This window comes from Syntrophales bacterium (assembly GCA_023229765.1).
Taxonomy (GTDB): domain Bacteria; phylum Desulfobacterota; class Syntrophia; order Syntrophales; family UBA5619; genus DYTH01.
Map to the genome: position 1 here is coordinate 56,191 of JALNYO010000004.1, position 92,543 is coordinate 148,733.

A 92,543-nucleotide genomic window follows, 5' to 3' on the forward strand; every position below is an offset into this window, starting at 1 on the left:
AGGTCGTATTCGTCTCATTGGAGAACACGCGGCGGTTGACGTAATGGGTTTTTAAAAAGCAACTTTAATAAGGAGGGGATTTATGTTTGGTGAAAGTGCACTTTTCTACATTGCTCCACCAATAGCGGCTCTGGCTGCGTTGTTTTTCGCTTACCTCAAGGCCAGTTGGGTCAGCCGGCAGGACCCCGGCACCGAGCGGATGCAGATGATCGCGAGCTGGATAGCCGCCGGCGCCCTGGCTTTTCTGAAGAGGGAATATCGCTATCTCGCTATTTTCGTAGTCTGTGTGGCGGTATTACTCGGCATCAGCAACGCGGGGTTGGAAGACTCCAGCGCGATGATCGCCCTTTCATTCATCGTCGGCGCGTTCTGCTCCGCCGCCTCAGGCTGGATCGGCATGAAAGTGGCCACCAAAGCCAACGTCCGCACCGCTGCAGCCGCACGCACGGGGCTGAACCCCGCCCTGCAGATTGCCTTCGCCGGCGGCTCCGTCATGGGGATGTGCGTGGTGGGTCTTGGCCTCCTGGGTCTCAGCCTGGTTTTCATCCTCCTAACCTATATGTATCCTGCTTCAATCACCGACACCAAGGTCATGGACCTCGTGCTTAACGTACTGGCCGGCTTCTCGCTCGGCGCGTCCTCTATCGCCCTTTTCGCCCGGGTCGGTGGCGGCATCTACACCAAGGCAGCCGATGTCGGCGCTGACCTCGTCGGCAAGGTCGAGGCCGGCATCCCGGAGGATCACCCCCTGAACCCCGCCACCATCGCCGACAACGTCGGCGACAACGTGGGCGACGTAGCCGGAATGGGCGCTGATCTATTCGAATCCTACATCGGCGCCATTGTCTCTTCGATGATTCTTGGCACCGTCTGGTTTTCCGGCATCCAGACTGCCGGCGGCAACGGGATGAACGGCGTTTACCTGCCTCTCGTCATTGCGGTTATCGGTATCGTGGCCTCGATCATTGGCGCCTTTTTCGTACGAACCAAGGAGGGGGGCAACCCGCAGATGGCACTCAACATGGGCACCCTCGTCGCCGGCGTCCTGATGATTATCATGACCGCCGTGGCGATTAAGCAGCTTCTTCCTGCCGGCGGCATTACCGTTACAGGCATTATCGACAAAACTACCACTACTTATCAGTGGTGGGGAGTCTTTCTTGCCATCGTCGGAGGGCTGGTTGCCGGTATGGCAATCGGCTTCGTGACCGAGTATTACACAGCCACGGACAAAACCCCGGTTAATACCATTGTCGAAGCCAGCAAGACGGGAGCGGCCACCACAATCATTCAGGGAATTGCCGTAGGCATGAACTCCACGTCTATCCCGATCTTCCTGATCTCGGCAGCGATTCTCCTTGCCTACTTCATGTCCGGACTTTACGGCGTGGCCCTCTCCGCCGTGGGCATGCTCTGCACCACCGGCATCCAGCTCGCCGTTGACGCATATGGACCGGTCGCCGACAACGCCGGCGGCATCGCCGAAATGTCGAGACTCGGTCGGGAGGTCAGAGCCCGCACCGACAAATTAGACGCGGTCGGCAACACCACCGCCGCCATTGGCAAGGGCTTCGCCATTGCCTCTGCCGCACTCACCGCCCTGGCTTTAACCAGCGCCTACATGACCAAGATGGGAGGCAAACTCACCCTCGACGCCGCCGACCCGGTCGTCCTCGTCGGCCTGCTGATCGGGTGCATGCTGCCTTTCCGCTTCTCCGCCATGGCCATGGTCTCGGTGGGCAAGGCTGCCCAGGACATGATCCAGGAAGTGCGCCGGCAGTTTCGTGAAATCCCCGAGCTGCGGCCCGCCCTCGACGCCGCCCAGCGCGCCGAACACGAGGATCGCATCCCGACCGCTGAGGAGCAGAAGATCATCCAGGCCGCCGACGGCAAGGCCGATTACGCCAAGTGCGTTGACATCTCCGCTGCCGCCGCCGTTAAAAAGATGGTCGCCCCTGGTCTGATGGCCGTCAGCGCCCCTGTTCTTGTCGGCATCATCAGCCCCAACATGCTGGGGGGGTTGCTGATCGGCGTGACGATCTCCGGCGTCTGCCTCGCCATCTTCCAGGCCAATGCCGGCGGCGCCTGGGACAACTCCAAGAAGCAGGTCAAGGAGGGGGGCCATGAAAAATGGGGATCGGCTTACGATGAGATGCACAAGGCAACCGTTACCGGCGACACCGTCGGCGACCCCTTCAAGGACACCTCAGGCCCCTCGCTCAACATCCTGATCAAGCTGATCAGCGTGGTGGCCATGATCATCGCCCCGATGCTCTACAACATGCACTTCAGATAGAACCGGGTTCCATCCGGACAGTAAAAAGCCAGGCTCGCTTGCAGCCTGGCTTTTTATTTTTCCATAATTCCCTTCGGCTCACCCGGGACATCCTCCCTGCCTTTGTAAAAAAGTGGCGGATGGAAAAGGAGGGAGCCTAAAAACCATCCGCCACCGTGGCACCGAAAGGGGGAATTGCTTCCCGTCCTTCAGTTTTCAGGAGAAATACTTTTCACCGCCGGCTTGTCTGCCCCGGTTTGCTCATCCCTGGCTACAAAGAATTCAAATTCCTCTTTTTTTGCCATTTCAGAGCTATTGCCCTCATATTTATGCGAATTTCCGTCTCCCGGCTCTTTCTGCATAAAACTTCCGCTCTTACGGGTTGCCAACATAAACTAAAAAAACTCGCCAAACAATCAGTCCATAGCAAATTCGATAATCCATTATGCAATAGAAATGCCAAAATCGCATCTATTCTTTACCTCTTATCCCTGCTGACAATAGTTGAAAATATTCTTGGGCGGCAGGATTTCCTGCAAATTTTTCCTTCGTTAAACAAGTCCCCATATATTCAAATTATTATCAGTCTCGCCTCTTGATAAAAAATATGGTAGTGGGCCATCGGCTTTGTAGAAAAAATGCTCTTTTACTGTATTGAAAGACACGGCTTGCTATGTGATAAGCCGATCCATCCCGCGGCAACAGCGCTAATCGCGATAACTCTTGCGCCAAAATGGCACATAGTGTGCTAAATTTGCACTTATTTTAAAGGAATCCCTGAAAATGACAGAGATGAACGAAGACAATTATCCCCCGCCGCGCCTTGCCTGGTTTATGTGGGGGCTGGGGGCGGTTTTATACCTGATCGGCTTTTTCCAGAGGGTCGCGCCCGCCGTGATCACAACGGAGCTGATGCATGATTTCGCCATCAGCGCGACCGGCCTGGGGAATCTTTCCGCTTTTTACTTTTATAGTTATGTATTCATGCAGGTTCCGACCGGCATTCTCGCCGATCGCCTCGGCCCGCGCCGGCTGCTTGCCGCAGGCGCGCTGGTCGCCGGTATGGGCACACTGCTGTTCGGCCTGGCGCCGACAATCTTTTGGGCTGGCGTAGGCAGACTCCTGATCGGCGGCTCGGTAGCCGTTGCCTTTGTCGGAATGCTGAAGCTGGCTGCCCACTGGTTTGCTCCGCGCCAGTTTGCCCTGGCCACGGGAATGGCGCTTTTTTGCGGCATTATCGGGGCCGTCTCCGCGGGGGCGCCGCTCCGGGTGCTGGTTGATCTGGCGGGCTGGCGCCCAGTAATAATGGCCTCCGCCCTGGTCACGCTGGGGGCGAGCCTGGCAATCTGGCTTCTGGTTCGCGATGACCCCGCGGAAAAAGGGTTCGCAAGTTACGCCCACCCGGCTGCGGAAGAGGCTCGCAAGAGCTCTGTTAAAGAAGACCTCCGGGAAATTTTCCGCTATCGGAACACCTGGCTGCTTTGCCTGATTCCGGGCGGGGTGGTCGGCCCGATTCTGACCTTTTCCGGACTCTGGGGGGTGCCTTTTCTGGTTACCCATTACCATTTCACCGCGACCGGGGCAGCAGCGCTCAACTCGTCCGTACTGATTGCCTGGGCGCTGGGCGGGCCATTGGCCGGGGGGCTTTCCGACAGGCTCGGCCGGCGCAAACCCCTCTATATCGCAGGCTTGCTGACCCTTACCGGCGCCTGGGGACTGGTCATTTTAGTTCCCGCCCTGCCGGCTCCCCTGCTGATTGGCTTGCTGCTGCTGGCAGGCCTCGCCTCGGGGAGCATGGTTGTTGGGTTTGCCTTTATCAAGGAGTCCGTCCCCCTGCGGCTGGGGGGAACAGCTTCCGGGCTCGTCAATATGGGAACAATGGCAGGACCGATGATTTTACAACCGGCAGTGGGGATGATTCTCGATTTGACCTGGCAGGGCAAGCTGGTTGACGGAATCAAGGTTTACGGATTTGACGCCTTCCGCCTCGGTTTTTCCCTGATGCTGGCCTGGGCATTGGTCAGCTCCGTGCTGATTTTCTTTACTACGGAGACCGGCTGCCGGCAGCATTCCTCCAACCCTTAAGACAGACTGAAACCGCTCAGCATATCGGTATAATGTCGTTCTTGAGGGCCTGTCCACAAATAACCTGGGCAAGATTGCGCTCAGATTTGGGTTGGATTTGGTTGCGGCGATTGAACAAAACCGCAGACGTAGCAGCGCTACGTTGAGGAGATTTTGTGATTGAGCCACAGCCAAAGATGGCCCAAAGATGAGATGCAAGATGTTCAGGTTATTTGTGGTCAGGCCCTTAGCTTTTTTTCTTCCCTGATCAGCTTGTAGCGGGAAATGCCCAGTCGCTTCGCCGCTCGGCTCCTGTTGCCGCCGCTTAACGCAATGGCGCCGGCGATGATCCTTTTCTTCGTCTCCTTTGTAACCCGGTCAACTGTCCCAATAAAATCGACCTCCGGCGTTGACAGGTCGGGCAGCATGTCGTCAATCTGCACTGTCATTTTTTCCTTGTTCGCCGTGTTTCTCATCTCCACCGGCAGATTTTCACACGCGATCAAATCTCCTCCATTGTGGAGTATCATAATCCGCTCGATTATGTTCCTCAATTCACGAACATTCCCCGGCCAGGGATAAAGGATAATAATCCGTTCCGCCTCTTCCGTAAAACCCTTTACCGTTTTTTTGAATTTATCATTGAACTCCTCCACGTAATAGCGGGCCAATAGCAACAGATCCTCTTTTCTTTCCCGGAGAGGGGGAATCTGGATCGGAACAACGCTGATCCGGTAGTAGAGATCCTCCCGGAAAGAACCTTCGGCGACCATGCGGTTCAGATCCCGGTTCGTGGAAAAGACAAACCGCACATCGATCGGGATGCTCTCATTGCCCCCCAGACGGCGGATGTGCCGGTCTTCCAGCATCCGCAGGAATTTTGCCTGAATGCGGATATCCATATCGCCTATTTCGTCGAGCAGCATTGTGCCTCCGTTGGCGTATTCAATCAGGCCGATCTTCCTTCTTCTCGCGTCGGTAAAGGCCCCCGCCTCGTAGCCAAAAATCTCGCTTTCTAAAAGCGCCGCCGGGATTGCCGCGCAATTGACATCAACAAACGGTTTGGCAAAACGGTTGCTCTGACGATGAATCGCCCGCGCAATCAGCTCTTTGCCCGTCCCGCTTTCCCCCTGGAGGAGAATGTTGGTATCGTGCCCCGCCACCTCCTTGACTACGTGAAAGAGCTCCAGCATCTTTTCCGACTTGCCGATGATGTTATGGAATCCCAAAAGGATATTCTCCCGTTCCTTGAGTTTTTTCACTTCGGTCTTCAGGGAGTTAGCTTCGAGCGACAAAAGCGAGTGCATAATCGCATTTTCGTATGATTTGGAGGCATTGTTAACGAGAATATCAAGAACATGAATCTTTTCCGGCGAATAGTCCCCCGTCTTTTTGGCCAGATAAAGGGCCCCCTGGAATTTTCCCCCAATTTTCAGCGGAATGGCGATTTCAGCGGGATAATCGGCAAAGAAAGGGCGAGTAGCCGCCCCGGTTGCATTGCCCCGCCGCAGAACAAAGGCGTTGTCATCAATCGCCGTCTTGATGATGGTATGGGCGATTTCTGCCTTATAAGACATCTGGTCGTCGATTAAAACCTTGCCCCCGTCATTGATTAAACAGCGGTTCTTTTCCACGTCGAGGATATAGACAAACACCTTATCCGCGTCCGCTATCTGCAGCGCCCCCTCGGCGAGAATCTCCAGAATGTGGTTGTTGAGGATGTAGCTGGCGTTCATGCGGGAGACACAATCCTGAAGAACAGTAAGCATCCTGATTTTCTCGATATTGTCTTCGAAAAGCCTGATATTGTGGATCATCATGCTCAGAATGTTGGCATAGGTTACAAAAAGGTTGATTTCCTCCGGGCAGAATTTGGTCTCCTCGTTAAACCAGGCGGCGATGATCCCGATCACCTCTTCCCCTATTTTTAACGGGGCGCAGAAGTATGAACCGCGATCGTATATTTTTGTAAGCATCCGGTCCATTTCCGTCATGCGGGGATCGGTCGCGGTTACCTCGACCGCGATTGGATGGCCTGTTTTTGCCACCTTGGTAACGATACAGTCGTGCTCGCAGATATTTATGACCGAAACAATCTTGCGCAGTTCTTCCCGGCTGTAATTGTTTATTGCCCGGGCTTCAAGATTCTGGCGCGAGGCGTCAAAAAGGCGGATGATGCCCCGGTCAAAACCGATGCTTTCTACGACCTCATCGAGCATCTTCTCCAGTATTTGATCGACTTTGGAGGGCGCGGCCAGAAACGTGCTCAGCCGGAAGATGCTTTGCAGCAGCTTGTCTTTGTCAAGTTGAAGCTCCGCCGGGGGCGAAGTTAAAGCGGATGCTGCAGGCATTGGGGAATTCATATTATCCAATTTTGTCATAAGCCAGAAACTGCATTGTAAACATAGCCCGGCCCTGCGTCGCGGAGCGCAGATCGGTCGAATAGCCAAACATTGCCTTGAGCGGAACCCTGGCCCTTATCTCGCTGATTGTCCCCTTGGGGGAAATCTCCTGAATCTCCCCCCGCCGGGCGTTGATATCCCCGATCACCTCGCCCATAAATTCCGGAGGAGTAATGATATCGACCCGCATAATGGGATCAAGCAAAACAGGTTCGGCCAGTTGGCAACCATCCCGGAATGCGGTTGCCGCCGCAATTCGGCAGCCCAGAGGGGTGGTTTCGCCTTCCCGGATCAACCCGCCTGTGATCGAAATCCGGATGTCAATGACTGGATAACCGGCCAGAACCCCGCTCTGCAGCCCTTCTTTTATCCCTTCTTCCATGGCCAGGAGCATTTCTTCGGTAAACTGGGGCGCTTGATCATCGAGTTTGCGGATTATCTCTGCGCCGCTCCCCCTTTTGCCCGGTTCCAGCAAGAGCCTGACGCTGCCGAAATGTTTTTTGTCAGCCAATTCCCGGTCGAAAATCCCCTCGCACTCCACCTGTTTTTGAATGGTTTCGCGATGCACAACCCGCGGTTTGCCTACGTTGATGCGGGTGTTGAACTCGCGCAGCAGGCGGTCGGTTATTATCTCAAGATGCAGCTCTCCCATTCCAGAAAGAACCGTCTGCGCCGTTTCGTCATCGTATTTTACCCGCAGCGTGGGATCCTCCTCCATCAGCTTCCCCAGGGCAACAACAAGTTTTTCCTGGTCGGCCGGAGTCTTCGCCTCAATCGCAAGGCTGATGACCGGTTCATAAAAGTCAATCAATTCGAGAAGAATCGGGTGCTCCTCGCTGCAGATCGTATCACCGGTCGTTATCTCCTTGAGCCCCATGACGGCAATGATGTCTCCGGCCCCGGCCTGCTCCAGCCGCTCCCTTTTGTTGGCATGCATCTTCAGGATGCGCGAGATCTTCTCCTTCTTGCCCCGGCTGGCATTGAACAGCTCGTCCCCGGCGTTTATCCGTCCGGAATAGATGCGCAGATAGGTAAGCTTGCGGCCTTCATCCTGCATTATTTTGAAGGCCAGCGCCGCCAGCGGCTCCTTGTCGCTGCTGATCCGGCTTTCCTCCTCTTTTGTCAACGGATTTATCCCCCGCACCGGGGGAATATCCTCCGGCGAAGGCAAATAAAGAACAACGGCGTCCAGAAGCGGCTGCACCCCTTTGTTTTTGAGGGCGGAGCCGCACAGAACCGGGACGATCTTCAGGGAAATCGTCGCCTTCCGAAGCGCCTCGTTGATCTCTGATTCGCTGATCTCGACCCCTTCCAGATATTTTTCCGCAATGCCGTCGTCAATGTCGGCCAGCAGCGAGATCATTTTTTCCCGCTGCTCCCGCGCCTGCGGCATTGCCTCTTCGGGAATGTCCTCGTACTGGTACTCCATGCCCTTCGTGGCATCATCCCATTTCAGCGCCTGCATGCGGATTAGATCAACAACGCCCCGAAATGATTCTTCCGCCCCCAGGGGTATCTGAATCGGCAAAGGCAGCGAGTTGAACCGCTCCTTCATCTGCCCGATCGTTCCCAGATAATCAGCCCCTACCCTGTCCATTTTATTAATGAAGGCAACCTTGGGAACCCCGTAGCGGTCGGCCTGCCGCCAGACGGTTTCCGACTGCGGCTCCACCCCGCCCACGGCGCAGAAAACGACGACGGCCCCGTCAAGCACCCGGAGGCTCCGCTCCACTTCAATCGTGAAATCCACATGGCCGGGGGTGTCGATCAGATGGATCGCGTGGTTTTCCCATTGGCAGGTCGTCACCGCCGAGGTTATCGTGATTCCCCGTTCCTGCTCCTGGGGCATCCAGTCCATGACCGCCTCGCCGTCGTGCACCTCCCCCATTTTATAGGACTTCCCCGTATAGAAAAGTATCCTCTCGGTCACCGTCGTCTTGCCGGCGTCGATGTGCGCGGCTATCCCGATATTTCTCGTCCGCGAAAGTTTTGATTTTGCTGCCATAAATGCACCAGAAAATATTTATTATTGGGACTGCGGGGTTGCGAGTAGTTCCTTTTTGGGATAAAAAGGCTGGTCAAGCCCGATATGCCCCTTCAGCGACTCCCGGCTCTTGCCTTCGACCAGAATTTTCACCTTCTTTATCTCCGGCAGGTTGGCAGTCAGCGTATTCGTCAATGAATAGATGGTAGCCATCTCCGCGGCGCTTCCCCCGGGATGGTTTTTAACCAGACTCTCCCGAAAATCGACAAGCAGCGTATCATTACCCTCTTTTGTGATGTTCAACAGTTCGGCCTTAGGGGGAAACGTATTGACAAGCCCCGTTTTTGAGCCGGCGATCAAGGCATTTACCATCTCAACCGCCTGACGTTCCGGGGCCGTCTCCTTGACCAGAAATCTTTTTTCCGGAAGCAGGTAGCGTTCATTGACATCGGAAAAGTACAGGGTCACCTCTATCTTCTCTTTTTTCGACTCGGCGATATGTTTGCCGGTCGCGGGCGGATAGATATAGTCAAACAGCGTGATAAAAAAAACGGCCAGAAAAACAACTGCAACTACGACAATCACCGATAAGATCAGCGTTCTTTTGTTCTTTTTCGTTTTTTTCGATTTAACCCCGGCGCTGCGGATTTGCTTTTTGGTGGACATATTGCTCCTTAATTATTCGGGTTTTAGTTGATAACCCCGCTAAAATTATTCCTGCTTCTTGAGTTTACTTCCTGCCCCGTTATTGCCGTTGACCCACCAGTCGTCATTTTCCTTCGACCACCAGTCGGAATAGTCCGTCTCGAGAATGCTCAGGGCAAGCCGGCGCGCCGTTTCCGTCACCAACCGCTCCCTGGCAAAACGCATCCACTCCTTGCTGTATTTGTTTCCCAAATCGCCGCATTCCTTCAAATGGAGGATCAACGCCAGTTGATCGGCATCCCTGGCCAGGAGCCCCTCCCTCGTTTTGCGCTCGTTGAATTCGTCAAGGGCGCCTTCAATCTCCCCGCCGAAAAAAAGCGGGGCCGCCAGCTCTTTTACCGCCTTCTTCTCATCAACCTGCACATACTTTTTATTCACGTAATTCATATCGCCGGTGCGCGCCTCGGGCAGATCGTGCATCAGGCATAGCCTTAAGACCCTCAACTCGTCGGCCTCGGGATCCATTTTACACAATGCATACCCAATATAAAGAGTGCTCAACACATGCTCGGCAACCGATTCGGAACCGGAGCCGAGGAACTGAAACCCGCTCCGGGGGGTCTTCCTCAACATGCTCGTTTCAAAAAGAAATTCAGCTATTTCCTTCATTCACCATCACCATCTGCTCTACAAAAGAGAGCTCCGCATTATTTCCGGCAGAAACACTCCAACGCCTTGCCTTAATGCGACAGATCTTTCTTGATTGTCCGCACCCGGTTGCTCATCATCTCGGAAATCTTTTTCAACTGCTGCTGCAGGGCGGCAACACCTTCCGGTTTCATTGCCGCAACCCGGTCGATCTGTTCTTTCCAGTACTCAATTATTTCTATCTCGCCATCCTTCAGCTTGCGCTCCATTCTTGCCTGTATTTCCTTAAGCAGCGCCGCATTCTTCTCCATTTCGCCCATACCTTTTTCCCCCCCGACATCGCAAAATGTCGCCATTAAGCAGTAATAATAATTTACTGGCGGGGTGTATATATCACTTAAACCATATCTTGCAATCAGGAAAATGGGTATATGCAGCCCCGGCAGCGCCGGGCAAGGTCGTTCAGGCGGGGCAGGATGCCCGATTCCCCGGATGCCTCGACAAGGTTTTGCAGGGCGCGGGGAATGTGCAGCAGGAAATGGGGTTTGCCACGCGTGAGTCCGAGAAAGCCGTACGCGCCAAGGGCCTGCATCAGTCGCTGCGCGGAGGCCTGAAAAAAAAGCGCCCGGAATTTTTCCCATGAAGAAGTTGATCCGGCAAGATCGTAATAAAAACGCAGCAGGTAAGCGCGCGCGCCTTCCGGAAACTGGACGTAAGGATCGTAGATTAACGACCCGAGGTCGTAAAACGGGCTCCCGAACCGCATCCCCTGAAAATCGATAAGTACCGGTTTTCCTTCCTTAACCATTACATTTTGCGACTGAAAATCGCGATGGATCAAAGAGGCCTTCGTTTGCAGAAGCCCAGCGGCCAATCCGACCAGCTCCGTTTCCAGATCATTTTTTTCCTGCGGGGCAAGCTCCATCCGGCAGACGTTTTGAACAATATTTTCCAGAAAGTAGGTTCTCTCCCAACGGTACAATTTTTCATCATAACCCGGCATCAAAGGAAGCGAGTGCGAGGAATGGAGCTTCATGTTAATCTGCTCCGGGGAAAATGCGTGCATTTTTACGGCAAGCGCCAGCGTCTTTTCATAAATTGCACGTCGCTCCCCCCACGTTTTTTCGCGCAGGCTATAGAGATCGCGATCGCCCAGATCCTCCATCAAAATCAGCCGGCGTTCCGGATCGTGGTTATAAATGGCCGGCACACTGACGCCGCTTTCCCGAAGCAATGAGGCGGCGGCAACATAAACGTCGTTTTCCGCGTACATATCCCCGTAGCGCATCAGAATTGCCGACGGGGAACCAGGCGCTACGACTCGGAAATAGCGGCGATCCGACCCGCCCTTGCCGACCGCTGACAGCTCTACGGGGGTGTCGGCAAGAATCCCCAGCGTTGTCCGGACAAACGCCTCCTCGTCGGAATTATGACCGCATTTGTAACTGCTCAGGTTGTCAGGTTCATGATTCATGGTTTACGGTTTACGGTTTACGGTTTTTCGTAATTCAGCGGCGGCACGGAGGGGGCAATCCGAAGGTACGCCTCCAGATTGCCGACATCCTCCCATATCCCCTCGTCGATCACGACCGAGGCCACCGCGCCCGGTTTTTGTCTTATCATTTCCACCAAGGGCAAAATGATTGATTCCGCGTTACCACTGGTCAAACGGTGGAAAAACCTTCTCTCCACAATGTAGATGCCGGTAAAAAGACAGTTTCTCACTCCAGGATTGCCGAGAATATCCCGGATGTCGCAGATCCGATCCTGATTATCGAGAGAAACGTTTCTGTTCGCCCCCCGGCTCCTGAGGACCAGGGTAACTTCCCGGCCTTTTTCCCGGTGGGCGGCAAGCAGCCGGGAAAGCGGCATATCCGAAAGAATATCGCCGTTATAAACAAGCAGGCTTTCCCTCTCCACAAGCAGGTCTTCAATATTCTTGAGTCCGCCGGCCGTATCGAGCAGGATTGGCTCGTGACGAAAAATAATCGGTTTCCCCCGCCAGAGTCGGTCGGGAAAGGCAGCGTCATAAGCGGCGGCGAGGTAGTGGGTGTTGACGATAAAACGCTCTGCACCCACGGTCAGACAGTGATCCAGCGCATAGCTGACGAGCGGTCGCCCTCCCATGGGAAGCAGCGGCTTTGGCAGGCTTTTCGTCAGCGGCCGCAACCGCGTCCCCAGCCCGGCGCCCAGAATAAAACATGTTGTCGGCATCATACCCTATCCCTTTTTTCTACCAAACTCCGGGTCGATCTTCACGAGCGCTGCGACGATAAAGCCGGGAACAGTCGAAACCAAGATCCACAGAAAGAACCCAGGGTAGCCTAAGCGCTCCTGAATCCAGCCGCTCGACATCGCCGGGATCATCATCCCAAAGGCCATGATCCCCGTTGCGATCGCGTAGTGCACCGTCTTGTATTCACCCTCGCAAGCCATGATCATGTAGAGGGAATATGCTGTAAAACCAAACCCATATCCGAACTGTTCGATCGCCACTGCGGCGTTTATTATCCAGAGATTCTGCGGCAGCGCGACGGACAGATAGATAAAAATAACGTCCGGCAGGTGCATGGCAAAAACCATTATCCACAGCCAGTATTTAAGCCCCTTTCGCGAAGACGCCCAGCCGCCGAGAAGCCCTCCCGCCATCAGCGCCATCGCCCCAACAGTCCCATAAACGATGCCTACTTCTGTCGTCGAAAGGCCGAGCCCCCCCTTGGCCCGTCCGTCAAGCAGAAAAGGGGCAACCATCTTGACAAGCTGCGCCTCGGCGAAACGATAAAAGAGAAAAAAGGCGATCATCGGCACGATATCCTTCCGCCGGAAGAAAAGCACGAACCCCCGCAGGAAAAGCGCAAGCGAGCTGTGCTGCGGATCGCGCCGAACGGGATGATCCGCAGCCGGAAAAGGAAGAACAATAACATGATAAATGAAAAGGGCCAGCACAAGCGCCGCCAGCAGGAAAAAGGTCAGCGACCACGCCGTCTGCACGCTGAAGCCCCGCGTTTCCAGGTTCCCGGCAAAGACAACGAGAATTCCCTTGGCGGCGATCACCGCGATCCGGTAGAAGATCGTCCGCACCCCGATAAACGCGGACTGCTGGTGTTCCTCAAGCCCCAGCATGTAAAAGCCGTCGGCGGCGATATCGTGCGTCGCCGAGCTGAAGGCCATGATCCAGAAAAATGCCAGCGTGTAGCGAAAAAAGGCGGGCGCCGGGATCGTCAGGGCAACGCCGGCGAATGAAGCCCCGACGATAAGCTGCATCGCCACAATCCAGAAGCGTTTTGTGCGGAACAGATCGACAAACGGGCTCCACAGCGGCTTGATCACCCAGGGCAGGTAGAGCCAGGAGGTGTACAGCGCAATTTCCGTGTTGGAGACACCCAGCCTTTTATAGAGGATGACCGAAACGGTCATCGCCATGATGTAGGGGACCCCCTCCGCCAGGTAAAGAGACGGAACCCATATCCAGGGGTTAATGTGTTGCATCTTCGGGAATTTCATTGCCGACTGGTTTTGTCCCTTCCTGCAGTTAGCTGGAGTTTTTTCGTCATTCCTATAAACCCCCATGCCCGTGGGGCACAACGAAGCATGAAAATCCCCCCTTGCCCCCCTTTGACAAAGGGGGGATGGGGGGATTTTCATACAAAATTTGTATGCGGGCTATATCACAGGGGGAGAAACATTGCATTTTATTCTTGAGCGATCAGCTAAGGGCCTGTCCACAAATAACCTGGGCAAGATTGCGCCCAGATTTGGGTTGGATTTGGTTGCGGCGATTGAACAAAACCGCAGACGTAGCAGCGCTACGTTGAGGATTTTGTGATTGAGTCGCAGCCAAAGATGACCCAAAGATGAGATGCAAGATGTTCAGGTTATTTGTGGACAGGCCCTAAAACAGTTTGGCCCCCCCCTTTCTGCCGGGGGGCCAAAGGGCATCATAATCATTCGACTAAGTTAATTGCAAAACTCCCCATTCTTGTCATTCCCGCAACGATTCTGAGTGGGAATCTGGTTCTAACTGCTTGAAAAACCATATTCCCGATAGAGACATTATGAACATTAAGCTTCGCTTTCGGGAATGACAAATGGTTTTGCAATTGCCTCGACTAACCACCATGCCCGAAGCGGGCACAACGAACAATGAAAGCGGAGCTTCATGTTGATACAATTGGAGGGACGCGCTCCGTCGCGTCCGGGGCAGTCGCCGCCTTGTCCCACTCGTTGACAAACAGCGGCTTAGCTTAGAAACAGCATCTCCGCATAGCTCGGCGTCGGCCAGTAATCGCCGGCAGTGATCGTTTCCATCGCATCGACAGCCGCGCGCAGCTCTCCCATTGCGGGGATCACCTTATCCTTGATCGCCAGTCCCCGCTTATCGGCAGGCTCAATGGCCTGAGTAAGAAGCGAAGCTTTGTCCAGCTTTTCCGTTTTCTCATAAACCCCCTGAAGACCTTTGTTGAGTTCATCGACAAGCTTCTTCACCCCCGGATTCTTCAGACCGGCCGCCTGCAGGCTGCCCAGCAAGTCCATCTGCTCCTGCAGGAATGCCGATATGGCCGGAATGTACTGCTTGTTGGCCATCTGGATCATTGTCTGAGCTTCAATATTTACATGCTTGACGTACTCTTCCTGATAGATCTCATAGCGTGATTCCAGTTCCTTTCCGCTCAGCACGTGGAATTTCTCGAAGATGCGAATCGTCTCTTTATCGATAAAGGATGTAAGCGCTTCCGGCGTGGTCTTCACATTCGGCAAACCGCGTTTTTCCGCTTCCTTGAGCCATTCGGCGGAGTAGTTATTGCCATTGAAAATGATGCGCTTGTGTTTTTTGATCAATCGCACCAAAATATCCTCAATCTTCTTCTGAAGCTTTTCCGGGGCGGCTTTTTCCAATTCTGTGGCGATTTCATCCAGCGTAGTTGCCACAATCGTATTGAGCGCCACGTTCGGCCCGGACACGGACTGACTGGAAGCAACCATGCGGAATTCGAATTTATTCCCCGTGAAGGCAAATGGCGAGGTGCGGTTGCGATCTGTCGTATCCTTGGGAAATTTCGGCAGGGTGCTGACATTCATATCCAGTTCGCCTATGGCCTTGGCCGGCTGGAAGACGCCCTTCTCAATGCCGGTAAGAATTTCCGTGATCTGATCGCCCAGAAAGACCGAAATAATGGCCGGCGGCGCTTCATTCGCTCCCAGGCGGTGATCATTGCCGGCGCGGGCGGCAGTGGCGCGCAGTATGGGAGAATAACGATCCAGAGCGGCCAATACCGCCATTAGAAAAATCAGAAACTGGAGGTTCTCGCACGGCGTTTTCCCCGGCTCCAGCAGGTTCTGGCCATCGTTGGAGCTGAGCGACCAGTTGTTGTGTTTTCCGGAACCATTGATTCCCGCATAGGGCTTTTCGTGCAGCAAACAGACCAAATCGTGGCGCAGGGCAACCCTTTTCAGGGTATCCATGACCAATTGATTATGATCCGCGGCAATATTGGTGCTTTCATAAATAACGGCAAGTTCATACTGGGCAGGCGCCACCTCATTGTGCTTGGTCCGCGCCGAAACGCCTATTTTCCAAAGCTCCAAATCCACCTCGCGCATATAGGCGTTGATGCGATCGCGGATCGAACCGAAGTATTGATCTTCCAGCTCCTGCCCCTTGGGGGGAGCGGCGCCGAACAGGGTTCGCCCGGAGAGAATCAGGTCCAACCGCTGTTCGTAATAGTCGCGATCCACGAGGAAATATTCCTGTTCGGGGCCCACGGTGGCAACCACTCGCGTAGCCTTGGTGTTCCCCAATATTTTAAGCACCCGCAGCGCCTGCTGGGAAACCGCTTCCATCGAACGTAAAAGCGGGGTCTTTTTATCCAATGCCTCGCCGGTATAGGAGTAGAAGGCGGTGGGGATACAGAGCGTCAGGCCGCCGCCGTCATCGCGCAAAAAAGCGGGAGATGTGCAATCCCATGCCGTATAACCGCGAGCCTCAAAGGTTGCCCTCAGGCCTCCGGAAGGAAAGGAGGAGGCATCCGGCTCGCCCTGACTGAGCTCTTTCCCGCTGAACTCGAAAAACGCCTTGCCGAATCCCAGCGGCCTTAAAAAGGCTTCGTGCTTTTCAGCGGTAATCCCGGTCAACGGTTGAAACCAGTGGGTAAAATGGGTTGCCCCTTTTTCCATCGCCCAATCCTTCATCGCATTGGCCACGGAATCGGCGATGGTTCCATCCAGCGGGTTGCCCTCTTTGATTGTTGCCATCAACTTTTGATAAGTGGCGACCGGCAGTCGCTCCTGCATCACCTTATCATTAAAAACATTTTCTCCGAACGAATACAGCGCATTTTCATCGTGTTGCATAAACCCCTCCTTGTATGGAAAATCCCCCCCCAATATTACAAACCGGTATAATCGGCTGATCCAGTCTCAGTCTTCGCAAGCGAATAGCATGCCAAAATGTAACTATCTGATTTCGTTGATATTTAAAAATAGCATCCCTGACGATGGCGACTATTGATACATATTTATTCCTAAAATTCTGGCGACTTCTCCAGATATTGAAATGCGCAAGGGCGATAAAACAAGCCGTGTCCGTATAACAATTTGATTTATTAAGGATTTATGAAACGTACTGGGAAGGATGGCGAGACGATACATTTTTGCGCCAAACTACAGCCATTGCACGAAACAGGGGACGACCCCATTAAGCGCTCAGGCATTTTCTCAACTTGCCAACAATCGGTAGCTCCCCTTTTATTTCGACTCTTCCTGTCATTGCGCGGAGCGCTCCAGCTCTTTTCTTACCGCCAGCCCCAGCTTTTCTTTGATATAGGGTTTTCTCACGTAAGTACCGGCGCCGAGCCCCTGGGCTTCATGCACCCGATCCGACTCCGAAAAGCCGCTGACGATAATTGCCTTTTGCCGGGGATGGATAGCCAGGACGCTTTTATAGGTGTCCAGCCCGTCCATCCCGGGATCCATGATCATGTCAAGCACCAGCAGGTCAACTGTACGTTCCTGCAAGTACGCCACCGCCTCGGCCCCGCCGGCAGCCGTGAATACCTGGTAATTCAGAGAACTTAGCATCCCTGCCGCCAGCTCCCGCTGCTCCTTTACGTCATCCACCACCAGAATGGATTCCCCCTTCCCCATGTACGCGGCAAGGGCGACAGCCTCCCCCTCCGTGGTCCTATCTTGCTTGGTTGCAGGGAAATATAGCGTGAAGACGCTGCCCTTGCCCTTTTCACTCTGCACATTGATGTAGCCATGATGATCCTTGACCGTGCCCCAGACTACCGCAAGCCCCAGACCTGTGCCGCTTCTACCCATAACCTTCTTTGTATAAAATGGTTCAAAGATACGTTTCAGATCCTTATTGTCGATACCTTCCCCTGTATCGGCTACAGAAAGAACGACATAGTCTCCGCTTTGAATTTCATCATATCCTTGCAGCGGCATATCCAGATACTGACTGGCGGTCCTGATGGTCAAAATGCCGCCTTGGGCCATCGCCTCACAGCCATTGGCAACCAGATTGTAGAGCGACTTGCCGAGATGCACCGAAGAGCAGGTGATGTTCGGCAGATCCGGCTCCAGCTCGGCCTTGATCTCGACTGCGGTATGATAGGATGACAGTTTTTCGAACTCCGGGGACTGGCAAAAATCAGCAATGATTTTATTCAGATTGATAATATCCCTGCCGGATACTCCTCTTCTGGCTAAGGTCAACAGATCATTTACAATCGCTGCCGCCTTCTGCCCCCCGTTCATGATGTTAAGGAGATGGGGCTTAAGCGAGCTTGACGCATCGGCGCTCTCCAGAATCAATTCCGCATAACCGACGACAATGCCCAGAACATTGTTGAGGTCGTGGGCAACGCCGCCGGCCAAGAGCCCCAGGGCCTCCATCTTCTCCGCGCGCTGCAGACGCTCCTCCAGATTGTTTCTTTCCTCTTCCGCCTGCTTGCGGTCGGTAACGTCAACGGCAATGCCTCCCAGGAGGGGTTGTTGATCTGCTCTGGAGATAAGAAACTTTTGTGTTTCGTAATGATGCACTTTCCCGTCAAGATTAAGAAAACTCTCTTCTGTTTTTTGATATCCCCTCTGCATTGCTCTTTGATCATCAGCAAGTATTCTCGCCGCCTCTGAGCTGTTAAAGATCTCTGAAGTGTTTAATCCTATCCATGTCGAAGCGTTGAAGGCCTTGTCCATAGATTTGTTAACATAAAGCGTTCTGCCTTCATTATCTTTAATAAAGGCAAGGGCTGGTGAATGGTCCATAAAAAGAGAAAATCGCTCTTCACTCTGCTTCAGGTCTTCTCTCCGTTTTCTTAAGGCTTCGAGCAGTTGATTGAAGCCGCCAATCAATTCGCCGATTTCATCCTTCCGGGCGATGGGCAGAGGTTCCGGGGGCTGATCGGCATCCGCCAGGACGGCCAGCGTTTTAATGGTGGTAAAGATCGGCGCAAGCTGGCGCTTCAACATCCACCACGTCAGGATGCCCGCCAGCAGGCTCAGGAAAATCGCTGCAAGCAGCATCCGGTTTTGCATGGCGCGGATCGGGGCAAAGGCTTCTTTAGTGGGAATACGGGCGACAATAATCCAACCAGCGGTGGGAATTTGCTTCGCCGACGACAGCACTTCCAAGCCGCGAGAATCCACGATCACGCCGGAGCCCTCGAAGCCGCGCGCATAGCTATCCCACAAAGGATTAACGCCGGCAGTAGGGATCTTCTGCATGATACGGCTCTTGTCGGTGCCGATGATAATCAGATTGTGCTGCGGCGCGACAAGCATATAGGCCCCGGTCTTGCCATAGCGGCTCTTGGCAATCTTGTCCAGAAAACTGGACTCGCTGAGTCTGATCCGACCGGCCAGGACGCCAATTACCCTGCCTTTAGCATCGCGAATAGGGGTTGACATCACGACCGCCGGAGCTTGCGCTCTCTTGCTGACCAATGGTTTGCTGATTGTCGTTTTACCTTTCAACGCTTCAAGCAGGTAATCTCTGTCACTGTAATTGACGCCGACCCTTCCTGCAGCAAGCGGAATATCCGCAATTGCTATGCCGTCAAGGCGAGTGGCATAGGTGCCCGCATTAAACAGCATCGGATAGGCGATGCGATCTTCAAGGAACTTCTGGATGGCCGCAGGATTTCCCAACATGGCCGGAGTAATTTTTCCGGCGACCTTTTCCAGCGTTGTAAAGCGGCCTTCCAGTTCACCATTGATATCTGCGGCTATGATGGATGCCGTCGAGAACTGCTGCTCGCTCAACATCCTCTGCATATCCTCGCGCAGCATCCGGCTGGCATAGAACGTAAGCGACCAGATGCCGATCAAAAAAACGGCCAGCGTTAAGAGAGTCACCTTGGTCTTGAGGGAGCGCCACTGAAATATTGCGCTGAATTCCTTTTTAAATCTGGTCGTTGTGGCTTTCATTGGCGTTTCCTTTTGAGAACTATTACAGACTTTTCTGTTATTTTCTACATTGTGAGTAAAATGTCAACAACCATGTTTCACCCGATCATGCTTCTTTTCGGCATGGTCAGTGAGCACAGCCATAAAAAAAGATGGGAAAATAGGTTAAATTAGCCAGGAACAGTGAACAAAAGTAAAAACACCCGGCAGGCTTTACTGTGAATATTATTCTCCCCTTTTCCTCTGAGAACCCCTTCTATGCGAAAAAAATTCGCGCTTACCCGTGGCACACCCAAATAAAAATAATCCTCTTAATGTTATTAACCAATATATTCCGATATATTATCTGCCCATACAGGGGCATGCCTCTTGTTGGCACAGCCATTGCCTTAAGAAAGAGCTAACGATTCGGAAACGATGTAAATTGATTATGCGGAGGCAAGGGTGTGCAGTTAGTTTGGCAAATGTTTTAGGGCAATCAATGAAAGAATAAAAGGAGAACGAAGATGAAAAGATTGGTTTTAGCGGCGATGTCGGTATTGCTGGTTGCCGGCACGGCAATGGCAAAGGACTATGAGATAACCAAGAAAGCAGGCGATTACACCGTGGCGGTAAAAATGGACAGGAATCCTCCCATTACCGGCGATAACAACCTGTCCGTTGCCATCAAGGATGCATCTGGCGCAGAAGTCAAGGATGCCAAAGTGGCGGTGGAGTATTCCATGGCCGCCATGCCCGGGATGCCGGCCGTTCGAGTCAAGACAGATACGGAATTGAAGGGCAGCGAGTATAAGGCAAAACTTAACTTCTCCATGGCCGGAGGCTGGAGCATTGCCACCCGGATAACCCGCGGCGGCAAGACAGCCCAAGCCAAATTCAGTGTTGATGTGAGGTAGGAAAATGCGCTTTCCCCTTATCGGTTTGTCCATCTTCTTCCTTACTGCCACTCAGGCTTTCGCCGCAGAAGAGGTTTTGAAACTCCCGGAGCTGATCCGGGAGGCATTACAGAACAACCCGGAAATCCATATTGCAGAGGCGCGGGCCAACGGTTCGACGCACAAGATCCCCCAGGCGCTGAGCCTTGCCGATCCGATGGTGATGGTGGGCTATGAGAATGAGGGTACGGACAACCTTTATACCTTCGGCGGAGAGACCAAAGGGATGCCCGCCGATTCCCGCTGGATGTTTTCCGTGTCTCAGATGTTTCCCTATCCGGGGAAGCTTGCGCTGAAGGGGGAAATGGCAACGCGCGATATGGAAAGCCTGAAGGCGATGGCTGCGGCAACAAGGCTGGCGACGGAGGTCAGGGTCAAGGAACTCTACCATGACCTCTATCTGGCCTACACCAATATTGGCCTCTTCCAGGACCAGGCGGCGCTCTTTTCCCGGGTGGAAGATGCGGCCCTTGCACGCTACGCCGCGGGCATGGCGCCGCAGCAGGAGGTATTGATGGCCCAGACGGAGAAGTATATGCTCATAGAACGGGAAGAGATGGAGAAGCAGAAGATCGAGTCCCTGAAGGCGATGCTGAACGCCTCTTTGGGAAGGGATGCGCTCGCGCCGCTCGGCAGACCTGAAAAGCCGCAAGCTGTTCTCAAACCGTACCGCCTGGAGGAACTGATTAAACTATCTCACGAGCGCTATCCGATGATCAAGGCGAAAGAAAAGATGGCCGACGCCGCCGAGGCGAAGGTTCTTATGGCAAAAAAGGAATACTATCCGGATTTTACAATCGGAACCAGTTACTTTGCCCGCAGCTCCCAATTCCCGGACATGTGGAATCTGACGGCAACGATCAATGTCCCCATCTTCTACAAGACAAAACAGCGGGAGGGGGTTCTGGAGGCCGAGATGGCCCTTTTGGAGGCCAGGAGGAATGTGGAAGCGACCAAGCTGATGGTTTCATCCGCACTGCGGGACAATTATTCCATGTTGAAAACAGCGGAAAATCTGATCGCGCTTTACCGGGATGGCTTGATTCCCAAGGCCTACCAGGGTTTCGAGCTCGCCCTCTCTGGTTATGTGACCGGGAAAATTGAAGCAATCACCGTTATTACCAGGCTGAAATCGCTGATTGATTATGAATTATTATCATCGCGGCAGTTTGCCGAAAGGGAAAAGGCCGCGGCAAGGCTGGAAGGGCTCGCGGCGATCACGGACTATGGGGTGGACGTAAAATGAAAAAAAGAGTCATCATTATCGGTGTTATCTGCCTGCTCGTCTTTGTTGCCGGCGCTTTCTCGTATCGCTACCGCACTGAACTGAAAAACGAGGCGGCGCGGATCGGCCTTTTCAAGGAGGCGGCGCCCTCCGCCCCGCCGGAAACAAAGGCGGCCCTGGAAGAGGCAAAGCAGCCGGAGGAAACTCCCACGGTCGAAATCCCCACGGACAAGCAGCAAATGATCGGCGTCCGAACCGTCAAGGCCGCAATCCAACCGCTGAACCGGGTCATCCGGACCGTGGGCCGCATCGAGTATGATGAACGAAAACTGGCGACCGTTAATACCAAGATCGAGGGGTGGATAGAGAAGCTCCACGTCGATTATACGGGACGTTATGTGAAAAAAGGGGAGCCGCTGGTGGAAATCTACAGCCCGGAGCTGGTGGCAACGCAGCAGGAGTTTTTAAATGTCCTGCGCTGGGCAGGTCAGGGTCAATCCGTCAAGGATGAGCGCACGTCCCTGCTGCTTGTCAAAGACGCGCAGGCCATGCTGGAGGCGGCAAAAGAACGGCTCCGGCTTTGGGATATCAGCGATGAACAGATCAAAAAGATCGAGACGACTGGCAAGCCGATCAGAACGCTTACCATCTACACCCCCGTTTCCGGCTACATCCTCCAGAAGATGGCCGTTCAGGGGATGCGCGTCATGCCGGGAGAAAAACTCTTCGATGTAGTCGATCTTTCCAGCGTTTGGATCGTCGCGGACATCTACGAGTATGAATTGCCGCTGATCAAGGTGGGGCAGCCGGCCCGGATCGGCCTCAGCTATTTCCCAGGGCAGGAGTTCTCCTCCCGTGTGGATTATGTCTATCCCGCTCTGGCCAGTGAGACGAGAACCGCCAAGGTGAGATTTACGATCCCCAACCCCAAAGGCGCCCTGAAACCCCAGATGTTCACCAGCGTCGAGATCAAGATCAACCTCGGCAGCCGGCTCGCCGTGCCCGCCGAAGCTGTCATCGATACGGGGGCAAGGCAGATCGTCTATGTGGACAAGGGCGAGGGGTATTTCGAACCGCGTGAGGTTTCGACCGGCCTCAAGGTTGATGAACTCGTTGAGATAACGGGCGGGATCAAGGCGGGCGAGAAGGTGGCTTCCTCGGCCAACTTCCTGATCGACTCGGAGGCCCAGTTGAAGGGCGTTGCCCCTCTGCCGATGAAAAGAAAATAAGCCGGGTTTTAAGTTTTGAGGCAATAGTTTTAAGTTTGAGGATATTATGATCGCTAAAATCATCGATTACAGTGCGCGCAACCGGTTCATCGTCTTTCTTCTGGTGGCGGCGCTGGCCCTCTGGGGATACTGGGCCCTGACGAAGACCCCGCTGGACGCCATTCCCGACCTGAGCGATACGCAGGTCATCATCTATACGGAGTGGCAGGGCCGGAGCCCCGATCTGGTGGAAGACCAGATCACCTACCCCATCACGTCCACGCTGCTTGCGGCGCCGAAGGTCCAGTTCGTCCGCGGCTTCTCCTTTCTCGGAAGTTCTTTTATCTACGTCATCTTCGACGAAGGGACGGACATCTACTGGGCAAGAAGCCGGGTTCTGGAATACCTCCAGGCGGTAAAGGCCAAGATACCCGCCGATGTCAATCCCGTTTTGGGTCCCGATGCCACGGCGGTCGGCTGGGGATTTTCCTACGCGCTGGTCGATAAGACAGGCGGTCACGACCTGGCCGAGCTCCGCACCATCCAGGACTATAACGTAAAGCTCGCCATCGAAAGCGTCCCGGGCGTCTCCCAGGTGGCAAGCCTCGGCGGATTTGTCAAACAGTACCAGATCACGATCGATCCGAACCGGCTTCTGGCCTACAACATCCCGCTTATGGCGGTAATGGAGGCGGTAAAGAAGAGCAACCGCGACGTGGAAGGCCGGGTTCTGGAGTTCTCCGGAATCGAATACATGATCCGGGGACGAGGTTACCTCAAGGATCTGAAGGATCTGGCGGAAATCGCGGTCACTACCGACGGCAGGGGAACGCCGGTGCTGCTGAAGGATGTGGCCGACATCCGGCTTGGACCAGAGATCAGGAGAGGACTTGCGGAAATTGACGGCCAGGGCGAAGTTGCTGCCGGCATCGTCGTGGTGAGGTTTGGCGAAAACGTGCTCCATGTCATCGAGCGGGTGAAGGAGAGGATTAAAAAGGATATCGTCCCCAGTCTGCCTAAAGGGGTGGAGATCGTCACTACCTACGACCGCTCCGACCTGATCAAGCGCTCCATCGATACATTGAAAGAGGAAATCATCAAGCTGTCGATCGCGGTCAGCGTGGTCTGCATCGTCTTTCTTTTCCATCTGCCGAGCGCGCTTGTGGTCATCCTCACGCTGCCCCTGGCCATCCTGATCTCCTTTATCTGCATGTTTTATCTGGGACTTACCTCCAACATCATGAGCTTGAGCGGGATCGCGATCGCGATCGGCGCGATGGTGGACGCCTCGATCATCATGGTGGAAAACGCCCATAAAAAGCTGGAGGAGTGGGAGGCGGCAGGCAGGCCCGGAAACCGGACGGATGTGATCATCGAGGCTGCCAAGGAGGTCGGTCCCTCCCTCTTCTTCGCGCTTCTGGTCATCAGCGTCGGGTTTCTGCCCGTTTTCACGCTGCAGGCACAGGCGGGAAGGCTCTTCAAGCCGCTGGCCTACACAAAGACCTTTGCGATGCTTTTTTCCTCCTTCCTGGCGGTTACTCTGACCCCGGTTTTGATGACCCTCTTTGTCCGGGGGAAGATACGATCTGAAGACAGAAACCCGGTCAGCATTGTCCTCCGCAGGCTTTACGAACCGGTGGCGGCCGTTTCGCTACGCTTCCGAAAAATCGTAATCGTCATCGCCTTGCTCGTCATGGCGATAACCGCCTACCCTTTTATGAAGCTGGGGTCGGAATTCATGCCGCCGCTTTACGAAGGGACGCTTTTCTACATGCCCGTGACAGTGCCGGCGGCGGGAATAACGGAAGTCTCCAAGTTACTGCAACTGCAGGACCGGTTGTTGAAGAAGTTCCCGGAAGTGGCCCAGGTTTTCGGCAAGGCCGGTCGGGCCGAAACGGCCACCGACCCGGCGCCGCTCGAGATGTTCGAGACGGTCATAAACCTGAAGCCGGAAGCCCAGTGGCGGCCGGGCATGACCCTGGAGACCCTGAAAAACGAGATGAACGACGCCCTCTCTATCCCTGGGGTGGCCAATTCCTTCACGATGCCCATCAAGGCGCGGACTGACATGCTCTCTACCGGCATCCGGACGCCCGTTGGGATCAAGGTGCTGGGGCCGAATCTCGATGAATTGGAGCGGATCGGCAAAGAGATCGAAACGGTGGTGAAGGATATCCCCGGCACCCGAAGCGCCTATGCCGAACGGGCTACGACCGGATATTTCCTCGATTTCAACATCAAGCGCGCCGAGATTGCCCGTTACGGCTTGAGCGTGGATGATGTGCAGGAGATTGTCCAGACAGCCGTAGGGGGAATGAACCTGACCACTACCGTGGAGGGCCGGCAACGTTATCCCGTCAATGTGAGGTATGCGCGGGAACTGAGGAATGATGTGGAAAAGCTCAAGCGGGTGCTGGTGCCTGTCAAGATGGGCGCTCCCGCTTCCGGCAGTGGAATGGGGACGGGCAGCCCCTCTGACGGCGGCGCCCGCCCTCTGCTGCAGGTGCCAATCGGACAACTGGCGGACATCCGGATCATCAAAGGCCCGACAGCCATCAAGAGCGAAGAGGGACTTCTTTCGCTGTATGTCTATGTGGATTTTTTCGGCCGGGACGTGGGCGGATACGTGGACGAGGCGAAGCAAAAGGTCGCCTCCCTGAAGATCCCCGACGGCTACCGGCTGGAGTGGAGCGGCGAATACGAGTATATGGTAAAGATGCACGAAAGGCTGAAAATGGTTGTGCCGCTGACGGCCCTGATCATTTTCATCCTGATCTTTCTGAACACCAAAAGCATCACGAAAACAATGATTGTCCTTATGGCCGTGCCGTTTTCGCTGGTCGGATCATTCTGGCTCCTCTATATACTCGGTTACAACATGAGTATCGCCGTCTGGGTCGGCATCATCGCCCTTGCGGGGCTGGATGCGGAAACGGGCGTCGTCATGCTCCTCTACCTCGACCTTGCCCATGAGAAGTGGCGCAAGGAAGGGAAATTGAATAGCCTGCAGGATCTCAAGGAGTCGGTCATGTTCGGCGCCGTCAAGCGCATCCGGCCCAAAATTATGACGGTCAGCGTCATCCTGGCCGGCCTGATCCCCATCATGTTCAGCCACGGCGCCGGGGCCGATGTTATGAAGCGGATCGCCGCGCCGATGGTCGGAGGCGTGGTCACCTCCACCATCCTCGAACTGGTGATCTATCCCGCCATCTACATGATCTGGCGCGGCAGGGAGTTCAAAACGAAGGAATAGATCACCCTGCATAAAGAGGCAAGCCGCTCCTTGGTAATATTTTGATAAGGGCCTGTCCACAAATAACCTGTGCAAGATTGCGCTCAGATTTGGGTTGGATTTGGTTGCGGCGATTGAACAAAACCGCAGACGTAGCAGCGCTACGTTTTGGATTTTGTGATTGAGCCACAGCCAAAGATGGCCCAAAGATGAGATGCAAGATGTTCAGGTTATTTGTGGACAGGCCCTAAGACGTTCAAACGGGGAAAAGCCAGTCCTGGAATCGCGGATCGCGGCCCGACGCTATCGCCTGCATCCTTGCGGCGATCATGCGCGTAACCGGACCGGGCGCTGCCGGAAGGATGCGGTCTCCCACCCGGCTTACGGGCAGAACCCGGTGAACCGTTCCGGAGAAGAAGATCTCATCGGCTTCGTTCAGCAAACCCTCTTGCAGGGCGCCGGCAAAGGTCTCGATACCCATCGCCTTCGCCGCCGCCAGGATTGACTTGCGGGTTATGCCCTGGAGAATGTGGCCGATATTGGGGGTGAGCAGACGCCCTTCGCGCACCAGGAAGATCGACTCCGTGCCGCCCTCCGCGATGTTTCCCTCCAAATCGAGCATAATCGCGTAAGCGAACCCGAGATTTTTGGCTTCCGTTCGGGCAACGAGGCCATTGAGATAGTTGGCGGCCGCCTTCGCCTCAATCGGCACGGTGCGCGGATCAAGCCGCCGCCAGCGGGAGACAAAGGCGGTCACGCATTCATTTTCCGCCAGAGGCTTTTCTCCAAAATCGCCGTCGGGATCCAAAACAAAAATTGCCAGATGCAGCGGCTTTTGCGGGGGCAAAAGCGAAAACGAGGGCTCCGGATAAAAACCGATTATTTTTATCGCCCCCGCCTGCAGCGTGTTGCGGCGAACCGTTTCTTTGATCGCCTCGTGCAACTCTGCCACGGAAAGGGGAAGCGTCATCTCCAGCGCTAAAGCCGAGCGCAGAAAGCGGGCGACATGCTCGTCCAAGCGAAAAATCGCCCGGCCCTTCGTCGTTTCGCCGAAGGCAAGCACATCGAAAATCGCCGAGCCCCTCCCCACACTGTGACTAAGGATGGGGAGCGTCGCCTCGCCCGCCGCAACAAAGGCTCCATCCAGATAAACAATACGATTTTCCAGCATCTTCATTCTCTTCTAACCGCCACGGAGACGGCGAGGCTCTGCAAATTCTCCGAGAACAAGGCAAATCGCTGCTCCAATAACCCCGGCAGCTCTTCCGGCGCGAACGGCAACATTGTAAAGAGATGTTTTTCCAGCTCCACAGACCTCCGCCAAAGCCTGCTTAGCAACTCCCGGCGCTCCGACGTCCCGCCGTACCTCTCCAGAATATAGTCCATCCGCTCCGCAAGCGAGGCAACCCTGTCATGGAGCACGCGTTTGTCGGCGTAATTGACCACTTCCGCCTCGGTTGGGTTCGCTGAGAGAAAATAGCTTTCGAGAAAAACGTGCTGGCCGATTATCCGGCCGACCTCGGGATACCCTTTTTCGGCAATCAGCAGTTCCCCGGTTCTGGCGTGATCCTCTTTGGTCTGCAAACTTCTTGTCTTCGTTATGTCATGAAGGAGCGCTGCCGCGCCGAGCAGATCCCTGTTCAGCCCGCTTTTCAGAAGATTATCCGCGATAAACAAAGAAACCCGTTGCACCTGCAAAGAGTGAGCGATCATGTTTTCCAGCATCCCCGCCTCAGAAATTATTTCCATGCATACCGCTTCTGAAGGGATGGCGATTGGCCTTGCTTTCATAGGCTCGCTTCATAGCAGATCGGCGGCCGGATAGCCATAGAATTTAAGAGGCCTCCAGAAGAAAAGGGAATGCAAAAATCACCTTGACATAAGCTTGCAACTCCCCCTATTATCGGCTGCAAAAGAGATTGGCAGATGGCGCCGATTCACAATCACCCTTTGAGGAGGAAAAAATGAAAGTAACCGTTACCGAAAAATGCATGGGAGACAGAAACTGCAATAAATTATGCCCGGAGGTTTTCGAGTACAATGAGGACGAACTGAAATCGACCATAAAATTGGACCCGATCCCGGATAAATATAAGGATGTGGTGCGACAGGCCGCAAAAGATTGCGGGGCCGACGCGATTGAAATCGCAGATTAATGTTCACAAATCGAAGATTAATGTTCACAAATCGCAGATTAGTGTTTATAAATCGCAGACTAAGTTCATAAATCTTAGATTTTATAACGACGGGCGGACACTCCTGCTGATTTATCGCAAGGAGAGACTTTGAACCTTCTGTCCTTCGCGCTATTGCGGGGGGCGGAGCGACGAATCAATCTCAAAAGTTATTTAATATTTAAGGGATTGTTTTTCAAAGGTTTTCAGGAGGAAAATGCGACATGGCAAAATTCAGGGAAAGCAAAACAGCAAAGAATCTGCTTCTTGCCTTTGCCGGCGAATCGCAGGCAAGAAACCGCTATACCTACTTCGCCCGGGCCGCGCGGCTGGATGGCTATATGCAGATAGCTGATATATTTGAAGAAACAGCTAATCAGGAATGTGAACACGCCTTTCGGTTCTTTAAATTCTTCAATGGTGGGGAGATGGAGATTAGCGGCAGTTTTCCTACCGGCGTCGTTAAAACAACCTATGAAAACCTGCTTGCCGCGGCCGAGGGGGAACACTTTGAGCATGCCGAATTGTATCCAGGGTTTGCCCAAATCGCCCGCGCCGAAGGGTTTGACCGCGCCGCCGAGACCTGGGAGGCGATCTGCGTCTCGGAAAAGCAGCACGAAAAGAGATATCGAGAGCTGGCCGCCAACATCAAGGCGGACAGGGTTTTCAAACGCGACCGGCCCGTAGTCTGGCGCTGCCGGAACTGCGGCTACCTGCACACCGGAGAGGAAGCGCCCCTCCAATGCCCCGCCTGCGCCCAGCTCCAGGAGCAATTCGAACTGCTGGGAGAAAACTGGTAGAAAGAGACCGCTGCGCCCGCTTACTATCGCTGGCCGGATACGGTGGGAAATGGAAAAGGGACAGATTTGTTTATTGATAATAATAAATCTGCCCCCTTTTCTTAATATGTTCTTCGCAATTATCTTAGTCACTGGGGGTTAAAAAAACCATACGGCGAGAGCTTTATTGAATATCTACCCTTCTTTTTATTTCCGGCGTCATTTCGATATCATCCGGCCACGGCCGTTTATGGCCGTCGACGGGACCTTTTTGGGTTGCGTCGATGGTGATATTCGTTTCGGCAATCGTAATATCCCGCGCGGGATCAACATTATTGAACGCCTTCCAGAGTAGCAGCGAATCGTCCGCGAGGTCTATCGCGGCATCGTAGAGGACAAATATTTCCCCACCCCGGAACTCCCGGGCAAGCAGATCGAGATAGGAGCGGGAAGATTGCCCTTTTTCCTTATCGATGGTTGCCGCTATGAGCCGTCTTTTACACCCGGGAAAGAATACCCTCAATCCGGTAAAGCCGCCCTCTTTTTCTTGGAGCCGCAGCAGCAGATCCGCGTCACCTTCAGGGGAAATTGATGAAAAATCAAGACATTCCGTTAATCGCTCCCCTTCGCCGGCAATGCGGACGGTCGCATCGATCGCGATTTTCGCTCCCAGCAGAGGATTATCCGCGGAGTGGTCGAGGACATCGAGAATGCCACTGGCAATAGTCACATCTGAAGAGAAATCTATTATATTGAGGATATGCTCAAAGAGTCGCCGACCGTCTGCCAAAAGCGATTGATCGTCAATGATGACCAGCGCCTTGGCAAAGCTCATCTGGCCGCTTCCCCACAGGCCGTAGGCGATCTTGGCGGCGTGCCCCGGATACTCCTTTTCGATGGCGACAACGGCAATGCTATGAAAAACGCCCTCCCAGGGAAGCAGATAATCCTTTATTTCCGGCATGACCGTCTGGAGCAGCGGCAGAAAAAGACGCTCCGTCGTATAGGCAAGATAGCAATCCTCCATGGGCGGACGTCCCACCACCGTCGCGCTGTAAACGGGATTTTTCCGGTGGGTGATCGCCGTCAGATGAAATACCGGGTAGAGATCGGCGGCGGAGTAGTAGCCCGTATGATCGCCGAACGGCCCTTCGAGCCGTGTTTCTGCAGGATCGACATAGCCCTCGAGGATAAACTCCGCCTCCGCCGGCACGTCGATATCTACGGTAACCCCTTTGACGAGGACAACCGGGCTCCGCCGGATAAAGCCGGCCAGCATCATTTCATCCACCCCTCGCGGCAGGGGCGCCGTCGCCGCATAGGTAACAGCGGGATCCGTGCCGACGGCGACGGCAACCTCCATCCGGCGGCCGGCCTTTTGGTATTCAAGGAACTGGTGCGATCCGTCCTTGTGGATATGCCAGTGCATCCCGGTTGTTTTCCCATCATACATCTGCATCCGGTACATCCCGACATTCCTCCTGCCATCTCCCAGCCCCTTCGTAAAGACAACTGGGAGCGTAATGAACCTCCCCCCATCCTTTGGCCAGCATTGAAGAATCGGCAGCTTCGTCAGATCGATCTCATCCCCCGTAAGGACAACCTCCTGACAGGGCGGCACCTTCAGCTTTTTTGTCCTCGGGATGAATTTAGCCCAGGACAGCGCTTTCGGGATCATCCCGATCTTTGCGAGCATTGACTTCGGCGGCGCCTGTTTGATGATCCCGGCCAGCCTTGCGGCAAGCTCCTGCGGGGTTGACTCGAAGGCCAGGGCAATCCTTCGATAACTGCCGAAGGCGTTCGTGACAACCGGGAACGCCGAACCTGCAACCTTTTCAAAGAAAAGCGCCTTCCCGCCGCCTGCGGATTTGGACATCCGGTCGGTTATCTCCGTTATCTCCAAAAGTGGAGAAACCGTATCCCTGATCCGGAACAATTCCCCTTCTTTCTCAAGCCGGGCGATGAACTCGCCAAGATTTTTATAACCCATCGCGTTTACCCACTTTCAAATGAAACCCTAATGATGGAGCGCGTCCCTCCAGTAAATTGAGCATTATTATTGCTTCATAATATAGTCCCCAGGAAAATCGCCGCCAGCACGAGCAGCGAAATAACGCTGTTGACATTGAAAAAGGCGATGTCAATTTTGGAAAGGTCGCCGGGATTGACAAGCCGGTGCTCTACAATAAAAAGAATCCCAATAACGGCAACGAATACAAGGTAGATATGGTTCAACGAAAACAGCCAGTAGAGACCCGCGAGCGACAGTACGCTTGCCGCATGCAGCAGCCCCGAGATGATCATAGCCTTTCTGACGCCGAAATAAACCGGGATGGAATAAAGACCCTGCTTGCGATCAAATTCAACATCCTGACAGGCGTAAAGAATATCAAAACCGGCGATGTAGGTCATAAGCGCCAGACTCAGCACCGAGATCGCCCCGGGCATTTTCCCGGTTGCCGCCACCCAGACGGCCATCGGGGCAATCCCGATGGCAACTCCCAGAAACAGGTGGGCAATCCAGGTAAATCTTTTCGTATAGGAATAGGCAAAAACAAACGCCAGCACCGGGAAGGAAAGCCAGAAACATAAAATGGAAAGCGCCCCGGAAGCAATGATGAAAACCAGGCTGGAAAAAAAGGTAAAGAAGGCGGCCTCCCGCTTGGAAATGGCGCCCCGGGGAATCTCCCGGATGGCGGTGCGCGGATTCTTTGCATCCAGTTCGGCATCGGCGATGCGGTTGAACCCCATCGCGGCCGACCGGGCTGCCGCCATCGCAATTACAATCCAAAATACGGTTTTAAGAGCGAGCGGCCTCGTCGCCTGCACCAGGACAACCGCGGAAAGGGCAAACGGCAGGGCGAAGATCGTATGGGAAAATTTTATCATCCGTGAATAAACCACGGCTTGGGAGAATATTTTCATCGCTGACTAAACCTTGCTGCTGTTATTGGCAGCCACTTTGACCCATTCCTGTCGCTCCGGGCTACTTGCCTTAGGCAGAGCAGGCAAGACCAGATACTCGAAAAAACGCAACTGGACATCGCGGAACCGCTCGATGTTTTTTATGATGGCGCTTCTTTGGTCATGCTCCGGGGTATCGGAAACAAATTTGAAGATAAAGCAGCCCAGACCAAAACGGCGGGCGGTCTGGACAAGGGCGGCCCCCTCCATATCGACGAGATCGGCAAGCCCAGCGACCCCTTTTCTCTCTTCCGCCGTCCGCAGCGGCCGATCCTGAGTGGCAAGCGATGCCATGGCAAAGCCTTCCAGAACATCAGGAACGTGCTCCATAAAGACACCTGTCTGGAGATCAGGCCGATCCGACTCGATTACTTTACTTATATGGTAGAGCGCGCCCAATTCGCCTTTCTCGTCCAAGGCCCCGGCGGCGCCGATATTGCAGATCAGATAAGGCCGAAAGCCCTGAATAAGCCAGGTGGCTGCCATCGCGGCATTGACCTTGCCTATTCCGGATATGACCAGCGCCATCCTTGAATCCTTAAAGATCCGAAACGGCGAACTGGCTATTTCGGCAAGCGCCAGCCCTCTGATCAGGGGCGCCGCCTCCGTCATCGTCGCCATTACCAGGCCTGTTAAAGGAGTTTCCAGCGCTCTGCCCTCTCTTTCAGGACGGATATGGCGTCATTGCCCGCGGAACCGAGAGACAGCGTAAAATCATTGACATACAGTGCGATGTGCTCTGCCGTTACCTTATCGTCCAGCTCCTGGGCATGCTCTTTGATAAAATCCTGTCCCACTGCGGGGTGTTTCCGCGCATGAAGGACCGAATCGCGAATGAGGGCGGCAACGGCCTCCTGATGGGAAGCCATGTCGCGGCGGATAGCTATGCAGCCCAGCGGAATCGGCAGCCCCGTTTCCTGCTCCCACCACTCTCCCAGGTCAATCAAGGAGGAGCAGTTGTACCTTTGATAGACGAATCGCCCCTCATGAATGATCAGTCCCGCGTCAAACCGGCCGGCGGCAATGCCGGGGAGTATCTCGTCAAATCTCGCAAACTCCACCTTTGCCTGCCCCGCACCGCCCATCCAGAGCTGCAAGAGCAGATAAGCGGTCGTGTAACGTCCGGGGACAGCGATACGTGCGCCTTCGAGTGACTTGAAAGAAGTCCCGGCGACCAGGAGCGGCCCGCAGCCATAGCCGAGGGCCGCCCCCGAATCCAGCAGCAGATAGCGCTCGCCCAGAAGCAGATACGCATAAAACGATAGCTTTGTAACCTGCCAGCCACCGGAAAAGGCCTTCCCATTGAGCTCCTCCACGTCCGCAATCCGGGGATGAAAGAGATAGGGGGTTGCGTCTATTCTCCTGTTGACAAGCGCATCGAAGATAAACGTATCGTTCGGGCAGGGTGAAAAACCGATGTCAAGTTCTATTGTTTCGCTCATGCAAATGACCTGATCTGCCGGTAATCCGAATCCCTCTGGATGGGAATCCGTCCGGCATCCCTGATGATGTCGATCATCTCGTCCATGCTGGTTTTGTTTTTCAGCCCCGTCGCCCCTACCACCACCTCTTCGGTAAGCACCCCGCCCATGTCATTTGCCCCCATCGTCAGGGCGATCTGCGCCATTTTCATCCCCTCGGTCAGCCAGCCGGCCTGGATATAGCGGACATTGTCGAGAAAAATGCGGGCAATGGCGACGATCCGCAGGTAGTCCATTCCGGTGGCCGCAGCAACATTTTCCATCCGCGTCTGGGCTGGTGAAAAAGACCAGGGGATAAAAGCCCGAATCATGCCGGTACGATCCTGCAGCCCCCGGATGACGCTCAGATGCGCGATCCGCTCCGCATGGGTTTCTCCCAACCCGTAGGTCATCGTCGCGCTTGATTTCAGGCCGTAACGATGCAGGGATTCCATTGTCTCCACCCACTCCCCGACAGAAATTTTCCGGGGACTGACCAGCTTGCGCACCCTCTCCACAAGGATGTCGGAGGCGCCGGGAACAGAATCGAGGCCCGCCTCCTTCAGGACTTCTATAACATGATCAACGGAAAATCCCGAACGGCGGGCGGCGTACACGAGCTCCGCAGGCGAGAAGGAGTGGAGAGTCACCCTGGGGAAACGGTTTTTGATCGCTCGCACCATCGCGGTCAAGTCATCCAATGCATAGCGAGGATTGAGCCCCCCCTGCAGCATCACCTGCGTGCCTCCGCTTTCAACCAGTTCTGCAACTTTGTTCAGAATCCCTTCATTCGTGAGTTCATAAGGCTCTATTTGACCAGCCCGGGCGTGGAAAGCACAAAAATTGCATTCGGCTTCGCAGACATTGGTAAAATTTATAATCCGATCGATGATGAATCCGACCACATCGCCGGGCGCTGCAAGCCGCGTCCGGAAGTCGGCCGCCATGCCCAACTCAAGGATATTCCAGTCAAAAAGGCTCAAGGCCTCTTCCTCACTGATCCGCTTTTCCGCATATATCTTTTCATTCAGCTCATTCATGCCGTGCCCCTACGCCACGCCCGTTGTTATTCTTTCAACGGCCTCAGGAAAGCCTCTCCTGCTGTTTTCTTAAGCAATCCCATTTCCGCGGCGCTTTGCAGATAAAAGGAAAACGCCTCCCGCAAAGAAGGGGTAAAATTGTATTTCAATACCCGGTAGTAGGCATCAATATCGTAGTGAACCAGCGGGTATCTTTCCGCGGCCCTCTGGATCACCGTCTCGCGCTTCTCAGCGAGCAGCGCCAGTGATTTTCTGTAGGAGTCCACAACTGCGGCCACGACAGCGGAATTTTTCTCCAGCAGCCCTTTATTGACGGCAAAAACGGCAAAAACCACGGGGTGACCAGTTTTCCTCATCCATAAATCCCCCAGATCGTAAGTATAGGGCGCCATCTCCCCCATCATCGCCTCATTACCGATAATCAGCGCCGCATCAACGCCCGCGTCTTTAAGCGAGGGATTGGGGGTGGTCGGAACATACCGGGGCTCTATCCGGTAATACCGGGAAAGGAGTATTTTCAGAATAATCACCGAAGTCTTGGAAGCGCTGGTCAGACCGACCCGTTTATTATCCAGATCCTCGATCGGCATGCTGCTCGAAAGGATCACCGAATGGACATAGCCGACGGAGCTGAGGCAAAAATCGGGCAAAAGCAATACCCTGTCGGCCAGTTCCGGATACATCGCGGCGGAGACCGGGCTCATGTCCAGTTTCTCTTCCGCCATCATCCGGTTGAGCTCGCTGGGGTAACCTGGAACTACCTCTACACCGGCAAGCGGCTCCCTTTCAAACATCTGATAATAAAACGGGTAGCAGTTCAAATAATCTATATAGCCGAGTTTCATCAGCTTTTCCTTTCCTGATAGTTAGCCGCCGCCCGGCGAGGCCTGAACCCTGAAGATTCAATAAGTTTTCTCAAGCTCGCCTCACTGCCGACATTGGACGTCTTTGCCCCGGCGGCATGAACAACCTTTTCATAATGATAGGTTCCTCCCAGATCATCAACCCCGAAATGCAGCAGCATCTGCGCCATCTTGTCGCCAAGATACATCCACAGCGCCTTCAAATGGGGGACGTTGGCAAGAAAAATGCGGCTGGCGGCAAACAGGCGGACATCGCCGAAGCCGGTGGTTTGAGAGCGCCGGGCGCGGATACCGGTGTTGGATTCGTGAAAGGGGAGCGGGACAAAGGTCTTGAAGCCGCCGGTCTCATCCTGAAGGGCGCGGAGCTTGGATAGGTGAGCGACGATATCTTCCGGGGTTTCCAGATGGTTGTAAAGCAGCGTCGCATTCGTCTTCAGACCAAGCGAATGGGCAATCCGCATCACCTCTATCCAGCGCGTGCCCGGGATCTTCAACGGCGCGACCTTCTTTCTTACCCGGGGGGAGAAGACCTCCGCTCCTCCGCCGGGGAGCGCGCCCAAGCCGGCGCTCTGGAAGCGTGTGAGCACCTCTTCCACGGAAATACCGTTAAGGCGCGCAAAATAATCGTATTCAACGGCGGTAAATGCCGCGATAAAAATTTCCGGATTAATCGCTTTGATCCGCCTTAGCATCTGCTCGAAATACTCTATCTTCAGGGCCGGATTCAGCCCGCCCACAATATGCACCTCGTCGATGCCGAAGGAGTTTGCCGCGCGCACCCTTTCTTCGATCTCATCAAGCGAAAATGTGTATGCGTCCGGGTCTTTATCCCCCCGCGAAAAGGCGCACAAGGGGCAGCGCAATTCGCAGACATTGGTGTAATTGAGATTCATGTTGACTTCATAATAGGCGGCATCGCCGTTGATCTTCCGTCTCAAGTAATCGGCAATTACCCCCAGCTCGAGAATATCGCTGGTTCCAAGCATGTAAAGGGCATCGGCTTCCGTCACCGGAACATCACTCGCCACCTTTTCGGCGATCGAATGGAGCTCCCTGTTTTTTATCATGCTCACAAAATTTGCACTCATGCGACTCTCCATACTCCGGTTGACGGTTGACGGTTTCCGGTTGTCGGTTGTCGGTTGACGGTTGACGGTTGACGGTTGTCGGTTGACGGTTTGTATTTAGTAGAAGAACTCATATTTCACCAACTGTGAACCGGAAACTGTGAACTGTGAACCGGAAACCGTGAACCGTGAACTGTGAACCGTGAACTGTGAACCGTGAACTGTGAACCCCTATCCTATCGCCCATGTCGTGGAATCGGACGAATCCTGAATAACGACGCCCATGCCGGCCAGCTCTTTGCGCATCTCGTCGGCCTTCTGCCAATCCTTTGCCGACCGGGCCTCTCTGCGCTTTACGATCAGACCTTCAATCGCGGCAACGTCCAGACCCCGTTTTTTTGCCTCCCGCAGCCGGTCCTCACGGAAATAGGCTTCCGGATCCTCAAGAAAAATCCCCAGCACCTTCCCCACTTCCAGCAGGATATCCCGCATCTGCATGGCAAAGACCGGCGAAACGAGCTTTTTCTTATCGGCAAGATAGGCGTTAACCGCCCGCACGGCGTCAAAGAGGTGGCCAATGGCCCGCGCCGTGTTGAAATCATCGTCCATCGCCTCGATAAAGAGCTCCCTGAGCCCCTCCTCATCTTCAACAACAAGTGCCCCTCCCGACACAGCTTCAAACCCCTTTTCCGGCGCAATCTCCTGCAGCGCCTTCAGCGTCGCGTAAAAGCGGTTCATCCCCTGCCGCGCCTCATTGAGGGCGGCATCGGAAAAATCAACCGGACTCCGGTAATGACTCTGCAACAGGAAAAACCGGAGCACTTCGGGATGATACTGTTCGAGAATGTCCCGGATCGTAAAAAAATTACCCAGTGATTTTGACATCTTTTCACTGTTCACCCGGACAAAGCCATTGTGCATCCAGTAGCGGGCGAAGGTCTTGCCGGTTGCCCCTTCCGATTGGGCAAGCTCGTTTTCGTGGTGGGGAAAGATCAAATCCTCCCCTCCCCCATGAATGTCAAACGTTTCGCCGAGATAGCGCTGGCTCATCACCGAACATTCAAGGTGCCAGCCTGGACGTCCCTTGCCCCAAGGGCTGTCCCACCATGGCTCTCCCTCCTTGCTTGCCTTCCAGAGGGTAAAATCAAACGGATTTCTCTTCTTTTCGTTCACATCAACACGAGCGCCGGCAGTCATTTCTTCGAGATTCCGGCCGGAGAGCTTCCCGTATTCCGGAAACGCCTCTACGGAATAATAAACATCGCCCTCGCTTGAGTAGGCCAATCCCTTTTCCATCAGGGTGGAAACAAGGCTGATCATTCCCTCAATGTTCTCGGTAGCCCGGGGGGTGAAGGTGGGGGGAACAACCCGTAGTTTCTGCATATCCTCGTCGTGCTCAAGGATATAACGCTCGGCGATCTCACGGATATCGCTTCCTTCCCGGTTCGCCTTGTCGATAATCTTGTCGTCCACGTCGGTGAAGTTCTTTACATAGGTTGCCTCATAGCCGCGGTAGCGCAGATAGCGGGTTATCACATCAAAAACGACCGCCGAGCGGGCGTGGCCGACATGGCACAGATCGTAAGCCGTGATCCCGCAGACGTAAATCCCCACCTTGCCAGACTTGAGCGGCTGGAACTCCTCCTTTTTGCGCGACTGGGTGTTATATATTTTCAGACTCATCTCTCCTCCTGCTTTTCACGGGTACAGGCCTGACTTGGGCAGGCCGCTTCCTTCCGGAAGATTGCACATCAGATTCATGTTCTGGATCGCCTGACCGGAGGCGCCTTTGATCAGGTTATCGATTACGGAAACAACGACAAGCCGGTTTGTCCTCTTGTCAACGGTCACCCCGATATCGCAGAAATTGGAGCCGGCAACGGAGGAGATGTTGGGGAACTGACCGGCGCGGCAGATCCGGACAAAAGGTTCCTTTTCGTAAAACCCCCGATAAAGGGCCGCTGCCTCTTCAGCGCTGATCTCTTTTGCGAGTTTTGCATAGATGGTGCTGAGAATCCCCCGCTTCAACGGCAGCAGGTGCGGCGTAAAGGAGATCGTCAGCGGCTGGCCGGCAAGACAGCTCAATTCCTGTTCCATCTCCGGGGTATGACGATGCCCGCCAACCTTATAGGCCTTGAATCCCCCCGCAACCTCGCAAAACAGGGAGGCGATCTGCGGCTCCCGGCCGGAGCCGCTTACCCCTGATTTGGAATCGGCGATGACCGATGACGGGTCAAGCAGATGGGAACGCAAAGCCGGCGCCAGGCCGAGAATAACGCTGGTCGGATAACATCCGGGGTTGGCAAGAAGCTTGGCGCCACGGATATCTTCCCGATAAAGCTCGGGAAGCCCGTAAACCGCCTCGGGGATCAGCCCCGCCGCCGAATGCTTACGATACCATGCCTCATAGACAGCCACATCGCGAATTCGGAAATCCGCGCTTAAGTCAATTACCTTCTTGCCCGCCTTCAGGAAAATGGGGGCAAGCTCCATCGAAGCTCCGTGCGGCAGGGCCAGAAAGACCACGTCGCAGTTCTTCGCCAATGCCTCCGGCGAATCGTTTGTGTAAACAAGCTCCGTTTGCCCAGCCAGCGCCGGATAAACATCGGCAAGGGAAACCCCGGCAAACCTCCGGGAGGTTATTGAGACCACCTTTGCCCCGGGATGGTTAAGCAACAGTCTCGCCAGCTCCTGACCGGTGTAGCCGCTACCGCCGTAGATACATACCCTGATCACCTTTTCTGCCTCCCTTTTCTATCTGTTCGTTTCAATCACCGTCCGCGGCTCACCAATTGCGCGCCGTTTTTCGCCATTTTCACCCCAAAAAAAAGGGAGGCGATCAGCCTCCCTGCGGGATTTATCTCTTGGAGAACTGGAAGCGTTTCCGGGCCCCCGGTTGTCCATACTTCTTTCTTTCCTTAATTCGGGAATCCCGCGTCAGGAAGCCCGCCTTCTTCAAGGCAGCCCTTAATTCCGGGTCATACTCGAGAAGCGCCTTTGACACTCCATGCTTCACAGCGCCCGCCTGACCGGCGATTCCGCCACCCTCAACACTGATATTGAAAGAAAACAAGCCCTTTTTCCCTGTTATCTCAAGCGGCTGCTGGATAAGCATCTTCAGGCTCTCCCGCGTGAAATAATCGTCAAAATTTCGTTTGTTTACCGTCCAGCTTCCGGTACCTTCCTTCATATAGACCCTGGCAATGGCGCTCTTTCTTTTTCCCGTTGCGTAATAACTTTTTTCCGTCATATACATCTCCCCTGTACTTTCTCCGAACAGACCATTACGTAGCAAAAATTATAACTCAAGTATTCGTGGACACTGCGCTTCGTGAGGATGATCACCGCCGGCGTAGATCTTGAGCTTCTTCATCATGGCACGCCCCAGCGTGTTCTTCGGCAGCATTCCCCTGACCGCCGCCCGGATCAGCTCTTCGGGCTTCTCCTTGAGCATCTTCCCCGCCGCGGTCGCCTTAATTCCTCCCGGATAGCCGGAATGATGATAATAAATCTTGTCGGTAAGCTTCTTGCCGGTAAGGGCCACATTGCCGGCATTTACGACAATCACGAAATCACCGGTATCGGTATAGGGGGTATAAACCGGTTTGTGCTTCCCCCGCAGACGTGCGGCTATCTCGCTTGCCATCCGGCCCAGAATCTTGCCTCCGGCGTCCACGAGGTACCAGTCTCGCTGAACTTCTCCCTGTTTTGCCTGATATGTCTTCATTACTTCTCCATCTACGCACGAATTTGAAAGGTGGAAACTACGCAAATTGTCGCTGTTTGTCAAGCAAAAACTTGCATAATGTCTTAATCAATTGCGCCCCCCCAACCCCAGCAGGGAAAAATATGCCATCACGCTCCGGTCGTTATAGCGATCGGCAACGGTTAACTCCACAGCCCAGCACTGTTTCTGATACCTCAACCCCACGGTGGATTCGACTGTCGTACGCTCGAGCTGATTTTGTCTGATGATATAGTAGACATCAAGGGAAGAAAAAAGTTTCGCCCTAACGGCAAGGTTTATCTCTTCGAGTATGTCCCGGGTATAGCGATAACCAACCGAGACCGAATCGCCGCGCTTGTCGGATAATGCCAAATCGTAGTTGTTCTGCACTATCCTCCCGGAATTGACGTCAAATTTATTACGGGTGGACAGTGAGAAATAGCGAAAAGGCGACATATCCAGCTCCAGATCGATAGTGCCGAAAGGACGGATTTCCCTTTGTCCTCCCCCCTCGTCCCTTCTTGCCTCCCTGATATCGTACGCCTGGCTTACCTTCAGCCGCATCAGCTCCCGGTAGCTGGTTCCCCCATCCTTTTCCTTCATCCTCGCGGTAACAAAGCTGACCATTCCATATCTCAGGCTATGGTAATCCGCAACACGATCGAGAAAGTCGGGAATATTTTCCGATGCGCCCGGGGCATAAGTGTAGGTGATTTCCGGCTTTATGACATGCCGGAGTTTTTCCAGCGTTTGGCCCCCTGTTTCATAGACGCGGCCAAACTCGGTGGACAGCGTTGTCCCCATTGTCAATAAACCGCGCTGGCCGTTTTTTTCCAATCCGTCTGTCAGGGAATCGGAACGCTCCCAGACATCGCCCCGGAAGCCGGTCCATGACGTCATTTTCAGATACTTCCCCAGATTGACGGGGAAAAAGAGGGTCGGGCTCAGTTCCCCAAGATGCCCCCGCTGACCATCCTGACTGAAAAAATAATCATAGCCGCCGGTAAATTCCATCTGCAGCGGGCTGTCGAAAAGGGGCCGCCGAAACCCCGTCAGGATCGCCTCAGGATATTTCTGCAGCGTCAGGTTGTTGTCCGGCGAGGAAAAATCGTCGGTATAACGGGCAAGCGCCGTCAGGTTGTAGAGGGGCCAATCCTTTGTCATTCGTACGGTGGAATTCAGATATCCGAGTGATTCATCCCCCGGGAAGGAAACGCGCCGGAATCGCTCCTCCCCGCTTGGCGAGTAATGTTCCGCGTAGTAGTTGAAGGTGGAAAAGTCGCGAAAGTACCAGTGGTCAGAAACCCTGTTGATGTCAGCCCTGATGTTTAAACCATTCGCCAGGGCTGCTTCATGGTTGAAATAATAGGACCAGCGGTTCCGGTCATCCTGCCAATCGCGGCTGATCGTCCCGGCTGTCTCGGCGATCGTTTTACGGTCGCGGATCAAATCACCATAAAAAACGCCGGAGGAATTGGGGTTGATGAAATAGCGGAGTTCCAACCCCTCCTTGAAACCCCTTTTCTCCATGTAGCGCTGGTAAAAGGTCGCGTCGGCGCCCTCGGAAATGGCCCAGAAAAAAGGGATTTCCACATCCAGCCCGTTCTTGTCGAGTGAGTATGAGAAACGGGGGAATAAAAATCCTGTCTGGCGAGTGGTTTTTGCGGGAAAGATCAGCCAGGGCAGATATAAAATCGGGATGTCGCGGACAAGGAACCGTCCCTGTTTGAGCGTTCCGTAACCATCAACAGTAACATCCACCTCTTTGCCGGTTATTCTCCAGTCCGGGCAGCTCCCGTCACAGGTTGTAAACGACCCTTTTTCGACCCGGTAGTTGGCCTCCGTTTTTTTTTCAATCCGCTCGCCCTGAATGTAAATATGGTTCTCGGCAATAAACATCCCTCCTTCTTCCACCGTTCCGGTCCGGGAGCCAATATTGAAGGAAACCTTCTCCCCGTTGAGGATGTCCTGGTCGTTTTTGAGCTCCACGTGGCCTGCGGCATGGGCAAGATTCGCCGAGCGATTGAATGTTACCGAATCGGCCTTGAGATAGCCCCCGGAAAAGGTTATCTTCACCTTTCCCGTCGCGTGAAACGAGTCATCATCGCCGTTATAGGCAATCGAATCGGCCTCGATTGCAACCGGTCCATCGCCCAAATCCTTTTCGAACGCCAAGAGAGGAGAGATCCCCAGGCAGAGCAAAAGGATAATTGTCAGTGAAAAAAAAATATCGGGTCGTCGCACAGCAGTTTCTCTCTTTGCGCTTCAGCTTTTCTTTCCTTGGTAAATCTTCTTGATTTCCCCCACAAGGTAGAGGGACCCGGCCACGCAGATCAGGTCTTCCTTCTGGGCGAGAAAAAAAGCCTGCCGCAGGGCCTCGCCAGGATTTTGGACCACCTCAACATTTCCGCTGAATTCGGAAGCAACGGGCAAGAACGCCTCAAGGTCAAGCGCCCGCTCGCACGGCGGACGTGTAATGATTATCCGGTCGGCAAGGGGGAAAAGCCTTTTGGCCATCATCCGATAGTTTTTATCCCCCAAAACCCCGAAAACGAGTATCAGCTTCCGGTAGTGGAAATCATTGGCAAGGGCGCGACACAGTGTAGCTACTCCCGCTGAATTGTGCGCTCCGTCAACGACAACTTCCGGCGAGCGTCCGAGAACTTCCAGGCGGCCTTCCCACTTGGCATCGCTGAGCCCTCTGCGCACAGCCTCTTCCGGAACGGCAAACCCGGCGCCGACCTCCCCAACCATTTCAATGACGCCCAGCGCCAGCGCGGCGTTGGCAAGTTGATGCGCCCCGGTGAAGGGGCACTTCAGACCCTTGTAGTTTTTCTTGATCCCCCGGTAGGAAAAGACGCCGTCCCCCTTGAGGACAGTGCGGAACTCCTTCCCCAGCCGGTAGAGGCTGGCATTTTTTTCCTGACAGATCCCCGCTAACACTTTCAGAACGGACGGCTGACGGACCGCAGTAAGGCAGATTCCCCTGTTTTTTATAACTCCGCCTTTTTCGCAAGCTATTTGTTCCAGAGTGCTGCCCAGATATTCCTCGTGTTCGCGGGAGATATTGGTGATGACGGAAACGAGGGGGTTTATAACATTCGTGGCGTCCAGTCTTCCCCCCATGCCCACCTCAAGCACAGCAATATCGATTTTCTGCTGCTGAAAATACAAAAACGCCATGGCGGTAATAAACTCAAAATAACTGACCGTTTCGACGACGCTTTTTTGAACGGTTTGCAGGCAGGCGACGGCCGCTTGTTGGCTTATCATCTCGCCATCGATGCGAATCCGCTCGCGAAATTCAATCAAATCAGGAGAGGTGTAAAGCCCTGTCCGGAAGCCGGCAGCAGACAGCATTGAAGCGGTCATGGCCGCGACAGAACCTTTACCATTGGTGCCGGCAATGATCACCGCCGGGCAGGCATCCTGGGGATTGCCCAGCCGCTCCAGCAGCGCTTTGATCTGTTCAAGCCCCAGACGAATGCCCATGGGGTTCAGGGCTTTCAAATAGGAGAGCGACTCTGTATAGGTCATGATTGCGCAGTTCAGAAGTGTTACGTATTAAGGGGGAACTAAATGGTTACAGCCGGACAGCGAAAACAAAGGAAGGCGGGTTTGCACCCGCCTTCCCTCTTCTCTGCTATTCCTTTGCAGCCGGCTTTTTTGCGGCCGGCTTTTCGCTAACAGCGCCGGGCATAAGTTCAATTATCGACATCGGGGCATTGTCGCCGGCGCGGTTTCCGGCATGAACAATCCTGGTATAGCCGCCCAGACGTTCCTTGTAACGTTCCGCCAACTCCCCAAAGAGCTTTCCCACAATCTCGCGTTCGCGAACATAGGAGGCAGCCTGACGACGGGCATGCAAATCGCCCCGTTTGCCCAGCGTCACCATCTTGTCCGCTACCTTTTTGAGCTCCTGCGCTTTGGTGTTGGTGGTTTGAATCTTCTCATATTTAAACAGGGACGTTACCATATTTCTCAACATCGCCTTGCGATGGCTTGTGGTTCTGCCCAATTTACTTCCGAATTTTCCCTGGCCCATCGAATATTATCCTTTCTAGAACTTCACTGCTTATACGCCCTCTTCGTCCAAGTCTCTGGCGCTTTCATTTTTTGCAGAAGCCGGCTCAAATCTCATGCCAAAACTCAGACCCGCTTCCAGCAGGACTTCTTTTATCTCATTGAGCGATTTGCGACCAAAATTCTTGGTTTTCAACATTTCCGCTTCCGTCTTCTGAACAAGCTCGCCGATCTGGTTGATCCCTGCGTTTTTCAGACAGTTCGCCGATCGCACCGAGAGCTCCAGCTCTTCCACGCTGCGCGTCAGCAATTCATTGTTATCGATCTCTTGCGCTTGCTCGACCATCAAGGTTTCTTCTTCGTCCACTTCCTCGGGGAAATTGATGAACAGATCAATCTGCTCCTTGAGGATCTTAGCAGCATAGGCAACCGCATCCTCCGGCAATACGCTTCCGTCCGTCAAAACCTCCAAAACCAGACGATCATAATCCGCAACCTGTCCGACTCGAGCGTAAGTTACGGTATAGTTGACCTTCTTTATTGGGGAATAGATGGCGTCGATATTGATCGTGCCCTCTGGCTGGTCGCTTTCCCTCTCCTTGCGGGCAGGCACATAACCCTTGCCAGTCCTGACCTCCATCTGCGCCTTCAGGGAATAATCCCCCAAAATTGTCGCAATGTGGTGCTCAGGATTGAGTATTTCCATAGTTGGGTCAAGCTTCAGGTCGCCGGCCTTGATCTCCCCCGGCGTGGAAACGTCAAGATAGATTGTTCTCGGGCCTTCATTGTCAAGCTTCAGACGGACGCCCTTCAGGTTGAGAATTATATCCGTCACATCTTCTTTTACGCCCGGAATCGTCGAAAATTCATGAAAAACTCCGTCAAATTTGACGGAAACAATTGCCGCTCCCTGGATGGACGACAACAACACCCTGCGCAGGGAATTACCCAGCGTCGTTCCGAAACCGCGCTCCAGCGGCTGACAAACAAACTCGGCAAAGTACCTTGTATGAGTGCTTTCGTCTATTTCTATTCTTTTGGGCTTTATTAAACTGCGCCAGTTCTTATGCATAATTCATCCCCTGAATTCCTGATGGTTCGTTACATTCTTTCTTACTTGGAGTAAAGTTCTACCACCAGCTGTTCATTCACAGGCATCGTCAACTCTTCACGGGTAGGAAGCATTTTGACGGAAGCGCGGAAATTCTTTTTGTCAACATCCAGCCATTGGGGAACTCCCCGGCGGGAAACTGTCTCCATCGCTTCAATAATCTTCTCCACCTTGCGACTTTTCTCGCAGACCTCGACCGCATCGCCCGCATCAAGTAGATAGGAAGGAATATTGACAGGCTTGCCGCCCACAAGAAAATGCTTGTGCCTGATAAGCTGCCGGGCTTCCGTCCGCGAATTGGCAAATCCCATCCGGAAGACCATATTGTCGAGTCTTCTTTCCAGAAACAAAAGCAGGTTAGTTCCAGCGACACCCTTGCGCTGCTCGGCCTTCTCGAAATAGCCTCTGAACTGCTTTTCCAGCAAACCGAACATCCGCTTCAGCTTCTGCTTTTCCCTGAGCTGCACGCCGTAATCGGAAGATTTCTTTCGTAACTGGCCGTGCTCTCCAGGCGCAAATCCCCTTCTTTCAAATGAGCACTTTTCGGTGTAACACCGGTCGCCTTTCAAAAAAAGCTTCAAGCCTTCCCTGCGGCACAACCTGCAAACTGAATCTCTATACCTTGCCAACAAAGCCTCCTTGTCAATAATCAACAGTAATTGTTATTTATTATCAACACTATTTCAAATGATATAAGAAAATGTCCTAAACCCTTCTTCGTTTCGGGGGACGACAACCGTTGTGCGGCACCGGAGTCACGTCACGTATAGTGGTGATTCTGATTCCGGTGGTCTGCAACGCCCGGAGCGCCGATTCCCGTCCGGAACCGGGACCTTTCACATAAACCTGGACGCTTCTGAGTCCGTGCTCCTTTGCCTTTTTCACCGCATCCTCAGCCGCCATCTGCGCCGCAAAGGGGGTGCTTTTCCGGGAACCTTTAAAACCCTGCATCCCTGATGAAGACCAGGCGATCACATTGCCGCTTAAATCGGCAATGGTTACAATCGTATTGTTAAACGTTGACTGAATATGAATTATTCCCTCGGGAATATTCTTCTTTTCTTTCTTTTTACCTGTTTTTCTAACCGGCTTTGCCATTGTCCCTCCGAACAGACTTGAAAACTATTTCTTTTTTGCTGCGATCGACCTTCTCGGCCCTTTTCTGGTCCGGGCATTCGTACGGCTTTTCTGCCCCCTCACCGGAAGCCCCTTGCGATGGCGCAAACCCCGGTATGTTCCTATATCCATAAGTCTCTTGATCGACATTGAGACGTCTCTTCTCAAGTCTCCTTCTACCTTTAAATCCTTGTCGATAATGCCGCGGATGGCAGTTAACTCCGAATCCGCCAGCATATCGGTTTTCGTGTCGGGATTTACACCGGCATTATTAAGAATATACAGGGATTTTGCCCTTCCTATGCCATAGATATAGGTAAGTGCAATCTCCATCCTCTTGTTCTTAGGTAAATCTACGCCCGCGATTCTTGCCACCTTAAAAACCTCCTGATAACTGTATGCCTATCCCTGACGCTGCTTGTGCTTGGGATTTTCGCAAATCACACGCAAAACGCCCTTTCGCTTCACAATCTTGCATTTATCACAAATTTTCTTTACGGACGATCTTACCTTCACGGCTTTAGCTCCTTTACACAACTTACGGCGCGCTCTGGCGCACCGGCTTTATATATATGTCACTTGGTCCGGTAAACAATCCTGCCGCGCGTCAGATCATACGGGGAAAGCTGCACCGTAACCTTATCCCCCGGGAGGATTTTTATAAAATGCATCCTCATCTTTCCGGAAATATGGGCAAGCACCTTATGGCCATTTTCCAGTTCCACCCTGAACATTGCATTGGGCAGAGGCTCGACAACCTTGCCTTCAACCTCTATGGATTCTTCCTTTGCCATAAATAACTTTCTTTCCTGCTGCCACCACCGGCTTATCTGCGTTTATACCCTATCTTCTTCTGGCTATGTGCCCCTTTTTCATAAATCCCTCATACTGCCGCGTCAGCAGATGGGTCTCGATCTGACCGGCAGTATCCAGGGCGACGCCCACAACTATCAAGAGCGCAGTCCCTCCGAAATAAAAGGGGACATTGAAGTAGCTGATTAAAATACTGGGGATGACGCAGATGATCGATACGTAGAACGCGCCCCAGAAGGTCAGCTTGGTCATTACCTCGTCAATGTAATCGGACGTCTTTTTCCCCGGTCTTATCCCCGGAACGTAACCGCCATATTTTTTCATGTTGTCGGCCATATCCACAGGGTTAAAGGTAACCGCTGTATAAAAATAACTGAAGAAAAAGATGAAAGCGACATACAGCGTTTCATAAAAGAATCTTCCCGGAATCATCGCCCCGGCAACCGCCTTCATCCAGGGATGGGGAATGAAATTCGCAATCGTCGCGGGAAACATAATGATCGAGGATGCAAAGATCGGAGGAATAACCCCGGCGGTGTTGACCTTCAGGGGCAGGTGGGTAGATTGCCCTCCATACATCTTCCGTCCGACAACGCGCTTTGCATACTGCACCGGAATCCGGCGCTGTCCACTTTCCACGAAAACTATTACCCCGACAATCAGCAGCATCATCGCTATCAAAATAATAATGAAAAATATGCCCATCTCCCCCGAAGCAAGCAGTCGGAAGGTGTTGATAATAGCCTCCGGCCCGCGGCAGACAATGCCGGCAAAGATGATAAGCGAGATGCCGTTCCCGATCCCCTTTTCGGTTATCTGTTCGCCCAGCCACATGATGAAGGCCGTTCCGGCCGTGAGCGTGATCACCGTCATCAGGCGGAAACTCCAGCCCGTGTCTATAACTATCGAGGCGCCGGTGGGTCCGGCCATGTTTTCCAGACCTATGGCAATGCCAAAACCCTGGATCAGGCTCAGCAGCACTGTGCCGTACCGCGTGTACTGGGTGATTTTCCTGCGCCCGGACTCGCCCTCTTTGGAGAGCTTTTCCAGATAGGGAATCGCCACGGTCAGCAACTGCAGAATGATCGACGCGCTGATATAAGGCATTATTCCGAGGGCAAATACGGAAAGATTGCTCAGCGCCCCGCCTGCGAACATATCAAACAGCCCCAGCAGGGAGCCTTTGGCCTGTTCGAAAAATGCAGCAAGCGCCGCCGTGTCGATGCCGGGGGTCGGCACATGCGCCCCTATCCGGTAAACAGCCAGCAAAAGAAAAGTGAACAGAATCCTTTTGGAAAGCTCCGGGACCTTAGAAATATTTCCTAAACCCTCTAACAAATCAGGCTACCTCTATAATCGTTCCGCCGGCGGCTTCGATCTTCTGCTTCGCGCCCCGACTGACCATATCAACTTTAACCGAAAGAGGATAATCTATTTCCCCATTACCCAGAACCTTTATTCCATCAAAAGCGCCAGCTACGAGACCTAAAGCCTTCAACGACTCGGCGTCCACCACAGAGCCCTGGGTGAACATTTTCAACTGCCTTATATTTACCGTCGCAATAATCTTGCGCATCGGGTTCTTGAAACCCCGCTTGGGGATTCTCCGGGACAGAGGCATCTGCCCACCCTCAAAACTGGGGCGGACACTATGCCCCGAACGGGCGTTCTGACCCTTGGCGCCTTTGCCGGATGTTCCTCCGTGTCCATTGCCATTGCCTCTTCCCACTCTTTTACGGTTTTTGCGTGAACCTTTCGGCGGTGTTAACGTAGCCAAATTCATTATTCATTCCCCTTGACTTCTACGGAAGCGACGAGATGCTCAATCTTCTTTATCATCCCTCGGACTTCTGGAGTATCTTGCAAAATAACACTTTTATGCATCTTGCCCAACCCAAGGCCGCGCAACACCTTGCGTTGCTTTTCCGGCCTGCCTATATAACTTTGAACCTGCGTGACCTTAAGCATTTTACCCACAGCTCGACCCTCTCCTCTTCAATTTCTCGACTATTTGCCTCTTGCCGCGAGTATTTCCATGGGCGCCCGCAACTGCTCAAGCCCCTGGATGGTTGCCTTGACAAGGTTGTGGGGGTTATGAGACCCGAGGCACTTGGTAAGTATATTATGAACGCCCGCAACCTCCAACACCGCGCGCACAGCTCCACCGGCTATCAATCCGGTACCTTCCGATGCGGGACGAAGAAGAACCTTGCCAGCGCCGTAATGACCGACCACGCTATAGGGAATTGTCTTATTTTCAACGGCAACCTTCACCATTGACTTTTTGGCCTGCTCCATCCCCTTTCTGATTGCCTCCGGCACCTCATGAGCCTTTCCCAGACCAGCCCCAATTGAACCCTTGCCATCGCCGACGACTACAACCGCGCTGAAGCGAAAACGCCTCCCGCCTTTGACAACCTTTGCTGTTCTGTTGATGGTAATTACCCTGTCGAGCAGTTCCAAATCTTCCATATTATCATTTCCCTACTTTTAATAATGAAGTTTATATTAAAAATTCAGTCCAGCTTCCCTTGCTCCATCCGCCAGGGATTTGACCCTGCCATGATAGAGGAAACGACCCCTATCAAAAACTACATCGGCAACTCCGATTTCCTGCAACCTCTTGGCCACCAGCATCCCCACAGATTTGGCCATCTCTGTTTTCTTGAGGTTTTTCCCATCGCCGCTTAACTCTTTGGCAAGGGATGAAGCCGCAGCAATTGTCCTGCCGGATACGTCATCTATCGCCTGAACGTATATGTGAGAGGCAGACCTGAATACGCAAAGACGCGGTCTTGCTTGACTCCCCGCGACCTTTTTTCTGACCCTTAATTTCCTCTTGTCCCTGACTTTTTCTATTTTCCTGTTAGCCAATTTCTTACCTCTTTTCGATATATGCCAGCGTAATCTCAATAAATAATAAGATTACTTGGCCGCAGACTTGCCGACCTTGCGCTTGATCTCTTCGCCTGCGTACTTTATCCCCTTGCCCTTATATGGCTCAGGTTTTTTAATGCCCCTGATTTCCGAAGCAACCCGCCCAACCTGCTGCTTGTCAATTCCGGAAACCATAATGGCGACCAGCTTCTCCACCTTGATATCAATCCCTTCCGGAATATGATATTCGACCGGGGCCGAATAGCCGACAATCAATTTCAGGACCTTGCCAGTCACCTCAGCGCGATAACCGACGCCGGAAATCTCCAGCCCTTTTTGAAAGCCAACGCTCACCCCGCTTACCATGTTGGCAATCAGGGTTCTTACCAGACCATGCAGGGACCGATCCTGTCTCAGGTCAGATCTTCTTTTTACTTCTATCGTTTGCTCATTCAGCACTACATCAATCAGACCAGGCACTTGATACGTCAGTTTCCCTTTTGGCCCCTCGACTGCGAGCAGTTCATTCTCGCGGCTTATCTTCACGCCCTGGGGAATCTGAACTGCCATTTTTCCGATTCTTGACATCTCTTACCCTCTATCTTTTCCTGATGAACAGACAAATTCACCAAGGGTTAAAAAGACTGCTTACCAGACATTGCAGACAAGTTCGCCGCCGATGTTCAATTCACGGGCTTCCTTGTCCGTCATTACGCCCTGCGAGGTGGTGACGATGGATATCCCGTATCCGTTCAACACCGGGGCAAGTTTCCCGCTTTTAACGTACACCCTTCTTCCTGGTTTGCTTATCCGCTGGATGTCCGTTAAAACCAATTTCTTAGCATCCTGATACTTCAAATAAATCCGCAGCATCTCCTGCTTCTGCGGATCGGTCTTAACGTCATAACCGGTTATGTAGCCACTTTTTTTCAACACCTTGGCCACATTCAGGTTTATTTTCGTATTAATTACATCTACGCTCTTGAAATGAACCCGGTTGGCGTTCCTTATTCTCGTGAGCATATCCGCGATAGGGTCGGTCATCCCCATATTTTTACTCCTTTTCTACCAGCTTGATTTAATTACGCCCGGGATTTCGCCGTTAAGCGCCATCTTGCGCAAACAGATGCGACACATGTCAAATTTACGGTAATATGCCCTAGGCCTGCCGCATACCGGACATCTGTTATAGTCTCGGACCGAAAATTTGTTTTCACTCTTGGCTTTCACAATTAAGGATTTCTTTGCCACGTTCCCTCCGCAGAAACTACACTCGTCTTAATTTTTAAACGGCATTCCCATCATCTTCAGAAGCTGTCTTGCCTCATCATCCGTCTTTGCCGTGGTTACTATCGCAATGTTCATTCCTCGGATCTTGTCAATCTTGTCATAGTCAATCTCGGGAAAGATTATCTGTTCCTTCAAACCCAGGGCAAAATTTCCCCGGCCGTCAAAAGATTTCGTCGGAATTCCGCGAAAGTCGCGGACGCGGGGGAGGGCTACATTGACCAGCCTGTCAAAGAACTCATACATCCGCTCCCTGCGTAGGGTTACACAGCAGCCAATCGGCATTCCCTGGCGGAGCTTAAAGGTTGCAATGGATTTCCGCGCCTTGGTTATGATCGGCTTCTGGCCGGTAATCGCCGCCATTTCGGCAACCGCGCTGTCAAGTATCTTGACATTTTGGATTGCCTCGCCCAGCCCCATGTTTACGACTATCTTAACGATCTTCGGAACCTCCATGGCGTTTTTGTAAGAATTAGCCGCCGTCAGCTCCTTTACTACCTTATTCATGTAAAAATCTTTGAGTCTTGCCATTATTCACCAGCCTATGCTTCAAGTATCTCTTGGCACTTGGCGCAGACGCGCACCTTTTTCCCATCGTCAAGAAATTTATATCTAACCCTGACACCAACGCCGCATTTACTGCAAAGATACATAACATTAGAGATGTGCAGCGGCCCCTCTTTTTCCACGATGCCGCCCTTGCCTTTGGCATCAGGCTTCTGATGCTTTTTGATCAAATTAATCTTCTCGATAACAACTCGTTCCTTATCCACAATGACACTCTGGATCTTCCCCGTTTTCCCTTTTTCCTTGCCGGAGATCACCTTCACCGTGTCCCCTTTTTTGAGCCTCTTTATCTGCATTGCTTGATCCCCAGTCTCAATTCGCCCTGCCTAAAACTACAGCACCTCAGGCGCCAGCGAAATAATCTTCATGAATTGCTTTGCCCGCAGCTCGCGCGCCACTGGCCCAAATATTCTTGTGCCCACCGGCTCCATCTGATTAGAGACGAGAACCGCGGAATTGTCATCGAACTTCAGGTATGAACCATCCGGCCGTCTCACCTCTTTTACCGTACGCACCACAACTGCCTTCATTACGTCGCCCTTTTTCACCTTGGAATTGGGCAGGGCCTCCTGCACGGCAACGACGATGACATCGCCCAGACTCGCATAACGCCTTTTGGAGCCCCCCAAAACCTTAATGCATGTAACCTTCCGGGCGCCTGAATTATCGGCTACGTTTAGAACCGTCTGCATCTGTATCATTATGAACACTCCGCCTGGTAAAAACCCTTGTTAATGAAATCCTTCAATCCCCGGCTTTTACCGAATTTTGAGTTATCTCTTCTACTTGGCTTTCTCAACGATCTGCACCATCCGCCACCGCTTCTCTTTGCTCAAGGGGCGTGACTCGGCAATCATCACCCTGTCGCCCTTGCGACAATCGTTGCTCTCATCATGAGCCTTATATTTCACAAATCGCTTCACATACTTATGGAATATGGGGTGCTTGACCAGTCTTTCCACACGGACAACAATGGTCTTGTCCATTTTATCGCTGATTACCACACCCTCGATAGTAGTCTTTTTGCCTCTTTCTTCCACTACTTTGCCTCCTTTTCGGCCAGCACCGTTTTGACGCGGGCAATGTCCCTGCGGACATGGCCAAGCAAGGCCGGCGATTCTAATTGCCCTGAGGTATGACGCATGCGCAAATTAAAAAACTCCTCGGTCAGCTCGCTGTTCTTCTGTTTTAACTCATCAGAGCTAAGATCCCTTATGTCCTTAATCTTCATCGGAAATATCCCTCGAAAGAAATTTCGTGCTTATTGGCAGCTTATGAGCCGCCAGCAAGAGAGCCTCCGCGGCAATTTCCTTTTCCACACCTTCTATCTCGTACAAAATAACGCCCGGCTTAATAACCGCCACCCAATCTTCAGGCGCCCCCTTGCCTTTTCCCATTCTTGTTTCAGCGGGCTTCTTCGTAATCGACTTATGGGGGAAAATCCGTATCCAGATCTTTCCGCCGCGCTTGATGTGCCTGGTCATGGCAATACGGGCCGCTTCGATCTGTTTTGCCGTTAGCCACCCACACTCGGTTGCCTGCAGTCCATACTCCCCAAAGGCGATATAGCCCCCCCGGGTGCACGTGCCGCTCATTCGGCCCCGCTGTATTTTTCTATATTTAACCCTTTTAGGCATTAACATTTTTCGAATACCTCTTCTTTTTTTCTGACCTGACGCCGCTCAATTACTTGTTTTCAACCCTGCCCGGCAACACCTCGCCATGGAAAATCAGCACCTTGACGCCAATCTTGCCATAGGCAGTGAGAGCCTCCGCAAACCCGCAGTCAATATCAGCTCTCAATGTATGAAGCGGCACCCGCCCCTCCCGATACCATTCAGATCTGGCCATCTCCGCGCCGGCCAAGCGGCCCGCGCAATTTATGCGTATCCCTTTGGCGCCGAACTTCATCGCCGTGGTCACGGATTTCTTCATCGCCCGGCGAAAGGCAATTCTTCTTTCGAGCTGCTGTGCCACACTTTCGGCAACAAGCTGAGCATCAGCTTCCGGCTTGCGCACTTCCAGGATGTTGATAATTACGTCATTGGCGGTAATCGCCTCTACATCCTTCTTAAGTTTTTCTATTTCAGCGCCCTTTTTCCCAATAATGATCCCCGGACGGGCAGCGTATATGTTTACCTTAACCTTGCTTGCCGCTCTTTCAATCTCTATTTTAGAGATTCCAGCAGCATATAGCTTTTCTTTAAGGAATTTGCGAACCTTAAGATCTTCGTGCAGCAGTCGTGAGAAGTCCTTCTCCGCATACCACTGAGATTTCCAAGTTTTAATTCCGCCCAGCCTCAGCCCAATTGGGTTTACCTTCTGCCCCAAACTTTCACCTCCTCAAAGATTTACTGCTCATCCAGGACCACGGTTATATGGCTGGTACGCTTTTTAATCGAAGCCGCACGACCCTGCGCGCGCGCCCTCCATCTTTTTAAAGATGGCCCCTGATCAACAAATATTTCCCTCACATAGAGTATGTGTTCATCAATATTGGGATTCTGTTTTGCGTTCGCAAGTGCCGACAGCAGAACCTTCTGAACCGGTTCCGCCGCATACTTGGTCGTAAACTGGAGAAGCTGTTTTGCATCCTCCACACGCTTGCCCCTGATCAAATCGGCAACCAGCCGCACCTTTTGGGGCGACATCCTGATGTATTTTGCAACTGCTTTTGCTTGCATTTCCTACTCCAAGGTGCTGCAGTATAAAGTATCTATTGAAACCAAACCTTGTACCTATTTGCGCAGTTTGGTCTTGCGGTCGCCGGCATGACTGTAAAAAGTCCGCGTCGGCGAAAACTCGCCCAATTTATGACCAACCATATTTTCCGTCACAAATACGGGAATGAATTTCTTACCGTTATGAATGGCAAATGTTTGTCCAATCAGCTCCGGTGTGATAGTCGAACGGCGAGACCAAGTCTTGATCACAGCCTTGTTGCCGTCAGTATCCTGCCTTCTGACTTTTTCAAGAAGGCTGCTGTCGATAAAAGGTCCCTTTTTGATTGAACGTGCCACGCCTAACCTCTTCTTTTCACAATATATTTATTAGTGCTCTTATTTGTCCGCGTCTTATGACCCTTTGTGGGTATCCCCCAGGGGGTGCAGGGATGCCGACCACCAGAGGACCTGCCCTCGCCGCCGCCCATCGGGTGATCGACGGGATTCATAACCACCCCTCTGACATGGGGAAGTTTGCCCTTCCATCTTTTTCTGCCGGCCTTGCCGAGGCTGATGTTCTCGTGATCGATATTGCCTACCTGACCGATTGTCGCCCGGCACTCTTCGAAAATCTTTCGGACTTCCCCGGACGGCAGTCTTACCAAGGCATAGCTGTTTTCCTTTGCCATCAACTGACCATAAGCGCCGGCAGAGCGCACGAGTTGGGCGCCCTTGCCCACTTTCAGTTCGATATTATGGATCAGGGTTCCCAGAGGAATGTTTTTCAGCGGCGCAGCGTTGCCAGGTTTGATATCGGCGTTGATGCCGCTTACCACCGTATCCCCGACAGACAACTTGGCAGGAGCGACAATATAGCTCTTTTCGCCATCAGCATAATTGAGAAGCGCTATGCGTGATGAGCGGTTCGGGTCATATTCGATAGCGGCGACGCGGGCGTCAATATCGTCTTTGAGCCTCGTGAAATCGATCAATCTGTATCGCCTTTTATGACCGCCCCCGATGTAGCGGCTGGTTATCCTGCCGTTATTGTTGCGCCCACCGCTTTTTTTCAAAGGTCTCAACAGACGGTTCTCCGGAGTATCCTTGGTAATCTCCGCAAAATCCGAACAAGTTTGAAATCTTCTCCCCGGTGATGTCGGCTTGTATTTTCTTATTCCCATCCGCCTGCTTCCTTATATTTGAAATAAAATTAAAGTGGCCTTTTTTTCAATCTGTCCCGTTTTGCGACAATATCCAAATGCCTACTGAATGGACTCAATTCGGTTGTCCGGAGCCAGGGTGACGACCGCCTTCTTCCAGTCGCTTTTCTTTCCCACCACCTTGCCTACCCTTTTCACTTTCCCATGCACGTTTATCACCCGCACCGCCAGCACATTAACCTTGAAAATCTTCTCAACTGCCTTTTTTACTTCGATCTTGTTGGCTTTGGGATTGACTTCAAAATTATACTGGTTGGACTGCTCGCGCAGGATCGTGCCTTTTTCCGTCAGCAGCATTTTTTTGATGACCTGATAAAGTTCCATTACGCTGTCAGCACCCCCTCAAGTTTATTTACCGCAGGCTCAAGAAAGACAACGTGTTCGTACTTTAAGAGATCGTAAACATTCACCCCTTCGGAACGGATCATTTTTATGTCTTTAACATTGCGCGATGATTTTAATAAAACCGGGCGGTCAACATCTATGACAATCAGCGCCTTTTTGAACCCAAAAAGATCCATAACCTCTTTAAATTTTTTTGTTTTAATCTCTTCCATCGGAAAATCGCGGAGAATCGTCATCTGGTCTTCCTTAAATTTCATGCTCAAGGCAGAAACAAGGGCCAGTCTCCGGACCTTCTTGGGGACTTTGAACGCGTAACTGCGCGGCTTGGGCCCAAACACTGTACCGCCGCCTCTCCAGATGGGAGAACGGGAGTGTCCGGCACGGGCTCGTCCTGTGCCCTTTTGCTTCCAGGGTTTTTTTCCGCCGCCGCTTACTTCGCTCCTGCCTTTCGTGGAGGCAGTGCCGCTTCTTCCCGCCGCCATCTGCATCCGCACTACCTGGTAGATTACGTCCTCATTTACCGGAGCGCCAAATACCAGATCGCTCAGTTCAATATCAGACACCTTATTATTTTCTATATCGTAAACACCTGCTATTGGCATTTTTCCACCTGAAGAGCCTTTATTTATCTTCTTTTGCTTTCTTGATTGCCTGCTTAATCAGAACAAAACCCTGTTTTTTGCCGGGGACAGCGCCCTTCACAAGCAGGGCATTAAGCTCCGGCCTGACTGCCCAGACACGCAAATTCTGGACGGTTTTCCTGTCTGTTCCCATATGTCCGGGAAGCTTTGTTCCCTTAAACACCCTGGCCGGATCGGCGCTGGCGCCAATGGAACCGGGAGCGCGATGAAACATCGAACCGTGACTCGCGCGGCCGCCGCCAAAACCATGCCGTTTGATGACGCCTGCGAACCCCTTGCCTTTTGTTGTCCCTACTACGTCAACAAAATCTCCCGGGGAAAAGAGCTCCAACCCAATTTCCTGACCCAGCTCGCAACCATCGGCGCTGCCCTGAAACTCCCGCAGGATTCTGAAAAAGCCCTTATCGGCCTTTTTCTGATGACCCTGAAGCGGTTTGGTGAGTTTGCGCTGGCTGACTCGGCCGTAACCAAGCTGCAGAGCCTCATAACCGTCTTTTTCCAAGGTCTTTTTCTGAACTATAACGGATGGTTCGACCTCAATAACGGTGACTGGCACGAAGACGCCTTCATCAGAAAACACCTCGGTCATGCCCAATTTTCTACCAATCAATCCCTTTGTCATACCCACACTCAATAAGCGACTTTAACGCCTGCTAAAAGACCGCTTTATCCTTCCGGCGTATTTATAATTTGATCTCGACATCTACTCCCGAAGACAAATCAAGCTTCATCAGGGCATCGACTGTCGCCTGGGTTGGCTCCACTATGTCTATGAGCCTTTTATGAGTTCTGATTTCGAACTGTTCGCGCGATTTTTTATCCACATGCGGAGACCTGTTGACACAGTACTTATTGATCTCCGTAGGCAGCGGAATCGGACCGCCCACCCGCGCGCCGGTTTTCCGGGCCGTCTCCACGATATCATCCGCGGAACGGTCCAGCAACTTGTAGTCATACGCCTTAAGGCGAATTCTTATCTTTTGATCTTTCATAGTTTAATTAAATTCCCGTCAACTTCAGTATATTTTTATTCTATGATTTTGCTGACTACGCCGGCGCCGACAGTCCTGCCGCCTTCACGGATGGCGAAGCGGAGCTGCTCTTCCATGGCAATCGGAGTAATGAGTTCAACACTCATCTCGACATTATCCCCGGGCATCACCATTTCTATACCCTCAGGAAGGGTTGCAACGCCAGTTACATCGGTTGTACGGAAATAAAACTGCGGCCGGTATCCGGTAAAGAACGGCGTGTGCCGGCCGCCTTCTTCCTTCGTCAAGATATAGACCTGGGCCTTGAACTTTGTGTGGGGGGTGATCGAACCCGGCTTGGCGACAACCTGCCCTCGTTCAACCTCTTCGCGCTTTGTCCCCCTGAGCAGAATGCCGACATCGTCGCCTGCCCGGCCTTCATCAAGCGTTTTGCGGAACATCTCAACGCCTGTACATACCGTCTTGAAGGTGGGTCTGATACCGATAATCTCGACTTCGTCCCCGGTATGCACTATTCCTCGGTCAACACGACCGGTAACAACCGTACCGCGTCCGGAAATGGTGAAAACATCGCCGACAGGCATCAGGAAAGGCTTGTCAAGATCACGAACCGGCTCGGGGATGTAATTATCAACAGCATCCATGAGTTCCCAAATGGATTTTGCATCCTCCGATTTTGGATCATCCGACTCAAGTGCCTTCAGCGCGGAACCGCGGATAATCGGAATATCGTCGCCGGGGAAATCATAGGCGGTAAGGAGCTCTCTCAATTCCAGCTCGACAAGATCAAGAAGCTCGGGATCGTCAACGAGGTCGCATTTGTTCATATAAACAACTATCGAAGGCACCTGAACCTGGCGGGCAAGCAGAATGTGCTCTCTGGTCTGCGGCATCGGCCCGTCAGACGCGGCAACGACAAGGATCGTGCCATCCATGTGGGCGGCGCCGGAAATCATGTTTTTGATATAGTCGGCGTGACCCGGGCAGTCAACGTGCGCATAGTGCCGTTTATCCGTCTGGTATTCCACGTGGGAGATATTGATCGTCACCCCGCGTTCCTTTTCCTCCGGCGCGTTGTCGATGGAATCAAACGGCCGATACTCCGCATACCCCTTGGAGGCCAAGTGCTTTGTGATCGCGGCCGTTAAGGTCGTCTTGCCATGATCGACATGGCCAATCGTGCCGATATTCATGTGCGGCTTATTTCTCTCAAATTTCTTCTTAGCCATCTCAAACCTCCTTAATACTTTGAATGGTTCGTTTGTTTTTCAATAAACATTATACGTTACAGAACATCCCACAGACAGAACTGCTTAAAATCTGTAATGGGCAAAGGCCTTGTTGGCCTCGGCCATCTTGTGAACGGCCTCTCTCTTTTTAATGGCTCCCCCGCGATTATTCGCGGCATCAATCAACTCTCCGGCCAGTTTTTCCCTCATTGTTTTTTCTGAGCGTTCCCTGGCGTTGGAGATGAGCCACCGTATCCCCAAGGCTAACCGGCGCGAAGGGTTAACCTCTGTCGGCACCTGATAGGTTGAACCGCCGACGCGCCTGGATTTGACCTCGATGATCGGCTTAACATTGCTGACAGCCTTTTCGAAAATATCTACCGGCGCGGCATCCTTCATTTTTGTTTCTATGATATCGAAAGCCCCGTACAAAATGGACTCGGCCGTGCTTTTCTTGCCACACTTGAGCAAATTATTTACAAATTTGGCGACAAGCTGGTTATTGTATTTTGGATCCGGGAGTATCTCCCTTTTCGCAACTTCTCTTCTCCTCGGCATAACCTCTATCTCCGCTTAACTTGGCCTCTTGGCGCCGTATTTAGATCTTCCCTGTTTCCTGTCCTGAACCCCAACCGCATCCAGCGTTCCTCTGATAATGTGGTAGCGCACACCCGGCAGATCCTTAACGCGTCCGCCTCTTACCAGGACAACTGAATGCTCCTGAAGGTTATGCCCCACACCCGGGATATAGGAAGTCACCTCGTACCCGCTTGTCAGGCGAACCCTGGCAACCTTTCTTAAAGCCGAGTTCGGCTTCTTGGGCGTAGAGGTGTAAACCCTGACACACACCCCCCTGCGCTGCGGAGACCCAACCAATGCGGGCGTCGTCGCTTTACTGCTGATTTTGGACCGCCCTTTTCGAACTAATTGATTTATCGTCGGCATTAACCCTCCTGATTTAACTCCCGCCCTTTATTTATCCGAACCCGTAAAAGAGCGACTAAATATCAACTTGCACTATCGTTGTCAAGCATTTTCTCGGTAAATTTCACCCCTGCTGCTCTACAACCTCTAAATCATCAAAATTGCTTTCCGTCAGCGGCAATGGATCGCTGATTTCCGTCTTTATTCCCAACTTTTTGTACATGGGAAGACCCGTCCCGGAGGGAACCAGCCTGCCCATTATGACGTTTTCCTTCAATCCCAGCAGATAATCCGTTTTTCCGGCAATGGACGCTTCCGTCAAAACGCGCGTAGTCTCCTGGAAGGAGGCCGCGGAGATGAAGCTCTGCGTGGTCAGCGACGCCTTTGTAATCCCCATCAGGATCGGTTCCCCCTGGGCCGGAGTGCCTCCCGCAGCCAGGACCCTTTCGTTTTCTTCCGAAAAACGAAGACGATCCACCTGTTCATCGGCGATAAACGAGGTGTCGCCAGGACTTTTAATCATTACACGGCGCAGCATCTGGCGGACGATCACCTCGAGGTGCTTGTCATTGATTTTCACGCCCTGCAGTCTGTAAACCTCCTGCACCTGATCCACGAGGTAACGGGCGAGCGCCTTCTCGCCTTTTATCATCAGCAGATCGTGGGGGTTATTTACCCCATCCATCAGCGCCTCTCCGGCCACAACCCGGTCCCCCTCCTGAACGCTGACGTGCTTTCCCTTGGGAATCAGGTATTCCTTTTCCTCGTCCGTGCTGGGGGTGACGATCACCTTGCGTTTGCCCTTGGAATCCTTGCCGTAGGAAACCACGCCGTCTATCTCGCTGATCACCGCAAAATCCTTCGGCTTTCTTGCTTCGAAAAGCTCGGCTACCCGGGGGAGGCCACCCGTTATATCCTTTGTTTTTGTTGTCTCCCGTGGGATTTTGGCAAGAATGTCGCCAGCCTTGACTGCATCCCCTTCCGAAACGACGATATTGGCGCCCAGCGACAACAGATGCCGGGCAACTGCATCCGTTCCGGGAACTTTTGCTGTCCTGTTCTTGCTGTCCTTGATCGAAACCCGCGGCCGCATGTCCGTTCCCTTGAACTCGACAATAATCTTCCGCGACAGGCCGGTTACCTCGTCAACCTGCTCCTGCATGGTCTTGCCTTCTATGATGTCCCCGAACTTGACCACTCCGTCAACCTCGGCAAGGATGGGAATGGAGAAGGGATCCCATTCGGCGATCAAATCGCCTTTTTTCTGATCGGTCGGCCCGAACACCCGGCTTCCATCCTCTACCTTAATGTATGCGCCATAGGGAACGGTGTATTTGCCTCTGCTTCTCCCCTTTTCATCGAGAACATGCACCTCGCCGTTGCGGTTCATAACTGCCAGCTCGCCGGTTGACCGTCTGACCGTAGTGAGGTTGACAAACTTGATAATCCCGTCATGTCTCGACTCAAGGGTGGAATGCTCTTCAAACTTGGCGGTTCCACCGATATGGAATGTTCTCATGGTCAACTGCGTGCCTGGTTCCCCAATCGACTGGGCGGCAATTATTCCAACAGCCTCGCCGATATTGACAAGATGGCCATGAGCCAGATCCCGGCCATAACACATTGCGCAGACGCCATGTTTGGATTTACAGGACAGCACCGATCTGATCCTTACCTTCTCGATACCGGCATCGTCGATTTTTTTGGCAAGCGCCTCGTCAATCGGCTGGTTCGCCTCAACCAGAATATCGCCGGTAAAAGGATCGCGAACATCTTCCAGCACAACCCTTCCCAGCACCCGCTCGCCGGCAGTTTCGATTATCTCGCCGCCTTCCATCAGCGCCATGACATCGATCCCGTCAATCGTCCCGCAGTCATGCTCGGAAATGATTGAATCCTGCGCAACATCGACAAGCCGACGGGTAAGATATCCCGAATTGGCCGTCTTGAGAGCCGTATCGGCCAACCCCTTACGGGCGCCGTGGGTGGAAATAAAGTACTCCAGAACGGTCAGCCCCTCCCGGAAATTGGCCCTGATCGGGGTTTCGATAATTTCCCCGGACGGCTTGGCCATAAGTCCCCGCATGCCGGCCAACTGACGGATCTGAACGGCGCTGCCTCGGGCCCCGGAATCGGCCATCATGTGAATTGGATTGAAGCTTTCCCCCCTCGTCTTTTTACCGTCGGCGCCGACCCGTTCCTCGGTTGTAATCCCGCCCAGCATCTCCTCGGCGATCTTCTCGGTTGCCTGCGCCCAGATGTCGATTACCTTGTTGTACCGCTCGCCGTAGGTAATCAAACCGTCCATGTATTGCTTCTGGATTCCCAAAACGTCGCCGTCGGCCTTATCGACAATTTTTTTCTTGTTCCCAGGGATGACCATATTATGGATTGCGATGGAAACACCGGAGATTGTCGCATATTTAAACCCGATATCCTTCAGGCGATCGGCCAGCAGCACCGTGGTCTTGACCCCGCTTTCTCGGTAGCAGTTATTGATCAGATTGGCCAGTTCCTTCTTGTTCATTACCTTGTTGACGGCGTCGAAGGAGATTGTTTCCGGCACAACCTCGTAGAGGACAACCCGGCCGACGGTAGTCTCTTTCAGCTCTCCATCAACTCTAACCGTTATTTTCGCCTGCAGATCGACGGCGCCGGCATCAAGCGCGGAGCGAACCTCGGCGGGATCGGCGAATTTCATCCCCTCTCCCGGCACGCCACTGCGCATCCTCGTGAGAAAATAGATGCCCAAAACGATATCCTGGCTGGGGATTATTATCGGCATGCCATTGGCCGGGGAAAGAATATTGTTAGTTGACATCATCAGAACCCGCGCCTCGGTTTGCGCCTCCACGGAGAGAGGCACATGCACCGCCATCTGATCGCCGTCGAAATCGGCGTTGAAGGCCGTACAGACCAGCGGATGAAGCTGAATGGCTTTCCCTTCGATCAAGATCGGTTCGAAAGCCTGGATCCCCAGCCGATGGAGGGTAGGCGCCCGGTTTAACATTACCGGATATTCGCGCACGACCTCATCGAGGGCGTCCCAAACCTCCGTCCCCTCCTTTTCCACCATTTTCTTCGCGCTCTTGACCGTCGTAACAAAGCCTCTTTCCTGCAGGCGTCGATAAATAAACGGTTTGAAGAGCTCAAGCGCCATCTTCTTGGGCAGTCCGCACTGGTGCAGTCTCAGGTTCGGACCGACGGTAATGACGGAACGTCCCGAATAATCCACCCGCTTGCCGAGGAGATTTTGTCTGAATCTCCCCTGCTTGCCTTTGAGCATATCGGACAGGGAACGAAGCGGCCGCTTGTTGGTGCCGGTAATCGCCCGCCCCCGCCGGCCGTTGTCGAACAGGACGTCAACCGCCTCCTGCAGCATCCGCTTTTCATTGCGGACAATGATTTCCGGGGCATTGAGCTCCATGAGGCGCTTTAACCTGTTGTTTCTATTGATGACCCGGCGATAGAGATCATTCAGATCCGAGGTGGCGAACCGGCCGCCGTCAAGGGGTACAAGCGGACGCAGATCCGGGGGCAAAACGGGGAGCACCGTCAGCACCATCCACTCCGGCTTGTTTCCGGACTTTCTGAGCGCCTCGGCAATCTTCAATCGTTTTATGCACTTCTTCTTTTTGGTCTCCGAAACGGAGGTCTTGAGTTCCGAGCGCAGCTCTTCAACCAGCCCATCGAGATCGACCTGCTGCAAAAGAATTCGGATCGCCTCGGCGCCGATGCCTACCTCAAAGGAGTCATACCCGTACTGCTCACGTAAATCGTACAACTCTTCGTCGGTCAGGATATCCTGTTTGGCCAGAGGGGTTTTTTTCGGATCAAGAACAATCCACGCCTCGAAATAAAGAACCCTTTCCAGATCCTTCAGGGTAAGGTCGAGGATATTGCCGATGCGACTCGGCAAGCTCTTCAGAAACCAGATATGGGCAACCGGCGTCGCCAGCGTGATATGGCCCATCCTCTCCCTGCGGACCTTGGACTGGGTGACCTCCACGCCGCACTTTTCACAGACCACGCCGCGATGCTTCATCCTTTTGTAGCGTCCGCAAAGGCATTCGTAATCCTTTACCGGACCAAATATCTTCGAACAGAACAGCCCGTCGCGCTCCGGCTTGAAGGTTCTGTAGTTGATGGTCTCAGGCTTCTTGACCTCGCCGCGCGACCAGGCAACTATCTGCTCCGGCGAGGCAATGGATATCTTGATCGCGTTAAACCTGATCGGATCTTTAGGTTTTTCAAAATAACTAAAAACGTCTTCCACGGATTATATCTCCTAATAAGCCAAAGTTAAGGGCGCCGCAAACATGCTGTGCGGCATCATTCTCAAGCGGATAAGCTTGAGCGGATCCTGAAGCTTAAGCTATTTTTCCTCTATCAGATCAACATCCAGGCAGAGGCTCTGCAACTCTTTGACCAGAACATTGAAAGACTCCGGCAGACCAGGCTCGAATGTATGTTCTCCCTTGACTATCGCTTCATAAATGCGGGTTCTGCCGGCGACATCATCGGACTTTACCGTGAGAAATTCCTGAAGGGTGTAGGCGGCGCCGTAAGCCTCGATCGCCCATACCTCCATCTCGCCGAGTCTCTGCCCGCCGAACTGCGCCTTCCCGCCCAGGGGCTGCTGGGTAACCAGCGAATAGGGGCCGATCGACCGCGCATGAATCTTGTTGTCAACCAAATGGTGCAGTTTCAGCATGTAAATGATGCCGACGGTGATTTTCTGACTGAAAGGCTCGCCGGTTCTGCCGTCATACAACACCGTCTGCCCGGACTCGGGTAAATCGGCAGCCTTCAACATCATGTTTATATCTTTTTCATCCGCCCCGTCAAAAACGGGGGTGGCAACCAGGACGCCCCGCTTGAGGCGGCGGGCAAAGTCAATGATCTCACTGTCATCGGCCTTTTTGAGGAAAGAATCAAACTGCGGGGAGGAGTAAACCTTCTTCATCTCTTTTTTTATTTGCTCAATCCCGCGATTCTCCTCCAGCAGCAGATTGATCTTCTCCCCCATCCCCTTGGCCGCCAGCCCCAGATGCGTCTCCAGAATCTGTCCCACATTCATCCGGGAGGGGACGCCCAGCGGGTTCAGAACGATATCCACCGGCGTGCCGTCTTGCAGATAGGGCATATCCTCCTCTGGCAGTATCCGCGAAAGAACACCCTTGTTTCCGTGACGGCCAGCCATCTTGTCCCCGACGGAGAGCTTCCGCTTGATGGCTACATAAACCTTAACCAGCTTTATTACGCCCGGCGGCAACTCATCGCCGGCGGTGAGTTTTTCGATTTTACCGTCAAAATAGGCATTAACAAATTCTTTTTTCCGGGAGAGATTGCTGTAAAGAATGCCGATCTGTTTTTCCGTCTCCTCGGCGCCCTCCAGCGCTACCTCCCGCCAGGTTTCAATATCGGTCTTTTCAATGATCTCTTCGGTAATTGTCTCTCCCTTTTTAAGAAGAATCCGTTTTTTCTTCGGGTCAACAACCTTCTCGGCAGTTTTTTTGCCGATCAGCAGCTCAAATATCTGGGTTTTGACGCCCTCGGTGATGATTTGGAGTTCTTCATCCCGATCCTGTTTAATCTGATTGATCGCCTCTGCTTCTATATACTTGGAGCGGCTGTCCCGCTCTGTGCCTTTGCGGGAAAATATCTTGGCGTCGATTACCGTGCCCTCTACCCCAGGCGGAACCCGCAAAGAGGTATCGCGGACATCGCTGGCCTTTTCCCCAAAGATGGCGCGGAGCAATTTTTCCTCGGCGGAAAGCTGCGTCTCCCCTTTCGGGGTAATCTTGCCGACCAGGATATCGCCGGGCTTCACCGCCACACCCATGCTGACAATCCCGCTGTCGTCAAGATTCTTCATGACATCTTCGCCGAGATTTGGGATGTCGCGGGTAATCTCCTCTTTCCCCAGCTTGGTATCCCGCGCCATCACCTCAAATTCTTCTATATGAATCGACGTAAAGATGTCGTCCTTGACGATCCGCTCGGAAACAAGGATGGAATCTTCATAGTTGTAGCCGCCCCAGGACATAAAGGCCACCATGACATTTCTTCCCAGCGCCAGTTCCCCTTTATCGGTAGCGGGACCATCGGCGATGATTTCGCCCTTGCGGACCTTCTGCCCCTTGTTCACAAGGGGCTTCTGGTTGAAGCAGGTGTCCTGGTTGGAGCGTTTATATTTGATCAGGTTATAGATATCCACACCGGTATCAAGGCTGTCCTTTTCCGGATTGCTGCTTTTCACCACGATGCGGGCAGCGTCAACGCTTTCCACAACGCCATCACGGCGCGCCGCCACGACCGCGCCCGAATCACGGGCAACGTACAGTTCCATCCCCGTTCCGACAATCGGCACCTCCGGCGCCATCAGGGGAACGGCCTGCCGCTGCATGTTTGACCCCATCAGCGCCCGGTTGGCGTCATCGTGCTCCAAAAAGGGAATCAGGGTCGCCGCCACGCTGACGAGCTGGGTGGGCGATACGTCCATCATGCTCACTTCTTCGGGAACGACGGCCAGGAAATCCGGGCCTCGGCGCGCGGGAATAAGCTGTTCCGTAAATCTGCCGTCGCTGGAAAGCGGCCTGTCCGCCTGGGCAATAACCAGATTTTCCTCTTCGATTGCCGTCAGATACTTTATATCGTCGAACACCTTCCCGTTTTCCACGACCCGGTACGGCGTTTCGATAAACCCGAACTCATTTACCCGGGCAAAGGTACTCAGAGAAACAATCAACCCGATATTCGGCCCTTCCGGGGTCTCTACCGGGCAAATGCGGCCGTAATGGGAGGGATGCACATCCCGCACCTCGAATCCGGCCCTTTCCCGCGTCAATCCCCCCGGCCCCAAAGCGGACAACCGCCGTTTGTGGGTGATTTCGGAAAGCGGATTGGTCTGATCCATGAACTGGGAAAGCTGGCTGCTGCCGAAAAATTCATTGACAATGGCCGAAACCGGTTTTGCGTTGACGAGGTCGTGGGGCATCATTGTTTCGATGTCCTGCAGCGTCATCTTTTCCTTGATTGCCCTCTCCATCCGGACCAGGCCGATGCGGTACTGGTTCTCTATCAATTCCCCAACGGAGCGCACACGCCGGTTGCCGAGGTGATCGATATCGTCCACGCTGCATTCCGGAGCGCCGTTCTTCAGGTCGATCAGGTACTTGACCGCCGACATGATATCGTCATTGCGGAGCACTGTCACATCCTTCGGAACATCGAGATGGAGTTTATAATTAAGTTTTGCCCTTCCGACATCGGACAAATCGTAGTTTTCCGGCGCAAAAAACAGGCTGCGGAAAAATTTCGCCGCGGTTTCCGCAGTGGGAGGATTGCTGGGCCGCAAGCGTCTGTAGATCTCAATAATCGCGTCTTCAACCGATTCGATCCGATCCATCAGCAGGGTGTTTCTAATCGAAGAGGTTTCTTTGTCTTCGCCCATGTTGACGAACCGCACCGAATCGACATTACCCCCCCGCAGCTGATTCAGCCCCTCCGCGCTCAACTCATCATTGCATTTGAGCAGCACCTCGCCGGTCTGCCGGTCGAGAACATCGGTGGCAAGAACGCGGCCGATCATTTCCTCTTCGTTCAGAGGTATTCTGACCTCCCCGGAATCGATCAGCCTGTGGATCAAAGGCTTAGTAAACTTCCGCCCCTTCTTGACGACAACCTCGCCGCCTTTCGCAACCACATCGAAAGGCGCCTTCCAGCCGAGCAGCGAATCGTTCACCGCGACAAAAAAATTGCCTCCTTCAATATCTACACGGTCTATGTTGTAAAAATAAGCAAGGATTGCCTCGGTGGAATTCCCCATCGCCTTCAGCAGAATCGTCACCGGCATTTTTCGGCGGCGATCGATGCGTACATACAGCAGATCCTTGGAATCAAATTCCAGATCCAGCCAGGACCCTCGGATGGGAATAACCCGGGAGGAGTACATGACCTTGCCGGTGGATTGGGTTTTCAGCTTGTCGCTGTCGAAAAAGATGCCCGGCGAACGGTGGAGCTGGCTGACAATGACCCTTTCCGTCCCGTTGATAATAAAGGTTCCGTTTTCGGTCATCAGCGGAATCTCGCCGAAATAGATCTCCTGCTCCTTGATGTCGCGAATGGCCTTGGGCTCCGTATTCCTTTCGACATCATAGACAACCAGCCGGACAACTATCTTCAGCGGCGCCGCCAGGGTCATCCCCTTCTGGACGCACTCCGGCACATCGTAGCGGGGCGCGCCGATTTTATAACTGACAAACTCCAGGGAGCATTTGCCGCTGAAATCGGAAATCGGAAAAACACTTCTGAAGGCAGCCTGCAGCCCGGTGTTTCCCCTTTTGTCCGGATCCATCGTTTCCTGAAGAAACTTCCGGTATGAATCAGTCTGAATATCGATCAGGTTGGGGATATCGAGTATCCGCCTGATGCGGCCAAAACTTTTTCTGAATTCTTCCATAATATCCTTTCGGCCTCAGCCGTCAGAGATTTCTTTTCCACCAATAGCGATATGGGACATGAACCCCCAACAATTCATCCCGCCGCTTTAGCAGGAAAATCGTTTTTTCAGGGATTCATAATCCCACCCACTGCACAAGATAACCAGCACGGACCAGGAAGCATCCGCGTATTGCCTTTTGCTACTTTACTTCCACCGTCCCGCCGACTTCCTCTATCTTCTTCTTGATATCGGCAGCTTCGTCCTTGGAAACGGCTTCCTTGATCGGTTTGGGAACGGCCTCAACCAAATCCTTCGCCTCTTTCAGCCCCAAGCCGGTGATGGCGCGCACAACCTTTATAACCTGGATCTTCTGATCGCCGAACCCGGTAAGCACTGCGTCAAATTCGGTTTTCTCCTCAACCGGGGCCGCAGCGGCAGCGGGGCCAGCAGCCATCATTGCCACAGGCGCGGCGGCGCTTACGCCCAATTTCTCTTCCAATTCCTTCACAAGTTCCGAAAGCTCCAGAACCGTCATCCCCTCAATGAACTTTACGACATCATCCTTAGTAATCTCAGTAGCCATTTTCTTATTCCTTCCTGTATGTAATATTTTTAGTTTGCAGATGCCTTCTTTTCTTTATACGCATTAAGAACTTGCACGAAATCCCTCGGAACCCCACTCAGCACCCTCACAAGGGATGTCTGGGCGGCGACCATCACCGAAAGCAGTTGCCCCAAGAGTACCTCGCGGCTCGGCAGCTCGGCAAGAACTGCAAGCTGCGCGGCAGTGAGCGCTCTTCCTCCCATAACCGCGGCCTTTATCTGGAGCTTCTCGTTTTTCTTGGCGAAATCGATCAGCGTCTTCGTTGCGTCAACCTCATCGCCGTGGGCGATCGCCACCGTCAGAGGTCCGCGAAACTGTTCCTCCAAGACGCTTAACTCGGTCCCCCGGGACGCAATGGACAGAAGCGTATTCTTGACAACCCGCAACTCAACATTCGACTTGCGCAACGCCACCCTCAGCGCCGTCATTTTCGCGACATCCATCCCGCTGTAACCGGCTAAAACGGCTATCTTGAAATCCTTCAGTCTTTCGTGCAGCTCAGCAGCAATTTGCTCTTTAGTTCCCCGATCCAATATTCAGCCTCCTTCCTTTTTAACTTCCCCGCTTCAAAACGAAGCCTTGTTAGAGTCAGAGAACACAAGCAACATACAGGATACTCTCCGGTTCAATAAACAACCGCTCATCCCAATGTCTCGGCAGGCCAACCGCAAATGTTTAAACGTAACGTACCCGCTGTCTCAGACACAATATTAAAAAGTTATCCGCCCATAAAAACCCGGTTTAGAGATTGCGAACCGAGAGCGGATCTACCTTTACCCCTGGCCCCATTACCGAAGAAAGGGAAATGCTGCGCAGGTAAATGCCCTTGCTCGAGGCCGGCTTAAGCTTCTGAATCATCTCCAGCAAAGCCATGAAGTTCTCTTTGAGCTTTTCGGCGCCGAATGAGATTTTTCCGACCGGACAATGGACTATCCCCGCCTTTTCGACGCGAAACTCGACCCGGCCCGCCTTCAGCTCAGCCACCGCATTGGCCACATCAAAGGTCACAGTCCCGACCTTCGGGTTCGGCATCAGGCCGCGGGGGCCAAGTATCTTGCCCAGCTTGCCGACGTTTCCCATCATATCAGGCGTGGCGATAACCCGATCGAAATCCAGCCAGCCGCCTTTGATCTTTTCAACTATATCATCCGCCCCTACAAAATCGGCGCCAGCATCCAGAGCCTCTTTTTCCTTATCGCCCTTGGCAAAGACCAGCACCCGCACCTTTTTTCCCAAACCGTTAGGAAGAACAACCGAACCCCGGACCATCTGATCCGCGTGCGCGGGATTTACTCCCAACCTGATGGCAGCATCAACGGTCTCGTCAAATTTTGCGGTTGTCGCCCCCACCACAAGCTCCATTGCCTCCTGCACAGCGTAGCGATTGGCTGCATCGATTTTCTGCCTCGCCGCTGAATATTTCTTGCCTCTTTTCGCCATGATCAAACCTCAAATAAAAAGCTTAGATAATTTCAATCCCCATTGATCTCGCCGTACCGGCAACAATGCGGATGGCGCCCTCTACATCGATCGCGTTGAGGTCGCTCAATTTCAGCTCTGCTATCTCACGCACCTGCTGCTTAGTCACATCCCCGACTTTTACCCGCTTCGGATCCCCTGAACCCTTGGCTATCTTTGCCGCCTGCTTCAGCAGTACCGATGCCGGCGGCGTCTTGGTCACAAAGGTAAAGGAACGGTCGGCATACACGGTAATGAGAGCCGGAACAATCATCCCCTCCTGGCTCTGCGTCATGGCGTTATACGCCTTGCAGAATTCCATGATATTGACTCCATGCTGACCGAGAGCCGGGCCAATCGGAGGAGATGGGGTGGCCTTCCCCGCCTTTATCTGAAGTTTTATGTTTGCTATAACCTTCTTCGCCATTATGATCACCCTTGTCTATTTATGAATTTATCAAGCGCCGTCCGTAAAACCTTTAAACCTGCATTACCTGAATAAAATCAAGCTCTACCGGCGTTGAACGACCAAAGATGCTGACAATAACCCGCAGCTTCCCTTTTTCTGGTTTAAGCTCATCAATAAAGCCGTCAAAATTTGTGAAAGGTCCATCGATGATCTGCACATGATCGCCGACATCGAACTTGAACTTCGGTTTCGGTTTCAGCGTCCCCTCATCGATCCTGGTTATCAGATTTTCGACATCCTTATCCAGAATGGGCGACGGCTTGTCTTTCGCGCCGATAAACCCTGTCACCTTCGGCGTATCCTTGACAATGTGCCAGGTCTCATCGTTCAGCTCCATCCGGACCAGTATATAGCCGGGGAAAAACTTCCTTTTGGAGGTCTTCTTCTCGCCCGAGATCAACTCGACGACATTCTCTTCCGGAATGAGGATATCCGAAAAGAATTCCTGTTTCCCCGACTTATCCACCCGCTCCTGCAGAGAAAGCTTTACCTTGTTCTCATAGCCGGAATAGGTGTGGACAACGTACCATCTTAAAGCCATTTTATCAACCCAGTACCAGTCTTACAATCTTGCTCAAGCCGAAATCCACAATCCCCAAAAAAACAGACACAATTATTACGACTATTACTACCACCGAAGTTGATGCCAGGGTCTGCTTGGGTGTGGGCCAGACAACCTTTTTTAATTCAGCGCTGGAGCTGGACAAAAACTGCCTCGTCTTCTCCAGAATTACCTTTATCTTGCTGATAATCTTGTCCATTCAATAACCCTCTCAACATCATCGCCGGAATCATGATAATAAACTTGGCAGGCCAGGAGGGACTTGAACCCCCAGCATCCGGATTTGGAGTCCGGCGCTCTATCCATTAGAGCTACTGGCCTGTTTTAAATAAACCGCGGCGCTTCGTTATTTTGTTTCCTTGTGCAGCGTATGACACCGGCAGAACTTGCAGTATTTTTTGATCTCAAACTTGTTCTGCATCGTTCTTTTGTTTTTAGTCGTCGTATAATTGCGATGTTTGCAGTCTGCACATGCCAATGTAATAATATTTCTCATTTATCAAACCACCTTACATAAATGGAGCCCACGACCAGGATCGGACTGGTGACCTCATCCTTACCAAGGATGTGCTCTACCGACTGAGCTACGTGGGCATATCAAAACCTGAGAAGCTCCGCCCTTGCAATCCTTAGTGCCGGCGCCAGCCAGAAAAACCGGATCACTAACACTAATGCGCGCGCCTCTTAAAGAAGCGGAAAGCAACTCATCAAAAAATTGGAGCGGGAAACGGGATTCGAACCCGCGACCCTCAGCTTGGAAGGCTGACGCTCTAGCCCCTGAGCTACTCCCGCCAATCACCGTTCATAACAATTTGCCGTCGTTTTGGGGAAACCCCAATCTGCGGCAATTGGTGGAGGGGGGAGGGTTCGAACCTCCGTAGGCTTCGCCGGCAGATTTACAGTCTGCTCCCTTTGACCGCTCGGGAACCCCTCCGTAACTGAACAACAAATCCAAACATACCTGGAGCTGGCGATGGGACTTGAACCCGCAACCTGCTGATTACAAATCAGCTGCTCTACCGATTGAGCTACGCCAGCGGCATTCCTCGCCACCACAGAGGCAATAATCCGCCCCCATAGAAACCGGGATACTAATTTTAATGTCCAAGTTTGTCAAGAAATTTTTTATTATTTTTTTGCGTATTACTTTGAATGACGCCGCAGTCAACCGTCATACCTGGGAAGTCTGATTTTTATGAACTGCACCCCTTCTTCCTTCAGTGTTTCTTCTTCGCCCTCGGTGGTCACCCCTTTTATATTGCGCGCCTTCTCCTCCCCACTGTGCATCTTCAGGGCAACATCGGCAAACCTGTCGCCGACATCATCGAAATTTTTATTTAAATATTCCCGAATGTTGCGGATAATTTTCAGCGATTCCCGCCCCTCTTTTATCTCCCGGGAAAGCGACGCCGGCTGACGCCCGCCGATCGCAACCGGCGACGGGGCCAATAAAATATCGGTATTTCCACAAACAGGGCAGATAATTTGCCTGTCCTTTTTCTGTTCCTCAAAGGCGTGGCGCTCCTTGAACCAGCCTTCAAACCGGTGATTATTTATGCACTCAAGTTCGTAGATAATCAAAACAGTAATCCCCGTAAAAAATATATGTCAATTATTGCGGTATATTATAATCGTTAATATGCAATTTAGGGCGCAGCAGCTCAAAAAAATGATGGACAATTCCGCACAAATCGTTTATTAGCCCCCACAGTCGGGATGTGGCCCAGCTTGGTAGGGCACTGCGTTCGGGACGCAGGAGTCGCGCGTTCAAATCGCGCCATCCCGACCATTTTTTTTCCCGCAACCTATCCGACCACAGCCGCCATCTTGAAGATCGGCAGGTACATGGCGATAATCATGCCGCCGACCACTCCGCCGAGAAACACCATCATAAAAGGCTCCAGCAGGGCCGTCATGGCGTTTACCGCCTCATCAACCTCGTCGTCGTAGAAGTCCGCAATTTTGGAGAGCATGGTGTCCAGCGCGCCGGTGGCCTCGCCAACCGCAATCATCTGCACCACCATCGGCGGGAAGATATCCGTTTCCATCAGCGGCTCGGCAATCGTTTTTCCTTCGCCGATACTTTGCCTTGTCTTCATTATGGCATTTTCGATTATCTTATTTCCTGATGTTTTACTTACTATATCAAGGCCTTCCATAATGGGAACGCCGCTTGACATCATCGTCGAGAGCGTTCTGGTAAATTTGGCCACGGCCACCTTCTTGAGCAAAGGCCCAAAAACCGGCATTTTCAGGATAAGGGCGTCAACCGTCAGCGTTCCCTTCTCCGTTTTGTAGTACATTTTGAAGGCGTAAACGAACGCAGCGATGCCAATTATCACATAAATGAAGTAACTCTGGGCAGCGGCGCTGGCATCCACAAGAAACTGCGTCGGGCCCGGGAGCGCAGAGCCCATCCCCTCAAACATTTTCTGAAAGACGGGGATAACCTTCAGCAGCAAAAGCGCAATGACCCCGAAAGAAATCCCCAGGACGCTGATCGGGTAGGTCATCGCGCCTTTAACCTTGCTTTTCAGCTTCATCGCCTTTTCCATGTAGCTGGAAAGACGCTGGAGGATCACATCCAAGATGCCGCCGCTCTCTCCGGCGGCCACAAGATTCACAAACAACTGGTCGAATATTTTGGGATATTTTTTAAGGGCGTCCGTCAGGGTCGAGCCGGCTTCGATGTCGTCCTTCATCCCCTTGATCACCTTGGCGAAGGTTTTATTCTGCTCCTGCGCGCCGAGGATATCGAGGCACTGCATCAAAGGCAGGCCCGCGTTGATCATCGTCGCGAAGATCCGGGAGAATACCACCACGTCCTTTTCGGTAATTTTTTGCTGAAAAAATGCAATGTTTTCGAAAAGATCCTTCGGCTTGGCCTTTACCTTCCCCACCTTGAGCCCCTGCCGGCGCAGCCTGCCCCGCACTGCCGCCTCATCGGCCGCCTCCATCTCCCCCTTTTTTGTTTCGCCCTTTTTTGTTTCCGCCTGCCATAGAAATACCGGCATAGCTCAATGCCCCCACTTTCTGAGAATCTCAAAAAGAATCACCCCGGTTGCAACAGAAACGTTTAACGAAGTCACCCTCCCCCGCATCGGCACGGAAATCAGAAAATCGCAATTTTTGCGGATAAGCGGCCGGATCCCCCGCCCTTCGCTTCCCATCACCAAGGCAACATTGCCGTCGTAAGCAAGTGAACTAATATCCTTCCCTGCTTCCGCGTCGGCGCCGTAGATCCAGAAGCCTGCGTCCTTTAAATATTCGATTGTCCGCACAAGATTGACAACCCGGGCCACGGGTAAAAGTTCCGCAGCGCCCGCGGAGGCTTTGACGGCAGAGGCGGTAATTGAAGCGGCGCGGTTTTCCGGGATGACAACCCCGTTTGCCCCCAGGCAATGAGCCGTGCGGATCACGGCGCCCAGATTGCGGGGATCGGCGACGCCGTCCAGCAGAATCACCAGGTCATGGCTGTTTCCCGGATGACGGTTGACAACCACGTCTTCAAGCGCGGCATACTCATGCTCACGGCCCAGACCCAGTATTCCCTGGTGGACGCACTTCGGGGCCAGCTTTTCTATGGCTTCCCGCCCCACATATTCAACGGGAACATCGGCCTTCTGGGCCAGAGCGAGGATTTTTGGCAGCTCTTCACCGCCCCGCCCCCGGGCGATTAAAATCTTCTCAAAAACCGGGGGTTGGGAAAGAAGACCCTCAAGGAGCGGGTTAATGCCGTAGGTAAGCTGCATGACAATCCTCAATTCACGCAGGGGCACGGCATACCGTGCCCCTGCATTGCAAAATTCCCAACTCTCTCCGCGATCCGCATCCGGCAAAATAACCGCCTGCTTGGCCAACTATCGCCGCAGGGCATCGCAAAGCTCTGCTTTCCGACCTCATTCCAGATCGTCGTCATCGCCGATGAATTCCGTATCGTGGGGAACAATTTTGTAATTATCCTTAACGATTTCCAGATATTCAGGCTTCGCGTAATATACCTTCCCCGCGGCGACTTCCCTGAGGGCGGTCACAATCTCCCGGTTGTTTCCAGGATCAACAAGCGTATGCGACCCCTTCATAATCTGCTTGGTGCGTTGCGAGGTCAATAAAACAAGGGCAAAGCGGTTCTTTGCCTTCTTCAATGAATCTTCTACGGTAACTCTTGCCATATACTGTAAACCTCCATTTTTTCAATAATTTCTTTGTATGAAAATCCCCCCATCCCCCCTTTGCCAAAGGGGGGCAAGGGGGGATTTTCATGCTTCGTTGTGCCCCACAGGCATGGGGTTTATTTGAAAAACGAGTCGATCTTCTCTGCGTAGCGATCCCGCCTGCTTTTCTCGGCAAGATAAATCGCCCGGAATCTCTCCACCGCTTCTTCAATTTTTTCATTGACGATGATGTAGTCATACCACATCGCTTCCTTTATTTCACTAACAGAAGCCGCAAGCCGCCGTTCCAACACCTCCGCGCTTTCCCCCCTTTTGGCCAGCCGTTTTCGCAACTCGGCAAGGGAGGGGGGAAGGATGAAAACAAAAGCCCCGCGGGGATAGCGTTTGCGGATCTCTTTGGCCCCCCGCGGCTCGATGTCCAAAAGCAGATCGCCGCCCCGCTCCAGAAAGTCGTCCATTGTCTTTTTCGCGGTTCCATAGAAATGTCCGTAATTTTCCACCCATTCGACAAACTCGTCGCGGGCGATCATTGCCCGGAATTCCTCGACGGAAACAAAATTGTAGTCCTTCCCCGCGCTCTCGCCGGGGCGCGGCTTTCTTGTCGTCACGGAGACGGAGAAATGGAGCTCGGGGAACTGCCTCATCACCCTGCGGCAAACCGAAGTCTTGCCCGCCCCGGAAGGGGCCGATACCACCATCAGCAAGCCGGGCAACTTTTTCGCTTCATCACTCAATGTTCTGCGCCTGCTCCCGCAACTTTGCCAGTTCGCTCTTGATCTCAACTACCAGGCGGGCTATCCCCACATCCCCGCTCTTGGAGCCGATTGTGTTGACCTCCCGGCCCATCTCCTGCAGCAGGAAATCTATCTTCCGGCCGGCCGCGTCCCCGCCCGTCAGCAGCTCGGAAAACTGCTCAATATGACTGCGGAAACGCACGATCTCTTCGGTAATATCGCTCTTTTCGGCCATTATCGCCACTTCCTGCAGCAGCCGGGACTCGTCCAGCTCCACCCCGGCAGTCAGTTCCCTTATCCGCTCGGAGAGCCGCTTTTGATAATCCAGTACCACTTCCGGGACCCGGACAGCGATTCCCTCCAGAAAACCGGAAATTATCTCCAGGCGATTCCGCAGGTCGAGCATCAGGCTCTCCCCCTCTTTCTCCCGCATTGCGGAGAGATTGTTAATCGCCTCGTCGAGGATCGGGGAAAATCCCCCCCACAGATCCGCTGCCTCCTCGGCTGCCTCGACGGGCATAAAGACGTCTCGCAGGCCGGTAATGGTAGATAGCGAAATTTCTTCGGTTATATTGAGTTCTTCCTTCAACTGGTTCAGCAGGGCGTAATAATTGCGGACAAGCGGCATGTTCAGCGCGAGGCAAGTCTCGCCTTCGACGTCGCCATTGCCATCCGCCCGGATCGAGACATCAATCTTGCCCCGGGAAAACCTCTCCCCCATCCGCCTTTTTATCTCCGCTTCCAGCGAAAACAAAATTTGCGGCATCCGGAGCGATATCTCCAGAAACCGGTGATTGACCGACTTCATCTCCACCGTGAATTTTTTCCCGGAGACAACCCCCTCCGCCTTGCCGTATCCCGTCATGCTTTTAGTCATTCAGACTCCTGTTCTTTATTCTCTGCGGTCCCACCCCGGAGCTGCAACAGATACTTTTCCCGAATCCGGGTCAAAATCCCGATCATCTCGCCCGCGGCGTAATCAGGGTAGGTCCAGGGAAGAACCTGAAACGCCCCTTTCTGGTAGATCAGCGTCAAATCGGCGTAGATCCCGTCCCTCAAATAGGGCCGGTGCGAATACCCCTTCCCTGTGGCCAAAATCAGGTGGGCGCAGGCCAGATAGCCGGGATCGATGTTGACGCGCCTCTTTTCTCCCGCCGCAAAACTACTTTCCAGCGCATTGGTCCACAGCTTCACATCCGGTAGCGTTTCCGGCTCGACAAGACGCTCGAAGGCGACAAAACGCCGGATCAGGGAACCCCCGAACTCCTTTTCGTAATAGTCCGTGTACGAAAATAAAAGCGGGGCGCTGATATAGTCGGCCTGCCCATATTTTTCCGACATTGCCTCCACGACAGTGCCGATGATGCCGATATCACCGGAAAAAATGCTCGCCACCAGCTTGACTTGCGGCGGCCTCTGCGGGGCGCTCATAAAACCCTTTTCAATTCGTCGGCGCTGACCGTTGCCGTGCCGGCCTTGCCTACGGCGATCCCCGCGGCGTGATTCGCCAGATACGCCGCCTCCCTAAAAGAGGCCCCGGCGGCCAGACAGAGGGCCAGCACGCCGATCACCGTATCGCCGGCGCCGGTCACATCAAAAACCTCCCTTGCCTGCGTCGGAAATTCCGTGTGCCGCAGCGGCGAGTTTTTGCGGGCGTCAGACCCCGTTTTTTCGAAGAGGCTCATCCCCGCCTCTCCCCTTGTCATCAGTAAGGCCTTGAAATTGTTCTCCTGCAGGAGTTTCTCCCCGACGCGGATATGATCATCGGCGCCCGTTATCTCTGCGCCGGCAGCCAGCCCCGCCTCGTGGTGATTGGGGGTGATGATGTCAAAGCCGTCGTACAGAGAAAAATCCCGCTGCTTCGGATCAACGCAGGTGACAATCGCCCGGCCGGCAATTGCCTTCCTTATCCCGTCAAGAAGCGGCCGGACAACCACACCCTTGTTATAATCGGAGATCACCAGCGCCCCCAGCTCGTCGCGCAACGACTCTACATAGGCAGTGATCGCACGAATTGTAGATTCACTGATCATCCGGCGATCTTCGCGGTCGAACCGGACCACCTGCTGTCCGTGCGCGACAATCCGCGTTTTCAGCGTTGTCGGACGCTCTTCCTCGACAATGACGCCTCTTGTCTCCAGACCCCTGTTGCCCAGATCGCGAAGCAGGCGCCTGCCGCTGTCGTCGGGGCCAATCACCCCCGCCAGCGCCGCCTGTCCGCCCATTGCCGCTATGTTATTGAAAACATTCGCGCAGCCGCCGAGCATAAAGCTTTCCTTCTTTACATCCACTACGGGAACCGGCGCCTCGGGTGAGATACGCGACACGGCGCCCCAGATAAAGTGGTCGGCCATTATGTCGCCGATCACCAGCACCCGCGCGCGGGGAAACTTTTCAATAATCTCCAGAGCCCGTTTGCTACTCAAAACGTTCTTCATTACCGCTCCCGTCTTCTTTGCGACGCAAAAAGTCTTTTAAAACCTGATGCTTTTATTATTTGGGGACAGTTTTGTCAATGCTTTTTCTGAAGCGGCAAGCTTATTGACACCATGCAGAAAGCATGTTAGGAAGGCGCGCGATCAACTTCACGCCCCTGTAGCTCAGATGGATAGAGCGTCGGATTCCTAATCCGCAGGCCCTGAGTTCGAATCTCAGCAGGGGCACCAAAAATCGGGGGGCAGGTCTTTTTTACAGAAACACCCGATAATCCGTATCCAGGGCTTTGGCGAAGAGCTTTGCGTTCTTCTTGCCGATGGTCCGCCGACAGTTCTCCATTTCGCTTATGTGCCGCTGATGCACGCCCGTCATATCGGCAAGCTGTTTCTGCGACAACCCTGCCTTGTGCCTGGCGCCGGAAAGGATATGGCCAATCAGAGCGTCATCGGAAAGATCAGAGAAGGCATCACGCCACGGGATAGAACCAGACGTCTCCGAAAAACCAAATGACATGAGAGCGTCTATGGCCTGGACCTTGTTCGCCTCCGGGCCAATCATGAATATTTCAATGCTTTTGGTAGGGTGCGCCTTCGTGGGTTCCCACATAAATCACCCCCATCCGTCTCTCTTTTCTGGGAAGGGTCAAGCGTCTTTCACGTCGTCCATTGCCTCGTGTTGGATGGCTGCGTAAGGGCCATCCGACGTCTATCGGAGGTCGGCTGTCTTTTGCAGGATGAAGACAATATCGGCTGGGGCGATTTTGCCATTGCCGTCCGCGTCGCCCCGGAGATAGATCGTCTTGCCGGTCATGTCCATGTTGGAGAGCAACTGCAGGGCCAAAACGGCGTCAGCCATGTTTACCGCTCCGTCCCCATTCAGATCTCCCGCCCCGATAGTCCCTGAAAGATCGATCCCCAGGAGTCCGGCGATCGTTACAGGGTTTACATCCGCCGCCGGGCAATTGACTGTAAAAACATATTTGTCGTTCACATTGGACTGATATTCATAGTAATTGCCGATCTTATTTTCGAGAGATGTCCAGAGCTGATAGAGACCGCGGTTGAATGATTGATCAATTGTCACATCCGCAGCCGGCGTGATCGCCGTGCCCGCTGCATCGAGCACGGAGGAAAAAAAGGCCTGATTTGAGTAGCCGTTATATCCCGAGATTGTACATGCGCCGTCAAGAATCACCTGGCGGGTTTGCACATCACTCTGGTTAGCGAAGGTCCCGCTGACCGTAAAAGACTTGCCGAAGGCCGTCTGGCCGTTGTCCGTCATGACCAGGAAGGCTTTTTGCGCGCTCTGGCCGTTTGCCGAGGCCGTGACCACAATCCGGCTCGCTACCTTTGCCGTCCCCGTTGACGTGAGTTCGAGGATCTTGCCGTTCAGAACCGCCGTGACCGCGGCCGGATTGGTGTTCTCAACGGACAACGTAATGACATCGTTGTTCTCGTCACGGGCATCGATCAGGATCTGCCGCACCTCCGGCGGAGACGTATTGAGGATAAGATCCGGCAAGTCGTTGCCGATCACCGGCAGCTTGTTCAGGCCCTGGTCGACGGCAGCCTTTTCCTCGGCGCTCAGCGTTCCCGATGTCAGCGTCACCGTATACTGATTGAAGTTATCGTCGCGCGAGTAACACCAGCCGATGTCGTTGCAGAGAGACGCCCGCACCTGGTATTTCCCGGCCGGCAGATTGCCGACAGGGATCGACTTGTTGGCGCTATCGGGCTCCTCAGGGTCGGCCAGCGCAAAAACCACGCTTCCGTCCGCCGGATTCATGAAGGTCACATAAAAAGCAACGTTGCTGTAACCCCGCGTCGCGCTGAATGAAGTTTCGCCTTTCAGATAGAATTCATAAAAATCCTTATCTTTGTCCTTGTCGAAATTGCCCGTGATGTCCAGGCCGTTTGCCTCATCGACCGCCTCGAGGTTGACGTAACAGTCGCCGCCGCTCGTACAGGGTTTGATATTATAATGGATGGAGAGTTGGCCCGCGCTCGTATCAAAAAAGGCGTCGTTTCCCTTAGGCACCGGCAGATCCAGGAAATAGAAATCGTCCCAACTTCCGCCCCAGCCCATATTGAGGTGGGCCTTCCGGCCTGAGGGGTCGTCAGAGTAGCCGTCGATCACGACCATATGGTTGGGCAGGCCCAAAAGGAGCGGCCGCGGAGGCTCCGCGTCGAACTCGCCCTTCAGTGTCGCAAGAAAACCCGCATAATCCGTCGTGTTGTCCTTCATGGACAGCGAAGTGGAATAGCCAAAATTCTCCACCAGGGTATCGGAAGAAAAGAAGGCTGCCGAATCGGTTAGCCCGAAATTGGTGTGGTTGGCAACACCGAGATCCCGCATCAGGAGGGCCACTTCGTCGGTCTGATACTCCGGGATGGTCCCATCCAGTTTATCGGGCATGTTGTCCCAGTTGTAACTGTGGTACAGGATGGTCTTGAGGTTCTGGTCGTTCCAGGTATAGGAAAGCACTCCCGTTGCCGAGGCAGGATGTTTGTGGTACCGCATAATCTGTCCTACGGCCACATTCACGCAACCGGCAAGGACGTTTTGACCTTGAGATGCAGGCAGAAACTTGTTGTAAGGATAGTCCTGAGCCCAGTGGGTGCTGAGAAGATAGCTGCCGGGCGTATAGACGGCCAGCGGTTGACGCAGCGCATCGAAGCGAAGGAGAAAATCCCACCTTGCTTCCGTCTCGGACGTGCCCACTGCCTGGGGCGCTCGGTCGGCGGCTGGCAGCGAGGCGACTCTAACGCGCAGCTCCAACTCATCAAGGATCGCCTTCCGGTAGGGCTCGGGAAGGGCGGCAAATTCGCCGGCCAGCGAGTAGGCCTTGACCGGGGAAATGCTCCGCTCCGTGGAGACGAGGATATAGCCGCCTCCTTCCAATTTAAAGAGATGGGCCACCGGAACGGGGGCAAGCGCCGGAGCGAGGAGGCTCCTTTCCACGATCTCCTCGGAGGAGATTTTTTTGTCGCTCCCGAGGAATTTCAGGAAGTTTGAGGCGATTGTCGCCTGATCGCCGGCGGCTTGCAGCGGCGCCGCTGCAACAAGTAAAATAAACAGGCACAGCGCCCGCGACAAACCTTTAATGATGCCGAAGCCATTTTCTGGCCGCATGGCTTTCCCCCTTTTATGCCTGCATTTCAATCCGGGTTTCGCGACCAGAAGGCCTCGACCAGCCCCACCTTCCACACACCTTTTTCCCTGGACATCTTGAGAACCGCCGGCTTCTCCGCTTTCTTATAGAGAAGATTTATCTCCGCGCGGTCCTTTTTCAGCAGGCCCATGCTCCAGGCGCTCTGACTGAGTACCGTATCAGGGTCAAAGGTGCTGAGGTAACCCTGCCAGTAGGCCTCGGCAACAGGCCCGCCTCGGTTGAAGTCAGCGGTTATTTCCTCCCGGGTATGCTTGACTGCTGATTTGGCAAGGCTCTTATCCGTATCCTTGACAATTGTTTCCTGGGACTTCTCGGTCAGGAGGCCCCAAACCGTTTTGTATTCCTTTGCCCTTAGTTTCACGAAGAAGGTTTCCGCCGCGGTAAGGACGGCGTCGATCTCCCGCCCGTCGGTCTGGGCGCCAGCAAAATCGGCAAGGGGCGCTAATACACAAAAGGCCATAATAATGGCCAATAGCTTGTTTTTCATCGGCAGAATTACGGGCGCCCCTGGTGCGGACGATGGTTTTAAATGACGATCCCCTTGAAAACGCTACCTTCTTAGCTATTCCGCTTCCACGGAAACGAAAAACCGCCAAGTTTCGGTAGGAAGAACTCAAAGGTCACAGAGCGGGCTCAACCTTCAGAAATGAGCCCGCCCTCGAAAACGCTAAAAATAAAGACCTGACCCCCATCTACCTTACGTGGGTGGTGGTGGTATAGACATTGTTGCCAAGATTGACCACTTTGACCTCAACTATAGCGCCGGGATGCCGAGCCGTGAGAATAGCGAGCTGAGCTTGTCTCAAATTCTCCGCCTGCTGTGCGGCAGTGCCGGCAGCAGATTGTGTGATAACCTGTGATATCGCAGACATAGTTGCTGTATTGGCAGCACCAGCGGCGTAAATAGCCTGTAATGCCTGCAACTGGGTGGGTGTGTAGGATGAGAAGCTCTGCAATGCAGTGTATTGAGCGCTGCCCACGGCATAGGCTCCGTTTCCGCCGCTGGCGAGGTAAGCCGCGAAATTAGCAGCGCTCATCGTGCTTGCGGCAGTGGCCAAACTCGCCTGCCCGGCGCTCCCCAGTGCCGTATTGGCGGTTGCCAGGGTCGAAAGGGCGGTGGTATTCAAAGCTCCCAAATTACTCGCCACTGTCGAAGCCGCCGCCGGATTCGTTGTCGCCAAAGCGGCGCCCGAGGCCGACGCTGCAGTGGGGCCGGTGGCAACGGCCATGTCGGAACCGCCGCTCGTGGCAATGGCCAGGGCCGCGGCTGCTGCGACGGCAACGCCTACCGCAATCGTCCCGGTCTTAACGCCGGCAGAAGTTCCCGCGCCTGCGGCGGCGCCTGCGCCGGCGGCGCCTGCAGCGGCCATTCCCTTCGTCGAGAGTGCCGGAATCGCCAAAACATTGGTGAAAAAAACGGCCAAAACTATCAAACTCATCGTACCAAATGTGCGCCCCCTACCTTGATGATTTTCCATAATTATTTTCCTCCTCCAGTTTAACGGTTCCATAATTCAATTAAGATTGCTGGCTACGCCAGAATGACTAAACAATACGCGTTGCGGTTTTTTACTAATGATATTTGCTTTTGTCAAGACTTTTTCCAAGAAAAACATCCGTGTTCCTGCCGATCAGATCGAACAGGCTGGTAAAATGGTCAATGTCCTGCGCCACATCCCTCGTCCAGGGAGAGATCGCCTGCCCGTAAACCGCCCGCGACTCCTTGCCGGTGAAAAGCCGGATGGGGATGGATACGGAAATTCCCTTGTCGTGATAACCTCGGTTGTCGCTGTCCGAAAAGATCGATGTATCCGTCACGCTGTACCAGGCCGAAAGCGTCACCCCGTTGATGAATTTGGACAGGGTGATCCTCGCCCCCTTGTCGCCCGCCAGAAACATCCCGTATTTCACATCGATGGCGATGTCGGACTGCGGAAAATTGAGTCTGGTATTGATAAAGGCCGTTTTATAGTAATCCTTCACGGTATTTTCGGCAAGCTTCAGCGGATTGTCGGGATCCCTTTTCTTCACGACGCTGCCCCCCAGACCCAAGAGCAGCCTCCCTCCCAGCACCGGCATGGCCGCCTCGAGATCGAGCCCCGCGTACTGCGTCTCCAGAATCCCCGCGGTAATTTTTCCATAAACGGAGGTTCCTGGCAGCCGCTCCACCTCGTTGAACAGGAAACGCTCAAAAAGCGCCTTGTTCTTGAGGTAGTTCACAATATCGGTGCGAACCGGGATGGAAAGGGGCTCATTGACCGTCTCGACATTGGCCAGCGGATAGAATGCCGCCCCCGCCACCAGGGACCCTCCCTGCCAGACCGGGTAAGTCGCCCACACCGAAAGCCCTATCTTGCCCTTCCAGAAACCGGAAGGGTCGTTGAGAAAGAGCTGCACCTGCGGCTTGTAGCCGATGACGTACCCCGGCGTCAGCTCCTTGCGCCCCTCCGGCAGGGGCGTATAGCCGGTGTCGATCGCGGAGAGGGCGAAAAACTCTCTCTCGCTGAGCCGCTCTGCGGCATATTCCAGCAGGTCCTCCGCCCTGGCCCGGTACGAATAGAGGGGAACCCCGTCGTCCTTCACGATGATCAATATGTCGTCAATTGGTTCGTTCTTTTTTGACGCGTTATAATCCCTGACCATCGGCGCGATAGTCAAAAGCGCCTCCTGAACGCCCCTGGCGTTGTAAAAAAAGCGGTTGTTCTGCAGATCGATCGTAAGCTCGCTGCCGGTTAACGTTATCCCGATGCTGCTGAAGCCGCTCAAACCGAGCCCGAGGAGCATCCGACTCTCCATGGGTAAAAGGGCAATCCCCGGCTGCTCCTTGTAGCGGGGGGCGTAGATCGGGATCATCGGTTTGCCGATCTCAAACGGCATTGAAACATTGACGCCCCACTGATTGCCCCGCTGCCAGGAGAGGACAAGCTCGGCCCAGTTTAAGAAATTGTAGCGAAAACCGAAGTTGTACGGCGAAGGAACCGCCTCGCTGAAATAACCCCCCCGCAGCGCCGGATCGCCGGTCTGCTCATGGTAGCGGATCGGGCTGTACTCAACCATAAACGCATACCGGTCGGAAGGGGCAAACTGGATTCCCCCAAAGAACTGGGAGTCCGAGAGCCACCCCCGCCGGTCCTGCAGCATCTCGACTCTTATCCCCTCCCCCTGGGAGGGCAGGGGCCGCTTGCCGAACCGGCCGTTTCCGAAGCCGATCGTGAAATCGAACGGGTAGAGCTGCTTGCTGGCGACAATGTACTGCGAAGCGTAGAGGCGCGTCCCGTGGGGGTCCATGATGCCGATCGCCAGCGCCGGCGAGTATTTCCCCTCGGCAACCATCTGATATTTCAGGTCAACGGCCTTATCCTTGTAGTTTCCGTAACCTTCCCAGTTTGTGCCCGGCTGGTCTATCGACACCATCGTCTCCGTCATCCGGCCGTCGATCTCCAGCCCCTTAAGCGGGCTGAAGGCGCCGTAATAATAGCGGTAGGGCTCCACCTGACTAAAACCAATCCGGTAGCTGTTTTCCCCGATCACCCGTGCGGTGGGAATCTCCATCAGCCCCGTTCCTCCCCAGTTGGCTGGGCCCGTAAAGGGCTCATCGGCGGCAAAACCACTAACCGCACCCATGAACAGCATAAGCAGCGCCCCGAAAACCTTCATCGTGCGATGTTCGCAACGCGCGCTCCGGGGTATTGAGCAAGCTTTGAAAAACGCCCCGGTTGTCATTGCGGGCGAAGCAAAGCAATCTCGTAAGCATCCGATAAACCATGAGGTTGCTTCGTCGCTCCGTTCCTCGCAATGACAGGAAGGGAAGAAATTCAAAGTTCTCATTGCGAGAAGACAGAGGGCCGACCAAGCAACCCCGCAAGCATAAAAGCAATTTTTCAAAACTCTCCATTAATTAAGAAGAAGAACTGCAAAGGACGGTCTGGTCTATAAATAATCCCTTCCCGCCCTGTCAAGAAAATTATGCAGTTTTTGTTAACTTTTTCACACCCCGGCCCAAAATACCACCCACCGCTGTTTTAGAAAAGCGCCTTGAAGACGCCCGCCGTAACGGCGGAGTTCATCAGGATCTGGGTTATGTCCTTTACCTCCCGAAGCCAGGCAATGCGTTCGACCTTCTCCGGCACGATAATCGTGTCGCCCGGCTCGATGGTTCTCACCTCCTGCTCAAAGCCGGCCACCTCCCAGCGATCCCGGGAAGAGCTCCAGTTGAAGAAGCCCCGGGAGAGTTTCCGGGCCGAACCATCGACCTTCAAAACGAAGATGTTGTCGGTGTCGGCGTATTTGGCATAGCCGCCGGTCAGGCTTATGTAATCCTTGTAGTCCATCCGGCTCGAATATATGAAGCTGCCCTGCGACATGACGGAGCCCGTGACATTGACCACGTTGTTGCTGGGGGGAATAAACAGTGTGTCTCCATCCTCGAGTTCGATGTCGTACTCGCTGCCTTTGAGGAGACGCAGGTGGGCCAGCCTGATCGTCATCCGTCCGGTCGCCTTCAGCCCCCGCAGGTAGCCGACAAACTGTTTTTTCTGCTCCAACTCGGCCTTTTTCGCCGCCATTTCCTCGGCCGAGGCTGCCGTCACAATTCCGCTCCCGGTGAGGAGCTCCCTTTCCATGCGGTCCGCCATCTCGGTAAGCCCTTTCTGCTGCATGGCGCGCACCGACTCCCGCGTGAAGAAGGCCCCCCGCAGGTACGCATCATCGCTGTAGCCGCCGGCACGCTCGATCACCGCCGAGAGCTTCTCGCCCTTGGCAATGACATAGCGCCCGGGGTACTTTATCTTGCCGGAGAGAACCGCGTACTTCTCCACCTGCCAGTCGGGAATGCTCTTGATGAAGAGCCGGTCGTGCGGCTTCAGAGGCAGATTGTGCTGAGGATCGCCCGCCAGGGCTTTGCCAAGGTTAATCTGCCGGTGCACAACCGCGGTCCGGTTATCCTTATCTACCGTCCGTGAGGAAAGCTCCGCTTCCTGGAGCGACGCCGACTCGAGGATATTGCCGGCGGCGAAGACCAGATTGCGCACCGTCATCCGCTCCGCCAGCGGGTAGGTTCCCGGCTTCAGGACATCCCCCTCGACTGAGACGTTCTTCTTGTACGTCGTCTCCCAGATAGAATGGACGACCAAACGATCGAGATCCCGGAGTTCCAAGTTGTCCGTGGGATTGCCGGAGAGCGCCCCCGCGAGGCTGATCTTCAGCAGGGTCTGCTTTTTCGTCTTCCAGTCGGTGCGGTAGAGTTCCGCCTCGGTAAGTAGCGTGTCGCGCGTCTGACCGCCCGCCTTGAAGAGCAGGTCGCTTACCTGCATCTTTTCGGTCAGCAGGAATTCGCCCGGCTTCTTGACCTCGCCGGCTACGGCAACCTGTTCTTTCCATTTCTCCTCGTAAAGGGAATGGACAATGACGTGATCCTCGTCCTGCAGCAGGATGTTTTCCGCGGGATCTCCCGCCATCGCCCGGGCAACGTCGAAATAGAGCGTGAAAAACTCCTTGTTCTTATCGACGCGAACGATTTCGCCCTTTCTCAGGTAGGCGTTTTTTGTCAGTTCCCCGGCGGTGAGCAGCGCGTCCTTCACCCGGCTGTTGTCCGAGAGTTCAAACCGGCCCGCCGTGCGCACCTCGCCGCTGACGGTGAAGTACGGCTTGTCCTTGAAAAACCACCGGCTGAAGACATAAATGCTGTCCGCCGGCTGCAGTTCCAGATTGCTTTTGGGATCGCCCCGCAGGATCAGATCGCCGAGGTTGAAGGGAACCAGCACCGACTCCATAGTCGGCGGACGCAGACGCTTGATCAGGGCGTAATCGAAGTAGGTGTCCGGCAGAACATCCTGTTCGCTCTTGAGAATGTCCCCGAGGCGCATCCCCGCGCGCAGGGCGTATTTTCCCCCCCGCTTCACGTTGCCGCTCAGGTAAACGACATTGACGTCTTTGTCAACAATCGAAAAAACCTTAACAATGTCTGCATCTTGGAGAATAAATGATTTTGCCCGGTCAAGGCGCTTGTCATCGATGTCGATGACGATCTGTTTTTCGTTCTTGACGGTGCGTTCCACCTGAATCTGCTGGGTATAGGCCGAAGGCACGATCCCGCCGGCAAGCTCCAGCAGATAATCCAGCGAATAGTTGTCCTTGAATTCATAGAGCGCCGGTCGCTTGACGTTGCCGGCGATGCCCGCGTAGGGACCGATGACGGGCACAAAGACGATGTCGCCCGCCTGGAGCGTCACATCGTGCGATTTGTCGCCCTTCAAAAGAAGATCGTAGAGGTCATAGCTCCGGACGACCTTGTCCTTCCTTTTGAGCTGGATGTTTCGCATCGAGCCGATCTCCGAGGGCCCGCCGGAGATCAAGAGGGCATCGGTGATCGTCGCGAAGGCGCCGATCGTGTAGGCGCCGGGCCTCCGCACATCCCCCAGCACGAAAACCGGGATTGTCCGGAGGGAGCCCATCGAGATATCCACATTGGTGCCGGTCATCTGCTCGGCCTGTTTGATCAGGCTCGAGGACATCTCCTCGAAGGTCATCCCGGCGACGGCGAGCGGCCCGATCCCCGGGATATCGATCTTGCCGTCGCGGTTCACGACGAGCTTGTAGGAGGCATTCACCCTTCCCCACAGGGTTACCTTCACCTCGTCGTCCGGCCCGACGACGTATTTCAGCGGCACGGGGATATCCTTGCGCTGCGTTATGACATTTACGGCTGCTTCCTGGAAAAAGTCATAGCCGAACGGACGGAGTTTCAGTGATATATCCTGGTACTTGCCGGTGTTCTGGGCGCGTTCAAAGAGGGTTTCCCCTTTCACCGCCTCGGAAATGACCTGCTTCTGTTCTGCGGCGGTTTTATCCTTCGGTTCAGACGCTTTTTTCGCCTTTTCCCCCTCACCAACCTTCAGCAGATCCTTTCCCTCGTTGGCCTTCAGCAGTTCCTTCCCCTTGGCAACCTCTTCCGGCGAGAGCCCCTGAAATTCCGGCCTTCCCTTCAGCGCTTCCACTGCCTCCGGCGTAATCTGCCCGCCCGATTTGCCGAGTTCCTGGGCGATCGCTGCCTTCTGCCCCGCATTAAGGTTCTGAACCGCCGTGGACTGCTCGGCAGTAAGTGCCGGAGCCGAACCGGGCAAGGACCCGACAGCCGCCCCCGTCGTCTGGGACCCTGCGAAAGCCGGAATCAGCAGCAGAACAACCATACACAATATTGCCTTTTTGATCATTTGACACCCTCTCTTAAATAGGGACAGAGCCCCTATTTAATTAATATTTTTCCCCCGTCCAACCTCAGCGGGGAGCTTTGAATTCCTACCGAAATTAGGCATATCGTCATACCTCCAAAAACCGGCATCCAGTTTTTTCAAGACTTCCGGACAAAGGCTTGCGCCGGAGCGACAACCGAAGGCAGGTTTTCGCGGAAACCGGGATTCCGAAGCCCGGCAGTTCAGGCCTTCCGCGCCGGGCCATCTTTCGTTCGGAAGCGCAGATATTTGCGCAGGTTCGCCAGCCGCTCCGGGTCTTCCCGCGTCCCGATATTTTTTATGTACTCCAGGAAAAATGCCAGAAAGATCGCGATGAAGAAGGCCACGACCACCGACAGCAGACAAATCTGCGCCCGCTTCGGCTTGAACTTGCGCTCCGGAACAAACGAAGGATCGATAATATTAAAACTGTAGTATTTTTGAACTTTTGCCAGCGTCTCCGTCTCGATCTGCTTCGCGATGAGTTCATAGAGCTTGTTTTTCAAAAGCGGGTCGGTGGTCTGCGTGAGCTGCTGGTAGAGGTGCTTCTGCTGCGCCGCGGCTTCTTCGAGCTTCTGCTGCCGCAGAAACTCACTCATCCCGACCACAAAATAATCGAGAATTCTTTGCGCGGTTTGGGGATCCTTCGACTGAAACCCGATGATCATTACATTCTTCTTCTTGTCCGGTTTGACCTCGAGCGATGCCTGCAGAGCCTTGTAGATGTCCTCCGTCTTCGGGGGCTCATCCTTCCATTTTTTGGCGGCCGCATCCCAGCTATCCTCAAAGAGCACCGGCAGCAGGTTCTTCTCCCGGACAATGGCATTTGTCAGCTCCCGGCTCTTGAGAACGACCTCGAACTGTTCGAGCGACCCGCCGGCGCCGATCCCCGCCTCGGAGGCGATCATCGCCCCGAAACCGCCCAGCGCCGACAGGGCGCCCCCCTTTTCCTGGGCCGTGGGCACGATCATGACTTCGGAACGGTAAATGTTCGTCATCAAAAGGCTGATCACAACCGCGGCGACGCCCGCCAGAAAAACAACTGAGATAATCATCACCTTATGCCGCAGCAAGACAATGAACAAATCTAGAAGGTTAATCTCGTCGTCCTCCGGCATCGCGCCCTGGCAGTCCGGCTGTTTCGAATCATTCTGCATAGTGTTTTTTTCCTTTATCTTCAGTAGGGGCTCAATTACCCATAATCGACCCCAATGTCAACAATATTAAATAGGGACAGAAACCTATTTAATCCCTCTGTAAACCCCTATGAACCTCATCGTCAACAAATTGATATCCTGGCTAATCTGCTTCAGACTGCCGATATTCGCCATGCCTGTGAGGCTGAGCGACCAGGTGTCGGCAAACGTTTTCACTGCGGGGTTCGCTTCGAGGCTGACAACCTGCCGCACCTCGATCTTGATATTGTACGAAAACCAGTACTTCTCGCTTTCGTGGGTATTGACGTTCACATAGAAGACCGGCTGCCCCGGCGTCTTCTGCCACTCCTCGCGGGAAAGGACGCGGATGCCCGCCTTCGTCAATTGCCTTTCGACGTCCCGCTGGATGCCCGCTTTGTTCAAATCAAATTGTTTTGCATACTTCTCATACTTGAGCAAATTCGGCTGGAGTTCCTCGACAATCACATAAAACCCCGCAAGCCCCTTCAGCGTCCTGCGGTTAACCTCCGAATCCTCCGCGAACACCCGCGCGGCAGCGCACAGCGACAAAACCAGCAGCAACCAGCTAAATTTCGTGGCGTACAGTCTTTTCATCCTTCCCTCCTGTTTTAAATAGGGCTCTGTCCCTATTTAAACAAACGGTGACAGGCGTCGTCCAGAACATCGTCATCCTTCGCGAAGCAGAAACGCACGAGGTTATCGCCGCCGTCGTCGTGATAAAAGGCCGAGCCGGGCACGCCGGCAACGCCGGTTTGTTGCAGCAGATGCATCGCCTTTTCCTTGCTCGATTTCCCGGGCACGTTTGACACATCGGCGAGGACGTAATACGACCCCCCGGGAATATGGGGCGCAAGCCCCGCCCGCGTCAGCGCATCGCAGATTTTATCGCGCTTTATCAGATACTCTGCGGAGAGCCCCTGATAATAATCCGCGCCCAGCTCCATCAGCCCCCGGGCAACGCCGATCTGCAAAGGCGCCGGCGCGCAGACATAGATGAGATCGTTGAAGTAGCCGATTATCTTCGCCCAGCGGGCGTCGGCCAGGCAGTAGCCAATCCGCCAGCCGGTGATGCTGAAGGTTTTAGAAAGCCCCGAGATCGTGATCGTCCGCTCCTTCATCCCCGGCAGCGTCGCCAGCGCGATGTGCCGGTTGCCGTCATACAGGAAATGCTCGTAAATTTCATCAGTGAAAACGAAAAGATCATTATCCTTCGCAAATCCGGCAATTACCTGCAGCTCCGCCTCGGAAAAAACCTTCCCCGAGGGGTTTCCTGGCGTATTTACGAGAAGCGCGCGGGTTTTCGGGGTTTTAACCCGCTCGAGGTCCGCGCGCGAGAACGACCAGGCGGGGGGCGACATCCGCAGATATGCAGGCACGGCCCCGGTCGCCACGATGGTGTTGATATGATACCCGTAATAGGGCTCAAAGACGATCACCTCATCGCCTGGGTTGAGCAGGGCCAGGCAGGTGCAGTAAAAGGCCCCCGTCGCGCCGGCGGTCGCAATAATCTCCGTTTGCGGGTCAACGATCATGCCGGTAAAGCGCTGCTGCTTCGCCGCGATCGCCTCGCGCAGTTCAATTAGCCCGGCATAGTTGGTGTAGATGTTGATCCCCGCCTCCATCGCCTGCTCGGCGCCGCGCCGGACCTCCGGCGGAACCCCCGTATCGCAGACCCCCTGGGCAAGGTTGATCCCGCCAACCTTATTGCATTCAATCGTCATGTTCCGTATTTCCGACTGCATGACCCACGCATGCCGGTCGCTTACCGCTAACGTCATCAACTCACCTCTTTTAGGGACAGAGCCCCTATTTTTTCGCTGGTGGAAATAGGGGCTCTGTCCCTAATTATGCCCTCCGGCAACCCCCCGTTGGCCCAGCCGTGCAGCGTCTCATCAATCTCATCACACCGCCCGGGATTATTCGCCGCCCGCGTCGGGTCCTTTGCTCCCCAGCGCTGCGCATAGGTCCACAATTTCCTCACAAAGAATTTGCCGACCCGCGCCCAAACCCCGTTGCACGAGGGATCGGCTTGGTGCCCATGCAGCGAGAGCTTTGAAAATCTATACCCTTTTGTCATTCCCGCGCAGGCGGGAAAGCGAAGCTTAATGTTCATAATCTATAAGTTCCCGAAAAGACCAGATTCCCGTTTTCACGGGAATGACAATTAAC

Annotated in this window: 92 protein-coding genes and 7 tRNA genes; 10 read left to right on the forward strand and 89 right to left on the reverse strand. The window is 53.6% G+C overall.

Annotated features, from left to right (window positions below; translation table 11 throughout):
- Positions 1 to 82: 82 nt before the first annotated feature.
- Both M0P74_03700 and M0P74_03705 read left to right on the forward strand, forming a co-directional pair.
- Complete coding sequence (locus M0P74_03700; GenBank protein MCK9362695.1) at positions 83 to 2,296, forward strand: sodium-translocating pyrophosphatase; 2,214 nt, start codon at positions 83 to 85, stop codon at positions 2,294 to 2,296.
- Between the two features lie 762 nt (positions 2,297 to 3,058).
- Entirely contained in the window at positions 3,059 to 4,360 is a 1,302-nt protein-coding gene (locus tag M0P74_03705) for an MFS transporter (GenBank protein ID MCK9362696.1), read from the forward strand.
- Positions 4,361 to 4,578: 218 nt separating this feature from the next.
- On the opposite strand, the gene M0P74_03710 is transcribed toward M0P74_03705, so the two are convergent.
- The 10 genes from M0P74_03710 to M0P74_03755 all read right to left on the reverse strand — a co-directional run bounded on the left by M0P74_03710 (position 4,579) and on the right by M0P74_03755 (position 19,450).
- Positions 4,579 to 6,690 (reverse strand): sigma 54-interacting transcriptional regulator, encoded by a 2,112-nt coding sequence (locus M0P74_03710; protein ID MCK9362697.1) that lies wholly within the window; start codon positions 6,688 to 6,690, stop codon positions 4,579 to 4,581.
- A 13-nt stretch (positions 6,691 to 6,703) separates the two neighbouring features.
- The gene (gene fusA, locus M0P74_03715; GenBank protein ID MCK9362698.1) at positions 6,704 to 8,746 is read right to left on the reverse strand and encodes an elongation factor G; all 2,043 of its coding nucleotides are present in this window, start codon (positions 8,744 to 8,746) and stop codon (positions 6,704 to 6,706) included.
- 21 nt (positions 8,747 to 8,767) lie between these two features.
- The gene (locus tag M0P74_03720) at positions 8,768 to 9,391 is read right to left on the reverse strand and encodes a GerMN domain-containing protein (GenBank protein ID MCK9362699.1); all 624 of its coding nucleotides are present in this window, start codon (positions 9,389 to 9,391) and stop codon (positions 8,768 to 8,770) included.
- A 45-nt stretch (positions 9,392 to 9,436) separates the two neighbouring features.
- Positions 9,437 to 10,039, reverse strand: a complete 603-nt coding sequence (locus M0P74_03725; GenBank protein ID MCK9362700.1) for an HD domain-containing protein — start codon at positions 10,037 to 10,039, stop codon at positions 9,437 to 9,439.
- 71 nt (positions 10,040 to 10,110) lie between these two features.
- On the reverse strand, positions 10,111 to 10,338 hold the full coding sequence (locus M0P74_03730) for a hypothetical protein (GenBank protein MCK9362701.1): 228 nt from the start codon (positions 10,336 to 10,338) through the stop codon (positions 10,111 to 10,113).
- A gap of 95 nt (positions 10,339 to 10,433) precedes the next feature.
- Positions 10,434 to 11,492: a phosphotransferase gene (locus M0P74_03735; protein MCK9362702.1), complete on the reverse strand. Its 1,059-nt coding sequence runs from the start codon at positions 11,490 to 11,492 to the stop codon at positions 10,434 to 10,436.
- A gap of 17 nt (positions 11,493 to 11,509) precedes the next feature.
- A complete protein-coding gene (locus M0P74_03740) occupies positions 11,510 to 12,235 on the reverse strand; it encodes a sugar phosphate nucleotidyltransferase (GenBank protein MCK9362703.1) in 726 nt (241 codons plus the stop codon).
- A 3-nt stretch (positions 12,236 to 12,238) separates the two neighbouring features.
- A complete protein-coding gene (locus tag M0P74_03745) occupies positions 12,239 to 13,507 on the reverse strand; it encodes an AmpG family muropeptide MFS transporter (GenBank protein ID MCK9362704.1) in 1,269 nt (422 codons plus the stop codon).
- 750 nt (positions 13,508 to 14,257) lie between these two features.
- Positions 14,258 to 16,369 (reverse strand): glutamine synthetase III, encoded by a 2,112-nt coding sequence (locus M0P74_03750; GenBank protein MCK9362705.1) that lies wholly within the window; start codon positions 16,367 to 16,369, stop codon positions 14,258 to 14,260.
- A gap of 411 nt (positions 16,370 to 16,780) precedes the next feature.
- Positions 16,781 to 19,450, reverse strand: a complete 2,670-nt coding sequence (locus M0P74_03755; GenBank protein ID MCK9362706.1) for an ATP-binding protein — start codon at positions 19,448 to 19,450, stop codon at positions 16,781 to 16,783.
- Positions 19,451 to 19,935: 485 nt separating this feature from the next.
- Here M0P74_03755 and M0P74_03760 point away from each other — a divergent pair, with 485 nt between their 5' ends.
- The 4 genes from M0P74_03760 to M0P74_03775 are packed head-to-tail and all read left to right on the forward strand — an operon-like array spanning position 19,936 to position 26,050.
- Entirely contained in the window at positions 19,936 to 20,325 is a 390-nt protein-coding gene (locus M0P74_03760; GenBank protein MCK9362707.1) for a FixH family protein, read from the forward strand.
- 4 nt (positions 20,326 to 20,329) lie between these two features.
- Positions 20,330 to 21,610: a TolC family protein gene (locus tag M0P74_03765; GenBank protein ID MCK9362708.1), complete on the forward strand. Its 1,281-nt coding sequence runs from the start codon at positions 20,330 to 20,332 to the stop codon at positions 21,608 to 21,610.
- Positions 21,607 to 22,818: an efflux RND transporter periplasmic adaptor subunit gene (locus tag M0P74_03770; protein MCK9362709.1), complete on the forward strand. Its 1,212-nt coding sequence runs from the start codon at positions 21,607 to 21,609 to the stop codon at positions 22,816 to 22,818. The genes M0P74_03765 and M0P74_03770 overlap by 4 nt, the downstream gene beginning before the upstream one ends.
- 46 nt (positions 22,819 to 22,864) lie before the next feature.
- The gene (locus M0P74_03775; protein ID MCK9362710.1) at positions 22,865 to 26,050 is read left to right on the forward strand and encodes a CusA/CzcA family heavy metal efflux RND transporter; all 3,186 of its coding nucleotides are present in this window, start codon (positions 22,865 to 22,867) and stop codon (positions 26,048 to 26,050) included.
- 235 nt (positions 26,051 to 26,285) lie between these two features.
- Here the strand turns inward: M0P74_03775 and M0P74_03780 are convergent, their stop codons facing one another.
- Both M0P74_03780 and M0P74_03785 read right to left on the reverse strand, forming a co-directional pair.
- On the reverse strand, positions 26,286 to 27,200 hold the full coding sequence (locus tag M0P74_03780; GenBank protein MCK9362711.1) for an aminotransferase class IV: 915 nt from the start codon (positions 27,198 to 27,200) through the stop codon (positions 26,286 to 26,288).
- A 2-nt stretch (positions 27,201 to 27,202) separates the two neighbouring features.
- Positions 27,203 to 27,820 (reverse strand): HD domain-containing protein, encoded by a 618-nt coding sequence (locus M0P74_03785; protein MCK9362712.1) that lies wholly within the window; start codon positions 27,818 to 27,820, stop codon positions 27,203 to 27,205.
- A gap of 173 nt (positions 27,821 to 27,993) precedes the next feature.
- On the opposite strand from M0P74_03785, the gene M0P74_03790 reads away from it, so the two are divergent.
- Positions 27,994 to 28,185 carry a ferredoxin gene (locus M0P74_03790; protein ID MCK9362713.1) on the forward strand — a complete coding sequence of 64 codons (192 nt, stop codon included), beginning with the start codon at positions 27,994 to 27,996 and terminating at the stop codon, positions 28,183 to 28,185.
- A gap of 242 nt (positions 28,186 to 28,427) precedes the next feature.
- On the forward strand, positions 28,428 to 29,003 hold the full coding sequence (locus M0P74_03795; protein ID MCK9362714.1) for a rubrerythrin family protein: 576 nt from the start codon (positions 28,428 to 28,430) through the stop codon (positions 29,001 to 29,003).
- A gap of 163 nt (positions 29,004 to 29,166) precedes the next feature.
- Here M0P74_03795 and M0P74_03800 read toward each other — a convergent pair whose 3' ends face one another.
- The 60 genes from M0P74_03800 to M0P74_04095 form a co-directional block, all read right to left on the reverse strand.
- A complete protein-coding gene (locus M0P74_03800; protein MCK9362715.1) occupies positions 29,167 to 30,972 on the reverse strand; it encodes a menaquinone biosynthesis decarboxylase in 1,806 nt (601 codons plus the stop codon).
- Between the two features lie 74 nt (positions 30,973 to 31,046).
- On the reverse strand, positions 31,047 to 31,907 hold the full coding sequence (gene ubiA, locus M0P74_03805; protein MCK9362716.1) for a putative 4-hydroxybenzoate polyprenyltransferase: 861 nt from the start codon (positions 31,905 to 31,907) through the stop codon (positions 31,047 to 31,049).
- A 6-nt stretch (positions 31,908 to 31,913) separates the two neighbouring features.
- Positions 31,914 to 32,567, reverse strand: coding sequence for a hypothetical protein (locus M0P74_03810; protein ID MCK9362717.1), 654 nt, complete (start codon positions 32,565 to 32,567; stop codon positions 31,914 to 31,916).
- 11 nt (positions 32,568 to 32,578) lie between these two features.
- Positions 32,579 to 33,388 carry a 1,4-dihydroxy-6-naphthoate synthase gene (locus tag M0P74_03815; GenBank protein MCK9362718.1) on the reverse strand — a complete coding sequence of 270 codons (810 nt, stop codon included), beginning with the start codon at positions 33,386 to 33,388 and terminating at the stop codon, positions 32,579 to 32,581.
- Positions 33,385 to 34,446, reverse strand: coding sequence for a CofH family radical SAM protein (locus M0P74_03820; protein ID MCK9362719.1), 1,062 nt, complete (start codon positions 34,444 to 34,446; stop codon positions 33,385 to 33,387). The genes M0P74_03815 and M0P74_03820 overlap by 4 nt, the downstream gene beginning before the upstream one ends.
- Before the next feature lie 26 nt (positions 34,447 to 34,472).
- Positions 34,473 to 35,291 (reverse strand): menaquinone biosynthesis protein, encoded by an 819-nt coding sequence (locus tag M0P74_03825; GenBank protein ID MCK9362720.1) that lies wholly within the window; start codon positions 35,289 to 35,291, stop codon positions 34,473 to 34,475.
- The gene (locus M0P74_03830; protein ID MCK9362721.1) at positions 35,291 to 36,397 is read right to left on the reverse strand and encodes a CofH family radical SAM protein; all 1,107 of its coding nucleotides are present in this window, start codon (positions 36,395 to 36,397) and stop codon (positions 35,291 to 35,293) included. Before M0P74_03830 ends, M0P74_03825 begins: the two co-directional genes overlap by 1 nt.
- A 210-nt stretch (positions 36,398 to 36,607) precedes the next feature.
- Positions 36,608 to 38,059 carry a cysteine--tRNA ligase gene (gene cysS / locus M0P74_03835; GenBank protein MCK9362722.1) on the reverse strand — a complete coding sequence of 484 codons (1,452 nt, stop codon included), beginning with the start codon at positions 38,057 to 38,059 and terminating at the stop codon, positions 36,608 to 36,610.
- A 15-nt stretch (positions 38,060 to 38,074) separates the two neighbouring features.
- Positions 38,075 to 39,112, reverse strand: a complete 1,038-nt coding sequence (argC, locus tag M0P74_03840; protein ID MCK9362723.1) for an N-acetyl-gamma-glutamyl-phosphate reductase — start codon at positions 39,110 to 39,112, stop codon at positions 38,075 to 38,077.
- Between the two features lie 121 nt (positions 39,113 to 39,233).
- A complete protein-coding gene (gene rpsI / locus M0P74_03845) occupies positions 39,234 to 39,626 on the reverse strand; it encodes a 30S ribosomal protein S9 (GenBank protein MCK9362724.1) in 393 nt (130 codons plus the stop codon).
- A gap of 48 nt (positions 39,627 to 39,674) precedes the next feature.
- Complete coding sequence (rplM, locus tag M0P74_03850; protein MCK9362725.1) at positions 39,675 to 40,103, reverse strand: 50S ribosomal protein L13; 429 nt, start codon at positions 40,101 to 40,103, stop codon at positions 39,675 to 39,677.
- 87 nt (positions 40,104 to 40,190) lie between these two features.
- Positions 40,191 to 42,278 (reverse strand): LPS assembly protein LptD, encoded by a 2,088-nt coding sequence (gene lptD, locus M0P74_03855; GenBank protein ID MCK9362726.1) that lies wholly within the window; start codon positions 42,276 to 42,278, stop codon positions 40,191 to 40,193.
- 90 nt (positions 42,279 to 42,368) lie between these two features.
- Positions 42,369 to 43,640 (reverse strand): bifunctional folylpolyglutamate synthase/dihydrofolate synthase, encoded by a 1,272-nt coding sequence (locus tag M0P74_03860; GenBank protein MCK9362727.1) that lies wholly within the window; start codon positions 43,638 to 43,640, stop codon positions 42,369 to 42,371.
- Positions 43,641 to 43,746: 106 nt separating this feature from the next.
- A complete protein-coding gene (gene rplQ, locus M0P74_03865; GenBank protein MCK9362728.1) occupies positions 43,747 to 44,148 on the reverse strand; it encodes a 50S ribosomal protein L17 in 402 nt (133 codons plus the stop codon).
- 30 nt (positions 44,149 to 44,178) lie between these two features.
- The gene (locus M0P74_03870) at positions 44,179 to 45,198 is read right to left on the reverse strand and encodes a DNA-directed RNA polymerase subunit alpha (protein ID MCK9362729.1); all 1,020 of its coding nucleotides are present in this window, start codon (positions 45,196 to 45,198) and stop codon (positions 44,179 to 44,181) included.
- A gap of 41 nt (positions 45,199 to 45,239) precedes the next feature.
- Positions 45,240 to 45,866, reverse strand: coding sequence for a 30S ribosomal protein S4 (gene rpsD, locus M0P74_03875; GenBank protein MCK9362730.1), 627 nt, complete (start codon positions 45,864 to 45,866; stop codon positions 45,240 to 45,242).
- 76 nt (positions 45,867 to 45,942) lie between these two features.
- Positions 45,943 to 46,335, reverse strand: coding sequence for a 30S ribosomal protein S11 (rpsK, locus tag M0P74_03880; protein MCK9362731.1), 393 nt, complete (start codon positions 46,333 to 46,335; stop codon positions 45,943 to 45,945).
- Between the two features lie 24 nt (positions 46,336 to 46,359).
- Positions 46,360 to 46,728 (reverse strand): 30S ribosomal protein S13, encoded by a 369-nt coding sequence (gene rpsM, locus M0P74_03885; GenBank protein ID MCK9362732.1) that lies wholly within the window; start codon positions 46,726 to 46,728, stop codon positions 46,360 to 46,362.
- A gap of 27 nt (positions 46,729 to 46,755) precedes the next feature.
- Positions 46,756 to 46,869 carry a 50S ribosomal protein L36 gene (gene rpmJ, locus M0P74_03890; protein ID MCK9362733.1) on the reverse strand — a complete coding sequence of 38 codons (114 nt, stop codon included), beginning with the start codon at positions 46,867 to 46,869 and terminating at the stop codon, positions 46,756 to 46,758.
- Between the two features lie 59 nt (positions 46,870 to 46,928).
- Positions 46,929 to 47,147 (reverse strand): translation initiation factor IF-1, encoded by a 219-nt coding sequence (gene infA, locus M0P74_03895; protein MCK9362734.1) that lies wholly within the window; start codon positions 47,145 to 47,147, stop codon positions 46,929 to 46,931.
- Positions 47,148 to 47,196: 49 nt separating this feature from the next.
- Entirely contained in the window at positions 47,197 to 48,504 is a 1,308-nt protein-coding gene (secY, locus tag M0P74_03900; protein ID MCK9362735.1) for a preprotein translocase subunit SecY, read from the reverse strand.
- A gap of 1 nt (position 48,505) precedes the next feature.
- Complete coding sequence (rplO, locus tag M0P74_03905; protein MCK9362736.1) at positions 48,506 to 48,949, reverse strand: 50S ribosomal protein L15; 444 nt, start codon at positions 48,947 to 48,949, stop codon at positions 48,506 to 48,508.
- Positions 48,949 to 49,134, reverse strand: a complete 186-nt coding sequence (gene rpmD / locus M0P74_03910; protein ID MCK9362737.1) for a 50S ribosomal protein L30 — start codon at positions 49,132 to 49,134, stop codon at positions 48,949 to 48,951. The genes rplO and rpmD overlap by 1 nt, the downstream gene beginning before the upstream one ends.
- Before the next feature lie 39 nt (positions 49,135 to 49,173).
- Positions 49,174 to 49,638 carry a 30S ribosomal protein S5 gene (rpsE, locus tag M0P74_03915; GenBank protein MCK9362738.1) on the reverse strand — a complete coding sequence of 155 codons (465 nt, stop codon included), beginning with the start codon at positions 49,636 to 49,638 and terminating at the stop codon, positions 49,174 to 49,176.
- A 36-nt stretch (positions 49,639 to 49,674) separates the two neighbouring features.
- Positions 49,675 to 50,040, reverse strand: coding sequence for a 50S ribosomal protein L18 (gene rplR / locus M0P74_03920; protein ID MCK9362739.1), 366 nt, complete (start codon positions 50,038 to 50,040; stop codon positions 49,675 to 49,677).
- Between the two features lie 51 nt (positions 50,041 to 50,091).
- Positions 50,092 to 50,631 (reverse strand): 50S ribosomal protein L6, encoded by a 540-nt coding sequence (gene rplF / locus M0P74_03925; GenBank protein MCK9362740.1) that lies wholly within the window; start codon positions 50,629 to 50,631, stop codon positions 50,092 to 50,094.
- A 60-nt stretch (positions 50,632 to 50,691) separates the two neighbouring features.
- Positions 50,692 to 51,093 (reverse strand): 30S ribosomal protein S8, encoded by a 402-nt coding sequence (gene rpsH, locus M0P74_03930; GenBank protein MCK9362741.1) that lies wholly within the window; start codon positions 51,091 to 51,093, stop codon positions 50,692 to 50,694.
- A gap of 15 nt (positions 51,094 to 51,108) precedes the next feature.
- Positions 51,109 to 51,294 (reverse strand): type Z 30S ribosomal protein S14, encoded by a 186-nt coding sequence (locus M0P74_03935; protein MCK9362742.1) that lies wholly within the window; start codon positions 51,292 to 51,294, stop codon positions 51,109 to 51,111.
- A gap of 27 nt (positions 51,295 to 51,321) precedes the next feature.
- The gene (gene rplE, locus M0P74_03940; protein ID MCK9362743.1) at positions 51,322 to 51,861 is read right to left on the reverse strand and encodes a 50S ribosomal protein L5; all 540 of its coding nucleotides are present in this window, start codon (positions 51,859 to 51,861) and stop codon (positions 51,322 to 51,324) included.
- A gap of 11 nt (positions 51,862 to 51,872) precedes the next feature.
- The gene (gene rplX / locus M0P74_03945; protein MCK9362744.1) at positions 51,873 to 52,193 is read right to left on the reverse strand and encodes a 50S ribosomal protein L24; all 321 of its coding nucleotides are present in this window, start codon (positions 52,191 to 52,193) and stop codon (positions 51,873 to 51,875) included.
- A gap of 36 nt (positions 52,194 to 52,229) precedes the next feature.
- Complete coding sequence (gene rplN / locus M0P74_03950) at positions 52,230 to 52,598, reverse strand: 50S ribosomal protein L14 (GenBank protein ID MCK9362745.1); 369 nt, start codon at positions 52,596 to 52,598, stop codon at positions 52,230 to 52,232.
- An 81-nt stretch (positions 52,599 to 52,679) separates the two neighbouring features.
- Positions 52,680 to 52,883 carry a 30S ribosomal protein S17 gene (gene rpsQ / locus M0P74_03955; protein MCK9362746.1) on the reverse strand — a complete coding sequence of 68 codons (204 nt, stop codon included), beginning with the start codon at positions 52,881 to 52,883 and terminating at the stop codon, positions 52,680 to 52,682.
- Positions 52,884 to 52,936: 53 nt separating this feature from the next.
- Positions 52,937 to 53,128 carry a 50S ribosomal protein L29 gene (gene rpmC, locus M0P74_03960; protein MCK9362747.1) on the reverse strand — a complete coding sequence of 64 codons (192 nt, stop codon included), beginning with the start codon at positions 53,126 to 53,128 and terminating at the stop codon, positions 52,937 to 52,939.
- Complete coding sequence (gene rplP, locus M0P74_03965; GenBank protein ID MCK9362748.1) at positions 53,118 to 53,540, reverse strand: 50S ribosomal protein L16; 423 nt, start codon at positions 53,538 to 53,540, stop codon at positions 53,118 to 53,120. Before rplP ends, rpmC begins: the two co-directional genes overlap by 11 nt.
- A gap of 43 nt (positions 53,541 to 53,583) precedes the next feature.
- Positions 53,584 to 54,228 (reverse strand): 30S ribosomal protein S3, encoded by a 645-nt coding sequence (gene rpsC, locus M0P74_03970; GenBank protein ID MCK9362749.1) that lies wholly within the window; start codon positions 54,226 to 54,228, stop codon positions 53,584 to 53,586.
- 20 nt (positions 54,229 to 54,248) lie between these two features.
- Positions 54,249 to 54,581: a 50S ribosomal protein L22 gene (rplV, locus tag M0P74_03975; GenBank protein MCK9362750.1), complete on the reverse strand. Its 333-nt coding sequence runs from the start codon at positions 54,579 to 54,581 to the stop codon at positions 54,249 to 54,251.
- Positions 54,582 to 54,635: 54 nt separating this feature from the next.
- Positions 54,636 to 54,917 (reverse strand): 30S ribosomal protein S19, encoded by a 282-nt coding sequence (gene rpsS, locus M0P74_03980; protein MCK9362751.1) that lies wholly within the window; start codon positions 54,915 to 54,917, stop codon positions 54,636 to 54,638.
- A 2-nt stretch (positions 54,918 to 54,919) separates the two neighbouring features.
- Positions 54,920 to 55,741 carry a 50S ribosomal protein L2 gene (gene rplB / locus M0P74_03985; GenBank protein ID MCK9362752.1) on the reverse strand — a complete coding sequence of 274 codons (822 nt, stop codon included), beginning with the start codon at positions 55,739 to 55,741 and terminating at the stop codon, positions 54,920 to 54,922.
- An 81-nt stretch (positions 55,742 to 55,822) separates the two neighbouring features.
- The gene (gene rplW, locus M0P74_03990; GenBank protein MCK9362753.1) at positions 55,823 to 56,104 is read right to left on the reverse strand and encodes a 50S ribosomal protein L23; all 282 of its coding nucleotides are present in this window, start codon (positions 56,102 to 56,104) and stop codon (positions 55,823 to 55,825) included.
- On the reverse strand, positions 56,104 to 56,727 hold the full coding sequence (rplD, locus tag M0P74_03995) for a 50S ribosomal protein L4 (GenBank protein MCK9362754.1): 624 nt from the start codon (positions 56,725 to 56,727) through the stop codon (positions 56,104 to 56,106). The genes rplW and rplD overlap by 1 nt, the downstream gene beginning before the upstream one ends.
- A 19-nt stretch (positions 56,728 to 56,746) precedes the next feature.
- On the reverse strand, positions 56,747 to 57,388 hold the full coding sequence (gene rplC, locus M0P74_04000) for a 50S ribosomal protein L3 (GenBank protein MCK9362755.1): 642 nt from the start codon (positions 57,386 to 57,388) through the stop codon (positions 56,747 to 56,749).
- Between the two features lie 61 nt (positions 57,389 to 57,449).
- Positions 57,450 to 57,758: a 30S ribosomal protein S10 gene (gene rpsJ, locus M0P74_04005; protein MCK9362756.1), complete on the reverse strand. Its 309-nt coding sequence runs from the start codon at positions 57,756 to 57,758 to the stop codon at positions 57,450 to 57,452.
- 35 nt (positions 57,759 to 57,793) lie between these two features.
- Positions 57,794 to 58,987: an elongation factor Tu gene (tuf, locus tag M0P74_04010; GenBank protein MCK9362757.1), complete on the reverse strand. Its 1,194-nt coding sequence runs from the start codon at positions 58,985 to 58,987 to the stop codon at positions 57,794 to 57,796.
- A gap of 84 nt (positions 58,988 to 59,071) precedes the next feature.
- Positions 59,072 to 59,545, reverse strand: coding sequence for a 30S ribosomal protein S7 (rpsG, locus tag M0P74_04015; protein ID MCK9362758.1), 474 nt, complete (start codon positions 59,543 to 59,545; stop codon positions 59,072 to 59,074).
- Positions 59,546 to 59,560: 15 nt separating this feature from the next.
- On the reverse strand, positions 59,561 to 59,932 hold the full coding sequence (gene rpsL / locus M0P74_04020; GenBank protein ID MCK9362759.1) for a 30S ribosomal protein S12: 372 nt from the start codon (positions 59,930 to 59,932) through the stop codon (positions 59,561 to 59,563).
- 103 nt (positions 59,933 to 60,035) lie between these two features.
- The gene (gene rpoC, locus M0P74_04025; protein ID MCK9362760.1) at positions 60,036 to 64,187 is read right to left on the reverse strand and encodes a DNA-directed RNA polymerase subunit beta'; all 4,152 of its coding nucleotides are present in this window, start codon (positions 64,185 to 64,187) and stop codon (positions 60,036 to 60,038) included.
- 99 nt (positions 64,188 to 64,286) lie between these two features.
- Positions 64,287 to 68,375 (reverse strand): DNA-directed RNA polymerase subunit beta, encoded by a 4,089-nt coding sequence (rpoB, locus tag M0P74_04030; GenBank protein ID MCK9362761.1) that lies wholly within the window; start codon positions 68,373 to 68,375, stop codon positions 64,287 to 64,289.
- Between the two features lie 181 nt (positions 68,376 to 68,556).
- Positions 68,557 to 68,940, reverse strand: coding sequence for a 50S ribosomal protein L7/L12 (gene rplL / locus M0P74_04035; GenBank protein MCK9362762.1), 384 nt, complete (start codon positions 68,938 to 68,940; stop codon positions 68,557 to 68,559).
- Positions 68,941 to 68,969: 29 nt separating this feature from the next.
- Complete coding sequence (gene rplJ, locus M0P74_04040) at positions 68,970 to 69,494, reverse strand: 50S ribosomal protein L10 (protein MCK9362763.1); 525 nt, start codon at positions 69,492 to 69,494, stop codon at positions 68,970 to 68,972.
- A gap of 208 nt (positions 69,495 to 69,702) precedes the next feature.
- Positions 69,703 to 70,401: a 50S ribosomal protein L1 gene (gene rplA / locus M0P74_04045; GenBank protein MCK9362764.1), complete on the reverse strand. Its 699-nt coding sequence runs from the start codon at positions 70,399 to 70,401 to the stop codon at positions 69,703 to 69,705.
- A 22-nt stretch (positions 70,402 to 70,423) separates the two neighbouring features.
- Positions 70,424 to 70,846, reverse strand: coding sequence for a 50S ribosomal protein L11 (gene rplK, locus M0P74_04050; protein MCK9362765.1), 423 nt, complete (start codon positions 70,844 to 70,846; stop codon positions 70,424 to 70,426).
- A 52-nt stretch (positions 70,847 to 70,898) separates the two neighbouring features.
- Complete coding sequence (nusG, locus tag M0P74_04055) at positions 70,899 to 71,429, reverse strand: transcription termination/antitermination protein NusG (GenBank protein ID MCK9362766.1); 531 nt, start codon at positions 71,427 to 71,429, stop codon at positions 70,899 to 70,901.
- A gap of 4 nt (positions 71,430 to 71,433) precedes the next feature.
- Positions 71,434 to 71,649, reverse strand: a complete 216-nt coding sequence (gene secE / locus M0P74_04060) for a preprotein translocase subunit SecE (protein MCK9362767.1) — start codon at positions 71,647 to 71,649, stop codon at positions 71,434 to 71,436.
- A gap of 45 nt (positions 71,650 to 71,694) precedes the next feature.
- Positions 71,695 to 71,771: transfer RNA gene (locus M0P74_04065), tRNA-Trp, on the reverse strand.
- Positions 71,772 to 71,796: 25 nt separating this feature from the next.
- Complete coding sequence (gene rpmG, locus M0P74_04070; GenBank protein ID MCK9362768.1) at positions 71,797 to 71,946, reverse strand: 50S ribosomal protein L33; 150 nt, start codon at positions 71,944 to 71,946, stop codon at positions 71,797 to 71,799.
- 22 nt (positions 71,947 to 71,968) lie between these two features.
- Positions 71,969 to 72,044, reverse strand: a tRNA-Thr gene (locus tag M0P74_04075).
- A gap of 122 nt (positions 72,045 to 72,166) precedes the next feature.
- Positions 72,167 to 72,242 (reverse strand) — tRNA-Gly (locus M0P74_04080).
- A gap of 57 nt (positions 72,243 to 72,299) precedes the next feature.
- Positions 72,300 to 72,384: transfer RNA gene (locus M0P74_04085), tRNA-Tyr, on the reverse strand.
- A gap of 28 nt (positions 72,385 to 72,412) precedes the next feature.
- Positions 72,413 to 72,488: transfer RNA gene (locus M0P74_04090), tRNA-Thr, on the reverse strand.
- Positions 72,489 to 72,614: 126 nt separating this feature from the next.
- Positions 72,615 to 73,031, reverse strand: a complete 417-nt coding sequence (locus M0P74_04095; protein MCK9362769.1) for a DUF1178 family protein — start codon at positions 73,029 to 73,031, stop codon at positions 72,615 to 72,617.
- Positions 73,032 to 73,162: 131 nt separating this feature from the next.
- Here M0P74_04095 and M0P74_04100 point away from each other — a divergent pair.
- Positions 73,163 to 73,239: transfer RNA gene (locus M0P74_04100), tRNA-Pro, on the forward strand.
- A gap of 16 nt (positions 73,240 to 73,255) precedes the next feature.
- On the opposite strand, the gene M0P74_04105 is transcribed toward M0P74_04100, so the two are convergent.
- From M0P74_04105 to rfaE1, 7 genes are all read right to left on the reverse strand, one after another.
- Entirely contained in the window at positions 73,256 to 74,464 is a 1,209-nt protein-coding gene (locus M0P74_04105; protein MCK9362770.1) for a type II secretion system F family protein, read from the reverse strand.
- 3 nt (positions 74,465 to 74,467) lie between these two features.
- A complete protein-coding gene (gene rlmB, locus M0P74_04110; GenBank protein ID MCK9362771.1) occupies positions 74,468 to 75,289 on the reverse strand; it encodes a 23S rRNA (guanosine(2251)-2'-O)-methyltransferase RlmB in 822 nt (273 codons plus the stop codon).
- A gap of 60 nt (positions 75,290 to 75,349) precedes the next feature.
- Positions 75,350 to 75,622, reverse strand: coding sequence for a DNA-directed RNA polymerase subunit omega (gene rpoZ, locus M0P74_04115; protein ID MCK9362772.1), 273 nt, complete (start codon positions 75,620 to 75,622; stop codon positions 75,350 to 75,352).
- A gap of 119 nt (positions 75,623 to 75,741) precedes the next feature.
- Positions 75,742 to 76,359, reverse strand: a complete 618-nt coding sequence (gene gmk, locus M0P74_04120) for a guanylate kinase (protein MCK9362773.1) — start codon at positions 76,357 to 76,359, stop codon at positions 75,742 to 75,744.
- Positions 76,352 to 77,236, reverse strand: coding sequence for a YicC family protein (locus M0P74_04125; GenBank protein ID MCK9362774.1), 885 nt, complete (start codon positions 77,234 to 77,236; stop codon positions 76,352 to 76,354). Before M0P74_04125 ends, gmk begins: the two co-directional genes overlap by 8 nt.
- Positions 77,233 to 77,790, reverse strand: coding sequence for a DUF4416 family protein (locus M0P74_04130; protein ID MCK9362775.1), 558 nt, complete (start codon positions 77,788 to 77,790; stop codon positions 77,233 to 77,235). Before M0P74_04130 ends, M0P74_04125 begins: the two co-directional genes overlap by 4 nt.
- Positions 77,787 to 78,797: a D-glycero-beta-D-manno-heptose-7-phosphate kinase gene (gene rfaE1, locus M0P74_04135; protein MCK9362776.1), complete on the reverse strand. Its 1,011-nt coding sequence runs from the start codon at positions 78,795 to 78,797 to the stop codon at positions 77,787 to 77,789. Before rfaE1 ends, M0P74_04130 begins: the two co-directional genes overlap by 4 nt.
- Positions 78,798 to 78,948: 151 nt before the next feature.
- Between rfaE1 and M0P74_04140 the strand changes: the two genes are divergently transcribed.
- Positions 78,949 to 79,025 (forward strand) — tRNA-Arg (locus tag M0P74_04140).
- 22 nt (positions 79,026 to 79,047) lie between these two features.
- Here M0P74_04140 and M0P74_04145 read toward each other — a convergent pair.
- The 10 genes from M0P74_04145 to M0P74_04190 form a co-directional block, all read right to left on the reverse strand.
- The gene (locus tag M0P74_04145; protein MCK9362777.1) at positions 79,048 to 79,401 is read right to left on the reverse strand and encodes a helix-turn-helix domain-containing protein; all 354 of its coding nucleotides are present in this window, start codon (positions 79,399 to 79,401) and stop codon (positions 79,048 to 79,050) included.
- A 99-nt stretch (positions 79,402 to 79,500) separates the two neighbouring features.
- Complete coding sequence (locus M0P74_04150; GenBank protein ID MCK9362778.1) at positions 79,501 to 81,927, reverse strand: C10 family peptidase; 2,427 nt, start codon at positions 81,925 to 81,927, stop codon at positions 79,501 to 79,503.
- A 26-nt stretch (positions 81,928 to 81,953) separates the two neighbouring features.
- Positions 81,954 to 82,454, reverse strand: coding sequence for a hypothetical protein (locus M0P74_04155; protein MCK9362779.1), 501 nt, complete (start codon positions 82,452 to 82,454; stop codon positions 81,954 to 81,956).
- Positions 82,455 to 82,659: 205 nt separating this feature from the next.
- Positions 82,660 to 83,445, reverse strand: coding sequence for a hypothetical protein (locus M0P74_04160; GenBank protein MCK9362780.1), 786 nt, complete (start codon positions 83,443 to 83,445; stop codon positions 82,660 to 82,662).
- Between the two features lie 94 nt (positions 83,446 to 83,539).
- Entirely contained in the window at positions 83,540 to 85,624 is a 2,085-nt protein-coding gene (locus M0P74_04165) for a YjbH domain-containing protein (GenBank protein ID MCK9362781.1), read from the reverse strand.
- Between the two features lie 365 nt (positions 85,625 to 85,989).
- Positions 85,990 to 89,178: an SLBB domain-containing protein gene (locus tag M0P74_04170; GenBank protein MCK9362782.1), complete on the reverse strand. Its 3,189-nt coding sequence runs from the start codon at positions 89,176 to 89,178 to the stop codon at positions 85,990 to 85,992.
- Positions 89,179 to 89,399: 221 nt separating this feature from the next.
- A complete protein-coding gene (locus M0P74_04175) occupies positions 89,400 to 90,353 on the reverse strand; it encodes a Wzz/FepE/Etk N-terminal domain-containing protein (protein MCK9362783.1) in 954 nt (317 codons plus the stop codon).
- Positions 90,354 to 90,437: 84 nt separating this feature from the next.
- A complete protein-coding gene (locus M0P74_04180; GenBank protein MCK9362784.1) occupies positions 90,438 to 90,968 on the reverse strand; it encodes a hypothetical protein in 531 nt (176 codons plus the stop codon).
- 32 nt (positions 90,969 to 91,000) lie between these two features.
- Complete coding sequence (locus M0P74_04185) at positions 91,001 to 92,152, reverse strand: aminotransferase class I/II-fold pyridoxal phosphate-dependent enzyme (GenBank protein MCK9362785.1); 1,152 nt, start codon at positions 92,150 to 92,152, stop codon at positions 91,001 to 91,003.
- Complete coding sequence (locus M0P74_04190; GenBank protein ID MCK9362786.1) at positions 92,152 to 92,487, reverse strand: hypothetical protein; 336 nt, start codon at positions 92,485 to 92,487, stop codon at positions 92,152 to 92,154. Before M0P74_04190 ends, M0P74_04185 begins: the two co-directional genes overlap by 1 nt.
- Positions 92,488 to 92,543 lie beyond the last annotated feature (56 nt).

What these genes read in the sequence shown, in the direction of transcription:
- rpsH (MCK9362741.1), bottom strand. Translation starts at nt 51,093, where the DNA reads ATGGGGATGACCGACCCTATCGCGGATATGCTCACGAGAATAAGGAAC.
- rpsE (MCK9362738.1), bottom strand. Translation starts at nt 49,638, where the DNA reads ATGGAAGATTTGGAACTGCTCGACAGGGTAATTACCATCAACAGAACA.
- rpoZ (MCK9362772.1), bottom strand. Translation starts at nt 75,622, where the DNA reads ATGGCAAGAGTTACCGTAGAAGATTCATTGAAGAAGGCAAAGAACCGC.
- M0P74_04105 (MCK9362770.1), bottom strand. Translation starts at nt 74,464, where the DNA reads ATGCCGGTATTTCTATGGCAGGCGGAAACAAAAAAGGGCGAAACAAAA.
- M0P74_04130 (MCK9362775.1), bottom strand. Translation starts at nt 77,790, where the DNA reads ATGAGCGCCCCGCAGAGGCCGCCGCAAGTCAAGCTGGTGGCGAGCATT.
- nusG (MCK9362766.1), bottom strand. Translation starts at nt 71,429, where the DNA reads ATGGCTTTAAGATGGTACGTTGTCCACACCTATTCCGGCTATGAGAAC.
- M0P74_04185 (MCK9362785.1), bottom strand. Translation starts at nt 92,152, where the DNA reads ATGACGTTAGCGGTAAGCGACCGGCATGCGTGGGTCATGCAGTCGGAA.
- M0P74_04155 (MCK9362779.1), bottom strand. Translation starts at nt 82,454, where the DNA reads ATGAAAAACAAGCTATTGGCCATTATTATGGCCTTTTGTGTATTAGCG.
- rpsG (MCK9362758.1), bottom strand. Translation starts at nt 59,545, where the DNA reads ATGCCGAGGAGAAGAGAAGTTGCGAAAAGGGAGATACTCCCGGATCCA.
- fusA (MCK9362698.1), bottom strand. Translation starts at nt 8,746, where the DNA reads ATGGCAGCAAAATCAAAACTTTCGCGGACGAGAAATATCGGGATAGCC.
- M0P74_03830 (MCK9362721.1), bottom strand. Translation starts at nt 36,397, where the DNA reads ATGAGTGCAAATTTTGTGAGCATGATAAAAAACAGGGAGCTCCATTCG.
- M0P74_03870 (MCK9362729.1), bottom strand. Translation starts at nt 45,198, where the DNA reads ATGCATAAGAACTGGCGCAGTTTAATAAAGCCCAAAAGAATAGAAATA.
- M0P74_03795 (MCK9362714.1), top strand. Translation starts at nt 28,428, where the DNA reads ATGGCAAAATTCAGGGAAAGCAAAACAGCAAAGAATCTGCTTCTTGCC.
- M0P74_03820 (MCK9362719.1), bottom strand. Translation starts at nt 34,446, where the DNA reads ATGAATGAGCTGAATGAAAAGATATATGCGGAAAAGCGGATCAGTGAG.
- rplL (MCK9362762.1), bottom strand. Translation starts at nt 68,940, where the DNA reads ATGGCTACTGAGATTACTAAGGATGATGTCGTAAAGTTCATTGAGGGG.
- rplC (MCK9362755.1), bottom strand. Translation starts at nt 57,388, where the DNA reads ATGACAAAGGGATTGATTGGTAGAAAATTGGGCATGACCGAGGTGTTT.
- rpmG (MCK9362768.1), bottom strand. Translation starts at nt 71,946, where the DNA reads ATGAGAAATATTATTACATTGGCATGTGCAGACTGCAAACATCGCAAT.
- M0P74_03700 (MCK9362695.1), top strand. Translation starts at nt 83, where the DNA reads ATGTTTGGTGAAAGTGCACTTTTCTACATTGCTCCACCAATAGCGGCT.
- cysS (MCK9362722.1), bottom strand. Translation starts at nt 38,059, where the DNA reads ATGAGTCTGAAAATATATAACACCCAGTCGCGCAAAAAGGAGGAGTTC.
- M0P74_03745 (MCK9362704.1), bottom strand. Translation starts at nt 13,507, where the DNA reads ATGCAACACATTAACCCCTGGATATGGGTTCCGTCTCTTTACCTGGCG.
- M0P74_03810 (MCK9362717.1), bottom strand. Translation starts at nt 32,567, where the DNA reads ATGGCGACGATGACGGAGGCGGCGCCCCTGATCAGAGGGCTGGCGCTT.
- M0P74_03740 (MCK9362703.1), bottom strand. Translation starts at nt 12,235, where the DNA reads ATGATGCCGACAACATGTTTTATTCTGGGCGCCGGGCTGGGGACGCGG.
- M0P74_03730 (MCK9362701.1), bottom strand. Translation starts at nt 10,338, where the DNA reads ATGGGCGAAATGGAGAAGAATGCGGCGCTGCTTAAGGAAATACAGGCA.
- M0P74_03815 (MCK9362718.1), bottom strand. Translation starts at nt 33,388, where the DNA reads ATGAGCGAAACAATAGAACTTGACATCGGTTTTTCACCCTGCCCGAAC.
- M0P74_03710 (MCK9362697.1), bottom strand. Translation starts at nt 6,690, where the DNA reads ATGCCTGCAGCATCCGCTTTAACTTCGCCCCCGGCGGAGCTTCAACTT.
- rpmC (MCK9362747.1), bottom strand. Translation starts at nt 53,128, where the DNA reads ATGAAGATTAAGGACATAAGGGATCTTAGCTCTGATGAGTTAAAACAG.
- M0P74_04190 (MCK9362786.1), bottom strand. Translation starts at nt 92,487, where the DNA reads ATGAACATTAAGCTTCGCTTTCCCGCCTGCGCGGGAATGACAAAAGGG.
- rplV (MCK9362750.1), bottom strand. Translation starts at nt 54,581, where the DNA reads ATGCAAGCAAAAGCAGTTGCAAAATACATCAGGATGTCGCCCCAAAAG.
- rfaE1 (MCK9362776.1), bottom strand. Translation starts at nt 78,797, where the DNA reads ATGAAGAACGTTTTGAGTAGCAAACGGGCTCTGGAGATTATTGAAAAG.
- M0P74_03770 (MCK9362709.1), top strand. Translation starts at nt 21,607, where the DNA reads ATGAAAAAAAGAGTCATCATTATCGGTGTTATCTGCCTGCTCGTCTTT.
- rplQ (MCK9362728.1), bottom strand. Translation starts at nt 44,148, where the DNA reads ATGGGCCAGGGAAAATTCGGAAGTAAATTGGGCAGAACCACAAGCCAT.
- M0P74_03720 (MCK9362699.1), bottom strand. Translation starts at nt 9,391, where the DNA reads ATGTCCACCAAAAAGCAAATCCGCAGCGCCGGGGTTAAATCGAAAAAA.
- rpsI (MCK9362724.1), bottom strand. Translation starts at nt 39,626, where the DNA reads ATGACGGAAAAAAGTTATTACGCAACGGGAAAAAGAAAGAGCGCCATT.
- M0P74_03760 (MCK9362707.1), top strand. Translation starts at nt 19,936, where the DNA reads ATGAAAAGATTGGTTTTAGCGGCGATGTCGGTATTGCTGGTTGCCGGC.
- M0P74_03735 (MCK9362702.1), bottom strand. Translation starts at nt 11,492, where the DNA reads ATGAATCATGAACCTGACAACCTGAGCAGTTACAAATGCGGTCATAAT.
- M0P74_03790 (MCK9362713.1), top strand. Translation starts at nt 27,994, where the DNA reads ATGAAAGTAACCGTTACCGAAAAATGCATGGGAGACAGAAACTGCAAT.
- M0P74_04165 (MCK9362781.1), bottom strand. Translation starts at nt 85,624, where the DNA reads ATGAAGGTTTTCGGGGCGCTGCTTATGCTGTTCATGGGTGCGGTTAGT.
- ubiA (MCK9362716.1), bottom strand. Translation starts at nt 31,907, where the DNA reads ATGAAAATATTCTCCCAAGCCGTGGTTTATTCACGGATGATAAAATTT.
- rplK (MCK9362765.1), bottom strand. Translation starts at nt 70,846, where the DNA reads ATGGCGAAGAAGGTTATAGCAAACATAAAACTTCAGATAAAGGCGGGG.
- rplF (MCK9362740.1), bottom strand. Translation starts at nt 50,631, where the DNA reads ATGTCAAGAATCGGAAAAATGGCAGTTCAGATTCCCCAGGGCGTGAAG.
- rplD (MCK9362754.1), bottom strand. Translation starts at nt 56,727, where the DNA reads ATGCCAATAGCAGGTGTTTACGATATAGAAAATAATAAGGTGTCTGAT.
- M0P74_04145 (MCK9362777.1), bottom strand. Translation starts at nt 79,401, where the DNA reads ATGTGGGAACCCACGAAGGCGCACCCTACCAAAAGCATTGAAATATTC.
- M0P74_03755 (MCK9362706.1), bottom strand. Translation starts at nt 19,450, where the DNA reads ATGAAAGCCACAACGACCAGATTTAAAAAGGAATTCAGCGCAATATTT.
- rpoB (MCK9362761.1), bottom strand. Translation starts at nt 68,375, where the DNA reads ATGGAAGAATTCAGAAAAAGTTTTGGCCGCATCAGGCGGATACTCGAT.
- rplO (MCK9362736.1), bottom strand. Translation starts at nt 48,949, where the DNA reads ATGAATTTGGCTACGTTAACACCGCCGAAAGGTTCACGCAAAAACCGT.
- M0P74_03775 (MCK9362710.1), top strand. Translation starts at nt 22,865, where the DNA reads ATGATCGCTAAAATCATCGATTACAGTGCGCGCAACCGGTTCATCGTC.
- infA (MCK9362734.1), bottom strand. Translation starts at nt 47,147, where the DNA reads ATGGCAAAGGAAGAATCCATAGAGGTTGAAGGCAAGGTTGTCGAGCCT.
- M0P74_04180 (MCK9362784.1), bottom strand. Translation starts at nt 90,968, where the DNA reads ATGAAAAGACTGTACGCCACGAAATTTAGCTGGTTGCTGCTGGTTTTG.
- M0P74_04170 (MCK9362782.1), bottom strand. Translation starts at nt 89,178, where the DNA reads ATGATCAAAAAGGCAATATTGTGTATGGTTGTTCTGCTGCTGATTCCG.
- M0P74_03705 (MCK9362696.1), top strand. Translation starts at nt 3,059, where the DNA reads ATGACAGAGATGAACGAAGACAATTATCCCCCGCCGCGCCTTGCCTGG.
- rplB (MCK9362752.1), bottom strand. Translation starts at nt 55,741, where the DNA reads ATGGGAATAAGAAAATACAAGCCGACATCACCGGGGAGAAGATTTCAA.
- M0P74_03860 (MCK9362727.1), bottom strand. Translation starts at nt 43,640, where the DNA reads ATGACCTATACAGAGTCGCTCTCCTATTTGAAAGCCCTGAACCCCATG.
- rpmD (MCK9362737.1), bottom strand. Translation starts at nt 49,134, where the DNA reads ATGCTTAAGGTCACGCAGGTTCAAAGTTATATAGGCAGGCCGGAAAAG.
- rplN (MCK9362745.1), bottom strand. Translation starts at nt 52,598, where the DNA reads ATGATACAGATGCAGACGGTTCTAAACGTAGCCGATAATTCAGGCGCC.
- rplW (MCK9362753.1), bottom strand. Translation starts at nt 56,104, where the DNA reads ATGGAACTTTATCAGGTCATCAAAAAAATGCTGCTGACGGAAAAAGGC.
- rplP (MCK9362748.1), bottom strand. Translation starts at nt 53,540, where the DNA reads ATGTTAATGCCTAAAAGGGTTAAATATAGAAAAATACAGCGGGGCCGA.
- M0P74_03750 (MCK9362705.1), bottom strand. Translation starts at nt 16,369, where the DNA reads ATGCAACACGATGAAAATGCGCTGTATTCGTTCGGAGAAAATGTTTTT.
- M0P74_04160 (MCK9362780.1), bottom strand. Translation starts at nt 83,445, where the DNA reads ATGGAAAATCATCAAGGTAGGGGGCGCACATTTGGTACGATGAGTTTG.
- M0P74_03725 (MCK9362700.1), bottom strand. Translation starts at nt 10,039, where the DNA reads ATGAAGGAAATAGCTGAATTTCTTTTTGAAACGAGCATGTTGAGGAAG.
- M0P74_03785 (MCK9362712.1), bottom strand. Translation starts at nt 27,820, where the DNA reads ATGAAAGCAAGGCCAATCGCCATCCCTTCAGAAGCGGTATGCATGGAA.
- M0P74_03780 (MCK9362711.1), bottom strand. Translation starts at nt 27,200, where the DNA reads ATGCTGGAAAATCGTATTGTTTATCTGGATGGAGCCTTTGTTGCGGCG.
- rplM (MCK9362725.1), bottom strand. Translation starts at nt 40,103, where the DNA reads ATGAAGACATATCAGGCAAAACAGGGAGAAGTTCAGCGAGACTGGTAC.
- rplX (MCK9362744.1), bottom strand. Translation starts at nt 52,193, where the DNA reads ATGCAGATAAAGAGGCTCAAAAAAGGGGACACGGTGAAGGTGATCTCC.
- M0P74_03800 (MCK9362715.1), bottom strand. Translation starts at nt 30,972, where the DNA reads ATGGGTTATAAAAATCTTGGCGAGTTCATCGCCCGGCTTGAGAAAGAA.
- tuf (MCK9362757.1), bottom strand. Translation starts at nt 58,987, where the DNA reads ATGGCTAAGAAGAAATTTGAGAGAAATAAGCCGCACATGAATATCGGC.
- M0P74_04150 (MCK9362778.1), bottom strand. Translation starts at nt 81,927, where the DNA reads ATGCGGCCAGAAAATGGCTTCGGCATCATTAAAGGTTTGTCGCGGGCG.
- rpsK (MCK9362731.1), bottom strand. Translation starts at nt 46,335, where the DNA reads ATGGCAAAGCCGGTTAGAAAAACAGGTAAAAAGAAAGAAAAGAAGAAT.
- M0P74_04125 (MCK9362774.1), bottom strand. Translation starts at nt 77,236, where the DNA reads ATGACTAAAAGCATGACGGGATACGGCAAGGCGGAGGGGGTTGTCTCC.
- rplA (MCK9362764.1), bottom strand. Translation starts at nt 70,401, where the DNA reads ATGGCGAAAAGAGGCAAGAAATATTCAGCGGCGAGGCAGAAAATCGAT.
- rplE (MCK9362743.1), bottom strand. Translation starts at nt 51,861, where the DNA reads ATGGCAAGACTCAAAGATTTTTACATGAATAAGGTAGTAAAGGAGCTG.
- secE (MCK9362767.1), bottom strand. Translation starts at nt 71,649, where the DNA reads ATGGACAAGATTATCAGCAAGATAAAGGTAATTCTGGAGAAGACGAGG.
- M0P74_04175 (MCK9362783.1), bottom strand. Translation starts at nt 90,353, where the DNA reads ATGCAGAATGATTCGAAACAGCCGGACTGCCAGGGCGCGATGCCGGAG.
- rpsQ (MCK9362746.1), bottom strand. Translation starts at nt 52,883, where the DNA reads ATGGACAAGACCATTGTTGTCCGTGTGGAAAGACTGGTCAAGCACCCC.
- M0P74_03765 (MCK9362708.1), top strand. Translation starts at nt 20,330, where the DNA reads ATGCGCTTTCCCCTTATCGGTTTGTCCATCTTCTTCCTTACTGCCACT.
- rpsJ (MCK9362756.1), bottom strand. Translation starts at nt 57,758, where the DNA reads ATGAAAGATCAAAAGATAAGAATTCGCCTTAAGGCGTATGACTACAAG.
- rpsL (MCK9362759.1), bottom strand. Translation starts at nt 59,932, where the DNA reads ATGCCGACGATAAATCAATTAGTTCGAAAAGGGCGGTCCAAAATCAGC.
- M0P74_03825 (MCK9362720.1), bottom strand. Translation starts at nt 35,291, where the DNA reads ATGAAACTCGGCTATATAGATTATTTGAACTGCTACCCGTTTTATTAT.